This is a genomic window from Sphingopyxis lindanitolerans (assembly GCF_002993885.1).
Lineage (GTDB): Bacteria > Pseudomonadota > Alphaproteobacteria > Sphingomonadales > Sphingomonadaceae > Sphingopyxis > Sphingopyxis lindanitolerans.
The window spans coordinates 1-107,791 of the sequence record NZ_CM009578.1 but is presented as its reverse complement, the minus strand read 5'-3'; the positions used below and the strand labels follow the sequence as shown (position 1 = coordinate 107,791).

At 63.9% G+C, this 107,791-nt stretch carries 131 protein-coding genes, 3 tRNA genes and 2 pseudogenes (1 of these 136 cut by a window edge); 63 read left to right on the top strand and 73 right to left on the bottom strand.

The window, feature by feature from the left end; translation table 11 throughout:
- The 21 genes from CVO77_RS20940 to CVO77_RS00555 all read right to left on the bottom strand — a co-directional run.
- A protein-coding gene (locus CVO77_RS20940) for a hypothetical protein (protein WP_158257947.1) crosses the window boundary here: on the bottom strand, window positions 1–131 show its start. The gene continues 394 nt to the left of window position 1, outside the view; 131 of the gene's 525 nt are visible here — the first part of the coding sequence; it begins with the start codon at window positions 129–131; the stop codon falls past the left edge of the window.
- Window positions 132–217: 86 nt separating this feature from the next.
- On the bottom strand, window positions 218–478 hold the full coding sequence (locus tag CVO77_RS00650) for a DUF1467 family protein (protein ID WP_105997430.1): 261 nt from the start codon (window positions 476–478) through the stop codon (window positions 218–220).
- Window positions 479–481: 3 nt separating this feature from the next.
- Window positions 482–2,116 (bottom strand): ribonuclease J, encoded by a 1,635-nt coding sequence (locus CVO77_RS00645; protein ID WP_105997429.1) that lies wholly within the window; start codon window positions 2,114–2,116, stop codon window positions 482–484.
- Window positions 2,113–2,898 (bottom strand): type III pantothenate kinase, encoded by a 786-nt coding sequence (locus CVO77_RS00640; protein ID WP_105997428.1) that lies wholly within the window; start codon window positions 2,896–2,898, stop codon window positions 2,113–2,115. The genes CVO77_RS00645 and CVO77_RS00640 overlap by 4 nt, the downstream gene beginning before the upstream one ends.
- A gap of 3 nt (window positions 2,899–2,901) precedes the next feature.
- The gene (locus tag CVO77_RS00635; RefSeq protein ID WP_105997427.1) at window positions 2,902–3,705 is read right to left on the bottom strand and encodes a biotin--[acetyl-CoA-carboxylase] ligase; all 804 of its coding nucleotides are present in this window, start codon (window positions 3,703–3,705) and stop codon (window positions 2,902–2,904) included.
- Window positions 3,627–5,066 carry an NADH-quinone oxidoreductase subunit NuoN gene (gene nuoN, locus CVO77_RS00630; protein ID WP_105997426.1) on the bottom strand — a complete coding sequence of 480 codons (1,440 nt, stop codon included), beginning with the start codon at window positions 5,064–5,066 and terminating at the stop codon, window positions 3,627–3,629. The genes CVO77_RS00635 and nuoN overlap by 79 nt, the downstream gene beginning before the upstream one ends.
- On the bottom strand, window positions 5,063–6,601 hold the full coding sequence (locus CVO77_RS00625) for an NADH-quinone oxidoreductase subunit M (RefSeq protein ID WP_105997425.1): 1,539 nt from the start codon (window positions 6,599–6,601) through the stop codon (window positions 5,063–5,065). The genes nuoN and CVO77_RS00625 overlap by 4 nt, the downstream gene beginning before the upstream one ends.
- Window positions 6,598–8,625 (bottom strand): NADH-quinone oxidoreductase subunit L, encoded by a 2,028-nt coding sequence (gene nuoL, locus CVO77_RS00620; protein WP_105997424.1) that lies wholly within the window; start codon window positions 8,623–8,625, stop codon window positions 6,598–6,600. Before nuoL ends, CVO77_RS00625 begins: the two co-directional genes overlap by 4 nt.
- 4 nt (window positions 8,626–8,629) lie before the next feature.
- Complete coding sequence (nuoK, locus tag CVO77_RS00615; RefSeq protein WP_053554267.1) at window positions 8,630–8,935, bottom strand: NADH-quinone oxidoreductase subunit NuoK; 306 nt, start codon at window positions 8,933–8,935, stop codon at window positions 8,630–8,632.
- Window positions 8,932–9,543, bottom strand: a complete 612-nt coding sequence (locus CVO77_RS00610; RefSeq protein ID WP_105997423.1) for an NADH-quinone oxidoreductase subunit J — start codon at window positions 9,541–9,543, stop codon at window positions 8,932–8,934. Before CVO77_RS00610 ends, nuoK begins: the two co-directional genes overlap by 4 nt.
- Before the next feature lie 210 nt (window positions 9,544–9,753).
- Window positions 9,754–10,242, bottom strand: a complete 489-nt coding sequence (nuoI, locus tag CVO77_RS00605; protein WP_105997422.1) for an NADH-quinone oxidoreductase subunit NuoI — start codon at window positions 10,240–10,242, stop codon at window positions 9,754–9,756.
- A complete protein-coding gene (gene nuoH / locus CVO77_RS00600; RefSeq protein WP_105997421.1) occupies window positions 10,239–11,282 on the bottom strand; it encodes an NADH-quinone oxidoreductase subunit NuoH in 1,044 nt (347 codons plus the stop codon). The genes nuoI and nuoH overlap by 4 nt, the downstream gene beginning before the upstream one ends.
- Window positions 11,279–13,291, bottom strand: a complete 2,013-nt coding sequence (gene nuoG, locus CVO77_RS00595; protein ID WP_105997420.1) for an NADH-quinone oxidoreductase subunit NuoG — start codon at window positions 13,289–13,291, stop codon at window positions 11,279–11,281. Before nuoG ends, nuoH begins: the two co-directional genes overlap by 4 nt.
- On the bottom strand, window positions 13,291–14,046 hold the full coding sequence (locus CVO77_RS00590; protein WP_146130791.1) for a hypothetical protein: 756 nt from the start codon (window positions 14,044–14,046) through the stop codon (window positions 13,291–13,293). Before CVO77_RS00590 ends, nuoG begins: the two co-directional genes overlap by 1 nt.
- Window positions 14,043–15,335, bottom strand: a complete 1,293-nt coding sequence (nuoF, locus tag CVO77_RS00585; RefSeq protein WP_105997418.1) for an NADH-quinone oxidoreductase subunit NuoF — start codon at window positions 15,333–15,335, stop codon at window positions 14,043–14,045. Before nuoF ends, CVO77_RS00590 begins: the two co-directional genes overlap by 4 nt.
- Before the next feature lie 136 nt (window positions 15,336–15,471).
- Window positions 15,472–16,140: a complex I 24 kDa subunit family protein gene (locus CVO77_RS00580; RefSeq protein WP_105997417.1), complete on the bottom strand. Its 669-nt coding sequence runs from the start codon at window positions 16,138–16,140 to the stop codon at window positions 15,472–15,474.
- Window positions 16,133–16,318, bottom strand: a complete 186-nt coding sequence (locus CVO77_RS00575; protein WP_146130790.1) for a hypothetical protein — start codon at window positions 16,316–16,318, stop codon at window positions 16,133–16,135. The genes CVO77_RS00580 and CVO77_RS00575 overlap by 8 nt, the downstream gene beginning before the upstream one ends.
- Entirely contained in the window at window positions 16,315–17,532 is a 1,218-nt protein-coding gene (locus CVO77_RS00570; protein ID WP_192878901.1) for an NADH-quinone oxidoreductase subunit D, read from the bottom strand. Before CVO77_RS00570 ends, CVO77_RS00575 begins: the two co-directional genes overlap by 4 nt.
- Before the next feature lie 35 nt (window positions 17,533–17,567).
- On the bottom strand, window positions 17,568–18,473 hold the full coding sequence (locus CVO77_RS00565; RefSeq protein ID WP_105997414.1) for an NADH-quinone oxidoreductase subunit C: 906 nt from the start codon (window positions 18,471–18,473) through the stop codon (window positions 17,568–17,570).
- The gene (locus tag CVO77_RS00560) at window positions 18,473–19,027 is read right to left on the bottom strand and encodes a NuoB/complex I 20 kDa subunit family protein (protein ID WP_106000539.1); all 555 of its coding nucleotides are present in this window, start codon (window positions 19,025–19,027) and stop codon (window positions 18,473–18,475) included. The genes CVO77_RS00565 and CVO77_RS00560 overlap by 1 nt, the downstream gene beginning before the upstream one ends.
- 5 nt (window positions 19,028–19,032) lie before the next feature.
- Window positions 19,033–19,407, bottom strand: coding sequence for an NADH-quinone oxidoreductase subunit A (locus CVO77_RS00555; protein ID WP_105997413.1), 375 nt, complete (start codon window positions 19,405–19,407; stop codon window positions 19,033–19,035).
- A gap of 217 nt (window positions 19,408–19,624) precedes the next feature.
- On the opposite strand from CVO77_RS00555, the gene CVO77_RS00550 reads away from it, so the two are divergent.
- Window positions 19,625–20,107 carry a YbjN domain-containing protein gene (locus tag CVO77_RS00550; protein ID WP_105997412.1) on the top strand — a complete coding sequence of 161 codons (483 nt, stop codon included), beginning with the start codon at window positions 19,625–19,627 and terminating at the stop codon, window positions 20,105–20,107.
- Window positions 20,108–20,148: 41 nt separating this feature from the next.
- Here the strand turns inward: CVO77_RS00550 and CVO77_RS00545 are convergent, their stop codons facing one another.
- The 3 genes from CVO77_RS00545 to CVO77_RS00535 all read right to left on the bottom strand — a co-directional run bounded on the left by CVO77_RS00545 (window position 20,149) and on the right by CVO77_RS00535 (window position 23,727).
- Window positions 20,149–20,967, bottom strand: a complete 819-nt coding sequence (locus CVO77_RS00545) for an inositol monophosphatase family protein (RefSeq protein WP_105997411.1) — start codon at window positions 20,965–20,967, stop codon at window positions 20,149–20,151.
- Between the two features lie 123 nt (window positions 20,968–21,090).
- On the bottom strand, window positions 21,091–21,654 hold the full coding sequence (gene efp / locus CVO77_RS00540; protein WP_105997410.1) for an elongation factor P: 564 nt from the start codon (window positions 21,652–21,654) through the stop codon (window positions 21,091–21,093).
- 108 nt (window positions 21,655–21,762) lie between these two features.
- Window positions 21,763–23,727 carry an OPT family oligopeptide transporter gene (locus CVO77_RS00535; protein ID WP_106000538.1) on the bottom strand — a complete coding sequence of 655 codons (1,965 nt, stop codon included), beginning with the start codon at window positions 23,725–23,727 and terminating at the stop codon, window positions 21,763–21,765.
- A gap of 126 nt (window positions 23,728–23,853) precedes the next feature.
- Between CVO77_RS00535 and CVO77_RS21175 the strand changes: the two genes are divergently transcribed.
- The gene (locus CVO77_RS21175) at window positions 23,854–24,012 is read left to right on the top strand and encodes a hypothetical protein (protein ID WP_158257946.1); all 159 of its coding nucleotides are present in this window, start codon (window positions 23,854–23,856) and stop codon (window positions 24,010–24,012) included.
- 24 nt (window positions 24,013–24,036) lie between these two features.
- On the opposite strand, the gene thiE is transcribed toward CVO77_RS21175, so the two are convergent.
- On the bottom strand, window positions 24,037–24,663 hold the full coding sequence (gene thiE / locus CVO77_RS00530) for a thiamine phosphate synthase (protein ID WP_105997409.1): 627 nt from the start codon (window positions 24,661–24,663) through the stop codon (window positions 24,037–24,039).
- Between the two features lie 35 nt (window positions 24,664–24,698).
- Between thiE and CVO77_RS00525 the strand changes: the two genes are divergently transcribed.
- Window positions 24,699–25,115, top strand: coding sequence for a hypothetical protein (locus tag CVO77_RS00525; protein ID WP_242446039.1), 417 nt, complete (start codon window positions 24,699–24,701; stop codon window positions 25,113–25,115).
- Window positions 25,116–25,154: 39 nt separating this feature from the next.
- On the opposite strand, the gene CVO77_RS00520 is transcribed toward CVO77_RS00525, so the two are convergent.
- The 5 genes from CVO77_RS00520 to tkt form a co-directional block, all read right to left on the bottom strand.
- On the bottom strand, window positions 25,155–25,811 hold the full coding sequence (locus tag CVO77_RS00520; RefSeq protein WP_105997408.1) for an O-methyltransferase: 657 nt from the start codon (window positions 25,809–25,811) through the stop codon (window positions 25,155–25,157).
- Window positions 25,811–26,701 (bottom strand): fructose bisphosphate aldolase, encoded by an 891-nt coding sequence (locus CVO77_RS00515; RefSeq protein WP_105997407.1) that lies wholly within the window; start codon window positions 26,699–26,701, stop codon window positions 25,811–25,813. Before CVO77_RS00515 ends, CVO77_RS00520 begins: the two co-directional genes overlap by 1 nt.
- A 77-nt stretch (window positions 26,702–26,778) precedes the next feature.
- A complete protein-coding gene (locus CVO77_RS00510) occupies window positions 26,779–27,975 on the bottom strand; it encodes a phosphoglycerate kinase (RefSeq protein WP_106000536.1) in 1,197 nt (398 codons plus the stop codon).
- A gap of 137 nt (window positions 27,976–28,112) precedes the next feature.
- Window positions 28,113–29,120, bottom strand: coding sequence for a type I glyceraldehyde-3-phosphate dehydrogenase (gene gap, locus CVO77_RS00505; protein WP_105997406.1), 1,008 nt, complete (start codon window positions 29,118–29,120; stop codon window positions 28,113–28,115).
- 37 nt (window positions 29,121–29,157) lie between these two features.
- Window positions 29,158–31,125, bottom strand: coding sequence for a transketolase (tkt, locus tag CVO77_RS00500; protein ID WP_105997405.1), 1,968 nt, complete (start codon window positions 31,123–31,125; stop codon window positions 29,158–29,160).
- Between the two features lie 165 nt (window positions 31,126–31,290).
- Here tkt and CVO77_RS00495 point away from each other — a divergent pair, with 165 nt between their 5' ends.
- The 4 genes from CVO77_RS00495 (at window position 31,291) to CVO77_RS00480 (ending at window position 32,961) form a co-directional block, all read left to right on the top strand.
- Window positions 31,291–31,506 carry a hypothetical protein gene (locus CVO77_RS00495; protein WP_105997404.1) on the top strand — a complete coding sequence of 72 codons (216 nt, stop codon included), beginning with the start codon at window positions 31,291–31,293 and terminating at the stop codon, window positions 31,504–31,506.
- Window positions 31,499–31,924, top strand: coding sequence for a cell division protein ZapA (locus CVO77_RS00490; protein WP_105997403.1), 426 nt, complete (start codon window positions 31,499–31,501; stop codon window positions 31,922–31,924). The genes CVO77_RS00495 and CVO77_RS00490 overlap by 8 nt, the downstream gene beginning before the upstream one ends.
- Before the next feature lie 234 nt (window positions 31,925–32,158).
- Window positions 32,159–32,734, top strand: a complete 576-nt coding sequence (locus CVO77_RS00485) for a 5-formyltetrahydrofolate cyclo-ligase (protein WP_105997402.1) — start codon at window positions 32,159–32,161, stop codon at window positions 32,732–32,734.
- Window positions 32,731–32,961, top strand: a complete 231-nt coding sequence (locus CVO77_RS00480; protein WP_105997401.1) for a DUF2842 domain-containing protein — start codon at window positions 32,731–32,733, stop codon at window positions 32,959–32,961. Before CVO77_RS00485 ends, CVO77_RS00480 begins: the two co-directional genes overlap by 4 nt.
- Before the next feature lie 88 nt (window positions 32,962–33,049).
- Here CVO77_RS00480 and CVO77_RS00475 read toward each other — a convergent pair.
- Window positions 33,050–33,126 (bottom strand) — tRNA-Asp (locus CVO77_RS00475).
- 43 nt (window positions 33,127–33,169) lie between these two features.
- A complete protein-coding gene (locus tag CVO77_RS00470) occupies window positions 33,170–34,318 on the bottom strand; it encodes an AI-2E family transporter (RefSeq protein ID WP_106000535.1) in 1,149 nt (382 codons plus the stop codon).
- A gap of 271 nt (window positions 34,319–34,589) precedes the next feature.
- On the opposite strand from CVO77_RS00470, the gene CVO77_RS00465 reads away from it, so the two are divergent.
- A complete protein-coding gene (locus CVO77_RS00465) occupies window positions 34,590–35,054 on the top strand; it encodes a hypothetical protein (protein WP_242446037.1) in 465 nt (154 codons plus the stop codon).
- A 31-nt stretch (window positions 35,055–35,085) separates the two neighbouring features.
- Here CVO77_RS00465 and CVO77_RS00460 read toward each other — a convergent pair whose 3' ends face one another.
- From CVO77_RS00460 to thyA, 4 genes are all read right to left on the bottom strand, one after another.
- The gene (locus CVO77_RS00460) at window positions 35,086–36,384 is read right to left on the bottom strand and encodes a dihydrolipoamide acetyltransferase family protein (RefSeq protein WP_105997400.1); all 1,299 of its coding nucleotides are present in this window, start codon (window positions 36,382–36,384) and stop codon (window positions 35,086–35,088) included.
- A gap of 4 nt (window positions 36,385–36,388) precedes the next feature.
- On the bottom strand, window positions 36,389–37,393 hold the full coding sequence (locus CVO77_RS00455; protein ID WP_105997399.1) for an alpha-ketoacid dehydrogenase subunit beta: 1,005 nt from the start codon (window positions 37,391–37,393) through the stop codon (window positions 36,389–36,391).
- 32 nt (window positions 37,394–37,425) lie between these two features.
- Complete coding sequence (locus tag CVO77_RS00450; protein WP_105997398.1) at window positions 37,426–38,736, bottom strand: 3-methyl-2-oxobutanoate dehydrogenase (2-methylpropanoyl-transferring) subunit alpha; 1,311 nt, start codon at window positions 38,734–38,736, stop codon at window positions 37,426–37,428.
- 91 nt (window positions 38,737–38,827) lie between these two features.
- Entirely contained in the window at window positions 38,828–39,763 is a 936-nt protein-coding gene (gene thyA / locus CVO77_RS00445; RefSeq protein ID WP_242446036.1) for a thymidylate synthase, read from the bottom strand.
- 25 nt (window positions 39,764–39,788) lie between these two features.
- On the opposite strand from thyA, the gene CVO77_RS00440 reads away from it, so the two are divergent.
- Together CVO77_RS00440 and CVO77_RS00435 are read left to right on the top strand one after the other, a co-directional pair.
- Window positions 39,789–40,346, top strand: a complete 558-nt coding sequence (locus CVO77_RS00440; protein WP_242446035.1) for a JAB domain-containing protein — start codon at window positions 39,789–39,791, stop codon at window positions 40,344–40,346.
- A gap of 115 nt (window positions 40,347–40,461) precedes the next feature.
- A tRNA-Pro gene (locus CVO77_RS00435) sits at window positions 40,462–40,538 on the top strand.
- 56 nt (window positions 40,539–40,594) lie between these two features.
- Here the strand turns inward: CVO77_RS00435 and CVO77_RS00430 are convergent.
- The 18 genes from CVO77_RS00430 to CVO77_RS00350 all read right to left on the bottom strand — a co-directional run bounded on the left by CVO77_RS00430 (window position 40,595) and on the right by CVO77_RS00350 (window position 48,822).
- The gene (locus tag CVO77_RS00430; RefSeq protein WP_158257945.1) at window positions 40,595–41,422 is read right to left on the bottom strand and encodes a tyrosine-type recombinase/integrase; all 828 of its coding nucleotides are present in this window, start codon (window positions 41,420–41,422) and stop codon (window positions 40,595–40,597) included.
- Window positions 41,407–41,796 (bottom strand): helix-turn-helix domain-containing protein, encoded by a 390-nt coding sequence (locus tag CVO77_RS21880; protein WP_106000531.1) that lies wholly within the window; start codon window positions 41,794–41,796, stop codon window positions 41,407–41,409. The genes CVO77_RS00430 and CVO77_RS21880 overlap by 16 nt, the downstream gene beginning before the upstream one ends.
- Window positions 41,796–42,056: a hypothetical protein gene (locus CVO77_RS00420; RefSeq protein WP_105997396.1), complete on the bottom strand. Its 261-nt coding sequence runs from the start codon at window positions 42,054–42,056 to the stop codon at window positions 41,796–41,798. Before CVO77_RS00420 ends, CVO77_RS21880 begins: the two co-directional genes overlap by 1 nt.
- Window positions 42,056–42,403: a DUF968 domain-containing protein gene (locus CVO77_RS00415; protein WP_105997395.1), complete on the bottom strand. Its 348-nt coding sequence runs from the start codon at window positions 42,401–42,403 to the stop codon at window positions 42,056–42,058. Before CVO77_RS00415 ends, CVO77_RS00420 begins: the two co-directional genes overlap by 1 nt.
- Window positions 42,403–42,615: a hypothetical protein gene (locus CVO77_RS00410; protein WP_105997394.1), complete on the bottom strand. Its 213-nt coding sequence runs from the start codon at window positions 42,613–42,615 to the stop codon at window positions 42,403–42,405. Before CVO77_RS00410 ends, CVO77_RS00415 begins: the two co-directional genes overlap by 1 nt.
- The gene (locus CVO77_RS00405) at window positions 42,615–42,821 is read right to left on the bottom strand and encodes a hypothetical protein (protein ID WP_105997393.1); all 207 of its coding nucleotides are present in this window, start codon (window positions 42,819–42,821) and stop codon (window positions 42,615–42,617) included. The genes CVO77_RS00410 and CVO77_RS00405 overlap by 1 nt, the downstream gene beginning before the upstream one ends.
- The gene (locus CVO77_RS00400) at window positions 42,821–43,153 is read right to left on the bottom strand and encodes a hypothetical protein (protein ID WP_146130789.1); all 333 of its coding nucleotides are present in this window, start codon (window positions 43,151–43,153) and stop codon (window positions 42,821–42,823) included. Before CVO77_RS00400 ends, CVO77_RS00405 begins: the two co-directional genes overlap by 1 nt.
- 16 nt (window positions 43,154–43,169) lie before the next feature.
- Window positions 43,170–43,580: a hypothetical protein gene (locus CVO77_RS00395; protein WP_105997391.1), complete on the bottom strand. Its 411-nt coding sequence runs from the start codon at window positions 43,578–43,580 to the stop codon at window positions 43,170–43,172.
- Window positions 43,581–43,600: 20 nt separating this feature from the next.
- On the bottom strand, window positions 43,601–44,485 hold the full coding sequence (locus CVO77_RS00390; protein ID WP_105997390.1) for a hypothetical protein: 885 nt from the start codon (window positions 44,483–44,485) through the stop codon (window positions 43,601–43,603).
- Window positions 44,482–45,267: a YqaJ viral recombinase family protein gene (locus CVO77_RS00385; protein ID WP_105997389.1), complete on the bottom strand. Its 786-nt coding sequence runs from the start codon at window positions 45,265–45,267 to the stop codon at window positions 44,482–44,484. The genes CVO77_RS00390 and CVO77_RS00385 overlap by 4 nt, the downstream gene beginning before the upstream one ends.
- Complete coding sequence (locus tag CVO77_RS00380) at window positions 45,260–45,580, bottom strand: hypothetical protein (RefSeq protein WP_105997388.1); 321 nt, start codon at window positions 45,578–45,580, stop codon at window positions 45,260–45,262. The genes CVO77_RS00385 and CVO77_RS00380 overlap by 8 nt, the downstream gene beginning before the upstream one ends.
- Before the next feature lie 2 nt (window positions 45,581–45,582).
- Window positions 45,583–45,756 carry a hypothetical protein gene (locus CVO77_RS21170; RefSeq protein WP_158257944.1) on the bottom strand — a complete coding sequence of 58 codons (174 nt, stop codon included), beginning with the start codon at window positions 45,754–45,756 and terminating at the stop codon, window positions 45,583–45,585.
- Entirely contained in the window at window positions 45,753–46,115 is a 363-nt protein-coding gene (locus CVO77_RS00375) for a hypothetical protein (protein WP_105997387.1), read from the bottom strand. Before CVO77_RS00375 ends, CVO77_RS21170 begins: the two co-directional genes overlap by 4 nt.
- Window positions 46,112–46,435 (bottom strand): hypothetical protein, encoded by a 324-nt coding sequence (locus CVO77_RS00370; protein ID WP_105997386.1) that lies wholly within the window; start codon window positions 46,433–46,435, stop codon window positions 46,112–46,114. The genes CVO77_RS00375 and CVO77_RS00370 overlap by 4 nt, the downstream gene beginning before the upstream one ends.
- Window positions 46,432–46,668: a hypothetical protein gene (locus CVO77_RS00365; protein WP_105997385.1), complete on the bottom strand. Its 237-nt coding sequence runs from the start codon at window positions 46,666–46,668 to the stop codon at window positions 46,432–46,434. The genes CVO77_RS00370 and CVO77_RS00365 overlap by 4 nt, the downstream gene beginning before the upstream one ends.
- Window positions 46,665–46,973: a hypothetical protein gene (locus CVO77_RS00360; protein ID WP_105997384.1), complete on the bottom strand. Its 309-nt coding sequence runs from the start codon at window positions 46,971–46,973 to the stop codon at window positions 46,665–46,667. The genes CVO77_RS00365 and CVO77_RS00360 overlap by 4 nt, the downstream gene beginning before the upstream one ends.
- Window positions 46,973–47,689, bottom strand: coding sequence for a hypothetical protein (locus CVO77_RS21390; RefSeq protein ID WP_192878849.1), 717 nt, complete (start codon window positions 47,687–47,689; stop codon window positions 46,973–46,975). Before CVO77_RS21390 ends, CVO77_RS00360 begins: the two co-directional genes overlap by 1 nt.
- Before the next feature lie 404 nt (window positions 47,690–48,093).
- Complete coding sequence (locus tag CVO77_RS00350; protein ID WP_105997383.1) at window positions 48,094–48,822, bottom strand: S24 family peptidase; 729 nt, start codon at window positions 48,820–48,822, stop codon at window positions 48,094–48,096.
- A 5-nt stretch (window positions 48,823–48,827) separates the two neighbouring features.
- Between CVO77_RS00350 and CVO77_RS00345 the strand changes: the two genes are divergently transcribed.
- Window positions 48,828–49,046, top strand: a complete 219-nt coding sequence (locus CVO77_RS00345) for a hypothetical protein (RefSeq protein ID WP_105997382.1) — start codon at window positions 48,828–48,830, stop codon at window positions 49,044–49,046.
- A 72-nt stretch (window positions 49,047–49,118) separates the two neighbouring features.
- On the opposite strand, the gene CVO77_RS20935 is transcribed toward CVO77_RS00345, so the two are convergent.
- Window positions 49,119–49,364: a hypothetical protein gene (locus tag CVO77_RS20935; protein WP_146130788.1), complete on the bottom strand. Its 246-nt coding sequence runs from the start codon at window positions 49,362–49,364 to the stop codon at window positions 49,119–49,121.
- Window positions 49,365–49,423: 59 nt separating this feature from the next.
- Window positions 49,424–49,627 (bottom strand): hypothetical protein, encoded by a 204-nt coding sequence (locus CVO77_RS00340; protein ID WP_105997381.1) that lies wholly within the window; start codon window positions 49,625–49,627, stop codon window positions 49,424–49,426.
- Between the two features lie 62 nt (window positions 49,628–49,689).
- On the opposite strand from CVO77_RS00340, the gene CVO77_RS00335 reads away from it, so the two are divergent.
- The 36 genes from CVO77_RS00335 (at window position 49,690) to CVO77_RS21770 (ending at window position 79,959) form a co-directional block, all read left to right on the top strand.
- Window positions 49,690–49,944, top strand: a complete 255-nt coding sequence (locus CVO77_RS00335) for a hypothetical protein (protein ID WP_146130787.1) — start codon at window positions 49,690–49,692, stop codon at window positions 49,942–49,944.
- A gap of 66 nt (window positions 49,945–50,010) precedes the next feature.
- Window positions 50,011–50,160 carry a hypothetical protein gene (locus CVO77_RS21165; RefSeq protein WP_158257943.1) on the top strand — a complete coding sequence of 50 codons (150 nt, stop codon included), beginning with the start codon at window positions 50,011–50,013 and terminating at the stop codon, window positions 50,158–50,160.
- Complete coding sequence (locus tag CVO77_RS00330; RefSeq protein WP_105997379.1) at window positions 50,160–50,720, top strand: hypothetical protein; 561 nt, start codon at window positions 50,160–50,162, stop codon at window positions 50,718–50,720. The genes CVO77_RS21165 and CVO77_RS00330 overlap by 1 nt, the downstream gene beginning before the upstream one ends.
- A 3-nt stretch (window positions 50,721–50,723) precedes the next feature.
- Window positions 50,724–51,101 carry a hypothetical protein gene (locus CVO77_RS00325; RefSeq protein ID WP_105997378.1) on the top strand — a complete coding sequence of 126 codons (378 nt, stop codon included), beginning with the start codon at window positions 50,724–50,726 and terminating at the stop codon, window positions 51,099–51,101.
- A gap of 10 nt (window positions 51,102–51,111) precedes the next feature.
- Window positions 51,112–51,654, top strand: a complete 543-nt coding sequence (locus CVO77_RS00320; protein ID WP_146130786.1) for a hypothetical protein — start codon at window positions 51,112–51,114, stop codon at window positions 51,652–51,654.
- A complete protein-coding gene (locus tag CVO77_RS21160; protein WP_158257942.1) occupies window positions 51,651–51,818 on the top strand; it encodes a hypothetical protein in 168 nt (55 codons plus the stop codon). The genes CVO77_RS00320 and CVO77_RS21160 overlap by 4 nt, the downstream gene beginning before the upstream one ends.
- A gap of 50 nt (window positions 51,819–51,868) precedes the next feature.
- The gene (locus tag CVO77_RS21775; RefSeq protein WP_275541960.1) at window positions 51,869–52,000 is read left to right on the top strand and encodes a hypothetical protein; all 132 of its coding nucleotides are present in this window, start codon (window positions 51,869–51,871) and stop codon (window positions 51,998–52,000) included.
- 17 nt (window positions 52,001–52,017) lie between these two features.
- Window positions 52,018–52,536 carry a hypothetical protein gene (locus CVO77_RS00310; RefSeq protein WP_105997375.1) on the top strand — a complete coding sequence of 173 codons (519 nt, stop codon included), beginning with the start codon at window positions 52,018–52,020 and terminating at the stop codon, window positions 52,534–52,536.
- Window positions 52,533–53,318 (top strand): hypothetical protein, encoded by a 786-nt coding sequence (locus CVO77_RS20930; RefSeq protein WP_146130784.1) that lies wholly within the window; start codon window positions 52,533–52,535, stop codon window positions 53,316–53,318. The genes CVO77_RS00310 and CVO77_RS20930 overlap by 4 nt, the downstream gene beginning before the upstream one ends.
- Entirely contained in the window at window positions 53,311–53,607 is a 297-nt protein-coding gene (locus CVO77_RS00295; protein ID WP_158257941.1) for a hypothetical protein, read from the top strand. Before CVO77_RS20930 ends, CVO77_RS00295 begins: the two co-directional genes overlap by 8 nt.
- 23 nt (window positions 53,608–53,630) lie before the next feature.
- Entirely contained in the window at window positions 53,631–54,050 is a 420-nt protein-coding gene (locus CVO77_RS21155) for a hypothetical protein (protein WP_105997371.1), read from the top strand.
- Window positions 54,051–54,052: 2 nt separating this feature from the next.
- Window positions 54,053–54,298 carry a hypothetical protein gene (locus tag CVO77_RS00285; protein ID WP_105997370.1) on the top strand — a complete coding sequence of 82 codons (246 nt, stop codon included), beginning with the start codon at window positions 54,053–54,055 and terminating at the stop codon, window positions 54,296–54,298.
- 41 nt (window positions 54,299–54,339) lie between these two features.
- The gene (locus CVO77_RS00280) at window positions 54,340–54,819 is read left to right on the top strand and encodes a terminase small subunit (protein WP_242446034.1); all 480 of its coding nucleotides are present in this window, start codon (window positions 54,340–54,342) and stop codon (window positions 54,817–54,819) included.
- On the top strand, window positions 54,819–56,342 hold the full coding sequence (locus CVO77_RS00275) for a terminase (protein ID WP_197709656.1): 1,524 nt from the start codon (window positions 54,819–54,821) through the stop codon (window positions 56,340–56,342). The genes CVO77_RS00280 and CVO77_RS00275 overlap by 1 nt, the downstream gene beginning before the upstream one ends.
- 370 nt (window positions 56,343–56,712) lie before the next feature.
- Window positions 56,713–58,401 carry a portal protein gene (locus CVO77_RS00265; protein ID WP_158257940.1) on the top strand — a complete coding sequence of 563 codons (1,689 nt, stop codon included), beginning with the start codon at window positions 56,713–56,715 and terminating at the stop codon, window positions 58,399–58,401.
- On the top strand, window positions 58,401–58,685 hold the full coding sequence (locus tag CVO77_RS00260) for a hypothetical protein (protein WP_105997366.1): 285 nt from the start codon (window positions 58,401–58,403) through the stop codon (window positions 58,683–58,685). The genes CVO77_RS00265 and CVO77_RS00260 overlap by 1 nt, the downstream gene beginning before the upstream one ends.
- Window positions 58,669–59,376 carry a hypothetical protein gene (locus CVO77_RS00255; protein WP_105997365.1) on the top strand — a complete coding sequence of 236 codons (708 nt, stop codon included), beginning with the start codon at window positions 58,669–58,671 and terminating at the stop codon, window positions 59,374–59,376. Before CVO77_RS00260 ends, CVO77_RS00255 begins: the two co-directional genes overlap by 17 nt.
- 3 nt (window positions 59,377–59,379) lie before the next feature.
- Window positions 59,380–60,414, top strand: a complete 1,035-nt coding sequence (locus CVO77_RS00250; RefSeq protein ID WP_105997364.1) for a major capsid protein — start codon at window positions 59,380–59,382, stop codon at window positions 60,412–60,414.
- 24 nt (window positions 60,415–60,438) lie between these two features.
- On the top strand, window positions 60,439–60,861 hold the full coding sequence (locus CVO77_RS00245) for a Bbp16 family capsid cement protein (protein ID WP_105997363.1): 423 nt from the start codon (window positions 60,439–60,441) through the stop codon (window positions 60,859–60,861).
- Between the two features lie 15 nt (window positions 60,862–60,876).
- Entirely contained in the window at window positions 60,877–61,320 is a 444-nt protein-coding gene (locus CVO77_RS00240; protein ID WP_105997362.1) for a hypothetical protein, read from the top strand.
- 212 nt (window positions 61,321–61,532) lie between these two features.
- On the top strand, window positions 61,533–62,207 hold the full coding sequence (locus tag CVO77_RS21150; protein WP_158257939.1) for a phage connector family protein: 675 nt from the start codon (window positions 61,533–61,535) through the stop codon (window positions 62,205–62,207).
- On the top strand, window positions 62,195–62,839 hold the full coding sequence (locus tag CVO77_RS00235) for a ubiquitin-activating E1 FCCH domain-containing protein (protein WP_158257938.1): 645 nt from the start codon (window positions 62,195–62,197) through the stop codon (window positions 62,837–62,839). The genes CVO77_RS21150 and CVO77_RS00235 overlap by 13 nt, the downstream gene beginning before the upstream one ends.
- Window positions 62,839–64,614, top strand: coding sequence for a phage tail protein (locus CVO77_RS00230; RefSeq protein ID WP_105997360.1), 1,776 nt, complete (start codon window positions 62,839–62,841; stop codon window positions 64,612–64,614). Before CVO77_RS00235 ends, CVO77_RS00230 begins: the two co-directional genes overlap by 1 nt.
- Window positions 64,611–65,069 (top strand): hypothetical protein, encoded by a 459-nt coding sequence (locus tag CVO77_RS00225; RefSeq protein ID WP_105997359.1) that lies wholly within the window; start codon window positions 64,611–64,613, stop codon window positions 65,067–65,069. The genes CVO77_RS00230 and CVO77_RS00225 overlap by 4 nt, the downstream gene beginning before the upstream one ends.
- Before the next feature lie 76 nt (window positions 65,070–65,145).
- Complete coding sequence (locus CVO77_RS00220) at window positions 65,146–65,571, top strand: hypothetical protein (protein WP_105997358.1); 426 nt, start codon at window positions 65,146–65,148, stop codon at window positions 65,569–65,571.
- Window positions 65,571–67,751 (top strand): transglycosylase SLT domain-containing protein, encoded by a 2,181-nt coding sequence (locus CVO77_RS00215; protein ID WP_105997357.1) that lies wholly within the window; start codon window positions 65,571–65,573, stop codon window positions 67,749–67,751. Before CVO77_RS00220 ends, CVO77_RS00215 begins: the two co-directional genes overlap by 1 nt.
- A gap of 2 nt (window positions 67,752–67,753) precedes the next feature.
- Window positions 67,754–73,849, top strand: coding sequence for an acetyltransferase (locus CVO77_RS00210; RefSeq protein ID WP_105997356.1), 6,096 nt, complete (start codon window positions 67,754–67,756; stop codon window positions 73,847–73,849).
- 132 nt (window positions 73,850–73,981) lie between these two features.
- Entirely contained in the window at window positions 73,982–74,185 is a 204-nt protein-coding gene (locus CVO77_RS00205; RefSeq protein ID WP_105997355.1) for a hypothetical protein, read from the top strand.
- A 77-nt stretch (window positions 74,186–74,262) separates the two neighbouring features.
- Window positions 74,263–76,461 (top strand): LamG-like jellyroll fold domain-containing protein, encoded by a 2,199-nt coding sequence (locus tag CVO77_RS00200; RefSeq protein WP_105997354.1) that lies wholly within the window; start codon window positions 74,263–74,265, stop codon window positions 76,459–76,461.
- Between the two features lie 9 nt (window positions 76,462–76,470).
- A complete protein-coding gene (locus CVO77_RS00195; protein WP_105997353.1) occupies window positions 76,471–77,790 on the top strand; it encodes an alkaline phosphatase D family protein in 1,320 nt (439 codons plus the stop codon).
- Window positions 77,790–78,146 (top strand): hypothetical protein, encoded by a 357-nt coding sequence (locus tag CVO77_RS00190; protein ID WP_158257937.1) that lies wholly within the window; start codon window positions 77,790–77,792, stop codon window positions 78,144–78,146. The genes CVO77_RS00195 and CVO77_RS00190 overlap by 1 nt, the downstream gene beginning before the upstream one ends.
- On the top strand, window positions 78,143–78,712 hold the full coding sequence (locus tag CVO77_RS00185; protein ID WP_105997351.1) for a lysozyme family protein: 570 nt from the start codon (window positions 78,143–78,145) through the stop codon (window positions 78,710–78,712). Before CVO77_RS00190 ends, CVO77_RS00185 begins: the two co-directional genes overlap by 4 nt.
- A complete protein-coding gene (locus tag CVO77_RS00180; protein ID WP_105997350.1) occupies window positions 78,709–78,996 on the top strand; it encodes a hypothetical protein in 288 nt (95 codons plus the stop codon). Before CVO77_RS00185 ends, CVO77_RS00180 begins: the two co-directional genes overlap by 4 nt.
- Window positions 78,993–79,250: a hypothetical protein gene (locus tag CVO77_RS00175; RefSeq protein WP_105997349.1), complete on the top strand. Its 258-nt coding sequence runs from the start codon at window positions 78,993–78,995 to the stop codon at window positions 79,248–79,250. Before CVO77_RS00180 ends, CVO77_RS00175 begins: the two co-directional genes overlap by 4 nt.
- Before the next feature lie 90 nt (window positions 79,251–79,340).
- Complete coding sequence (locus CVO77_RS00170) at window positions 79,341–79,733, top strand: hypothetical protein (protein WP_105997348.1); 393 nt, start codon at window positions 79,341–79,343, stop codon at window positions 79,731–79,733.
- 97 nt (window positions 79,734–79,830) lie between these two features.
- Window positions 79,831–79,959, top strand: a complete 129-nt coding sequence (locus tag CVO77_RS21770) for a hypothetical protein (protein ID WP_275541959.1) — start codon at window positions 79,831–79,833, stop codon at window positions 79,957–79,959.
- Window positions 79,960–80,332: 373 nt separating this feature from the next.
- On the opposite strand, the gene CVO77_RS21145 is transcribed toward CVO77_RS21770, so the two are convergent.
- The 9 genes and pseudogenes from CVO77_RS21145 to CVO77_RS00130 all read right to left on the bottom strand — a co-directional run bounded on the left by CVO77_RS21145 (window position 80,333) and on the right by CVO77_RS00130 (window position 85,882).
- The gene (locus CVO77_RS21145) at window positions 80,333–80,470 is read right to left on the bottom strand and encodes a hypothetical protein (protein ID WP_158257936.1); all 138 of its coding nucleotides are present in this window, start codon (window positions 80,468–80,470) and stop codon (window positions 80,333–80,335) included.
- The gene (locus CVO77_RS00155; RefSeq protein ID WP_105997345.1) at window positions 80,467–81,294 is read right to left on the bottom strand and encodes a hypothetical protein; all 828 of its coding nucleotides are present in this window, start codon (window positions 81,292–81,294) and stop codon (window positions 80,467–80,469) included. The genes CVO77_RS21145 and CVO77_RS00155 overlap by 4 nt, the downstream gene beginning before the upstream one ends.
- Window positions 81,291–81,488, bottom strand: a complete 198-nt coding sequence (locus tag CVO77_RS00150; RefSeq protein WP_105997344.1) for a hypothetical protein — start codon at window positions 81,486–81,488, stop codon at window positions 81,291–81,293. The genes CVO77_RS00155 and CVO77_RS00150 overlap by 4 nt, the downstream gene beginning before the upstream one ends.
- A gap of 220 nt (window positions 81,489–81,708) precedes the next feature.
- Window positions 81,709–82,281: a hypothetical protein gene (locus tag CVO77_RS21530; protein WP_242446033.1), complete on the bottom strand. Its 573-nt coding sequence runs from the start codon at window positions 82,279–82,281 to the stop codon at window positions 81,709–81,711.
- A gap of 208 nt (window positions 82,282–82,489) precedes the next feature.
- A pseudogene (locus CVO77_RS21875) lies at window positions 82,490–82,981 on the bottom strand (DNA cytosine methyltransferase); the annotation flags it as partial.
- Between the two features lie 27 nt (window positions 82,982–83,008).
- Window positions 83,009–83,341: a helix-turn-helix domain-containing protein gene (locus CVO77_RS00140; RefSeq protein ID WP_158257935.1), complete on the bottom strand. Its 333-nt coding sequence runs from the start codon at window positions 83,339–83,341 to the stop codon at window positions 83,009–83,011.
- Entirely contained in the window at window positions 83,334–83,657 is a 324-nt protein-coding gene (locus CVO77_RS20925) for a hypothetical protein (protein WP_146130779.1), read from the bottom strand. Before CVO77_RS20925 ends, CVO77_RS00140 begins: the two co-directional genes overlap by 8 nt.
- Before the next feature lie 181 nt (window positions 83,658–83,838).
- Complete coding sequence (locus CVO77_RS00135; RefSeq protein ID WP_105997341.1) at window positions 83,839–84,618, bottom strand: DNA-methyltransferase; 780 nt, start codon at window positions 84,616–84,618, stop codon at window positions 83,839–83,841.
- A 439-nt stretch (window positions 84,619–85,057) separates the two neighbouring features.
- A complete protein-coding gene (locus tag CVO77_RS00130; protein ID WP_242446031.1) occupies window positions 85,058–85,882 on the bottom strand; it encodes an N-formylglutamate amidohydrolase in 825 nt (274 codons plus the stop codon).
- A 189-nt stretch (window positions 85,883–86,071) separates the two neighbouring features.
- On the opposite strand from CVO77_RS00130, the gene cpdR reads away from it, so the two are divergent.
- On the top strand, window positions 86,072–86,449 hold the full coding sequence (gene cpdR / locus CVO77_RS00125; protein ID WP_105997340.1) for a cell cycle two-component system response regulator CpdR: 378 nt from the start codon (window positions 86,072–86,074) through the stop codon (window positions 86,447–86,449).
- Window positions 86,450–86,505: 56 nt separating this feature from the next.
- Window positions 86,506–86,580: transfer RNA gene (locus tag CVO77_RS00120), tRNA-Val, on the top strand.
- A 44-nt stretch (window positions 86,581–86,624) separates the two neighbouring features.
- Here the strand turns inward: CVO77_RS00120 and CVO77_RS00115 are convergent.
- Window positions 86,625–87,416, bottom strand: coding sequence for an SDR family oxidoreductase (locus CVO77_RS00115; RefSeq protein WP_105997339.1), 792 nt, complete (start codon window positions 87,414–87,416; stop codon window positions 86,625–86,627).
- A gap of 89 nt (window positions 87,417–87,505) precedes the next feature.
- On the opposite strand from CVO77_RS00115, the gene CVO77_RS00110 reads away from it, so the two are divergent.
- From CVO77_RS00110 to CVO77_RS00100, 3 genes are all read left to right on the top strand, one after another.
- On the top strand, window positions 87,506–88,375 hold the full coding sequence (locus CVO77_RS00110) for an alpha/beta fold hydrolase (RefSeq protein ID WP_105997338.1): 870 nt from the start codon (window positions 87,506–87,508) through the stop codon (window positions 88,373–88,375).
- Window positions 88,376–88,757: 382 nt separating this feature from the next.
- On the top strand, window positions 88,758–89,150 hold the full coding sequence (locus tag CVO77_RS21520) for an energy transducer TonB (protein ID WP_242446030.1): 393 nt from the start codon (window positions 88,758–88,760) through the stop codon (window positions 89,148–89,150).
- A gap of 191 nt (window positions 89,151–89,341) precedes the next feature.
- Window positions 89,342–90,307: a helix-turn-helix transcriptional regulator gene (locus CVO77_RS00100; protein ID WP_105997337.1), complete on the top strand. Its 966-nt coding sequence runs from the start codon at window positions 89,342–89,344 to the stop codon at window positions 90,305–90,307.
- 1 nt (window position 90,308) lies between these two features.
- Here the strand turns inward: CVO77_RS00100 and CVO77_RS00095 are convergent, their stop codons facing one another.
- Window positions 90,309–90,725 (bottom strand): YqhG/Tai3 family protein, encoded by a 417-nt coding sequence (locus CVO77_RS00095; RefSeq protein WP_158257934.1) that lies wholly within the window; start codon window positions 90,723–90,725, stop codon window positions 90,309–90,311.
- Window positions 90,726–90,987: 262 nt separating this feature from the next.
- Here CVO77_RS00095 and CVO77_RS00090 point away from each other — a divergent pair, with 262 nt between their 5' ends.
- From CVO77_RS00090 to CVO77_RS00075, 4 genes are read left to right on the top strand one after another with little or no spacing between them, the layout of a single operon-like run.
- A complete protein-coding gene (locus CVO77_RS00090) occupies window positions 90,988–91,452 on the top strand; it encodes a hypothetical protein (RefSeq protein WP_158257933.1) in 465 nt (154 codons plus the stop codon).
- Window positions 91,453–91,459: 7 nt separating this feature from the next.
- Complete coding sequence (locus tag CVO77_RS00085) at window positions 91,460–91,939, top strand: hypothetical protein (RefSeq protein WP_105997334.1); 480 nt, start codon at window positions 91,460–91,462, stop codon at window positions 91,937–91,939.
- Between the two features lie 12 nt (window positions 91,940–91,951).
- Window positions 91,952–92,287: a hypothetical protein gene (locus tag CVO77_RS00080; protein WP_105997333.1), complete on the top strand. Its 336-nt coding sequence runs from the start codon at window positions 91,952–91,954 to the stop codon at window positions 92,285–92,287.
- 19 nt (window positions 92,288–92,306) lie between these two features.
- On the top strand, window positions 92,307–92,801 hold the full coding sequence (locus CVO77_RS00075; RefSeq protein WP_105997332.1) for a hypothetical protein: 495 nt from the start codon (window positions 92,307–92,309) through the stop codon (window positions 92,799–92,801).
- A 108-nt stretch (window positions 92,802–92,909) separates the two neighbouring features.
- Here the strand turns inward: CVO77_RS00075 and CVO77_RS00070 are convergent, their stop codons facing one another.
- On the bottom strand, window positions 92,910–93,860 hold the full coding sequence (locus CVO77_RS00070) for a hypothetical protein (RefSeq protein WP_105997331.1): 951 nt from the start codon (window positions 93,858–93,860) through the stop codon (window positions 92,910–92,912).
- 282 nt (window positions 93,861–94,142) lie between these two features.
- On the opposite strand from CVO77_RS00070, the gene CVO77_RS00065 reads away from it, so the two are divergent.
- From CVO77_RS00065 to CVO77_RS00055, 3 genes are all read left to right on the top strand, one after another.
- A complete protein-coding gene (locus tag CVO77_RS00065; RefSeq protein WP_105997330.1) occupies window positions 94,143–96,449 on the top strand; it encodes a catecholate siderophore receptor Fiu in 2,307 nt (768 codons plus the stop codon).
- Window positions 96,450–96,523: 74 nt separating this feature from the next.
- The gene (locus CVO77_RS00060) at window positions 96,524–97,201 is read left to right on the top strand and encodes a Fe2+-dependent dioxygenase (RefSeq protein WP_105997329.1); all 678 of its coding nucleotides are present in this window, start codon (window positions 96,524–96,526) and stop codon (window positions 97,199–97,201) included.
- A gap of 46 nt (window positions 97,202–97,247) precedes the next feature.
- Window positions 97,248–97,904, top strand: a complete 657-nt coding sequence (locus CVO77_RS00055) for an energy transducer TonB (RefSeq protein ID WP_242446029.1) — start codon at window positions 97,248–97,250, stop codon at window positions 97,902–97,904.
- Between the two features lie 9 nt (window positions 97,905–97,913).
- Here CVO77_RS00055 and CVO77_RS00050 read toward each other — a convergent pair whose 3' ends face one another.
- The 4 genes from CVO77_RS00050 to CVO77_RS00035 all read right to left on the bottom strand — a co-directional run bounded on the left by CVO77_RS00050 (window position 97,914) and on the right by CVO77_RS00035 (window position 100,897).
- Window positions 97,914–98,777 carry an FAD:protein FMN transferase gene (locus CVO77_RS00050; protein WP_242446028.1) on the bottom strand — a complete coding sequence of 288 codons (864 nt, stop codon included), beginning with the start codon at window positions 98,775–98,777 and terminating at the stop codon, window positions 97,914–97,916.
- Between the two features lie 92 nt (window positions 98,778–98,869).
- On the bottom strand, window positions 98,870–99,703 hold the full coding sequence (locus tag CVO77_RS00045) for a DUF4198 domain-containing protein (protein ID WP_420822523.1): 834 nt from the start codon (window positions 99,701–99,703) through the stop codon (window positions 98,870–98,872).
- A 17-nt stretch (window positions 99,704–99,720) separates the two neighbouring features.
- Entirely contained in the window at window positions 99,721–100,245 is a 525-nt protein-coding gene (locus CVO77_RS00040; RefSeq protein WP_105997327.1) for a DUF2271 domain-containing protein, read from the bottom strand.
- Window positions 100,246–100,255: 10 nt separating this feature from the next.
- Window positions 100,256–100,897: a PepSY-associated TM helix domain-containing protein gene (locus tag CVO77_RS00035; protein ID WP_105997326.1), complete on the bottom strand. Its 642-nt coding sequence runs from the start codon at window positions 100,895–100,897 to the stop codon at window positions 100,256–100,258.
- Window positions 100,898–101,086: 189 nt separating this feature from the next.
- On the opposite strand from CVO77_RS00035, the gene CVO77_RS00030 reads away from it, so the two are divergent.
- On the top strand, window positions 101,087–101,878 hold the full coding sequence (locus tag CVO77_RS00030) for a nucleotidyl cyclase domain-containing protein (protein WP_105997325.1): 792 nt from the start codon (window positions 101,087–101,089) through the stop codon (window positions 101,876–101,878).
- Here CVO77_RS00030 and CVO77_RS00025 read toward each other — a convergent pair.
- The gene (locus tag CVO77_RS00025) at window positions 101,875–103,497 is read right to left on the bottom strand and encodes a PP2C family protein-serine/threonine phosphatase (RefSeq protein WP_105997324.1); all 1,623 of its coding nucleotides are present in this window, start codon (window positions 103,495–103,497) and stop codon (window positions 101,875–101,877) included. The two genes, CVO77_RS00030 and CVO77_RS00025, sit on opposite strands and share 4 nt — an antisense overlap.
- 116 nt (window positions 103,498–103,613) lie before the next feature.
- Between CVO77_RS00025 and CVO77_RS00020 the strand changes: the two genes are divergently transcribed.
- The 3 genes and pseudogenes from CVO77_RS00020 to CVO77_RS00005 form a co-directional block, all read left to right on the top strand.
- Window positions 103,614–106,016: an MFS transporter gene (locus tag CVO77_RS00020; RefSeq protein ID WP_106000526.1), complete on the top strand. Its 2,403-nt coding sequence runs from the start codon at window positions 103,614–103,616 to the stop codon at window positions 106,014–106,016.
- Window positions 106,006–107,385, top strand: a complete 1,380-nt coding sequence (locus CVO77_RS21515) for a HAMP domain-containing protein (protein WP_242446027.1) — start codon at window positions 106,006–106,008, stop codon at window positions 107,383–107,385. The genes CVO77_RS00020 and CVO77_RS21515 overlap by 11 nt, the downstream gene beginning before the upstream one ends.
- Window positions 107,376–107,791: pseudogene (locus tag CVO77_RS00005) on the top strand (hypothetical protein); the annotation flags it as partial. The gene CVO77_RS21515 and the pseudogene CVO77_RS00005, both read left to right, overlap by 10 nt.

The following is a 107,791-nucleotide window of genomic DNA, read 5'->3' as shown; positions in this document are numbered from 1 at the left end:
AGGAAATGGCTCTTGTCGGAAGCTGTGGGTAAAGGAATTTCATAGGCTGCAACTGTCTGCGCTGATTTTGGCTGCTCTACGGCACCGCAACTGGCGCATAAGAGAAGCAAGATTGAGGCGACGCGCTGCATGACGTCAGGATTGGCCCTCTGGTGCATTAAGTCAACTTCCGCTCCCCACCCCAAAGTCGACATTCTTCCGAAGAAGGCCGCCCGGATCAGGCCCGTCCGCTCAGCACGTCGGGGTCGGCCCAGCCCTGCGCATAGCCGATGTAAAAGATGACGAACCCGATCGTCGCGACGATCGTCATCTGCACCAGGATGCGCCGCGGGCGAAAGCGTGCGGGCGCGCCCGGTTCCTGCCCTTTCACCAGCGGCACGCCATCGTCTTCGGTCCGGCGGCCGTGAAACGGCAGCACGAAGAAAGCGCTGAACGCCCAGAAGAGCGTGTAGATCGCCAGGGCGGAGGTCCATTTCATCGCTCAGATATCCACGATCAGCACGTCGGTGATCGGCTTCTTGCCGGTCCAGTCGGTCGCGACGCGGCGGACGCCGAGGCGGATCGCTTCCTTCAGCGCATCGCGGCCGCGCGCCTTTCCGGTCGCGGCCTGCTCGGCCGCTTCGTTCATCTCTTCGAGGAAGGTCTCGCGATCATCCTCGACCGGGACGCCGCGATATTGGACGCTGCTGCCCTGGAACTTGCCGCCCGACAGCACCACTGCCACCGAAATCTGCCCGTTCAGCGCCAGCTTGCGCCGCTCGTTGATCGTCTCGCCATCGGCGGGAAGGATCACGTCGCCATCGAGGAGGAGCCGCCCCGAGCGCACGCGCTCGACGATCCGCGCCGGCCCCGGTGCAAGGCGGACGAGGTCGCCATTTTCCTGCACCAGCGCATCGGGAACGCCCTTTTCGAGCGCGAAGCGCGCCTGTTCGTGCATGTGGCGGATCTCGCCATGGACCGGCACGAGCAGCTTTGGCCGCAGCCAGCCGTAAAGCGCGGCCAGTTCGGGCTGCCCCGGATGGCCGCTGACGTGGATATGCGCCTGCTTTTCGGTCACGGTCAGCACGTCCTTGGCGGCGAGCTGGTTCATGATCCGCCCGATCGCGACCTCGTTGCCGGGAATCTGCTTCGAGGAAAAGACGACGGTATCGCCCGCCTGCAGCTTGATCTGATGCCCATCGGCGGCCATGCGCGCCAGCGCCGCGCGCGGCTCGCCCTGCCCGCCGGTCGCGACGACCATCAGCTTGTCGCGCGGCAGTCGCATCGCCTCGTCGAAATCGACCGTCGGCGGGAAATCCCTGAGATAGCCGACCGACCGCGCGACGCCGAGAATGCGGTCGAGCGAGCGCCCGGCGACGCACAAGGTGCGCCCCGTCGCCTTGGCGACCGCGCCGAGAGTCGCAAGCCGCGCGGCATTGGAGGCAAAGGTGGTAACGACCACCCTGCCCTTCGCCGCGCCGACTGCCTGCATCAATCCGTCGCGGACGCTGCCTTCGCTTCCCGACGCCTCGGTGTTGAACGCATTGGTCGAATCGCAGACGAGCATGTCGACGCCCTCGTCGCCGATCGCGGTCAGCGCCGCCGCGGTCGCGGGCGTCCCCAGGATCGGTTCCTCGTCGAGCTTCCAGTCCCCGGTATGGAACACCCGGCCATAGGGCGTGTCGATCACCGCCGCGCTCATTTCGAGGATCGAGTGGGCAAGCGGGACCAGGCGGATATCGAAGGGGCCGATCCGCAGGCGGGCGTCGATATCGACGACCTTGACCTCGACTTCCTTTTCCAGCCCCTCTTCGGCAAGCTTGTTCGCGATCAGCCCCGCGGTGAAGCGATTGGCATAGAGCGGCACGCCGAGGTCGGCGGCCAGATAGGGGAGCGCGCCGATATGATCCTCGTGCCCGTGGGTCAGCACGATGCCGAGCAGATCCTTTTTGCGATCCTCGATGAATTCGAGGTCGGGCATCACGATGTCGATGCCCGGATAATCCTGACTGCCGAAGGTCACACCGAGGTCGAGCATGATCCATTTGCCGTCGCAGCCATAGAGATTGGCGTTCATGCCAATCTCGCCCGATCCGCCGAGCGCGAGGAAAAGCAGCTCCTTGCCGGGAGTTGTCATGCGCTCATATTCCTTTGGTTAAAGAGGTGCATCAGCCCGTTCAGCGTCAGGTCGGGCTCGATACGGTCGAACAGATGGGCCTGTTCCTGAAACAGGGTCGCGAGGCCGCCCGTCGCGATGACGGTCAACGGCTTGCCGATCTCGGCCTTCATGCGCGCGATCAGCCCTTCCATCATCGATACATAGCCCCAATAGACGCCGATCAGCATCTGGCTTTCGGTGGTGCGGCCGATGACGCTGGCGGTCGGCGGCGCCTCGATCGCGATGCGCGGCAGCTTGGCGGCGGCGGCGACCAGCGCTTCGAGCGACAGATTGACCCCCGGCGCGATGATCCCGCCCAGATAGGCGCCATCGACCCCGATATGGTCGAGCGTCGTCGCGGTGCCGAAACTGATGACGAGCTTGTCCTTGCCGGGCTCGACCGCCTGCGCCGAAATCGCGTTGACCGCACGGTCGGCGCCGACCGACCGCGGTTCATCGACCTTCAGCGCAATGCCCCAGCTCACCGGATCGCGCCCGGCGACCAGCGCATCGACCCCGAAATATTTGTGGGCCAGCAATTGCAGATTATGCAGCGCGCGCGGGACGACGGTCGAGATGATGATGGCGTCGATCTCGGCGCGGTCATGGCCCTCGATGCGCATCAACTGGTCGAGCCAGACCATATATTCGTCGGCAGTGCGCCGGTCATCGGTCGCGATGCGCCAGCGCGCAAGCAACTCGGTTCCGCGGAAGAGCGCGAATTTGGCGTTGGTGTTGCCGACATCGATCGCGAGCAGCACAGGCTATGTCCCTTCCTGGAGTGGGCGTCGCAGTTCGACGTCGCCCGCGTGGATCAGCATGATCTCCCCATCAACGCGGCGCAAGCGTAGCGCGCCATCGGGGGCAAGTCCGTCGAAACGCCCGTCGATGCCTTGCTCCGACACGCGAAGCGGCGTGCCGACGGGATGGCCGAGCGGCAACCACGCGCGCACGATGCGCTCGACCCCTTCCTGCCGCCAGGTCCAAAGCGCATCGACGACCGCGATCGCCAGTGCCTCGGCGAAGCGGTCGCGATCGATCGCGACACCGGCGTCGGCGAAGGCGAAGGTCGCGCGATCGGCCAATTCGGGCGCGGAGACGAGATTGACCCCGATCCCGATCACCACCGCATTGCCGCTGCGTTCGAGCAGGATGCCCGAACATTTCGCGCCCTCGACGAGCAGGTCGTTCGGCCATTTGAGCTGCACCGGAAGCGACGGCGCAAAAATCGCCACCACCTTTGCCAGTGCGACCCCGACGACCAGCGCCAGCGTCGCAGGCGATGGGTCGCCGGCGGTCAACCGGACAACGGTCGAGCCCATGAAATTGCCCTGCCCGTCACCCCACGCGCGGCCGAGCCGCCCGCGCCCGGCGGTCTGGCGATCGGCGACGAGCCAATGCCCTTCGCCGATATGCTCGCCGCCTGCCAGCCGCGCCAGCAGGTCGGCGTTGGTCGAACCTGTCTGCGCGATCCGCTCGATCGGCGGGATCAGAACAGCACCGAGGCGGCGCTCGCCGCGGTCGCCGCCAGCATCGGGATGAAGAGATAGCCGATCACCGACAGCCACAGCGCGCTGACGCCGATCACTGCGCCCTCGACCCGCGATCCGCCCCTCTGGATCACCGTCTCGGGCTCATCATCGAAGTACATCGTCTTGATGATTGCGATATAATAAAAGGCGCCGATCACCGACACGACCACCCCGGCGACCGCCAGCGGCACGAGGCCCGCGTTCACCGCGGCCTCGAACACCAGATATTTCGGCCAGAAGCCGAAAAGCGGCGGGATCGCGGCGAGGCTGAACAGGAACACCGCCATCGCCGCGGCAAGCCCCGGCTGGCGTTTCGACAGGCCCGCATAGGCGGGAATACTCTCGACCATCTGTCCGTCGGCGTCGCGAAGCTGCATCACGAACAGGAAGGCGCCGATCGTCGTGACGACATAGACGAGCAGATAGGTCAGCACCGCCTCGACCCCCTGCTGCGTTCCCGCGGCAAGACCGATCAGCATGAAGCCGACATTGTTGATCGACGAATAGGCGAGCAGGCGCTTGATATTCTTCTGCCCGATCGCACCGACCGCGCCGAGGATGATCGAGGCGAGCGACAGGAAGATGATGATCTGCTGCCACGCCGCGAGCGCCGGACCCGCCGGGCCCATCGCGTCGATCAGGACGCGCACGAGCAGCGTCATCGCCGCGACCTTGGGGGCGCTGGCAAAGAAGGTCGTCACCGGGGTCGGCGCGCCTTCATAGACGTCGGGGGTCCACATGTGGAACGGCACGGCGCTGATCTTGAACGCCAGCCCCGCGATCACGAAGACGATGCCAAACAGCAGGCCGATATTGACGCCGCCCGCCATCGCGGCGGCGACCCCGGCGAAATCGGTGGTGCCCGAAAAGCCATAGAGCAGCGAGATGCCGAACAGCAATATGCCCGAGGCGAGCGCGCCGAGGACGAAATATTTGAGCCCCGCCTCGCTCGACCGATCGTCGCCGCGCATGAAGCTGGCGAGCACATAGGAGGCCAGGCTGTTGAGTTCGAGCCCGACATAAAGCGTCATCAGGTCGCGCGACGAGGCCATGATGCCCATGCCGAGCGCGGCAAAGACGATCAGCGCCGAATATTCGGCGCGCATCGCATCGCCGAAATAGCGCGGCGCGATCGCGATACAGACGAAGCTTGCGGCATAGATGAGCAGCTTTGCAAAACCGCCGAAGCCATCGACCGCGAGCGTCCCCGAAAAGACTGACGCCTCGGTGCCGAACAGCGCCACCACCGCCGCCGCCGCCGCCGCCAGCGTCAGCAGCGCCGCGAGCTGATAGAGGCCAACCTGGCGGTCGCCGGCAAAGGCGCCGAGCATCAGCGTGATCAGCCCGCCGATCGTCAGGATCAGTTCGGGCCAGATAAGGGCGAGATCGGCGGTCATTGGACGCCTCCCGCATGATGCGCTTCGCCGAGCGCGGCCGCCTTGGCCTTGCCGACGGCGACATGCGCGTCACCCGCGGGCTTTGCCGGGGCGAGCCGCGCGACCACCGCCGTCACGTCGCCGCGCATCGGCGCGAGGAAGCTTTCGGGATAGACGCCCATCCATAATGTCACCGCAGCCAGCGGCACGAAGATCGCCCATTCGCGGGGGCTGATGTCGGGCATGGCCTTCACATCGTCCTTGGTCAGTTCGCCGAACACGACGCGGCGATAGAGATAGAGCATGTACGCGGCCCCGAGGATGATACCGGTGGTGCAGGCAAAGGCGGCCCAGCTCGACGCTTCATAGATGCCGGCAAGGCTCAGGAATTCGCCGACGAAGCCGCTGGTGCCCGGCAGGCCGATCGACGCCATGGTGAACAGCATGAAGAACAGCGCATAGGCCGGCATATTCACCGCAAGCCCGCCGTAGCGGTTGATCTCGCGCGTGTGCAGCCGGTCATAGATCACCCCGACGCAGAAGAAGAGCGCGGCCGACACGACGCCATGGCTGAGCATGACGATCAGCGCGCCCTCGATCCCCTGCTGGTTGAAGGCATAGAGGCCGGCGGTGACGATCGCCATGTGCGCGACCGACGAATAAGCGATCAGCTTCTTCATGTCGCTCTGCACCAGCGCAACGAGGCTGGTATAGATCACCGCGATCATCGACAGCGCGAAGACGACCCACATGAACTGGGCCGAGGCATCGGGGAACATCGGCATCATGAAGCGCAGGAAGCCGTACGACCCCATCTTCAGCAGCACGCCCGCCAGGATCATCGACCCCGCCGTGGGTGCCTGGACGTGCGCGTCGGGAAGCCAGGTGTGGACCGGCCACATCGGCATCTTGACCGCCATGCTCGCGAAGAAGGCGAGCCACAGCCAGGTCTGCATTTCGGGTGGGAAGTCATAGTTCAGCAGGACCGGAATCTCGGTCGTCCCCGCTTCGCGGATCATCGCGATCATCGCGACGAGCATCAGCACCGACCCGAGCAGCGTATAGAGGAAGAATTTGAACGCCGCATAGATGCGGTTCTGCCCGCCCCAGATGCCGATGATCAGATACATCGGGATCAGCACGCCCTCGAAGAAGATGTAGAAGAGCAGCAGATCCTGCGCCGCGAAGACGCCGATCATGATGACTTCCATGACCAGGAACATCGCCATGTAGAGGCCGACACGCTCCTTGATCGATTCCCAGCTCGCGAGGATGCACAGCGGCATCAGGAAGGTGCTGAGCACGATCAGCATCATTGCGACGCCATCGACGCCCAGCGCCCACTGAAAACGCCCGAACAGGTCGGCGCGCTCGACGAACTGCCATTGCGCGCCGCCGATGTCGAAATTCGCCCACAGCGCGATGCCTAGCGCGAAGTCGATCAGCGTCGCGGCGAGCGCGATCGCGCGTGCGGGCCTGGCCTCGACGAACAGGCAAAGAATGGCGGCGATCGCGGGGACCGCCAGCATCAGCGACAGGATGGGAAGCCCGCTCACAGGAATTTCACCATCGCCCAGCTGGCGAGGCCGACAAGACCGAGCAGCATCACGAACGCATATCCATAAACATAACCCGATTGCAGCCGGACCGCGAGCCGCGTGCCCCCCTGGATGAGCGCCGCGGCGCCATCGGGACCAAAGCGGTCGATGGTGCCTTCGTCCCCGCGCTTCCAGAAGAAGCGGCCGATCGCGAAGGCGGGCTTCACGAACAGGACGTCATAGAGCTCGTCGAAATACCATTTATTGTACAGGAATTGGTAGAGCAGCCTGAACTGCGCCACGAATTTCGCCGGCAGGCTGGTGTCGCGGATATAATTGTTCCACGCGATCAACAGGCCGATCGCCATCGCGGTGAAGGGCATCCACTTGATGATCGTCGGCACCTGATGGGCGGCGTGCATCAGATGTTCGTCGAACGCGAGGCTGCCCTTCCAGAAGGCGAGTCCGCCCTCGGGATCGATGAACGCATGGTGGAAAGCGTACCCCGCGAACACCGCGCCGAGCGACAGCAGGCCGAGCGGGATCAGCATCGAAAGCGGGCTTTCGTGCGGATGATAGCCCGCGGTGCCGTCACCCGGAGCGCCATGCGGCGCGTCGTGGTGATGGGCGTCATGCCCATGATCGTCGTGGACCGCATGCTGGATATGCTCGCTCTGCTCCCAGCGCGGCTTGCCATGAAAGGTCAGGAAGACGAGGCGCCACGAATAGAAGCTGGTGAGCAGCGCGACGAAGGTGCCGACCCAGAAGGCGACCTGACCGCCGCCGCCCGCGGCAAAGGCCGCCTCGAGGATACCGTCCTTCGAATAAAAGCCCGCGAAGCCTGCAACGCCCGCGATGCCGACGCCGGTGATCGCCAGCGTCCCCGCCATCATCGCCCAATAGGTCAGCGGGATGCGCTTCCGGAGCCCGCCATAATAGCGCATGTCCTGCTCGTGGTGCATCGAATGGATCACGCTGCCCGCGCCAAGGAACAGCAGCGCCTTGAAAAAAGCGTGGGTGAACAGGTGGAACATCGCCGCGCTATAGGCGCCGGCGCCCGCGGCGAAGAACATATAGCCGAGTTGGCTACAGGTCGAATAAGCGATGACCCGCTTGATGTCCCATTGCGTCGTCGCGACGGTCGCCGCGAAAAAGCAGGTCGCGGCGCCGATGAACATCACGACGCCCTGCGCGACGTCCGATGTCTCGAACATCGGCGACAGACGGCAGACCATGAACACGCCCGCGGTGACCATCGTCGCGGCGTGGATCAGCGCCGACACCGGGGTCGGCCCCTCCATCGCGTCGGGAAGCCAGGTGTGCAGCCCAAGCTGCGCCGACTTGCCCATCGCGCCGACGAACAGCAGCAGGCAGAGGACCGTCATCGTATCGAGCCGCATGCCCAGGAAGCCGATCGTCGATCCCGCCATGCCCGGCGCGGCGGCCAGAATCTCGGGGATCGAGACGGTGCCGAACACCAGGAACGTGCCAAAGATGCCGAGCATGAAAGCAAAGTCGCCGACGCGGTTGACGACGAACGCCTTGATCGCGGCGGCATTGGCGCTCGGCTTCTTGTACCAGAAACCGATGAGCAGGTATGACGCGAGCCCGACGCCTTCCCAGCCGAAGAACATCTGGACCAGATTGTTCGCGGTCACCAGCATCAGCATCGCAAAGGTGAACAGCGACAGATAGGCAAAGAAGCGCGGCTGGTCCGGGTCTTCCTCCATATAGCCCCAGCTATAAAGATGGACGAGCGCCGACACCGTCGTGACCACGACGAGCATCACCGCGGTCAGCGCATCGACGCGCAATTCCCAGTTGAACTGAAGCGCGCCCGACGAAACCCAGTGCAGCACCGGCGTCACGCTCGGCTCGGCACTTCCCGCGACGAACGACAGGAAGATCGGCCAGCTCAAGGCGCAGCTTACGAACAGCGCGCCCGTGGTGATGATCTTCGACGGCCCATTGCCGATGACGCGCTGGCCGAGGCCAGCGACAATCGCCGCGAGCAGCGGCAGGAAAACGATCGCCTGGATCACCGGCTTACCCCTTCATCCGGTTGGCATCGTCGACGGCAATCGTGCCGCGGCCGCGGAAATAAATGACGAGAATGGCGAGACCGATGGCGGCTTCACCCGCGGCCACCGTCAGCACGAACATCGCGAACACCTGCCCGACGAGATCGCCAAGCGCGGCGCTGAACGCGACGAGGTTGATGTTCACCGCGAGCAGGATCAGCTCGATCGCCATCAGGATGACGATGATATTCTTGCGATTGATGAAAATGCCCAGCACGCCAAGCGTGAACAGCACCGCCGAAACGGCGAGATAATGGCCGACGGAGATCACAAGTCCATCCCCTGCCCGACGCCCGGATCGACGAGCCGTGTCGCCTCCCACGGGCGACGTCGGTTCTGCGCCGAAATATTCTGTGTCCGCGTGCCGCCGCGCTGGCGATGGGTCAGCGCGATCGCGCCGACCATCGCGACGAGCAGGACGATCCCCGCCGCCTCGAACAGGAAGATGTAGCGCGTATAGAGCAGCTCGCCGATCTGCTGGATATTACTGGTGTCGCTGGTGATCGGCGCCGCGCGCGCCGCCAGGTCGACCCCGCCCGCCTGCCACGCGCCGACCGCAAAGACGAGTTCGGCGGCCAGGATGATCGCGACGAGCGCGCCAAGCGGCAGGTAACGCACGAAACCGGCGCGCAATTCGGCGAAATCGATGTCGAGCATCATCACCACGAACAGGAACAACACCGCGACCGCGCCGACATAGACGATGACGAGCAGCATCGCGATGAACTCCGCCCCCGCGAGCAGCATCAGCCCCGCCGCGTTGAAGAAGGCGAGGATCAGCCACATCACGCTGTGGACCGGGTTGCGCGCGAAAATGACCATCGCCGCGGCGGCGATGGTGATGGTCGCGAACAGATAAAAGGCGATGAGTTGGATCATGCCGCGATCCTCCCCCAACGGGGGAGGGGGACCATGCGAAGCATGGTGGAGGGGCACAGGCCCGCATCCACTGCGTTCGACACCATGTGCCCCTCCACCACCCTGCGGCCTCGCGGGAAGCAACGCGCCCCGCGCGTTCCTTCTTTCCGCTCGCTCCCCCTCCCCGTTCCGGGGAGGATCATGTTGACTGAATCCATCATCGCGGCGCCCTTACCGGTAGGGCGCGTCGGCGGCAAGGTTAGCCGCGATCGCGCGTTCCCATTTGTCGCCATTGGCGAGCAGCTTGGCCTTGTCATACAGCAATTCTTCGCGCGTTTCCGTCGCATATTCGAAATTCGGCCCCTCGACCACCGCATCGACCGGACACGCTTCCTGGCAAAAGCCGCAATAGATGCACTTGGTCATGTCGATGTCGTAGCGCGTCGTGCGGCGCGAACCGTCCTCGCGCGGCTCGGCCTCGATCGTGATCGCCTGCGCCGGGCACACCGCTTCGCACAGCTTGCACGCAATGCAACGCTCCTCGCCGTTCGGATAGCGCCGCAACGCATGCTCGCCGCGAAAACGCGGCGACAGCGGGTTCTTCTCGAACGGATAGTTGATCGTCGCCTTCGGCTTGAAGAAATATTTGAGCGTCAGCCAATGGGCCTGCACAAATTCCCACAGGGTGAAGGTTTTGATGAGGTGGGCGATGGTGCTCATGAATACCTCGTCAGCATCAGATAGCCGGAAATCAGGAAGATCCAGATCAGCGAGATCGGCAGGAAGACCTTCCAGCCCAGCCGCATGAGTTGGTCATAGCGATAGCGCGGAACGGTCGCCTTCACCCATGAAAAGGCGAAGAAGAAGAACAGGATCTTCGCGAACAGCCAGATGATGCCCGGAACGGCATAGAGCGGCGCCCAGTCGATCGGCGGCAGCCAGCCGCCCCAGAACAGCACCGCGTTGAGGGTGCACATCAACAGGACGTTGGCATATTCGCCGAGCCAGAACAGCGCGAAGCTCATCGACGAATATTCGGTCTGATACCCCGCGACCAGCTCGCTCTCGGCCTCGGTCAAGTCGAACGGCGTGCGCGACGTCTCCGCCAGCGACGAGATGAAGAACAGCACCGCGAGCGGGAAGAGCAGCAGGTTGAAGCCGAACGCGTTGACGATGCCCAGCCCATGCCCCTGCTGCGCCTTGATGATCTCGTTCAGGTTGAAACTGTCGGCGAACAGCACGACGCCGATCAGGATGAAGCCGATCGACACTTCATAGCTGATCATCTGCGCCGAGGCGCGCATCGCGGAGAAGAAGGGATATTTCGAGTTCGACGCCCAGCCCGACAGGATCACGCCATAGACGCCGAGCGAGCTGATCGCGAGGATATAGAGCAGCCCGACATTGATGTCGGCGAGCACCGCGCCCGAATTGAACGGGATCACCGCCCACGCCATCAGCGCGACGGTGAAGGTGATGATCGGCGCGATCAGAAACAGCCCGCGGTTCGCGCCGCTCGGGATGATCGTTTCCTGAAGGAACACCTTCAAACCATCGGCGAAGCTCTGGAGCAGGCCGAAAGGCCCGACCACGTTCGGCCCGCGCCGCAGCGCCATCGCCGCCCAGATCTTGCGATCGGCATAGATGATCATCGCCACCGCGAGCATCAGCGGCAGCGCGATGAGCAGGATGCCGCAGATGGTGGCGACGCCCCACGCCCAGTCGGGGGCCATGCCCCAATTGATGAAGGTTTCGGTCATTCCGCCGCCTCCGCATAATCACCGCCGTGGAGGATTTCCTCCGAGCAGCGCTGCATCGTCGGCGAGGCGCGGCAGATGGCGTTGGTCAGATAGAAATCCTTGATCGGCGACGGGATCGCGCGCGCTTCGGGCTTGGCGGGCAGCTTGGGCGGCGCCCAGCCATAATCGGCGAGGCCCTCGACCCCCAATGCCGGCACCGCGGCGACCATCGCCGCGCGGCACGCATCGAAACTGTCGAAGCCGAGCGACACGCCGAGCGTATCGGCGAGCGCGCGGAAAATGCTCCAATCCTCGCGCGCGTCGCCGGGAGCGAACACCGCCTTGTCGCTGCGCTGGACGCGGCCTTCGGTGTTGACGCTGGTGAAATTCTTCTCGGTCCACGCGGCCGCCGGCAGGATGACGTCGGCGGCGTGCGCGCCCTTGTCGCCATGATGGCCGACATAGACCTTCAGCGTCCCCGCAAACGCCGCGAAATCGACCTCGTCGGCGCCGAGGAAGAAAGCGAGCTTCGGCTTGGCCGCGATCACATCCCTGATCCCGCCCGGCTGTGCATAGCCGAGCATCAGCGCGCCCATCCGCGCGGCGGAGAAATGGACGACGTTGAAGCCGTTCCAGCCCTGCTTGACCGCGTTCACCGACTTGGCGAGCGCCAGCGCCGCGCCATGGACGCCGGGCACCGACAGCGCGCCGCCGCCAAAGATCAGCATCGGCCGCTCGGCCCCCTTCAGCGCGTCGAGCGCCGCCTTGGGCAGTTTCGCGACCAGCGAGGCATCGTCGCCGAGCCATGCGACCTTGTAAGTCAGGTCGATCTCGGGACCGATCCCGAACACCTTCGCGCCCTTTTTCCACGCCGCCTTGCGGACGCGCGTGTTGATCAGCGGCGCTTCCCAGCGCAGGTTCGTGCCGACGAGCAGGATCACGTCGGCATTCTCCGCCTCCGCGATGCCGGTATTGAAATTGACCGCCGACAGGCTGGTGACATCATAGTCGAGGCCCGTCTGACGTCCCTCGAACAACGTGCCGCCGAGCGCGGTGACCAGCGCCTTTGCCGCGAACATCGTCTCGCAATCGGCCATGTCGCCCGCGATCGCGGCGACCGACTTGCCGGCCTTCGCATCCTTGATCGCCGCGAACGCTTCGGCCCAGCTTGCTTCGACAAGCTGGCCGCCCTTGCGGATGTAGGGCCGGTCGAGGCGGCGGCGGACCAGCCCATCGACATGGTGGCGCGTCTTGTCGCTCGCCCATTCCTCGTTCACATCGTCATTGACCCGCGGCAGCACGCGCAGCACCTGGCGCCCGCGGCTGTCGATGCGGACATTGGTGCCGACCGCGTCGCTCATATCGATGCCGAGCGTCTTGGTCAGTTCCCACGGCCGCGCCTCGAAAGCATAGGGCTTCGACGTCAGCGCGCCGACCGGGCAGAGGTCGACGACATTGCCCGAAAGCTCGCTCGCCACCGCGCGTTCCAGGTAGGAGGTGATCTGCATATTCTCGCCGCGCCCGATCGCGCCGATATCCTCGACGCCCGCGACTTCCTCGGCAAAACGGACGCAGCGCGTGCACTGGATGCAGCGCGTCATCACGGTCTTGACGATCGGCCCCATATATTTCTCGGTGACCGCGCGCTTATTCTCCTCATAGCGCGTCGCGCCGCGGCCATAAGCGACCGACTGGTCCTGCAAATCGCATTCGCCGCCCTGGTCGCAGATCGGACAGTCGAGCGGGTGGTTGATGAGCAGAAACTCCATCACCCCTTCGCGCGCCTTCTTGACCATCGGGCTGTCGGTCTTGATGATCTGCCCCTCGGCAGCGGGCAGCGCGCACGACGCCTGCGGCTTCGGCGGCCCAGGCGCGACCTCGACCAGGCACATGCGGCAATTGCCCGCGATGCTCAGGCGCTCATGATAGCAGAAACGCGGGATTTCCTTCCCCGCCAGCTCGCACGCCTGCAGCACGGTCGCGCCCTGCGGGACGTCGATTTCTATGCCATCTACGGTAACTTTAGGCATTATTCGGCTGCCTCTTTCGACTTGTCGGATTCAGCCGCAAAGCGGCTCGCGAGATGGTAATAGGCCCGCAGCGCCGGACCGCGAAAATCACTGATGCTCATGCGCAGCGTCTGCCCCGCCGACCAGCAGCCCGCGATTTGCGGTTGCAGCCTGCCGATGATCGCCTTTTCCTCGGCACTTGCGATATCGGTCAGCGCGAGCGCCCGAACGCCTTCGGAATCGCGCCGTGAAACGCAATCGCCGAGCATGTACAGCATGTACCAGTTCTGCAATGCCGAGAACCGCGCGGCGTCCGCCTCGCGTTCCTTTGCCGACATTTTGGCGAGCAATTCGGGGGCCGTCGCCTGAGGTAACGGAATGTCAGTCGGGCTCAATGTCGACAGGTCAGGGCCGGAAGAGGAATACTCGAGACGGATCAATGCGTTGGCAAGCATTTGATGCAGCGTTTCGCCCGGAAACCGCAACTGGCTGATGAAATAGCCGCTTGACTTGTGGGGCAGGCATTCCTTGTCGAGCAATTTGGGAAATCGCGTGTCGACGTCTCGACGGCTCAGAAACACGACTTCGCGCGCCTGTTCGGGCCGCTTCTTGACGATGCAATCGGCAAACGCCTTGGCTGACCGCAATGCGTCCGTCTGCGACGACTCCTTGCCGCTGGCACCGGGCGCAATGTGGGTTGTGGCGACCAGTGCCGTGCAGGCAAGCACAGCACGCCCGATCTGTCGCATAAGTCCGAGGCGCGTCGGCAATTTCACTCAGCCGCCTCCAGCGCGCCGCCATTATCGCGGATGCGCCGTTCCAGTTCGGGCCGGAAATGGCGGATCAGCCCCTGGATCGGCCACGCCGCCGCGTCGCCCAATGCGCAGATGGTGTGGCCTTCGACCTGCTTGGTGACGTCGAACAACGTGTCGATTTCGCCGATGTCGGCGTCGCCGGTGCGCAGCCGCTCCATCACGCGCCACATCCAGCCGGTGCCTTCGCGGCACGGGGTGCACTGGCCGCAGCTTTCATGCTTGTAGAAATAGCTGATGCGGCTGATCGCCTGGACAACGTCGGTCGACTTGTCCATCACGATCGCGGCGGCGGTGCCGAGGCCCGAGCCGAGCGCTTTCAGCCCGTCGAAATCCATCGGCGCGTCCATGATCTCGGCCGCCGGCACCAGCGGCACCGACGAGCCGCCGGGGATCACCGCGAGCAGATTGTCCCAGCCGCCTCTTATGCCGCCGCAATGCTTGTCGATCAACTCGCGGAAGGGGATGCCCATCTCTTCCTCGACGACGCACGGGCGTTCGACATGGCCCGAAATCTGGAAGAGTTTGGTGCCCTTGTTATTCTCACGCCCGAAGGAGGAGAACCACGACGCGCCGCGCCGCAGGATCGTCGGGACGACCGCGATGCTCTCGACATTGTTCACGGTGGTCGGGCAACCATAGAGGCCCGCGCCCGCCGGGAACGGCGGTTTCAGGCGCGGCTGGCCCTTCTTGCCCTCAAGGCTTTCGATCATCGCGGTTTCTTCGCCGCAGATATAGGCGCCGGCGCCGCGATGGACGAAGACGTCGAAATCATAGCCCGACTTGGCGGCATTCTTGCCGAGCAGCCCGGCGTCATACGCCTCCTGCACCGCGGCAAACAGCGTCTCCGCCTCGCGGATGAACTCGCCGCGAATATAGATATAGGCGGCGCGCGCGCGCATCGCATAGCCCGCGATCAACGCGCCTTCGATCAGCTTGTGCGGATCGTGACGGATGATCTCGCGATCCTTGCACGAACCGGGTTCGGATTCGTCGGCGTTGATGACGAGGAAGCTCGGGCGGTCGGCGCGCGGCTCCTTCGGCATGAAGCTCCACTTCAGGCCGGTCGGAAAGCCCGCGCCGCCACGGCCGCGCAGCCCCGACGCCTTGACCTCTTCGATGATCGCGTCCTGGCCGCGCGTCATCAAATCCTTGGTCTTGTCCCAATCGCCGCGCGCCTGCGCGGATTTGAGGTTCCATGGCTGGAAACCATAGAGATTGGTAAAGATGCGATCCTTGTCGTGGAGGCTCATGCGCCATCCCCCAATTTCGTCATTGCGAGCGCAGCGAAGCAATCTCCAGCGCGCAACTCACGCGCAGCGCTGGAGACGATCGCTGGAGATCGCCGCGTCGCTTCGCTCCTCGCGATGACGGAAAACAGAACGGTCATCACCACGCCTTCCGGTAATCATGGTTGGCCTTGACCATCTCGACCAGCGTCGTCGGGCCGCCCTCGGGCTCGCTCGTATGGCGCTTGGGGTTCTGGGGGCCGGCCTTGGGCTGCTTGCCCGCCGCCAGATCGTCGAGGATGCGGACCATCGAATCATAGTCGAGGTCTTCGTAATTATCGTCGTTGATCTGGACCATCGGCGCGTTGGTGCAGGTGCCCATACACTCGACCTCGGTCAGCGTGAACAGCCCGTCGGGGGTCGTCTTGCCCTTGGTCATGCCGCGATTCTTGCACGCGGCCATCACATCGTCCGACCCGCGCAGCAGGCACGGCGTCGTCCCGCACACCTGCACATGATAGCGGCCGACCGGCGCCAGATTATACATGGTGTAGAAGGTCGCGACCTCATAGGCGCGCATGAACGGCATATCGAGCGCGGCGGCGACATATTCGATCACCGGCACGGGCAACCAGCCCTGCGTCTGCGTCTCGGCGCCGACCTGGCGCTGCGCGAGGTCGAGCAACGGCATCACCGCCGAACGCTGGCGCCCCGCGGGATAGCGCGCGACGATCGCCTTCGCCTTCTCGGCATTTTCCGCCGTCCACGCAAACGCGCCCCAGCGCGCGCGAGTTTCGGTTTCGTCGGGGATTTGGGGTGCGTCAGCCATGCGCAGAAACCTTCGAGCCTTTTTTAACGGCGAGCTGCGCAAAATACGCGCCCACCCAGAGCAAATTTGCAGCCGCGAGTTCGCCGCCCACGTCTAATCCACGAACGAAATGCAAGTAGCTGAACGCAAGCGCAGCACCGAGGCCCATAGTATGAACGACATCCAATAGCCTCATCACCGATCGCACTCCCCGAACACGACGTCGATCGCACCGATGATCGCGGTGGTGTCGGCGAGCATGTGGCCCTTCGCCATCATGTCCATCGCCTGCAAATGGCTGAACGCGGTCGGGCGGATCTTGCAGCGGTACGGCTTGTTGGTGCCGTCGCTGACCAGATAGACGCCGAATTCGCCCTTGGGGCTTTCGGTCGCGACATAAACCTCGCCCGCCGGGACGTGGAAACCCTCGGTATAGAGCTTGAAGTGATGGATCAGCGATTCCATCGACTGCTTCATCTCGCCGCGCTTCGGCGGGACGACCTTGCGGTCGAGGCTGGCGATCGGGCCGCTCGGCATATCGCGCAGGCATTGCTTGATGATCTTCGCCGACTGATAGACTTCCTCGACGCGCACCATGAAGCGGTCGTAACAGTCGCCGCGCGTGCCGACCGGAATCTCGAAATCCATCGCGGCATAGGCGTCATAGGGCTGCGACTTGCGCAAATCCCATGCGATGCCGCTGCCACGGATCATCGGGCCGGAGAAGCCCCATGCCAGCGCATCTTCCTTGCTCACCGTCGCGATATCGACGTTGCGCTGTTTGAAGATGCGGTTGTCGATCACCAGGCTCATCGCGTCGCCAAACAGCTTGGGCAGCCGCGTCTCGCACCATTCGCCGATGTCGACAAGCAGCTTTTCGGGGACATCCTGATGAACGCCGCCCGGACGGAAATAGGCGCTGTGCATCCGCGCACCCGATGCGCGCTCAAAGAAGTTCAGGCAATCCTCGCGCAGCTCGAACACCCACAGGTTCGGGGTCATCGCACCGACGTCCATGACGTGCGAGCCGATGTTGAGCATATGATTGCAGATGCGCGTCAGCTCGGCGAACAGAGTGCGCAGATATTGCGCGCGCGCCGGCACCTCGAGGTCGAGCAATTTCTCGATCGCGAGCACATAGCTGTGCTCCATGCACAGCGGCGAGCAATAATCGAGCCGGTCGAAATAGGGCAAAGCCTGCAAATAGGTCTTATATTCGATCAGCTTCTCGGTGCCGCGATGGAGCAGCCCGACATGCGGATCGACCCGCTCGATGATCTCGCCATCAAGCTCCATCACCAGGCGCAGCACGCCGTGCGCCGCGGGGTGCTGCGGGCCGAAGTTGATCGTGTAATTGGTGACCGCCTGGTCGCCCGCGGTGTTCGCGGTATCGACCGGATAGCCCTCGAACATGTCGCCGCCATAATGTTGAACGGTGGGAGAGTCGGTCATGCGTCACCTCCTGCCTTGGGCTTGCGCGGCGCGCGCGGCTTGGCCGGTGCCTTTTCGGCCTTGGTCGTTGCGGGCGTCTTCGCGGCCTTCGTCGCGACCTTGGCGCTCGCGCCGTCGCGGCTGGTCTTCGCGGCCTTCAAATTGGTCTTCGCCCCTGCCCCGGTCTGTGCCGGTTTTTCCGTGGTCTTCGGCGTCGGCGGCGGCGCCTTCTTGTCGGCGGCCTCGTCGGCCTTCTTGACCGCTTGCGCGGTCATCGGGGTCGGCGCGCCCTTGCCCGGTGCTTCGCCGGTGCCGCCGGCCTTTTCGTCGCCCGGCAGCACATAGTCGGCGCCTTCCCACGGGCTGAGGAAGTCGAAACTGCGGAAATCCTGCGCCAGCTTCACCGGCTCATAGACGACGCGCTTGTCCTCTTCGCTGTAACGCAGCTCGATATAGCCGGTCAGCGGAAAGTCCTTGCGCTGCGGATGCCCCTGGAAGCCATAGTCGGTCAGGATGCGGCGCAGGTCGGGGTTGCCCGCGAACAGCACGCCATACATGTCGAACACTTCGCGCTCGAGCCAGCCGGCGACCGGCCAGATCGGCACGATGCTCGGCACCGGGGTCGCCTCATCGGTCGAAACGCGCACGCGCAGGCGGTGGTTCTTGGTCACGCTGAGCAGGTGATAGACGACCTCGAAGCGTTCGGCGCGGTCGGGATAATCGACCCCGGCGATCTCCATGAGCTGCTGATAGCCCAAATTGTCGCGAAGGCTGATCATCACCCCCGCGATCGCCTCGCGGCGCACGGTGATGCTGTCCTCGCTGACCGCGAAGACATGGTCGATCAGATCGTCACCGAGCAGCTTCGCCAGCGCGGCGCCAACGCCCTCGCGGGGCGCGACCAGGGGAGCGGGACTGGCCATCAGCGTTCGATCGTTCCGGTGCGGCGGATCTTCCGCTGCAACTGCATCACCCCGTAAAGCAGCGCTTCGGCGGTCGGCGGGCATCCGGGGACGTAAATGTCCACCGGCACGATGCGGTCGCAGCCGCGCACCACCGAATAGCTGTAGTGATAATAGCCGCCGCCATTGGCGCAGCTACCCATCGAGATCACATATTTGGGGTTCGACATCTGGTCGTAAACCCGGCGCAGCGCGGGCGCCATCTTGTTGCACAGCGTTCCCGCGACGATCATCACGTCGGACTGGCGCGGGGATGCGCGCGGCGCGGCGCCGAAGCGCTCCATGTCATAGCGCGGCATGTTGACGTGGATCATCTCGACCGCGCAGCACGCAAGCCCGAAGGTCATCCACCACAGCGAGCCGGTGCGCGCCCAGTTGAACAGATCCTCGGTCGAGGTGACGAGGAATCCCTTGTCGCCGACCTCGCTGTTGAGATCGTCGAAGAAGCCCGCGTCGGGGTTGGTGCCCGGAGCGACCGGCATCTGGCCGGGAGTCACGATGGTTGTGCTGCTCATTCCCATCATTCCCAATCCAACGCGCCTTTTTTCCACGCATATACAAGGCCGATCGCAAGCTCGGCGAGAAAGACCATCATCGTCGCCCAGCCGGCCCAGCCGATTTCCTTGAGGCTGACCGCCCAGGGAAAGAGGAACGCCGCTTCGAGGTCGAAGATGATGAAGAGGATGGCGACAAGGTAGAAGCGCACGTCGAACTGGCTGCGCGCATCCTCGAACGCGGGGAAGCCGCATTCATATTCGGTCAGCTTCGCCGGGTCGGGCTTGTGCGTGCCGGTCAGCCGCGCGACGCCCATCGGCAGGAAGACGAACGCCGAGGACAAGCCAACGGCGATGACCAGAAAGATCAGAATCGGCAGATATTGCGTAAGATCGACCATGGGAGCTCGCAGTCCGTTTTGAGGCGTTTACCACCCTTTGTTGCGCGCGCTTTAGGCCAGTGCGCCGCGCCTCGCAAGCACCGCGGACAGGATTTTCGTTGCCGTTGTGACCAAATGCACAATGGGCGCTGGCCCGACCGCCCATAGCTGTGTTACGCCGCCTGCGTGGGTCGGCATTTCGGGCGATTATCGCCCGCATTTCAACTAGGGAGCTGACATGCGATCATTTTCATTCGGGACTGCGCTGGGAATGGCGGCCGCGCTCGCACTTTCCGCGACGCCGGCGCAGGCCGAGCTGGTCAATGCGAAGAATCCGGCGACGATCAAGGCGATCATCGAATCACAAGGCTGGCCTGCCACGCTCGTGACCAAGGCCGACGCCGACCCCTATATCGAAAGCAACCGCAACGGCATCAAATTCCTGGTCATCTTCATGAATTGCGAAGACCATCAGAATTGCAAGACGATGCAATATTACATGGGTTTCAGCGACGCCAAGGACGTGTCGCTCGACCGCTTCAACCAGTGGAACCGGGAAAAGCGCTTTGCGCGCGGTTACAAGGATGATGAGGGCGACCCGGTCCTGGAAATGGACGTCGACGTCGATTTCGCGGGCATCCCGCGCGAAAATGTTGCCGACAGCTTCAACACCTGGGCGTCGCTGATGGACAGCTATCGCGAGTTCATCTTCGAAAAATAAGCCGGTCCAGCCCTCTCCCATCAAGGGGAGGGCTGAATCATTCACGCGTTGCGCAGCGCGCCCGCGACCAGTTTCTGCAGCTTGCTGTGCACCGCGGCGCTGCCCGCGACATATTCGCTGCGCTCGATCGCGCGCTCGCCGCCCCTGAAATCGCTGACGAAGCCGCCGGCCTCGCGCACCAGCAACATGCCCGCGGCAACGTCCCAGATATTGAGCTGACTTTCCCAAAAACCGTCAAAGCGCCCCGCCGCGACCCAGGCAAGGTCGAGGCTGGCGGCGCCGAAACGGCGCAGCCCTGCGACTTCGGGCGCCACCGCGCCGAAGATGCGGCTCCACTGCGCCATGTCGCCATGCCCCATGAACGGAATGCCGGTCGCGATCAGACATTCGTTGAGATAACGGCGCGACGAAACGCGCAGGCGCCGGTCGTGCAGCCACGCGCCGCGGCCGCGCTCGGCCCAATAGCTTTCGTCGGTCACCGGCTGATAGATCAGGCCCGCGGTGATATCGCCCCAGCCGCCGCCCAGCTTGGGTTCCTGCACCGCGATCGAGATCGCGAAATGCGGGATGGCGTGGAGGAAGTTCGACGTCCCGTCGAGCGGATCGACGATGAAGCGCGGCTTGCCCGGCTCGCCCTCGATCTCGCCGGCCTCTTCCATCAGAAAGCCCCAGCCGGGACGGGCGTGGGTCAGTTCGTCATAGAGCGTGCGCTCGGCCGCCTGGTCGGCCTTCGACACGAAATCCGCCGGTCCCTTTTGCGAAACCTGCAAATGCTCGATCTCGCCGAAGTCGCGGCGCAGCTTCGTGCCGGCCTTGCGCGCGGCGCGTTCCATGACGGTGATGATGCCCGATACGGCCATAGCTAAATCTCCCCCCTCCCGCTTGCGGGAGGGGTCGGGGGAGGGAATGTTTCATATCGGAAGAACGCCCGTCCCTCGACAGGCCCTCCCCTGACCCCTCCCGCAGGCGGGAGGGGAGCGCAATCAATCCGCGCGGCGGACATACTCGCGGTCATAGACATTGACCACGATGCGGGTGCCGCTGGTGATGTGCGGCGGCACCATCACGCGCACGCCATTGTCGAGGATCGCGGGCTTGTACGACGACGACGCCGTCTGCCCCTTCACCACCGCGTCGGCCTCGACGATCGTCGCTTCGATCTGCTCGGGCAGTTCGACCGAGATCGGACGCTCTTCCCACAGTTCGAGCACGACTTCCATGCCGTCCTGCAGGAATTCATGCGCGTCGCCGACGACGTCCTTCGATATGGTGATCTGTTCGTACGTATCCTTGTCCATGAAGACGAGGTCGTCGCCCTCGGCATAAAGATACTGGAAATCCTTGGTGTCGAGGCGGACCTTCTCGACCGTGTCGGCGCTGCGGAAGCGGTTGTTGAGCTTGCGCCCGTCGATCAGATTCTTGGCTTCGACCTGCATATAGGCGCCGCCCTTGCCCGGCTGGGTGTGCTGGATCTTGGTGACCTTCCAGATGCCGCCTTCATATTCGATAATATTGCCGGGACGGATTTCAACGCCGGTGATTTTCATCGCGCACACTCGCTTCAACAAGAATGGAAAGAGCCACCGACACGCGCACCCGCGCACCGGTTCAGGAGCGCGCCCTTAGCCGCGCGCGCGGCTAAGGGCAAGCATCGCTTATTCGGCGGGCGTCTCGTCGATGCGCCTGCGCGTCCGCGCATAGGCGAACCAGCCAAGCGCCGCGAGCAGGCCGAGGCCGATGAACTGCGACGCCACCCCGAACCCGTCACCGACGATCGCGAGCCGGTCGGCATCGCCGACCGCCGCGACCGTCCCGGCAAAGACCAGCCCGTAAAGGCTGTCGCCGACGACCAGCCCGGTCGCCAGCAGCACGCCCATCCGCCGCGCGAAATCGGGGCGCGTCGTCCTGTCCGACATACGGTTCCAAAAATGGCCGATCACGGTGCCGATGATCGTCGGTAACGTCACCGACATCGGCAGATACATGCCCATCGCGATGGCGAGCGGCGGCAGGCGCATCTTGCCCGCGCGGCCCAGACATTCGTCGGCGACGATCGCCACGACCCCGATTCCGCCGCCGAGCCCGACGAGGTCCCAGCGCAGCGTCCCGCCAAGCACCCCTTGCGCGATCGACGCGATCAGCGAAGCCTGCGGCGCGGCAAGCGCGTTCGGCCCGGCCCCCGGGGCGCCGGCGAAACCGAATGCGGTGTTGAGAAGGTCCAGCACCGGCGGGATGATGAACGATCCCGCCAGCACGCCCAGGATCAGCGCGACCTGCTGCTTCCACGGCGTCGATCCGACGAGTTGCCCGGTCTTGAGATCCTGGAGATTGTCGTTGGCGACGATCCCGATCCCAAAGACGAAAGCGGTGACGAACAGCGCAAAGGCGATCAGCGGCGCGCGGTCGGCCGCCGCCACTTCGCCGCCGAAGATCGCGGCGACAAGCACCGCGGCGATCAGGATCGACAGGATACCGATGCCCGAAACCGGGCTGTTCGAGGTGCCGACCAACCCGGCCATATAGCCGGTGACGATCGCGGTCGCGATCCCGACCACCAGAATGAAAAGCAATGCGAGCGTCAGCGCCGCGCCGAATGCGCCCGCGAGCGGGCCACCCTGTACGAAATGCCAGATCAGCACGCCGATCGGGATCAGCAGCGCGAGGCTGGTTCCGATCACGATCGATCCAGGCAGGTCGCGTTCGGTCAGTTCGAGCACCTGGCCGCCCTTGCGCGCGCGCGCCGCCGCGGCAATTCCCTTCAGCCCCTGCGCGATCGATCCCGCGATGCGGATCAGCGCCCAGATCGCCGCGACCGCGATCGCCCCGGCGCCGACAAAACGCACTTCCTGGCTGAACACCGCGCCAACCACATCATCGACCGCGCCGCTCTTTCCGGCGCTGAGCCATGGCAGCAGGACGAACCAGGAAATGGCCGTGCCGATCGCCATCGCGATCCCCGTTGCCAGCCCGATCAGGTGCCCGACGCCGATCAGCCCCAGCGACATGGTGCCCGCGACGCCGCCGACCCCGGCGCCGAGCTTGAAATTCTTGGCGACCTCGCCCGCCGCTACCTTGAGCGCGGTCATCACGCCATAGAAGGCGGCGACCAGCGCACCGAGGATGATCGTCGACAGGCCAAGCCGGTTCTCGCGCGCGCCTTCATCCCCCGCCATGCCGACGCGCAGGATTTCGGCGCCCGCGACGCCTTCGGGATAGGGAAGGTCCGAATTGATGACGAGCGCGCGGCGCAGCGGCACCGACAGCATCACGCCCAGCACCCCGCCCGCGGCGCAGGTCAGCATCGTCGTCCAATAGGGGAAATTCGTCCACCAGCCGACGATGACGAGGCCGGGAAGGATGAAGATCATCGTCGCCACCGCACCCGCGGCGCTGCCGATCGTCTGGACGATGTTATTTTCGACCATGTTCGACCCGCCGAGCGTCCGCAGCACCGCCATCGAGATCACCGCGGCGGGAATCGCGGTCGAAAAGGTCAAGCCGACACGCAGCCCGAAATAGACGTTCGCCGCCGTGAACAGAAAGGTCAGCAGCCCCCCCAGCACGATCGCGCGCAGCGTCAGTTCGCGCATCGCCGCGCCACCCTGGTTTCCATTCGTCATCATGGTCTCCCTCGCCGCAACCTGTCGCGGGCGCCGCGCTCCTAGGCAAGCGAAAAGGCGACGAACCGAAGCCGATTTGACGCATCGATCCAATATATCGCCCTGCCCGCAATTCATAAGGCGGGCATGACGAATATCGATCTTCCCGACCGGGCGCCGCCCCGCACGCCGCAGAAACCGGCCCGGCGCCCCGCGCCCTGCGCTGGCCTGTTCGGCTGGCGCAAGGAAGCCGCGCCGCGTCCACCCGACAAGGACAAGCCGCGCAGCGGCTATCCGCTCGCTTAGGGTCCGCCGCGATTCACGCGCGGATTACCCTCTCAGCAGTGCATCGAACGCCCGCACGGCGGCCCCCGGCCCCTCGGGATGCGCCCACACCGCGCTCGACACCGCCAGGAAATCGGCGCCCGCCTCGATCAATATCGCGGCATTGTCGGGGGTGATACCGCCGATCGCCACGCAGGGAAGCTCGAACAATCCCTGCCACCAGACCAGGATGTCGGGCTCGGCATAATGCTCCACCGCCTTGGTGGTCGTCGGAAAGAAAGCCCCGAACGCGACATAATCGGCCCCCGCCTCGCCTGCTTCCATCGCGAAATGGCGGCTGTCGTGGCAAGTCACGCCGATCTGCGCCTGCGGTCCAAGCAGGCGGCGCGCCTCGCGCGGATCGCCATCGCCCTGCCCCAAGTGCACACCGTCGGCGTCGAGCCGCTTAGCAAGCCCCACATCATCATTGACGATGAATGCGGTGTCATGCGCGGCGCAGATCGCCTGCAACGGCTCGGCGAGCCGCGCGGCGGCGTGCTGATTCAGCCCCTTGATCCGAAACTGGAACGCCGCGACCGGCGCGGCGGCGAGCGCTTCCTCGAGTTTGGCGGGAAAATCGCCCCCGACGTCGAGCGGCGAGATCAGGTAAAGCTGGCAGGTTGGCGTGGTCATGGCGGGTTCATAGCGATGCGGCGATTATCCCGCAAATGCAGAACCTGCCCCGCCTCCCTATTCCCGCCTTGGTCCTTCCCGCGCTCGCCGCCGCTTTCGCTGTGTCGGCCTGCGCAACAACCCGCGAACAGGCGCCGCTGCCCGACGGCCGCGACGTCGCGTTCGGCCAGCGCGCCTATGTCGACGGCCCCATCGTCCAGCCGGTCAAGCTGCTGGAGGACAGCCGCTGCCCGATGAATGCGCGCTGCGTCTGGGCGGGCCGCGTGCGGCTGCAAATGGTTTGGATTCGCGGCAATGGCGAGAAGCAGCCATTCGAGGTGACGCTCGGTAAACCCACGCACCTCGCCGACGGCACGATCACGCTCGAATCGGTGCGTCCGGCAAAACGCACCGGCGGAGCCATCCGCTCTGAGGATTATCGCTTCTCGTTCCGTTTCATGGGCGGGTTGTAGAGCATATTCGTCATTGCAAGCGAAGACGGAGTAGGTTGCTCAGCGCACCCGCGCCAGCACGAACCCGTCCCAGCCTTTCGCCCCGACGGTCTGGATCGCGGTGGCGTCGAGTCGCGGGTCGGCGCTCAGCCGAGCGAACAGCGCGCGCGTGCCCTCTATTCGCTCGTCGCCGCTATCGGCGTCGAGCACGCCGCCTTCGCGGACGACATTGTCGACGATGATCGTCGTGCCGCTGCGCCCCAGCCGGATCGCTTCGGCGACATAATGGGCGTTGCTCTGCTTGTCGGCGTCAATGAAGACCAAATCGAACGGCGCGTCGGCGGCGATCCCGGCCAGGCTGTCGGCGGCGGGGCCGACGCGGATGTCGACCTTGTCCGCGACGCCCGCCCGCTCCAGATTCTCGCGCGCCACGGCCGCATGATGCGGTTCGAGTTCGAGCGTCACCAGCGTGCCACTCGCGGGTAGAGCGCGCGCCAGCCAGATCGTCGAATAGCCGCCGAGCGTCCCGACTTCGAGGATGCGCTTCGCCCCCGCCATCTGCGCGAGCAGGAACAGCATCTTGCCCTGCGCCGCCGACACGTCGATCGGTGGCAGGCCGTTGGCTGCGTTATTGGCGAGGGCGGCGGCAAGCGCATCGTCGGCGCCGAGCAATTTTTCGGCGATATAATCGTCGACGGCTTGCCAGCCCGTGGCCATTACGCGACCGACGCCGCGTGGATTTCGCCGATCGCCCCGCCGAGCGAGGCGTTGAATTCGTCGTCGCTCATCTGGTGGCGGAGGTCTTCGAGCAGCGCCCGGCTGAAGCTGGCGATGATGCCGGGGTTCTTCGCCAGTTCGGCGCAGGCCTCGGCGCGCACGAAACCGCCCGACAAGGCGACGACGCGCAGCACCTTGGGGTGATCGACCAGCGGCTGGAACAGGCCGGGTTCGGTCGGCAGCGACAGCTTCAGCATGACCGGGGCGCCGTCCCAAGCGTCGAGTTCCGCCAGCATTTCGTTCAGTAGCAGGCGATCCGCTGCGGCGCGCTCGACACTCTTGATATTCACTTCGGGCTCGATGATCGGGACCAGATCGTGCGCGGCGATGCGTTTCGCTTCAGCGAACTGCTGGCGCGCGATCGCCTTGATGCCGTCGGCGTTGGCAAGGTTGACGACGCTGCGCATTTTGGTGCCAAACACGCCCTTGGCGACCGCGCGGTCGCACAATGCGTCGAGGTCGGACATCGGCTTCATCAACTGGACGCCCTCGGCTTCGGCTTCGAGCCCCTTGTCGACCTTCAGAAAGGGAACGACGCCGCGGTCCCAAAGCAACGCCGGGACAGGCTGGCCGCCCGCTTCTCCATCCATCGTGCGTTCGAACAGGATCGCGCCGATCACCTTGTCGCCGTTGAAGCAGGGCGCAGTGACGATGCGGCTACGCATCGCGTGGATCAGGCCGAACATTTCCTCGTCGTTCGAAAAGGCATCTTCGTCGATGCCATAGCCTTTCAGCGCCTTGGGCGTCGATCCGCCGCTCTGATCGAGCGCGGCGATAAAGCCCTGACCCGATTTGATCTGTTCCAGCATCGCGGCATTGGCGGCAGTCATGTCATCTCCAGTTGGCTGCATACGTATGGGATCGAGCGCATAGCCCCGCCCCGTGCGGGAAGCAATGCGACGCTCGTTCAGGCCTGAAGGGCGTCGACACCCGGCAGCGGCTTGCCTTCCATCCATTCGAGGAATGCGCCGCCCGCGGTCGAGACGAAGGTGAAATCGCCGGCGACCCCCGCGTGGTTGAGCGCCGCGACGGTATCGCCGCCGCCCGCGACCGAGGTCAGCGAGCCTTCGCGGGTCAGCGCCGCAGCGGTCCTGGCCAGCGCGACGGTCGCGGTGTCGAACGGCGGCGTCTCGAACGCGCCGAGCGGGCCGTTCCACACCAGGGTGCGGCAATTTTTGAGCACATCGGCGAGCGCTTCGGTCGCCGCCGGGCCGATGTCGAGGATCATCTCGTCGGCCGCGACCTCATGGACGTTGACGGTGCGGGTCGGCGGGTTCGGCGCGAACTGTTTTGCCACCACGACGTCATAGGGCAGATGGATCGTGCAGCCCGCGCTATCGGCGGCATCGAAGATCGCGTTCGCGGTATCGACCAGATCATGCTCGCACAGAGACTTGCCGACATCGACCCCGCGCGCGGCGAGAAAGGTGTTCGCCATGCCGCCGCCGATGATCAGATGATCGACCTGGCCGACGAGATTCCTGAGAACGTCGATCTTGCTCGACACTTTCGCGCCGCCGACCACCGCCGCGACCGGATGCGCCGGATTGCCGAGCGCCGCGTCGAGCGCGTTGAGCTCGGTCTCCATCGCGCGGCCGGCATAGGACGGCAAGCGGTGCGCGATGCCTTCGGTCGAGCCGTGCGCACGGTGCGCGGCCGAGAAAGCGTCGTTAACATAAAGATCGCCGATTTCGGCAAGCGCATCGGCAAAGGTCGGATCGTTGCTTTCCTCACCGGCATGGAAGCGCGTATTTTCGAGCACCGCGACGTCGCCGGCGGCGAGCACCGCAATCCCCGCTTTCGCGCCCTCGCCGATGCAATCGGGAATGAACATCACCGAATGGCCAAGCACGTTGGCGACTCCGTCGATGACCAGACTGAGCGACTGGGTCGGATTCTTCGCGCCCTTTGGCCGCCCGAAATGGGCGAGCAGCAGGACGATCGCGCCCTTGTCCGACAGCTCGTGGATCGTCGGCAGAGCCGCCTGAATACGCGTCGTGTCGCTGACCGCGCCTTCGAACATCGGGACGTTGAGATCGACGCGGACGAGCACGCGCTTGCCGGTGACGTCGCCGATATCGTCGAGGGTTTTGAACGCGGTCATCTTGTTCACTCCGATGCGGAATGTTCCCCTGCGAAGGCAGGGGTCCATCTCCTACGCTCTCGTGGCCAACCTCCGTCCGTTCCATTCCGACACGGTCGGAGATGGGCCCCGCCTTCGCGGAGGGCACGGCAGTGGAATTACAGCAGCCCGGCGATCACGCCCGCAGTATCGACCATGCGGTTCGAGAAGCCCCATTCATTGTCGTACCAGCTGACGACGCGAACCAGCTTGCCTTCGAGAACCGAGGTTTCGAGGCTGTCGATGGTCGAGCTTGCCGGACAGTGATTATAGTCGATCGAGACCAGCGGCTCGTCGGAGAAAGCCAGAACGCCCTTCAGCGCGCCTTCCGATGCGTCTTTCAGGATCTTGTTCACTTCCTCGACGCTCGTGTCGCGCTTCGGGGTGAAGGTCAGGTCGACCAGGCTGACATTCGGGGTCGGCACGCGGATCGCCGAGCCGTCGAGCTTGCCCTTGAGCTCGGGCAACACTTCGCCGACCGCGCGGGCCGCGCCCGTCGTCGTCGGGATGATCGACATCGCGGCGGCGCGCGCCCGGCGCATGTCGGGGTGGATCTGGTCGAGGATCTTCTGATCGTTGGTATAGGCGTGGACCGTAGTCATCAACCCGCGCTCGATACCCAGCGTGTCGTTCAACACCTTGGCGACCGGCGCGAGACAGTTGGTGGTGCAGCTCGCGTTCGAGACGACATGATGCTCACGGGTCAGCTTGTCATGGTTGACGCCATAGACGACGGTCAGGTCGACGCCCTTGGCGGGGGCCGAAATCAGCACGCGCTTGGCGCCCGCAGTCAGATGCTTCGACGCGCTATCACGGTCAGCAAAGAAACCCGTGCATTCCAGCGCGATATCGACGCCCAGCTCGGCGTGCGGCAAGTTGGCCGGGTCGCGCTCGGCGGTGACGCGAATGCGCTTGCCATTGACAACCATCGCGTCGCCATCGGCCGAAACCTCGCCCGGAAAAGCGCCGTGAACGCTGTCGCGTTTGAACAGCAGCGCGTTCGACTTGGCGTCGGCAAGATCGTTGATCGCGACCAGTTCGAGACCGCAGTCGGGGCGCTCGAGGATGGCGCGCGCTACCAGGCGACCGATGCGTCCGAAACCGTTGATTGCGACTTTCACTGCCATGTCGAGGGAGTCCTTTCTGCCTATGGTGGCCCGGTCTTTATGCGCCGAGCCGTGCCAGTATCTGGGAGGTGATGGCATCGCCGGTCAGGCCGAAATGCCGGTAAAGGTCGTCGATCGGCGCCGACGCACCAAAGCTGTCGATGCCAAAGCGCAGGCCGTCGCGGCCGGTGTAGCGTTCCCAACCGAACGTCGTGCCCGCCTCGATCGAGACGATCAGCGTGTCGGCGGGCAGGATATCGGCTTGATAGGCGGCATCCTGTTCGTCGAACAGCTCGGTCGACACCATCGAGACGACGTCGGCGCCTTGGCCCGCGGCTTCGAGCTTGTCAGCGACCTCGATCGCGAGCGACACTTCGGAGCCGGTGGCGACGAGCACCACCTTCTTCGCCGCCGACGCGGCGCGCAGGCGATAACCGCCTTTCAGGCAAAGATTTTCCGTGACGTCATGGCGCAGCGGCGGAAGGTTCTGGCGGGTCAGGGCGAGCAGCGACGGACGACTATCCTGCGCAAGCGCGATCGCCCAGCATTCGGCAGTTTCGACCGCATCGGCGGGGCGCATGACCAGGAGGTTCGGCATCGCGCGCAGCGACTGGAGATGCTCGATCGGCTGATGCGTCGGGCCATCTTCGCCCAACCCGATGCTATCGTGCGTCATCACATAGACGACGCGCTGCCGCTGGAGCGCCGACAGGCGGATCGCGCCGCGGCAATAATCGGCAAAGACCAGGAAGGTGCCGCCATAAGGGACGATTCCGCCGTGCAGCGCCATGCCGTTCATCGCCGCCGCCATGCCGAACTCGCGGATGCCGTAATAGATGTAACGGCCAGAATAATCACTTTTTGTCAGTGGCTTGGTGGATGAAGTTTTGGTGTTGTTCGAACCCGTCAGATCGGCGCTGCCGCCGACGAGTGCGTCGATATCGGCGGTGAGTGCACCAAGCGCATTCTCCGAAGCCTTGCGCGTCGCGACCTTCGGCGGCTCGGCGACGAGCCCGTCGAGATAGGCCTTGAACGCCGCGCCCGGCGCGACCTGGCCATTCAGACGATCAGAAAAATCCGTTTTCTTTTCGTTCCTTGCAAGGCGACTATTCCATTCGGCGTGAAGCGCCTTGCCCTTCGCCCCGAACGCTTTCCACGCCTCGGCGATGTCGGCGGGAATGACGAACGGCTCGGCGGTCCAGCCGAGCGTTTCGCGCGCCGCGGCGACTTCATCGGCGCCGAGCGGCGAGCCGTGCGTCGCCGAAGTGCCCTGCTTGTTCGGCGCGCCAAAGCCGATCACGGTGCGGCAAGCGATCAGCGACGGACGATTGTCGGCGATCGCGCCGTCGATCGCGCGGCAGATGTCGGCGGGGTCGTGACCATCGCAGCTATCGACGTGCCAGCCGGTCGCGGCGTAGCGCGCCCGCACATCCTCGCTCGTCGACAGGTCGGTCGATCCGTCGATGGTGATCTTGTTGTCGTCCCACAGCACGACCAGGCGCCCAAGCTGCAAATGCCCGGCCAGACCGATCGCTTCGTGATTGATGCCTTCCATCAGGCAGCCGTCACCGGCGATGACCCAGGTGCGATGGTCGACCAGATCGTCGCCATAGATCGCGTTGAGATGGCGCTCGGCAATCGCCATGCCGACCGCGGTCGCCAGCCCCTGCCCCAGCGGCCCGGTGGTCGTCTCGATGCCCGCCAGTTCGAAATTTTCGGGGTGGCCGGCGCACGGGCTGTTGAGCTGGCGGAAATTGCGGATGTCGTCCATCGTCGGCCGCGCATAACCCGCGAGATGCAAGGTCGCGTAAGCGAGCATCGAGCCGTGGCCCGCCGACAGGACGAAGCGATCGCGATCGGCCCATTTCGGATCGGAAGGGTCGAATTTCAGATAATCCGAATAAAGGACGGTCGCGACGTCGGCCATGCCCATCGGCATCCCAGGATGACCGCTGTTCGCAGCCTGGACGGCGTCCATCGCGAGCGCGCGGATCGCGTTGGCGAGTTGACGTTCGGACAGTGTCATGGGTTCCCCGGAAAAGGATGTGAAGATGGCCGGATTCGATGGGGACAGCCCTTCGCGGCGACGGGCGCAGGAGTCAACCGCCACGGCACAAAATAGCGCTTATTCCGGCTATTTCGGCGCGGAGAGGCGATTGCACGACATCCCCGGCGCTGCTAACCCGTGGTCATGGAACTCGACCTCGACGAATCCAGCCTGGCCATCGGCCGCATCGAACGGGCGCTGAGCCGGATCGAGAACGCGCTCACCGAGCGGGCGAATCGCCCTGCGCCGCAACCCGTTTCCTCCGAATCCGCCGCGGGCGACCCGTCGGCGCTGAAGGCCGAAGTCGTCGCGGTGATCGGCGAACTCGACCGCCTGATCGCGGAGGCGAAAAATGGCTGACGTCAAGCTCAACATCGCCGGGCGCGTCTACGACGTCCATTGCGCCGACGGGCAGGAACCGCAGTTGCTGACCCTCGCGACCGTGGTAGACGAGAAAGTGCGCGCGATGCCGGGCGGCACCGAACTTCGCCAATTGCTCTTCGCGGCACTGATGCTCGCCGACGAAGCGCAGGACGCCAAGGGCAAGGCCGCGAAGGCCGAACCGCAGTCCGATTCGCTGCGCGCCGCGGTAGCGCTCGCCGAAAGCCGCGAAGCGCAGGCGCGCGAGGAGCTGAAAGCCGCGCTCGCCGACCTCAACGCGCTCAGAAAAGCGCCGCCCTCGAACCCAACAGACGCTAGGCCGTCGCACGACCGCGCGCTGCTGCAGATCGCCGATCGTATTGAGACGCTGGTGACGCGGATCGAGCAAATTCCCTAAATCCCTTGAGACCGCACCGCAGCCGCCCTACATAGGGGGCGGCGGGCACTGCCCGGTACGAGCTTTTGCGAAAATCCCTGAGGCGATACATCATCCTAGGGGGCTGTCCCTGCCCGGACCCTGGTCCGACGTATATGGTCCCCACCTGACGTTACTGGCGTCAGAGGATCTTCCAGCAAACGACCCACGGTGGTCCCGCCACCCGCCATTTACGTTCCGAGGAGCGGAAACGACATGCTTTCCGACAGCCTCGCTCAGCGGAAGCAGAAACTCCGCGATAAGCTACGTTTCCGGCGTCGGCATTTCGTCGCCAATCTGGGCGACATGGCGCGCTTGGGTGCCTTCCGCGCGCTGCCCGCCCCCCTTGCCGATCTCGTCGCGGCGTCCAATCCCGTGGCCGCTTACGCTGCTTGGGATTCCGAACCCGACATATTGCCGATGTTAACATGTGTAATATTGACACTTCCCTACCACGAGGGACGCATCGAAACGATGGATTTTCGCCGCTGGCGAGCCGGGGAGCCGCTCGTCAAGGGTCCGTGGGGAACGCCGCAGCCCGCCGACGACACCGACCGCCTGCTTCCCGGCCTCATCTTCTGCCCGCTGGTTGGCTTCGACCGCCAAGGCGGCCGGCTCGGCCAGGGCGGCGGTCATTATGACCGCTTTTTCGCCGCGCATCCCGGCCTGATCCGGATCGGTGTCGCCTGGTCGGTGCAGGAAGTTGACACTGTTCCCATCGAGCCGACCGACGTCCGGCTCGACGCCGTGCTGACCGAACAGGAATATATCATGACCGGAGACCGCCTGTGAGCCAGATTCCAGCCGATCCGCCACCGAGCTGGCGCAAGCCCGCGGGCATTTTCCTGATCCTGCTGCTGATCGCGCTATGGGCCACGCTGATCGTCGCGCTGTCGCCGTGGGTGGGAGCATGGCCGGTGCTCGTCCAGGCGATCTTCTATCTCGTCGCAGGCATCATCTGGGTCTTGCCGTTGAAGCCGCTGCTGCGCTGGATGGAATTGGGGCGCTGGCGCGGCTGACGCGCCGGTCCCTGAACTTCCAGCCCCGATTTCCAGCGATGACATGATCCCAAGCCGCGGCCGCCATTCCGTCCAAAAGGACAGGGAATGGCGCGAGTGACGGGGCTCGAACCCGCGACCTCCGGCGTGACAGGCCGGCACTCTAACCAACTGAGCTACACCCGCGTGTGCTTGGGAGCAGCGCCAATATGCGCCGCGCTCCGGCCTGTCAACCGTCGCTTTCGCCCTTTGTGCGATTTAATCGATCGCGCATCTCGTCGGTCGCCGTCAGCGTGCCGCGCTCGAACAGAAAACCCCCAAGATCGGGCGTTCCGGTCGAGTGGAGGATGGTCTGGAGGATCAGGAGGAGAGGCACCGCTAGCAGCGCGCCGGGCGTTCCCCAGACCCATCCCCAAAAGCTCAGCGATACGAGGATCAGCAGCGGATTGATCGTCAGCCGCCGGCCGAGCACCAGCGGCGTGACCAGATTCGCCTCGACCAGATGCACGCCGATGAAGATCAGCGCCGGCAGCAGTGCGAATCCCACCGCATCAAACGTCATCAGTCCGCCGAGCCCAAGCAGCACAGCGGCGACGATCGGCCCCAGATAGGGTACGAAATTGCAAAGGCTGACGATCCCGCCCCACATGAAGGGCGACGGCATGCCGAGCGCCCAGAGCAGCAACGAGACGACCAGCCCCAGAATCGCGTTGATGATCGTGATCGTCGCCAGATAATCGGCGGTTGCATCGACGACATTCTGGATCACGCGCGCGGTCTGCATCGCACCGTCGAAACTGCCGCGGCGACGGATCGTCCCGCGCCGCAGCCGCGTCCAGCCGGCGAGGAAGAAGAAGATGACGAGGACGGCGAAGAAAAGCTGGATCGCCGCCGCGGGCGCCGCCGAGATGAAATAGTCGACCACCGACGATGGCGCCTGCGCCGCGACCGCCTGCGCCGTCGCCTCGGTGCCGCTGGCGACCGACATCAGCGTGCGATCGACGAAGCGTTGCAGGCTCGAATAGAAATCGATGAGCGGAGCGAGGTTGCTCTGGATGCGCGGGATCGATTCAGGGATGCGCGCGAACCAGCCGGTCGCGGGCACGACGATGATCGCCAGCGCCGCATTGACGATCATCAGGAACCCCGCCAGCGACAGGAAGGCGGCCAGCCCCGAAGGCACGCTGCGGCGCTCGAGCCATTCGAGCAGCGGCACCAGCGCGATCGAGATGACGATCGCCGCCGTCAGCGGCAGGAAAAATTCCGCTCCCGCCTGCAAGGCGAACGGTAAAGCCAGGCAAAAGGCCGCGCCGACGATCAGCGCGAGCGCCGCGAGCAGCCGATCGCGCCGGAAATCATCGACTTCGATCTGACGCAGGGAACTGGCGCGCGGCGACCGCTTGTCCTTGCTCCCCCCTTCTTCGCCCACGACGTCATCTCCCGGTTAACTGCTTCATCCTACGCGAGCTTTCTCCGCCGCGCCAGAATCCTTCTCCGCCCGACCTTTTGCCTCCCTCTACCGGTCGAAAATTCCATTTCCTATCGCCGTGTTAACCATAAGTTTCCCTTTTATCGCGAGAACGAGCGTCAAGGTTCAGCTTGGGAGTCATGGTCATGGTGAAAGCGTCCGCCGCATGATGGAGATGCCGATGCGCACCGCCCTTGTCCTTCTATCCGCCGCTTTCGCTCCAGCGCCGGCGCTCGCGGCGAACCAGGTTGCGCTCGACAACAGCGTGTTCGTCGAGCGTGTCACGACCGACGCCAGCGGCCGGCAGCGCATATTGCTCGAGGAGCCCAAGGCCGTCGTTCCCGGCGACCGGCTCGTCTTCGTGCTGAACTATCGCAACGCGGGCGCGCGAGCGGCCGACCGGTTCGTGATTACGAACCCCATGCCATCGGCGGTCCGCTTTGTCGGCGCGGGCGACACCCGGCCGATCGTCTCGGTCGATGGTGGCAGAAGCTGGGGCGCGCTCGACACGCTGACCGTTCCGCTTACCGACGGCAGCCGCCGCCCGGCGCAGCCCGCCGACGTCACCCATATCCGCTGGGCGTTCCAGAAACCGATCCCGGCGGGAGGCGCCGGAAAGCTGATGTTCAGGGGCGTTGTCAAATAAGACCCCCACCTGCGCGGAGACGACGGGGCGATCAATCCGCGAACAGCAGGATCGGCGTCTCGATAAGCTTCTTGAGCGCCTGGACGTAGCTCGCGGCGTCCCAGCCATCGACGACGCGGTGGTCGCAACTAATCGACAAATTCATCAGCTTGGCGCGGCGGATATCGTCGCCGTCAAAGACCGGGCGCTCGACGATCTTGTTCGGGCCGATGATCGCAACCTCGGGCCGGTTGATCACCGGCGTCGTCGCGATGCCGCCAAGCGGGCCGAGCGACGTCACCGTCAGCGTGCCGCCGGTCAGTTCTTCTACCTTCGCCTTGCCCGTGCGCGCAGCGTCGGCCAGGCGCGTGATTTCGCTCGCGAGCTGCCATACATTCATATCCTGTGCGTCACGGATCACCGGGACCATCAGCCCCGCGTCGGTCTGCGTCGCCATGCCAAGATGCACCGCGCCGTGTCGCGTGACCACACCGCCCTCGTCGTCATAGCGCGCGTTGATCATCGGGAATTGCGGGATCGTGCGGCAAATCGCGACGATCAGAAAAGGCAGCATCGTCAGCTTGGGGCGCTGGCCGCGATGGGCGTTGAGGTCGGCGCGCATCTCCTCGAGCGCGGTGACGTCCATTTCCTCGACATAGGTGAAATGCGGGATCGCCCGCTTCGACGCCGCCATATTCTCGGCAATCTTGCGACGCATGCCGATGACCTTGACCGGCTCGTCGGCGCGGGCGCGGCTGGCACCCGGCGCATGATAGCCCTGCCCGACGCTGTAGCGGAGATATGCGTCGAGGTCGGCGTGACGAACGCGGTCACCCTCGGCGTGAACCTGGCCGAGATCGATGCCGAGATCCTTGGCGCGCGCCCGAACGGCGGGTGAAGCCAGAACCTTCGCCTCTTCTCCCCTCCCGCTTGCGGGAGGGGTCGGGCGAGGGCTTGTTTCGACGGCGACCGGAGTGGGTTCAACAGGCCCTCCCCTAGCCCCTCCCGAAAGCGGGAGGGGAACTACTACCTCTTCGCCCCCCGGCGTCTCAGCCTCGATCTGCCGTTCGACCGGCGTATCCGCCGGCGACGCTTCGACATCGCCGTCACTCTCGGTCTCGATCACCGCCAGCGTCGAGCCGATCGCCACCATGTCGCCGACCTCGCCCGCCAGTTCGACGACGATCCCTGACACCGGCGATTCCATTTCGACGGTCGCCTTGTCGGTCATCATGTCGGCAAGCTGCGCATCTTCCTCGATGCGGTCGCCGACCTTCACATGCCAGGCGACGATTTCGGCCTCGGCGATGCCTTCGCCGATGTCGGGCAGACGGAATGAATAGCGGGCCATGACGTCAGTCCTTCAATATCTTGGTCAACGCGGTCGCGATGCGGACGGGGCCAGGGAAATAGGCCCATTCGAGGCTGTGCGGATACGGCGTGTCGAAGCCGGTGACGCGCTCGACCGGCGCTTCGAGATGATAGAAGCAGCGTTCCTGCACCAGCGCCGCGAGTTCGGCGCCAAAGCCCGAGGTGCGCGTCGCTTCGTGGATGATCAGGCAGCGCCCGGTCTTCTTCACCGACGTTTCGATCGCCTCGATATCGAGCGGCAGCAGTGTGCGGAGGTCAAGGATTTCGGCGTCGATGCCTATCTCGTCGATGATCGTCTTCGCGACATGGACCATCGTGCCATAGGCAAGCACGGTCACCGCCTCGCCCGCGCGCACCGTCGCCGCCTTGCCGAGGTCAATGCGGTAATAGCCCTCAGGTACCGCGCTCGCATCATGCTTCGACCAGGGCTCGACCGGGCGGTCGTAATAGCCGCTGAACGGACCGTTATAGATACGCTTGGGCTCAAGGAAGACGACGGGATCATTATCCTCGATCGCCGCGATCAGCAGGCCCTTGGCATCATAGGGGTTCGACGGGATCACCGTCTTCACGCCGCAGATATGCGTCATGATACTTTCGGGCGACTGGCTGTGCGTCTGGCCGCCGAAGATACCGCCACCGAAGGGCGTACGCACCGTCATCGGGCAGATGAAATCGTTCGCCGAGCGATAGCGCAGCCGCGCCGCCTCGCTGACAAGTTGGTCGAGCCCCGGGTAGATATAATCGGCGAACTGGATTTCGGGGACGGGCCGCAGGCCGTACGCGCCCATGCCGACGGCGACGCCGATGATGCCGCATTCGTTGATCGGCGTGTCGAAGACGCGGGTCTTGCCATGCTTTTTCTGGAGGCCCGCGGTGGCGCGGAAAACCCCGCCGAAATAGCCGACGTCCTCGCCCATCACCACGGTGGCGGGATCGCGTTCGAGCATGATGTCCATGGCGCTGTTGATCGCCTCGATCATGTTCATGGTTTTCACCTCGGAACTGGAAGATTCTGGCATCATTCGGGCTTCCAATCGGGGCCGAATTTGGCCTCGCGCTCGGCGAGCATCTGATCGCATTGCTCCTTGAGGTGCCAGGGCATCTCCTCGAACACATCCTGGAACATCGTTTCGAACGGCTGGTGCATGCCGTGACCCAAAATACCGAGCTTTTCCGACTGCTTCTGTGTCGTCTTCACAATACCTTCGAGGTCTTTCGCTTGCGCCTGATGGCGGTCGGCGTCCCATTCGCCCAGCAGTTCGAGGTGCTGCGCCAGCCGCGCGATCGGGTCGCCGAACGGCCAGGCGGTCGCCTCGTCGGCCGGACGATAGGCATTCGGGTCGTCCGAGGTGCTGTGCCCTTCGCTGCGATAGGTGAAATGTTCGATCAGCGTCGGGCCGTTGTTCGTCCGCGCCCGATCGGCCGCCCATTGCGTCGCGGCGTAGACCGCGAGCGGATCGTTGCCGTCGACCCGCAGCCCGGCGATGCCATAACCCACCGCGCGCGCCGCAAAAGTCGTGCGCTCGCTGCCCGCGAAGCCCGAAAAGCTGGAGATCGCCCATTGGTTATTGACGACGTTGAAGATGACCGGCGCGTTATAGACGGTCGCGAAGGTCAACGCCGAGTGGAAATCGCCCTCGGCCGACGATCCCTCGCCGCACCAGACGGTCGCGATCCGGCTGTCGCCTTTCGACGCCGACGCCATCGCCCAGCCCACCGCTTGCGGATATTGGGTGGCGAGATTGCCCGAAACGCTGAAGAAACCATATTCGGGCGCCGAATACATGATCGGCAGTTGCCGACCCATCAGATGGTCGCCGCGGTTCGAATAGATCTGGTTCATCATCTGGATCAGCGGATAGTCGCGCGTGATCAATATGCCCTGCTGGCGATAGCTGGGGAAGCACATGTCCGATCGGTCGATCGCCATCGTCGAGGCGACCGAGGTGGCCTCCTCGCCGGTGCATTTCATGTAAAAGCTGGTCTTGCCCTGTCGCTGCGCGCGGAACATGCGGTCGTCGAACGCACGAACGAGCATCATGGTGCGCAGCATCATGCGGAGGCGTTCGGGCGACAGTTTCGGATTCCACGGCCCCTTCGCGACGCCATCGAAATCGAGCACGCGGACGAGGCCATAGCAAAGCTCGCGCATCGCATCGGGCTTGGTTGCTTCGCCGGGGCGCGGGGTCGCATCGACCGCGGGAACTTCGATATCGCCGAAGTCGGGAGTGTCGCCGGGACGGTAGCGCGGCTCGGGAATGTGGAGCGACAGCGGCGGCAAATTGCCCGCCGGGCGCCGTAAACTCGCCTTGGGGGGCGTCTCGGGCATATCGTCTCCCTCCGGGCGCGAATCAGCGCCTAGTTATATTTCGCAGTGGCGACATATTATTTCAGTCGCCATATGAATGCAACGGCGGCGCTCAGACCGCGACGGGCGCCGGAATATGCGCTTGCGGGGCATAGGATTCGACCGCAAAATCCTCGAACCGGTAATCGAAAAGCGTCGCCGGACGGCGAAGGATGCGAAGCTTCGGCGCCCCTTCGGGAACCCGCCGCAATTGCTGCTCGACCAGTTCGCTGTGGTTGAGATACAGATGCACATCGCCGCCGGTCCACACGACCTCGTGCGCGTGAAGGTCGCACTGATCCGCGATCATCCGCGTCAGCAACGCCGCCTCAAAGATGTTGAAGGCAAAGCCGAGCCCAAGATCGCACGACCGCTGAAACAGCAGGCACGACAGCCCGCCGTCGCTGCGGACGTGGAATTGATAGGTCATGTGGCACGGCGGCAGCGCCATCCGGTCGAGGTCGGCGACATTCCAGCCGGTGAAGATATGGCGGCGCGAGCCCGGATTATTCCGGAGCGACTCGATCAGCGCCGAAATCTGGTTGTGCCCCTGCGTGGCGCGCCGAAACAGCCCCTCGCCCACCGGCTCGTAACGCGGCCAGTTGACCCACTGATGGCCGTAGACCGGGCCCAGGTCGCCCCATTTCGCCGCAAACGCCGCGTCGGCGACGATCCGCGCCTCGAAATCCTCGGCGCTCATCTCGTCGCCGGTCGCGCTGCGATAGGTGTCGAGCGGCCAGTCGGTCCAGATTTTCACGCCCTGCGCCAGCAACGGACGGATATTGGTGTCGCCGGTCAGGAACCAGAGAAGTTCGCGCAGCGCGGTCTTCCAATAGACGCGCTTGGTCGTCAGCAGCGGAATGGCGTCGTCGTTCAGCGAGAATCGCATCGTCTCGCCGAACAGCGAGCGCGTGCCGACCCCGGTGCGGTCGACGCGTTCGTCGCCTTCCGTCCAGATGCGCCGCATCAGGTCGAGATATTGCAGCTCATAATGGATGGAATCGGGCAACACGCGCTCCTCGCTATCGCCGTCTTTGCTAGGCCGCGCGCCGCGGCGCGACAAGGGGTTCGACGACCAGGCGCAGGCAAAGGCGCCCGCCAATGCTCCGATACGGCCCAATCGCCGCTTGGGCGACGATGCCGTGCGTCGCATGACCCATGCGATGATCCTGCTCGAACCCATCGACAAGCTGCCGCGCGCCGCGGGGGCCGCCGGTTTCGTGTCCCGCGATGCCGAGGATGCGATCGCGCGGCATCTGCTCCGCCCGATGCTGTTCGCTGATCGCGAGATCGCGCTGCTCGCGGGCTTCGACGCCTATGGCCGACTCGCCGGACTCGAAAGCGCCGCGGGCGATACGACCGGACGCTGCGTGATCACGCCGTCATGCTGGAACCGCCTGCTCGGCCAGCGCGTCGCCACGGTGCTGATGGCGCACAATCACCCTTCCGGCATCGCCCGGCCGAGCGACGCCGACCTTCGCTGCACGCAAGAAGCCGGTCAGTTTCTGCGGCTGCTTGGCATCGACCTTTCGGATCATCTGATTTTCGTCGAGAGCGGACATTTCAGCTTTCGCGGCGCCGGGCTGATCTAGAATCCAGCCCCTGACACAATCGTCGCAACCAAGCCGATTGGCGCTTGATGTTCGCAAATTGCGCGTCTAGAGGACCGCCCTGCCTTCGCGCCGGTCCGCCGGCGTAAAGATCGGTCGGGGAGTAGCTCAGCCTGGTAGAGCACTGTCTTCGGGAGGCAGGGGCCGGAGGTTCGAATCCTCTCTCCCCGACCAGCTTTTCCGCCAATTCTGTCTTGAGATAGACAGGGGTTGGCGGTTCATGTTGAACCTCATGCGCTAATTCTCCCTTTCTCAATCGCATCGGCAACGCGCTTCAGATAGCCCGGCGAATATCGAGCATAATGCTGTTGCGTCGTTCGGTCGTCGTCGTGCCCCAGCATTTGCGCCAATTCTGACATCGGCACCCCAGCTTCAGCGGCCCAGACCGCGCCCGTATGGCGCAGCGTGTAAGGCGTTGCGTGGACACCGCTCCTTTCGGACGCCGCCTGGAACGCCTTTTTGATGTTGCCGACCTGCTTCCCTGCCCGCTCGACGACATAGATCGAGGTCCGCGCGGCATAGGCTTCCTGCATGGCAGTCAGCAGCCGATCCCCGATTGGCACGACTGGCCGGCGCTTGGCGGTTTGCGTTCGTCCGACGGGGTTGAGGTCGATCTGGCTGCGCATGAAGTCGACTCGATCCCATGTCAGGTCGAGGATCGCACCGGGCCGGGCGCAGGTGAACAGCCCGATCAGCGCATAGAGTTTGGCGTGAGGCGCGATCATGCCGTCGTGCAGCCGGTCGAATTCCTTCCGGGTCAGGTGCCGCGTCTTGCGCTCCGACTTCGGCGGGAGCCAGACGGTTCCGCGCTCGGTGATATGCTTGTGCGGCGCCTTCATCGCCCAATTGAGCGCCGTCGAAAGCTTCATCAGTTCGAGCCGCGCAGTGGCATCCTCGACCTTGCGGGTTCGGCGATACTCGCGGCACATCGGCTCGTCGATCATCGCCGGGTCCACGTTCTGCCAGAAGGGCTTCATTGCCTTCCATGCGTCCTGCGTTCGACCGTGCGACGGCTTGTGCGCGATAGATGCCATATAGCCGGTCATGATCCGTTCCACGGTCCACGGACTATCGTCGGCCCCTTCCCAGATGGTGCGCGCTTCCGATTCGGCGCTCGCCCTATCTTGCGCGGCGAGTTGACGACGGCGGCGCTTTTGCTCGGGGTCGACTTCTGGGGGCTCTCGCCAGACGAGGGCGAACCCTCCCCGGAATCGCTGGACGGAATAGGGCTCGGTTCCGCTGGACATTTCTCATACCTCTCCACTTCGGCTGCACTGACGCGAATAAGCGCACCGATCCGAAATGTTTGCAACTCGCCCTGATTGACAAGTTTGCGGATCATGCTGTCACTGCATCCCCAGCGGTCGGCCAATTGGGCGATCGAATAGGGCCGGACGTCATGCTCTGGCAGGATATGGCTGTGGATGCCCATCACGCCGCTTCCCTCACAGCCTCGTCGACGAAAGCCGCGACCGGTTCCGCAGCAACCGGCTTCGCCCGCTCGATCACGTCAAGCGCCGCCAGCACCGACCGAAGCTGATCACTATGCGCCAGCAGCCCCGTATGAAGCGCGGCGCTATGCTCCTTCATGAGCTTCTCGGCGATGTCCTTGAGGGCGGCTTTCAGCGCGTCCTCTTCGGTCGTGAACAGCTTTCCGGCGTGTTCAAAGGCCGTGACTTTGGTGACGCACATCAGTCATGCTTCCTTTCCCATGCCAATCGTCCGGGCCATGCGCGCCAAAACTGCGCAGCCAGGTCGAGGCAGATGATTCGGTATTTCGCTTCGAAGGTTCGCCAGCCGATGCGGTGCTGCTCGTCGTGGTGGCCGTCACAGGCAGGGAACGAGTGCCGGTCGCTGACCTTGGTCCCCATGCCCTTGTCGCCCGCGTAATCGACGTGACACGCCCTCACCTTGCCGCTGCAAGCCCCGGTCTTTTCGAGGATGCAGCGGCGGGACCGGACCCATTGCAGGAAGGCCGGTGCGGACTTCTCTGCCGGGCGACCGGCGTTGCGGATGCGAGGGCGGGTGTCGACGCGCATCAGAATGGAATGTCCGGGTCGAACCGCTCGACCTCGATCGGCCGCGTCGTCCGCGTCCGGCTGACTGTCGCAAGGACGTAGAAGTCTTGACCGGGGTTCTGGACTGCCAGCCGCTCAGCCTCGGCTTCCGCCAAGTGCATTGCGCTATGGCGTTCGCGCGGCGAGTGCGGCCCCTTGGGGTTCCAGACGACATAGAACGGATCGGACGCCATCAGCCTTCCCCCTCCCCGGCTTCCGGCTGCTCGCCATAGTCCTCGACCTTCACCCCATCAGCGACCAGTTTGGCCACCTCGCGAGACTTCGGGATCGTCACGGCGAATTCATCGCCAGCTACATGACGGAGCGCCGCCGCATTGGTGGGCGCATCGACGAGCCGGATGGATTCGGTCGCCTTGTTGCGGACTGCATAGAGGGCCATCAGCGCGCCGCCTTCTTCGCCACGACAGCGGCCCGCACCTTCCCGGCCTTGGCGTCGTCGCGGTTCTTCTGGCGACGGATGATGTCCGCCTGCCGCTTCGCCCGCATGGCTTCGGCGTCGGGCTTGAGGGCGGCAATCTCGACTTCGGCCTTTGCGAGCCGGTCGGTGACATCCTTGTTCCATTTCGCGCGGACCGTGGCATCGCGGAGCAGCCCCTCGATGCGCTTTTCTGCGCTGTCGAGTTCATCATCTCGGGCGGCCAAATCCTTGATCGCCGTCTTGAATTTCGTGTCCAGCTTCGCGTGCTCTTCGGCGGACACCGCGCCGATCATCGATAGAAATCCCATGTCAGTTCTCCGTTGCTTGAAAGGCAAAGTTGGCGGTGAGCCGGTAATTGTTGGGCTGACCGGCGAGGCCCATGAAGCCGGCCATGATCGCGGCGGCGGTCTTCTTCGGCGCGGCTTTGATCTGGCGGGATATTTCCGCCTCAATCTGCGGGGCGGCGTCCTGAGCGATCTTCTCGACAGCGGCCTTCGCAGCGGCGCGGATGGCGTTGGCCGAAAGGACTTCGATGAAGTCGAACTTATTCTCGCTGCTGTATGTCGAGATCGTGCCGTTTGAGCTGACCTTTTGCTTCAAGGTCTGCTCGATGCAGTGCCGGATCAGCGCCGTAGGATCACCGATTTGAGCGATGACCGCCGTGGCAATCTGGTCCCGAATGATCGGTTCGACCAACTTCTCGTCGACTTCAAACTTCATGTCCATTCTCCTTCTAAAATTCAGCCGCCAGCCAGCGGGTTAAGCCGTCCGGCCCGGTCATTTTCGGCGGCCTCGACCTCGGCCAGCGCATCGGCGCTCAGAAACTCGCGATGTTGTTCAAAGCGGTTGATCGCGGACTTGAGGTCGAGAACAGTTTCTGCCGCGCGGATCGCATCGAGGTGATCGTCAACCGCCTTGCGCCATGCAGGGGCTTCGTCGGTCCCGTCGAACTGGTCGCCCCGGTCATCGTCTGCCGGGCCTTCCGCTGCGGTCGGGTTGTCGGGGGTGGCGGTGTCGGCGGGCGTCAATTCGCGCTCGCGGGCCTCGAACGCCTCGCCCACCTTGTCGTAAAGCGCGGGGTCGGTGTCGCGCAGCCATTCGCGGCGCTTGATGATGCCTGGCACCTCCGCCAGCGCAGCCAGTGCCTCGACGTCGGGCGCGGCCTCTGCGCGGCGGATCAGGTCGTCGGCAACCTCGCGCGCGCCGTTGTCGCCGCGCTGGTTGTCGATCGCGAGCGGCTTCACCGTCATGGCAACGCGCAGTCCGCGGCGGACCGTGATCATATGCGTCTGTGCCTCGGTGATATGCGAGACGTGGCTGACCTGAATGCCGCCTTCTGGCTTCCCCGCCCAAAGGACGTCGGGATTGCGGAAAAGCGTCATCGACCGACCGATGAAGTCTTTGCTCTCGTCGGTCTTCCAAACGAGCATCAGCAGCCGCCGCTGCCCCTTGTTGGGCTTGTACGGCTTCCCGTTGTCGCCTTCGTAGAAGATGTAGCACGGCTGATCCTCGCCCTTGCGGACATAGGCGTCGCGAACCGTAATGGTGATCGGGCCGGCGATCAGGTCATCGGCATTGAGCTGGTCCGACTTGGGAACAATGGTCGAGGCGAGGTCGCCCGTCATTTCAGGTCTCCGGTGGTAAAGATTGAGCGTTCGGTGGGGATCAACCGCGCGCCGGACGCCATCATCGCGTCGTAGATCGCTCGCTTGTCAGCGAGGTCGGCCTCGAACTTTTCGGATGCGGAAAGTATCGCGTCCTCATATTCGGGGATCAGGTCAACGCGGGTCGTCGACATGGGCAGTCCGCCCGAATAGCTGATGAAGTCGATCCACTTGCGCTTGGACGCGACAAGCCCGGTTTGATGCTGAAGCATGAACTCGGTCGGGATCAGCTTCTTCGAAGCATATTCGACAATCGTCTCGATCTGGTATTTTTGCTTCCGTGACTTGCACTCGATCAGGCCGTCGTCACCGACCAGACCGTCGGGCGAATAGCCGAGCGTGAAGCCCCATTCGTCGTTCGTAATGAAGCCGCATTCCTCAACCGGCGCATAGTGCTGCGAATATTGCAGCCGGGCCTCGATCTCATCCTCGCGACCGCGCAGAATGTCCCAGCTTTCATATGTCTCTTCGACAAAGCCGGTGATCCGCTGGGCGAGCAGTTCCCAAAGATGCGCCCGCGCCTTGTCGTTGTTGGCGACCTTGAGTGTCGGGGTCAGGATCAGCTTCATTTCGCTCGCCGTCAAAATGCCAGTCCGCAGCTTCATCCATTCGGCGGTGCCTTGGATGACGTCCCGGTGATAGACGACGCGGCCCTTCCCCGGTGCCGGGGTTGCCGTGCGCGCGGGTTCCGGCTGGTCGTCAACGGGCGCGGCGACGTAATCCCGGCTGAATGGGTTATCCATTGTCGGCTTCCTCTCTCATGCGGTCGCGGTAATCCTCGGCGCGCGCTTCCTCGGCGGCCTCACAGGTGGCGTCCCAGTCCTCGAAACATTCCGCGATCAGGTCGTCGCGCTCGAAAAGGTCGTCGGGAATGTAGGCCCAGGCATCGTCGTTGATTGGCACGATGTCCGTGATTTCGACCGTCGCGGGTTCAGCCGGGTCGGTCCGCGTTTCCGGGAACCCGTGGCGCCCGACATAGGTCACGCGCACCTCGGCCTCGCATTCGCTGCCCCGGCTGTCGTGCCAGATGACGGTGGTGGTGAAGCTGCCGTCCATGGTTAGGCTCCCATCTTTCGGAGGGCCGCCATCAACTTCTCGATCGCTTCATCGACGAGGCACGCGGCATGGTTGTTGTTCGACCGCACGAACTCGTCGCGCAACTTCGACATGGCGAGGAAAGCGTCATCGGCGTGGGCTTCCTCGATCTCGCGGAGGCGGAGGGCGACGGTCATGCGGCACCGCCCGTCGCCTTGGCGATGGCAGCGTCCACCACGCCGCGAACGGTGGTGTTGTCCTCGGAGGCCCAACCGCTCGCGGGGTTGTTGTACCACTCGTAGAAGTTGAGGGCGCGATGGGCCTCAAGGAGAGCAGCAAGCAGATCGGGCGCGGCGGTGATCAGACGAGCGTTGGCGTCGCGCTGCGGACGGTAAACCGGCTTTGGGACAGGCCCCTTCTCGACGTCACATGAGACGAGAGCGAGGCAGCGCCAGTTGTGGGCCTGATCGCCAACAACGATCCACAGATCATCCTCAACGCCGTCTCCCATAGGGTCTTCGACGTGCCACGCGCCGTCGGTGTGCGCCCCGCTCACGCCGCCGCTCCAGTGAGATTGGCAAGCTCTTCACGAAGCTTGGCGATGCGCTGGGCGTTGGCCTTTTCAGGGTCCGCCATTTCGTCCGTCTCGCGGTCGATAGCGAACTGGATCCGATCAGCGAGGGTGGCGCCGGTAATGAACGAATGCTGGGTGCGGACCTTGCTGGTGAAGTAGCAAACGCCGAAGTCCTGCCGGAACCCCTTGGGGTGGCGCGCGTCGATCAGGAAGCTGGCACCCTCGGGGGTGTGGGCGAAGATGATTTCCAGCGCCTTGTTCAACGTCTCGCGCTCGGCGGCGGTCAGAATTGGATTGCTCACGGCAAAGTCTCCATCAAACGGTTGAGAAATTGGGCACCGGGCATATCGGCCGCGACCCAGATGACGTGCGCAGCGACGAGAAAGGCGGCTGCGATCCAGAGGGACGTGACGAGGGCACGCGGCTGCTCGTCGGTGTCGGGCTGGAGGGTTTCGGCCGCGACAATCTGCATCTCGGGCAGCGCGTCGGAATGGCTGGCGCGGTTGAAGGCCTCGCGGGCGTCGGTGTAGTTCATGCCGCCACCCGCTCGCCAGCAACCGCCGCCGCATACGCACGCCGGAACAGTCGATGAGCATCCGCCCTCGCCTCTTCGCGCGTCCGACCGGCCATCGTTGCAAGGTGGCAATGGCGCTCGAAGCTGCCGCAGCCGCGTTCGAGGGCAAGGTCCGCCTCGTCGATCGCCCTCAGGGTGTCGTCGAGATTCCAGATAGCCTGTTGAGCGGCGGACGGGGGCGCATAGTCGCGCTGATATTCCGGGAAGGCGCGGCGCTCTAACGCCTCGCTGACGCGGAAGTCGAGGTCGAAGGTGGCGCGCATCATTATGCCACCTTGCCGTAGTCGGCGGGCAACGCCGGGATGGCCTCGGGGCTGTCGAAGCCGAACATGGGGAGAAAGAAGAACGGCTTGCCCTGCTCGCGAAGGAGGCTGGCGCCTTGGATTTCGGCGCAGGCATATCCAGCGGCGGCCCGTGCGGCGACCCATGCGGCGGCCCATGCGGCGTCCCGTGCGGCGGCCCGTGCGGCGGCCCATGCGGCGGCCCGTGCGGCGACCCATGCGGCGGCCCGTGCGGCGTCCCGTGCGGCGACCCGTGCGGCGACCCGTGCGGCGTCCCATGCGGCGTCCCATGCGGCGTCCCATTGCTCATCCGTCATCCGGTCCATGTGCAGCCAGAAGGCCAGCACGATATGGGCCTGATCGCCCAGCACCTTTTCGGGATTGGTCAGGACGATCGAGGGCGCGCCGTCGATGCTGTCGTTGACGTTCCGCAGCAAGATCGCATGGGCGGTGCTGATGTTGAGCAGCTTGGCGGTTTCCGCGTCGGCCTTGGCCTGTTCGGTATCGGCCAGCTTACGGGGCGACCATCCGCCGAGCAGGTGCAGGACTTGCCCCTGCGCACACATGCACCCCATGTCGTCGGGAGGCGCGTTGCCATCCCCGTCATATGCCGACCAGTCGATCAGCGATCCCTTGTAGGGCTTGCCTTCGCCGCTGTCCCAGCGGGCGAGAATGTCGTCGAGAGTTTGTTGCGTTTGCATGTGCGGCTCCGTTTGGTGACGGGGCCGGTTGTAGCATCATTGCTAATCTGTGCAACTCATAATTTGCAATGATGCTAATTTATTTGCTGCACCCTCCCTGAAGGAGAGTGGATATGCACTACGATAATGAATGGAACATGGTCATCGTGATGGGAATGCTAGTCCTCTATCAATTCTGGCTCGGCCGCCCCCTACCATCACCGGCGTAGCGCGCCTGCCAAGAGAACCGTCAACGAAAATATAAATAGGAAAATGCCGCTTTCGTCTCGCCAATCAGCAACATAGACGATGCACAATAGGCAAGCGCAGAACACCATCCCGCATCGCGCAATGATGTCAGTTCCGCCGTACTCCTTAGCCACCCCCTCCCCCTTCCGGCATCCCCCGATGCCACCGCCCTATAATTAGAGCCGACGACCGAACCAGACTGGCCGACCCAATATCCTTGTTTCCTCGTGCCTTATCTCGGTCGCCGTATATTCGGTGTTCGACGAAAATAGCCGAACCAACCCGCCCGGCAAGCGCTCCACATTCTTGATTAGGTATTCGCCCCATTCCGCATCCCATATCGCGAAGGGCCCGGCTTGCGTTGGCGATCGATCGCGCTTGTCAACCAGCAGCTCGTCATCGTGGCGAAACGTCGGCTCCATCGAATTGCCGCGCACGCGGATCAAAACGAAGTCGCTGGGATGACCGCGAAAGACGCTCTCGATCAGATAGCGGGGAACGAGCGCGGTTTCTGGATCTCCATCACCCGTCCCTCCGCCACCCATTCCAGCATAGGTTGGCAGGACTTCGACCGACACGTAATCAATGTTCAGATCGGTTTCGGGCTGGTCTGGCTCTTCGTTCGACCAGCCGGGAAAATCAGAATATTTCGCCTTCAGCTTCTCAAGCGTCGGCACTGACAGGCGATGTTTGACGGGGTGATTGAGTGGGCGGGTTAGCGTCGACACCGCCAGCCCAGCATTGCGCGCGACCTCAGACGGGGACAGTTTCGCCCACTTGCTGAGTGCGGTGATCAGCGCCTTGTCGTTGTTCTCTTCGGACATCTCGACAGCGTTAGCAAAAATGCCATTAGCAATCTTGTAGCAAGATTGCTCTTGCTGATTAGCAATGATGCTATTAAGCATGGCTCATGACCCATGATGAACTCTTCGCGGATTGGGAGACGCGGGCGAAAGCCATCGGCTCCGACCTCTCCGCCGTCCGCAAGGCTGCTGGTGTCCACCCAGCCAATTTCTCCAACTGGCGCAATGGAAAGGGCGGGATGACGCTCGCCAGCATCCAGAAGGTCGAACAGGCTGTTGCCGACATGGAACGGTGCGCCGGTTTCGCCAAAGCCGACGCCGCATGAACGTGCTGGCCCCGATCCGCCTCTCGCCAGCACGCCGAGCGGCCGCGAACGCGCTTTTGGACCCTCAGCATGTCAGGGACTTTCGCGCCGCACTCTGCGCAGCAGAATCGCGCTTGAATGCAGAAGCGCCGCATATTCGGTCAACTCGTCGACCTCTGCACCGTCCAGATATTCCGCCACGTTGTCGAACGAGTTCGCCATCCGTCCCGCAGTTGTCTCGTGCAGCAAGCCGCGGCTTGCCATCTCTACTGCTAATCCTGACGATATCAGGGATAGTTCGGCGCACATTGCGAGCGCGATCGTCAGATCGTCGTCCATATAGTCCTCCCGCTGATCCACAGGTCAGAAGTCGGGACGCCTGACCGATGGCCGCTCCCTCACCCGCCCCCAGCATCCTGAGCGATCCGAGCGCGCAATTCTTCGATGAGCGTGTAGGCGCCGCGCTTCCCGTCGCCGTCGGCCTTGACGAGCGCGTCATCGAGACACGCGACGAAATGCTCATAGAAGCTGGCATCGACATGCTCGGCTTTGACGAGCGCGCGGGCCATCGCCCTGAACGCCAAGATCGTCGCGTAATCCATTCGAATCCCCTTCGTGCAGTCCCGAACATCGGCACGATAGGCGCGCTGCCGGGTGATCCGCAATGACACCCGGCAGCAACCCCCTTCCCCCGTACCCCGTCGTGCGCGGCAATCAGTCCGGCCCCGGAAACGGCACGCACCTCCTGCTGAGCCAGCCCTTCATCGTCGAGGATTGGAGCGACGACGAAGGCCCGCTGATGGTCGTCAGCCCCCTGAAATACCTGCGCTTCGACCGCGAAAGCGGCTGCGTCGTGGATCACCCCGTTCATACCGCGCTGACTGCCAGCAATTTTTCGGCCGACGCAAGCGAACCGTGATGGCTGTTCCATTTCGCGGTTAACGCCCCGCATTTTGTTAATTCCGTTTAACCACAGAGGTTTACCATGACCATCCTTCTAGGCCTCGCGATCTTTATCACCGGCGGCACTCTTGGCCTGTTCATCGGCTGCGCTCTGGCGGTTAGCTCGCGGTTCGACCTCATGGACGAACTCGACGATGCGGAGGCCGAGATTGATCGGCTGCGGGGCGCGTGATGGCGACGGCCTCGACCCTGCTCGCTTGCGCGTCGTCCTCGCTTGCTGCGGCCGGACTGACAGCCCTCTATTTCCGATCCCGCCTGAGCGCGGCGAGAGCGTCGGCCAACCTGTTCCGCCAATGGTGGGAGCGAGACAGCGCCCGGATGATCATTGCCGAGGCGCAAGTCGACCTGACGCGCCAGCAGCGGATCGACGCGGGCAAACTGTCGCACAAGGCTGAGCGGGAGGTGATCGACGCCCGAACTGAAGACCTGCGCCTGTGCAACGTCGCGCGCAAATCCCATCCACTGGAAGGCGCCCTTGCTGCGCCAACCAGCCCTGCGCGGGAGGGTTGCGGCCCTTCCGCGCCTTTCTCAAAGATTCCTGCCGGGGTTCAGCAGCCCGGAAAGCGAGCGGAACGGTCCCATGAGCGCCGATCGCACCGACAGGACGCGGAGGGCCCCTCTTACCCAACGCGGCTGGCGAAGGGCGATAGCATCGACCCGGAATGCCGGCTGGCGAAACCGCGCGGTGTGATTCCACCCCTGCTGACCAACACCACCATGAAAGGAGCCTAAGACATGGGCACGAAAGACGACGGACCCCAGAACGGCGGGGAGATTATCAAGCCGGATTTTGAACGCGCAATCAAGGTCATCACCAACGACCTTAATCCGCTGCTTGAAAAGTCAGCCAAGGTGCGCGGCGATCAAGCGGCGGGCTGGAAGGTCATCGAAGACGACTGCCATTGCAACAAGAAGGCGGCCAAGCATTTCCACGCCCTGATGCGCATGGATCCCGAACTGCGCGACGACTACTTCCGCACCCTGCGCGGTCTGCTCGACGTGTCGGGGCTGGGCATCTCGCGCGATCTTGTCGACGAAGCCGAAGGCAAGGAAGCCTCGCCGGTCATTCCGGTGGTCGACAAATCGCGGCCCGAACTTGCGACCGTGAATTAAGATGAAGCTGATGACGCTCGACCTGTCGAAGCGATCGTCGGGCATGGGCGGGTGGGATGGAAAATCCTCTCACCCGGTCATCCTGACGAAGCAACTCGGCTCTCAATTGACCAGCGTCGGCATGGCGTGTGGGCGGCTGCACGGCGCCATGAACGACCTCAACATGGTCATCGGCGGCGTTGACGCGATCTATTGCGAAATGCCACTCCAGCCCCAGGCATTGGCCGGTCACACGACATTCGATACCATCCTACTCGCCTATGGCCTCTACGCGCACGCGGAGAGCTTTGCCGAGGCGAAGGGCATCCGATTTCACGGTGTCAATCATACCGTCTGGGTCCGCTACTTTCTCGGACGGATGAAGCGCGGCACCAAGCGCGCAACACTGAAGCAACTCGCCATAGAGCGTTCCCGCCAACTCGGCATCTCTGTCGCCAATGACGACGAAGCCGACACTTTCGGAATCATGGATTACGCCTGCGAGCGCGAAGGCATTGTCCCGCCATGGCGCGCCAACGAGGTGCTGCGGCCTCCGTTGGGGGCGATGGCATGAAACCCGACGCCCTGAAATTCCAACGCGAACTTGCTCTGAAGCACGTCGCCAAGGCCCGCGCGTCCGATCACCCGATGACGGATCAGCGCATTGCCGCGGCGGTCGCGCCGACGGTGGGCGCGACCCCTGAACAGGTTCTGAAATGGATGAGGGGAGCGCGGTGATGCCGACGACGCACCCCGAACAGATACACCCGCGCTGCACGGAGGATCCGATGACCGATCGCGAGATGATCGACTTGTGGAAGACTGGCGAACCGATGGTTTCGATCGCGGCCAAGGCAAGGCGGCGCAATGGCTTGTCCATCGGCGAGGTCCGCGAAATCGTCCTGGGGAGGCCCAACTGATGGCCAGACCATACGCCATGTCCATTCCATCCGATTATGACCCGGCGATCCCGCTTCGACAGGCGACAGAGATTTACGGCGTGTCGCGCGGAACGCTCGGCAAATGGCGCCAAGAGGTCGGTTATAAGGGCACGCCCGGCGCTCTTGCGCCATGGACCGACATTGAGGACCAACAGCTCAGGGCCAACTTCAACACGTTGACCTATGACCAGCTTGCGGCGCTGATCGGGCGCTCCGCTTGCGCCATCAGGTCGCGTGCGGTCGCGATGGGCATGAGGAAGGCATCGACACAGTTTCAGCCCGACCGACGCGCCAAGTTCGAGGGCCAGCGCGCGAAAGGCTATGCCGACCTCGCCGCCGAATATGTGCGCTGCCATGACCGGGTCGCCATCTTTCGTTGCGATGCGGACGGCACCCCGAACCCCAAGGGCCAGTGCTGGCGATACGGCCATGCCGTTCTGACCGAGGGCGAGTTGTTCGCCAAGGCTGAGCGCAAGGGCTGGCGGGCGGATGCGTGGAAGGAATTGGCCGCGTGAGCCGCATTCGCTCCATCCACCCCGGATTTTTCACCGACGAGGATATTGTCAGCGTCAGCATGGCTGCGCGGATGCTATTTCTCGGTTTAGGGGTAGAGGCTGACGATAAAGGCATCTTCGAGTGGAAACCGCTCACGTTGAAGATGCGTATCTTCCCCGCCGACAGCATCGAAGTAGCCCCGCTGCTCGACGAACTCGCGGGCGCGGGCAAGATCATGTCCTATGAAATCGATGGAAAACGCTTCGGCGCCATCGGCAACTTCGCGAAATTCCAGAGACCGAAGAATCCGAACGATATTCACCCTGCGACGGATGAAGCTCTTGAATTTACAGGACATTCGGAAAAGAAAATTCCCCCTAAGGCGGAAGCGAAATCTCCAAAAGGAGAAATGAACGGCGCTAAAGTCGGAGCATTTCCCCTTTTGGGAGAAATTGATCCGCAGATGGAGGAGGGAGAGGAGGATGGAGAAGAGATAGAAGCTAAAGCTTCTCGTCCATCTGGCGATGAACCCTCGCTGCGGCCTGAGCATGTCGTGGAAAAATGGAATGAGATCGCTCCAGGGATGGGCAAACCCAAGGTTCGGGACATCACGCCAGAGCGTCGGCAACTGCTGAAAGCCCGGATCGCCCAATATTCGATCGACGATTTCGTGACCGTGTTCGGCAACATTCGCGGCTCCCCGTTCCTGCGCGGCGACACCGGGAAGCACTTCTGCACGTTCGATTGGGCCATGAAAAAGGCCAATTTCCAGAAGATTATCGAGGGGAACTACGGTGACTAACCCGCTTGATTTGCGCGGTGTAAAGGATGGCGGAAGCGGCGATGTGTTCGATCCGCAAGGGCTGGAAGCCTATTGCATTCGGATCAACGAAAAAGGCTTCGTCAAGGCGAACAACTGGCAGTATTTCGTCAACCGCCGCAACCTTGAGACAGACCCGGACATGCCGCCGAAGTGGCAGCATTTCGTCGATCGCCGCGACGGTGCGCGCCTCGTTCCCGGGCCAATGGCCAAGCAGGTTGCGAAGGCGCTCATCCCGCCACGCGATGTCCGCCAGCCCTATGCGGATTGATCCGATATGACCGCCACCGACCAATGAGATACGGACAGGACCTTCTTGGGCAGACCGAAAGCCGTGTCGTCATCGACGAGGTTAATTCGTGGATCCGGCGCACCGGGACGAATTATAACCGGCTGGTCACCGCCGCAGGCGTTGCGCCCTCGACGCGCTCCGCCGTTCGAACTCGCCAACGACGCCTGACGATCGACACAGCCGATAAGCTGCGGGCCGCAATGGCCGCCTATCCTCACGGCATCGAACGAGGCGAGCATAAGGCTCGCGTCCGCCAGGCGGCACGGCAAGCCCTCGATCGCCAGCGCGCAAAGCAGAGCCGGGACTATCCCGCCGCCCTTGTCGATAGCAGCCTATGCGTCAAATGCGGCGCCCGCCGTGTTCTGGGATGCGAGCACCATCCCCTGATTTTGAGCGCCGCCCCCCTGAATGAAAGGATATGAGCATGACTGACGCCTTAAGAATGAGCCCCGTGCCGGCCTATCACGACGCGCTGGTAGCGGACGGCTGGCAGGAGAAGATCGGCGGCTATTTCCGCACCGGCCGTGTCTGCTCAGTCCACAGCGGTCCCGTGCGCGCGTCGTGTGACATCAGAACCGACGTGCTCGATCTTGTCGTTGACCCCGTCAGCTACGCTGATCGCGAGTTCGCGGCGGCCGTTGTGGCGGCGGAAGGCCCCCGATGGCTCTGACCCCAAAGCAGCAGCGATTCCGCGACGAGTATCTCGTCGACATGAACGCGACGCGGGCTTACCGCGCAGCCGGGTATCGGGGCAGCGATGCCGTCTGCGCGGTCGAGGGCAGCAAACTCCTTAGAAATCCTAAGATCGCGCTTGCCATTGCGGAAGCGATGGAGGCGCGCTTAAAGCGGACGAAGATCGACGCCGATTGGGTGGCGAAGCGCCTCCAGGCCGAAGCCGAAGCTGATCTTGCCGATCTATACGATGACAACGGGAACCTGCTGCCGGTGAAGCAATGGCCGCTCATCTGGCGGCAGGGTCTGGTCGCCGGCGTCGAAACTGTCCGCGAGAAGGGCCGCGACGGCGACGGGGACGGGGTGGTCGACAAGGTCAAGCTGTCGGATCGCATCAAGCGCATAGAACTTCTCGGCAAGCATGTTGATGTTCAGGCCTTCAAGGACCGTGTCGAGGTCGATGTGACCGACGACGCGGCCAAACTGCTCGCCGAGGCAAGAAAGGCCGCCGGTCGCTGATGGCTGACATGATCACGCCTGCCGAGTTCCGCCGCGAGATACTCCGCGACCTGGGCAGTTTCACTCATGATCCGCTCGGCTTCGTTCTCTGGGCATGGCCGTGGGGCATAAAGGGAGGGCCGCTCGAGAACGAGGAAGGCCCGGACGAATGGCAGCGCGAGCAGCTTGAGGAGATTGGCGCGCGGCTCCACGACGATCCGTTCCGGCTGATCCGCGAGGCCACGGCGAGCGGGCATGGCATCGGCAAATCGACCGAGGTTGCATTCATCTGCCATTGGGCGCTGATGACGCACGAGGACACGCGCGGCGTCGTCACGGCGAACACCGACACCCAGCTACGCACGAAGACATGGCCCGAGCTGGGCAAATGGTATTCGATGCTTCGCTTCCCGATGCTGCGGGAGATGTTCCGGCTAGAGGCGACCAGCTTCTTTTCGACCCAGCGCGGTCACGAGCGCAACTGGCGTATCGACGCCATCCCGTGGAGCGAGCGCAACACCGAAGCCTTTGCGGGCCTGCACAATGCTGGCAAGCGCACCATCCTGATCATGGACGAGGCATCCTCGATCATTGATCCGATCTTCGAAGTGTCGGAAGGCGCGCTCACCGACGCCGATACGGAGATGCTCTGGGCGATCTACGGCAACCCTACCCGCAACACCGGGCGCTTCAAGGAATCGGTCGAAGGGAAGTTTCGCCACCTCTGGCGCCACCGGCAGATTGACAGTCGCACCGTCAAGCGGACGAACAAGGACCGGCTGCAAGAGTGGGTCGAAGCCTATGGCGACGACAGTGATTTTGTTCGCGTCCGCGTCAAGGGGCAGTTTCCCCGCGCCGGTTCGATGCAGTTCATCGCCAGCGATATAGTCGATGCCGCCATCTCTCGCGGAGATATGAACACCCCGACATCGCCGGTCATCTTCGGCGTCGACGTCGCGCGCTATGGCGATGACAAGACCATCTTGTCTGCCAGACAGGGCCGCGACGCTCGCTCGATCCCTTGGCTCGCATGGCACGGCAACGACATCCAGCGCGACCTGATGCGCGTCGCCGGGGACATCGCGATACACGCGAAGAAATATGGCGCCGATGCAATTTTCGTCGATCGCGGCGCGATGGGGCCTGGCCTGATTGACCGGCTCAACCAACTCAATGTCCCCGGCGTCTTTGGCATCAATTTCGGCGATCGCGGCGGGCGGGTCATGGTCGGCGAGAATTTGGAAATCGAAACTGCGAACAAGCGTGCGTTGATGTGGGCGTCGATGAGAGAGTGGCTCAACGGCGGCACGATTCCCGATGACGACGAATTGAAAGCGGACCTGACGGGCGTCGAGTATGGTTATGGTCCCGACCAGGTCGCGCTGCAACTTGAGCGCAAGCAGGATATGAAAAAGCGCGGTCTTGCCTCGCCTGACCGTGGCGATGCCCTAGCGCTGACATTCGCTGCGCCGGTGGAGCGCCGGATTGATCGGGACCAATCGCCGCTGCCTCGCCGTGCTTACGACCCTTATGCCGACCTCTGATTTTGAGCGCCGATACACGCTGAAATAGCGTCGCCTGCGAAAGGTGATCGCTCCCGATGTGTATGCCGAAAGCCCCCGACGTTCCGCCGCCGCCCGCGCAGCGCCAGGCAATGAAGGCCCCGGAAAGCAAAGTCGCGGGCGTCGATGACGATCCGATGCGCCGACGTCGCGGGTATGCCGCGCTGATGTCAGCGGCAGGGCCTTCTCTCAGCACGCCGATGACGACTTCGACCCTCGGTGGCTGAACGCATCGACATTCGTGGCATCCCGCATCTTCGCTTCGAGTGCGAGTGCGGCCAGCGCCAGCAAAGTCCCGAACCAGAGGACAGCAAGGTGAAGTGCGCGCGCTGCGGGAAAGAGCATGTCCCCGATGAGTGAGACATTGTCCCTTCGTCAACCGCCCCAGGGCGCGCCGAAAGGCGAGAAGACACGCCGCGAGCATGTCGAGAAGGTCGCTAGCGCGTTGAAAGCGCAGCGCACCGACTGCGAGAATGATTGGTATTCGATCGCCGACTTCTCGGGCTATGGCTCCGTCGCCAGCTTGGCTGTCAACAGTTCCGGAAAAGAGCGCCCGAAGACGCGCCAGCTTCTCGACAGCCACCCCATACTCGCGTTCCGCACCGTCGAGGGCGGCATGTATTCAGGGCTGTCGTCGCCCAATCGCCCGTGGATCGAGTTCAAATTCGCCGATCCCGACCTCAACCAATATCAGGCGGCACGCGAGTGGCTCGACGATTTCCAGACGCTTATCTACGCGCTGTTCGACGCCTCGAACTTCTACCAGGTCGCGCGCCAGAATTATGGCTCGATGGCCCGCTTCGGTCCTGCCTGCGGAATCATGACCGAACATCCGCTTCAGATTGCCCCGTGCATCGGTGTCGGCGTCGGCGATTACTGGCTTGGTCTGAACGACGCCTTCAGCGTCGATACGCTGATGCGCAATTGTCCGATGACGGTGGACCAGGTCGTCAAGAAGTTCGTCGGCAGGCCGGGTGGCGCCTATGACTGGTCAACCGTATCGACGAACGTCAAGAATGCGTGGGACCGGTCGAATTACGGCCAAATCGTCCCTTGCAAGCAGCTCATCGAGCCCGGCGCGAACGACGCCTGGGATTCGGTGATATGGGACTGCAACGATCAGCGCAAAGATGTGTTGCTCGAAGGCAAGCGCTATAACGAGCAGCCTTTCTGGGCGCCGCGATGGATCACTCGCGACGGTGATCCGTCGAACTATGGTCGCGGCGTCGGGCACGACTGCCTTGCCGACATGCGCGAGCTTGCCATGCAGGCGAAGAGCAAGCGCGAACTGACCGATCTTCTCCGGAAGCCGCCAACAGTCGGGCCTGCCCGCGACCTCGATATGCGTCCCGGTGCCCACACTTATGTGGCGGACATGACCCAGGTGCAGGCGGTCAAGCCGATCTATGAAGTCCAGTCCGGAGCGATACAGGCGGTTCGCGAAGATATGGCTGAAATCAAGCAGTCAATCGACCGGTTGGCCTTCGCCGACCTGTTCATGGCCATCACGAACATGCCCGGCGTTCAGCCGCGCAACGTCGAGGAACTGCTGCGGCGCGATCAGGAGAAGATGTCGCAGATTGGTCCTGTCGTCGAGATGGTCAACGACGACATGCTGCCCATTGCCGTCCAGCGCATGATTGGCATTGCTCGCCGCGGTAATCTCATTCGGCCGGCGCCGGAAGAATTGCAGGGCCGCGAATTGAAGGTCGAGTTCGTTTCGGTGTTGGCGATGGCACAGAAAATGCTCGGGCTCTCCACGACGGAACGTGTCGTTGGCTTTGTCGGTTCGCTCGGCTCGATCTTTGGCCCGCAGGTTCTCGACAAGATCGACCCCGACGCGATCATCGACGATTACGCCGAGCGCGCTAACCTGCCGGCGAAAGCGGTCCGCGATGCTGCTGCCGTCAAGCAGATGCGCGACGCGCGGGCTCAGCAAGAGCAGATGGCGCAGATGGCGGCGATGGCGCAGCCTGCCAAGGATGCGACTACGGCGGCCTTGAACATCGCCGAGATGTCCAACGATACGGCGCAGTTCTGATGGCTGCGCGCGGCCCCATTCCTGTTGCGGATGTCGACTGGCTCATCCAGCAACCCCCATTCCAGCGCGTGATTTTTGAGATTTATAGAACGAGCGGTATCACCCGCTTTACTCGCGAAGAGCAGGCACGCCTTTTCAGTGAAGGCAAGCGCTCCTTGGGGCTCGAAATTCTCGGCTGGTTCTCGGCAACGCCCGGCGAACCTGATGACGCAATCGCCATGGCGATCGATGCTGGGAAGCAATTCACACCCCCGAAAGGAACGAAGCATGACGACCGAGACTGACCCCAATGACGCAACCACCGATGCCGCTGAAACTGCGGCGGCTACAGCGATGGGTGACGCGGCAGCGGCCGAAACCAATGCCGGAACCACGGATGCCGTCAAGACGGACGAAGTGAAGGTCGAGCCGACCCCCGAGGAAAAGGCGGTCGCCGACGCGGAAGCCGCCAAGACGGCTGCGGAATCGATCATCGGCGCCCCCGAGGCCTATGACGCGGCGGCGTTCACGATGCCCGAAGGTGTCGAGTTCGACGCCGAGATGTTCGATCTGGTCAAGGATGACCTGAAGGGCATGGACCTCAGCCAGAAGGGCGCCGAGAAGGTTGTCGGGCTGTTCGCCGAGAAGGTGGCGCCCGCCATCGCTGCGCGCGCCACCAAGGCGATCGACGATGCTGGCGCCCAACTCAGAGCCAACCTCGCGCGCGATTTGCAGGCCGACCCCGAAATTGGCGGGGCGAAGCTGAAAGAGAGCCAGGCGTTCGCCGCCAAGGCCATCGCGCATTTCATCCCCGACGCACCGACCCGCTCGGAGTTCTCGAAATTCCTAAACGAAAGCGGTCTCGGCGATCATCCGCTCCTTGCCCGCGTCATCGCGGGCGCCGGTCGCGCGATCTCCGAAGCCAGCACCCCGCTTGGCGGCGGTGGCAATGCCGAACTTACGGCCTCCGAAAAATTCTATGGAAGAAAGGGTTAATTTATGACTGTTCTCGGCACCCAGCTTCACACCCTCGCCGACCTGACGGCTCGCATCGACCCCGATGGCAAAGTTGCCGTCATCGGCGAATGGCTGTCCCAGACGAACGAGACGCTCGAAGACCAGCTTTGGCAGGAAGGGAATCTGCCGACCGGCGAGCGCACTACCGTTCGTGTCGGCCTGCCCACTGTCACGGCTCGCGGCCTCAATCAGGGCGTCGATCCGTCGAAGAGCCGCGTCGCCCAGGTCGACGAAGGCGCGGCCATGTTCGAGGGTCAGAGCGACATCGACCGCCAGGCGGCCATGATGTCCGGCGCCCCGGACAATTATCGCCTGACCGAAGCGACATCCTTCTATCAGGCGCTGTCGAACGCGCAGTCGCAGACGCTGTTCTACGGCAACGCCGCGTTTAGCCCGAAGGAATATACGGGCTTGGCGCCACGCTATAACAGCCTGTCCGGCTCGACGAAGGATCAGATTATCGATGGCGGCGGCACCGGCACCGACAATTCGTCGATCTGGCTGATCGTGTGGTCGCCCATGGGCGTCAAGGGCATCTATCCCAAGGGCTCGAAGGCGGGCATCACGCACATCAACGTCACCGGCAACACCGGCACCGCAGACGACGGCTACGAGGTCGGTCACTATGTGAACGATGCCGATGGCAAGCGCTTCCTCGCCGTGTCGGACAACTTCATCTGGAAGGTCGGCCTTTCGGTGAAGGACCCCCGCTACGCCGTCCGCATCCCCAACATCGACAAGTCGCTCCTGCTGCCGAATTATTCGACCGGCGCGCAGATCGAGATGCTGATGGTGCAGGCGCTGGAGCGCGTCGAAGGCCTCAACATGCCGGGCACCAAGGCCGCTTGGTATATGCCGCGCAACATCCGCGCGATGTTCCGCCAGCAGCTCGTCAACAACGCGAACAATTCGAATTTCTCCTACGAAACCGTGGGTGGGAAGCGCGTCCTGATGATGGGTGAGGTTCCGGTGCGCCGCGTCGATGCGCTCAAGGCCGACGAAGCTCGCGTCGTTTAATCGAGACAGGAAAGGAATAGGATCATGATTACCGATCGCGAACTCACGTTCTCGAATAACCAGGCGGTCACCACCGGCACGCAGGTTTCGACCGATGTCATCGATACCGGCGCCGCCGGGATCAACATCAACACCAACCGCGAGTTGCAAATCTTCGTCGCGGTCACGGCCGACTTCGCCGACGGCACGAGCCTTGCGGTCAACCTGATCGAAAGCGCCGCTTCCAACCTCGGCACGCCGACTGTTCTCGTCGGCTCTGGTGTGATTGCGGAAGCGAACCTGAAGAAGGGCGCCGTCCTGCTCCGCCTCGCGGTGCCGCGCACGAGCAAGCGCTACCTCGGGCTGCAATTCGTCACGGTCGGCACGCACACCGCCGGGACGGTCTGGGGCGGCTTCGTTCGCGATACCGACGACACGACCATCCCCGCGTTCGTCACCGGCTACTAAGGAAAGGTCTGAGCAATGGGTAATCTGGTTGAAGCCATCGTCCGTGGCCCCGAAAGCTACTTCGACGGGCGGCTTTTCGCTCCCGGAGAGATCGTCACCGTCGATGAAGACCTTGTGTCCGACGAGGACCAAATCGAAAAGCAGGTTACGTTTCGACTGGCCCAGCCGGTCGTGAAGCCCGATGGCGAGCTCGTCTTCGAGGCGACGCGCACGGTGCAGACGCGCACCCTCTTTCTGCCGCTCGCTTCGGCTACGGCGGCCACATCCGTTGCCGGGCATGACCGCCTCAACGTCACCGACTTCCTCAAGGGCGGCTCCGACGACATCGTTGCGAGCATCTCGGGCGGTAAGGTCGACGACTATCTCGCCGCGATCGAGCAGGCCGAACTGGCTCGCCGTGGACCGGCACGCGCTGCGGTAAAGGATGCCATCGCGGCGCGCCTCGCTGCCAAGGGCTGAACCGCCATCCGTGGGGGCAGAGGGCCGGGAGAAATCCCGGCCCTTTGTTTTGAGCGCCGATATCCCCGCGCATAGCGTCGCCCCATGGCAATCCATCCCTCCCGCCCTCGCGGAACGAGCCGCAAGCCGAAGCGGCCAAACTCGCGCCCCTATGATCGCGGCCGGGTGACGGCTTTGGAGGGCGCCGTCGAAGACCTTCGGGAGAGTGAATAATGGCCCGCAATATCGTTCAGATTTGCAACGAGGCCATTTCGGACCTTCCCGCGCATCCGATCACCGGCATCGACGACAACCGCACAGAAGCGCGCGAGTGCAACCGGCATCTGAACAGCGTCGTCGCTGACCTGATCGGAATGCACGACTGGACCTTCGCACGCCGCCGCGCGGCCCTGGCGTCCGTCGAGAACGACCGGGAGGGTGAATGGCGCTATGCTTATTCGCTCCCCGATGAAATCGTCTCCCCGATCGCGCTGGTTCGGGACGTGAGCGCAACATCGGTTCCGGGGATTGTCGTCACGCCCATGCTCTATTGGCCGCTGGCGAGCGTCGGCTATGAGCTGATCGATTACACGCTTGCCGACACCAAACTCTACACCAACCTCGAACTCGCCATCCTCGAATATTCGATCGACGCGGTGCAGCCGAACAAGTGGCACCCCCTCTTTGCGCAGGCCGTGATCCGCCTGCTCGCCGCGCGTATCTATCGTCCCATCCTTGGCGAGAAAGCCGACACGCAGGAATGGGTCGTCAAGCAGCGTGTTGCCGAAAGCGCGGTCAACGTCGCGATCGCCGACGACCTCAACCGCTATCCCAGACGGCGCAAGGAATTTGTGGCCGAAGGGGTCGCCGCGCGCCTTGGTTATGCGGGTGCGGCATGGCCTCGATAAGCAAGCGCAACTTCACGCGAGGCATTTTCTCGCCTGTCGTCCAGTCCCGGCGCGATGTCGATGCGTGGAACGCTGGGGCCCGGCGTCTCACGAATGTGACGCTGCTCAAATATGGCGGCGTGCGCAAGAGGCCGGGAACTTTGTTCGTCTACCGTCTTCCTGAAGACGACGACGACACACGCCTGCTCCCGTTCACCTATTCACCGGGGCAGAGCTATGCCCTGCTCATGGGGCAAGCGACAATGAAGCCGCTCGCGCTGGGCGGTGCAGTGCTTTCCGAAGGGTTCGGCATCACGGCGATATCGCAGGCTAATCCGGGCGTCGTGACGGCCCCCTTTCATGGCCTCGCCAGCGGCGACGAGGCGTTCCTGACCGGCTTCGAGGGAATGGATGAACTGGACGGCCGCACGGTCACTATCACCGTCATCGATGACGACAATTTCAGCATAGGCGTCGATACGAGCGGATATGCCGCCTTCGTGTCGGATGATGGTGTTGTGCGGGTTGCGCCTCCTGTTCCGCCCCCTGCTCCCCCGCCTGTCCCTGCGCCGACGCCCGCACCGACGCCCGCACCGACGGTTCCCCCTGGCGGCGGTGGCGGTGGCGGTGGCTGGCTGAATCCGCTTCCCTGATGGCCGTCTATCCTCTCTATAAGATGGCGACGCCGTATAATGCGCCGGAACTGGTCGACCTCGATTTCGCTCAGTCGTTCGACACGATCTATCTCGCGCATCAATATTACCCGGTGTCGAAGCTGGTTCGGGCCGATCATGCCGACTGGGCCTATAGCCAGGTGAGCTTTTCGCCCGGCATTGACCCGCCAACCAGCCTTGCTGCGGTGGCGACGGTCGCGAACACGGACGCGGCCAACACGGGCGATTCCTACTTTCCGCAGGATTATTCCTACATCGTTTCAGCGGTGAACGGCGATGGACAGGAAAGCCGGGGCTCCACCCCGGATGGCGCGACCAACGACACGGAACTGCCGCGAAACTACACCAGTATTTCATGGACGGCGCCCACCGGAGACGTCGAATATTATCGTGTCTACAAAGCGCATGAGAGCGGCAGCTTCGGCTATATCGGCGAGACCGAATCCCTGTCGTTCGTCGATGATGGATACCAGCCCGACTATTCCGACGCGCCGATCGAGGCCTACACGCCTTTCAATGCGACCGGGAAATATCCCGCCCGCCTCGGATTTTGGGAGCAGCGGCTTTGGCTTGGCCGCTCGACAAGCAGCCCGAACGGGGTCTTCGCCACCCGCACGGCGGACTTCGAGAATATGGATTTCGCCCGCCCGCAGCGGGAGAATGACAGCATCGCAATGTCCATATCGACCGGCGAGAGCAATGTCATTGAAGCCTTCATCCCCATGGATCGCCTGATTGTTGGAACCAGCGATAATATCTTCTCTCTGGTCGGCCCCAATGACGATATCCTTGTCCCGACGCCGCCGCCTGGCGCCAAGCGCCACGTCGGCCGCGGCATGGACCTACCGAAGCCGGTCGTGGTCGGTGAGGTGGCCTTCTACCAGCCGCGCGTTGAAACGGGCCTGCGCACGCTCGGCTATACCTTCGAGATCGATGGCTACCGCTCGAACGACGTGTCGATCTTTGCGCCGCACCTCTTCGAGAATTTCCGCATTGTCCGCATGGCATATCAGGCGGAGCCGGGATCGGTCCTGTGGTGCGTCCGCAATGACGGAGTGCTGCTCGCCCTGACATGGGAGGCCGAGCAGCAAGTCTGGGGCTGGACCGAAATGGACGTCGGCGGGTTCGTCTTGGACGTGTGCTGCGTCCCGGAGGGCGAAGAGAACCGCGTCTACCTGACGGTCGAGCGCGAGATAAACGGCGAGACGGTGCGCTATGTCGAATATCTCGATCGGCTGAAATGGTCCGATTACCGCACAGCCTCCTTCCTCGATTGCTCGAAGATCTACATCTTTGACGATCCCCAGACGAGAATCCTTGGCCTTGGGCATCTTGAGGGCCGGGAAGTGATGGTCCTCGCCGATGGCTTCAGCGTGACAACCACCGTCGTCGGCGGGGAAATCCAGCTAGCCGACGCCGCGACCAACGTCATCGTCGGGCTGGCCTATGATGCGATCATCGAAACGATGCCGCTTCCGCCAGAACCGAACAAGAAGATCACCGGGGAGATATATGTCGAACTGGTTGAAAGCTTCGACGTCTATGCTGGCCGGGTCGAAAGCGAACTCGAGCTGCTCACGACGCGGCGCGAGGGCGAGATAGGCGCGCCTATTCCCTTCACCGGCCTGCCCGAACCAGCGCACCCGACGCAGACCGTCGATCGCGAGGCGACGATCATCGTCAAGCAGACATCCCCCTATCCGATGACGGTGACGGGGCTCTATTACGGCGTCGAAGCGAAAGGGCGCGGGTGAGGCTGGTTGAAGCCGAACCTGCGCATATCCCGTTCCTCGCCGAGAACATGCGCCCTTCCGACGTCGCTGAATGCGCGGCATTCGGGCGAGACCCTTCCGACGCCTTGGCGAACGCCCTCACAATCTCCTTGTGGGCGCTGACCGCGATCGTCGACGATCAGCCGCACGCCATGATGGGCGTGGCGTCTCGCAGCATGATCGAGGGCGTGGGCATTCCGTGGATGCTCGGAACCGAACGGGTGTATGACCATGGCCGCGACCTCGTCCGCCATGCCCCCGTCGTCCTCGCCGAGATGCACGCAACCTTCCCCCAACTGGAAAACCTTGTGTCGGCCGACAATGCGCGCGCCCTTCGATTCCTGCGCCACGTCGGTTTTGAGATTTGCGAGGCGCCGATCAATGTCAGCGGGACTGCGTTCCTGCACTTCCATCGAGGAGGGCCTAGCCATTTGTAATCCCGGACTTCTCGCCATCGGCGCGGCAGCGGTTTCCGCTGCTGGTCAGATTCAGGGCGGTATCTATGCGTCGAAAATGGCGCGCTATCAGGCCCAGGTCGCCGAGCAGAACAAGCAACTGTCACGCGAGGCGGCTTCTGACGCGATCGTGCAGGGGCAGGAACAGCAGCGCCAGCTCGGCCGCGAGGTGGCCGGGCGCGTCGGTTCGCAAGAGGCACGGATGGCGGGCAATAACGTCGATATCACCTCCGGCAGCGCCGCGCGCGTCATCGCTGACACGAAGATGATCGGTCAGGAGGATTCGGCGGCAGAGTCGGAGAATATCCGGCGCAGGGTCAAGGGCCAGCAGATTTCGGCGTGGAATTTCGAATCGCAGAAGCGTGCATCGAAGGCCGAAGGCAGGCAGGCGATCGTTGCCGCGGGCTTCGGCGCCGTGAGCACGATGCTCGGCGGCGCGCAGCAATATTCAAACTGGCGTGCAAAGCAAGGGGCTAGCGGCTGATGGTCAGCGTTCCTGTCACTCCCGGCCGATCTGTTCAAGTTCAGGCCCTGCCAGAGGAGCGTTTCCGATACGCGGAGGCGCGCAACTATATCGGCCCGGCGATCCAGCAGGCGGGCGACAATCTAAGCCGTGTCGCGGCTGGCTGGGACCAGATGGAGGCGACCTATGACGAGGCGGCGGTCAAGAAGATCGCCGTTGCAGTCGATGACCGCAAGCGTCAGCTTCTCTACACGGGCGACGATCCATTCTTCAGCAAGCAGGGGTTTGACGCCAGCACCGCGCGTGAAGGTGTCGAGAAGAGCTTTGCGGAGATGCGCGACGAAGCGTTGTCGCAGGCTCAGAATAAACGTCAGCGCGGAATGCTCACCGACGCGCTCAACAAATCGTTCGGAGCAAGCCTTGAGGACGTTGCCAAATACGCTACCGGCCAGCTCAACGTCGAATGGGTAAAGCAAACCGACGCGCGGCTTTCTGGCTTTCAGCAAGACGCCGTCCGCCTCTACAGCGACCCTGAACGCTATGCCGACAATATTGCTGGCGGCCTCGCCGAAATCCAGAGCCTCGCCGATCGGCAGGGCTGGAGCGAAGATCGTGTCGACGAAACTGAAGAGCGGTTCGTGTCCGGCGTTCACACCGCCGTGATTAACGGTCGTCTCACGGCGGACGATCTCGACGGGGCGCTGGCCTTGTTCACGAAATATCGTGACGATCTATCCTATAATGATGCGCAGGCGATCGAGACGAAGCTTCAGCCCGCTATCCAGTTCAGGAAGGCGGACGAAAGGGCACTCGTCGCACTCGGCTCCGTGCCAACGTCCGGCCCCGACGATGCGCCTACGCCCGGTGTCGCCGCCGACCTTTACGGCCAGTTGCAGGCGATCGAAAGCAACGAGAGCGGCGGGAGGCATTTCGACAAGTCGGGCCGTCCCCTCACGTCGTCAGCCGGTGCGGTCGGGGTCATGCAGGTAATGCCCGCGACAGGCCCCGAGGCGGCGCGCTATGCTGGCCTCGCCTGGGACGCCGAGCGGTTTCGCACCGACGCGGACTATAACCGCGCGCTCGGCCAGGCTTATTATAAGGAAATGCTCCGTCGGTTCGGCGGCGATCCGGTGAAAGCAGCCGCGGCATATAATGCCGGGCCGGGGTCAGCGGCCAAGGGAACCGGGGTCAATGGAGCATTGGCGAAGGCGCGCAAGGCTGGAGAGCCCGATAACTGGGTTGCCTATCTTCCCGCCGAGACGCGCGACTATGTCGCCAAATTTCAAAAGAAGACCGGCGCCGCGGCGAGCGGCAATAGTGAGGCTCGTAAGTGGGACTTGTCGGCGGCCTACACGGAGCTTGAAGATCGGGCGAAGCGTGAGGGATGGACGCCGGAGGATCTGGAGCGCGCGCGCCAGCGCGTCGATGAATATGTAAAGCGCGACGAGATGCTCGCGGGGCGCCGGGAGGCGGACGAGTTCGATAAGGCCTTGTCGACAGCCGATGCGCTCGGTGACAGCTTCACCGACATCAGCCAAATCTCGAATTTCAGTAAACTCTCGCCCGAACGTCAGCACACGCTGCGCAATATGGCGGACGCGAACAAGCGAGCGGTCCTCACCGCGCAGGCGCCGAAAGCGAATAGCGACCTCGCCATCGGCCTTGAGAATATGGCGATCGAAGACCCCGAGAAGTTTTTGCAGCAGGACCTCCGCATCATTCGCTCGCAGGTCACGCCGGATGAATATGCGTCGCTGCAAAACAAGGCGGCGACCATCCGCGCCAAGCCTCAACAGGAAATCGCATTTCGCGGCGCGATCAGCGGCACGATCACGATGTTTGCGACCCCCGAGATGAATTTGGACGGCAAGCAGAATGCCGATCGCAAGCGCAAGGTGATGAGCATCATGGAGACTTACCTTCGCGGTCACGTCAAGGAAGGGGCGCAGCCGACCCAATCCCAGCTTAACGAGGCGATGCGCTTCGCGACGGGCAGCGTCCAGACGCCGCGGGGCGGCATCGCGGGCGCGCTCGGGTTCGGCGCCAAGAAGACGCCGCGCACCGATTTGCCTGCCTTTGATGTGCCGTCCGACATCTTCAATGCCTATGTGCGCGGCTATCGCGCCGAGCATGGTGGACGTTCGCCAACCGATCAGGAAATCGAGACCTGGTGGAATAAGAACAAGGGCAATTACCAGTGATTATGGACCCGGAAGACTATCTCGCGCCGCGTCCGCGCAAGAAGGACCAGACGCTTGTCGATCGGGTGCGTCTCGATATTCGGAAGGACGCGGTCGAATCGACGGCCATCTCGCTACTCAACGCTCCCCCGCCCGACACCGTGGCGGATGCGGCAAGGCTCGCGCAGCGCTTCGGCATCAACGCCATGCAGGTTGCGGGCAACCTCGAAGAGTTCAAGCGCCGCCAGCGTATCGAGGATTTGACATCGACGGCGCTCAGTATTTCGGGTTTCGGATCGTGGGCGCAGAATCCCCAAAATGCAGCCATCGCTGCGGATGATACCGAAAATGTCGGCGTTCTCGGCAGTATCTGGCAGGGCATCAAGAATGTCGGATCGTCGGCCAAGGCGGGCACGCTGAACACGATTGCCGGGCTCGGCAATCTGACGGCCGGGGCGCTCGAAGATCAGGTTGCGCAGACCCGCGCGAACTGGGCGAATCCCAACAGCGCCATTAATCAGCTCGGACTTGCCGGGGCGGATCGCGCCATATCAGGCCCAGTCGTGGACATGCTCGACGATATTGCCAAATGGCATAGGCGAGAAGCGGGCGCTTACTCGGTGAGTGCCGACGCTGCCCGACCCCAGGTGTCGAACTGGTTCGCACGCAATCTTCTTGCTGGTGTCGAGTCGATACCCGGCACGGCAGCGAGCATTGCCGTAGGTGTTGGAACCCGCAGCCCGGCAGCGGCTACGTCGCTCATGGCGCTTCCCGTTGCAGGCAATGCCTATCGGGATGCCCGCGATAAAGGCCTCAATCCTGACCGCGCGATGGATTACGCCATCACGCAGGGCGGCATCGAATATCTGACGGAAAAGCTCCCGGCATCACGTCTCCTTGGCGATATCGCGGCCAAGTCGCCCTTGGGCAAAAAGCTCATCGGCCAGTTGATCGAAGAGATACCCGGCGAGCAGGCGGCGACCTTTCTTCAGGACTTGTCCGAATGGACGACGCTCCATCCAGAAAAGACGCTCGGCGACTTCATGCGCGAGCGCCCCGAACGGGCAGCGGAAACCCTTGTCGCTACGGTGGCCGGGGTGGCTGGCACCGTCGGCGCCGTTTCCACCGTCGAGCGATCCGCCGGCGCCGGGAAGAAGTTGGCCGCCAAGGTCCGCCGGGGTGAGCAGGCGCAGGAAGAGGGAGAGTTGCTCGACGCGGCGGCGGACGCTGCCACGACATCCAAGATCAGGGAGCGCGATCCAGCGGCGTTCAAGTCCATGCTCGACGCCATGGCAGAGGACAGCCCGAACGATCGCATCTTCATCCCCGGCTCCGATGTCGTCGCTTACATGCAATCCGATGGCTATGACGGGTCGTTCGATCAATGGTCCGAGCAGGCGGTCGAGGCTGCGGCGATCGGCGGCGACGTCGTCATTCCGATACCAGAGGCGCTGGCTACGCTGGCGGGCACCGAGGGATGGAAGGTCACCCGCCCATCCATGCGCCTTTCACCGGGCGGGGAATCGCAGAATGAGGCCCAATCGTTCGATGAGGCGCTAGCCGATTTGGTCGCGGAATATTCGGAAGATGCCGTCGCGCCGCCGACAGGGCGCGACGCGCTGTTTCAATCGATCACCGACAAGTTGATGGACGCCGGTTACACGCCGTCTATCGCACGCACCCAAGCCGAGTTGCTGACGCAGCGCTATGCGACGCGACAAGAGCGGCGCGGCCGCCATGTCGCCGGGGACGAATTTGCGGGCGTCACCGTTTCGCAGATATTGCCCGAGAAAGTTGCCCTCGCCCAAAAGGCGACGGGGCTCGATCGCGTAATCGACGCCATGAAGCGCGGCATCAAAGGCGAAGGTTCCGGCCCGTCGTTGCTTGAGTTCATCGCCAAGCGCGGCGGGGTGGATGATCCTGGCGGCGATCTAACCTCGATGGGGGCGGATAGTTGGCATCGCGGGAAGCCTGGCACGCGCAAACTGCTCCAGTCAGTCGACAAGCGGCAGAATAATATGCTCGCACCCGGCGCCCCGCGCGACACGTCGCACGAGCTGGTGCTGCGGGCCGCGATTGACGCTGGATATTTCCCCGACCTCGTTTCCACGCAGGACAAAATCGACAATCGTGTTCTCCTTGATGCGATCGGGGAGGAATTGAGCGGTAAGAAGCGTTTTGCGAAATCGCCGGACACCACGCTTGTCGATGGTGCCGCCGAACTTGAGCGCCTGCTGCGGGACCGTGGCGTCGATCCGTCGAAGGCCACGCGCAAGGAAATCGGCGCGGCGGTTGACGCCTATGTCGCTGAGCAGGGGGGTGGTCGCGCTTACGGGCAGGACGAGAAGGACAGCAAAGGTAAAGCGGAGCCGCGAGGTCGGATCATCTTCCCCGAATCGGGCTTCGACGGTTTCAGCGCGGCGATAGAGCTTTTCCAGTCACGCGACCTCTCCACCTTCCTGCATGAGACCGGCCATCTTTGGGTCGAAGAATTGCGCCACGACGCCGCCGACCCCGACGCCGTAGACTCGGTGCGCGAGGACTGGGACGCTGTGCAGCGCTGGTTTGCTCAGAACGGCCAGCCTATCGTCGATGGCGTGATCCCGGTTGAGGCGCACGAGATGTGGGCGCGCGGCGTCGAGCGTTACCTGATGGAAGGCAAATCTCCGGTCGCGGGCCTCGCTCGCATATTTGAGACTTTCAAAACCTGGCTGACGAATATCTATCGTTCGGCCCAGCGCCTCAACACCCCGGTAACCGACGAGATTCGCGGCGTCATGGATCGCCTTCTTGCGACCGACGACGAATTGCAGGCGGCCGGTCAGCATCAGTCGATCGACATGATGTTCGATGATGCCGACGCGGCGGGGATGACAAAGGAAGAGTTTTCCGCTCTTCAGGATCTTGCCGGTGCAGCGCGGCGGCACGCGAATGATGCGCTGCTCGCGAAGGTCATGGCTCCGATCCGGGCGCGCGTCACGAAAGAGCACAAGGCTCGCGCCGCCGTCGTCCGCGAGGAAGTGGCGGCCGACATCGACAGTCGGGCCGTGTTCCGGGCGATCAAGGCCTTGCGCGAAACGCCGATGGATTCGGACTGGGTTCGTGAGCGAATGGGGGATGACGTCATATCCCGCCTGCCGCCGAATGTGCCGCCGCTGGTCAAAGTCGGCGGCGCCGACCCGTCCGATCTTGCCGAGATGGCGGGCTTCGGCACGCCTCAGGACATGATCGACGCGCTGCTCGGCGTAGAGGTGAGCCGAAAGGAGATGCGCGAGAAAGGCGATAGCCGATCCGTGCGCGCTGCCCTTATCCAGCAGGAGGTCGAGCGCATCATGAATGAGCGCTACGGCGATCCGTTCACCGATGGGTCGATCGAGGACGAGGCGCTGGCGGCTGTGCATAATGACGTCGCTGGTGAAGTGATGGCTGCGGAGCTTCGGGTTCTCGGACGCTCGACCGGCCGGACGGCCACCCCCTATCGCGTGGCCCGCGAATGGGCGCGCAATCGCGTCCGCTCGGGGATCGTCAACGATGTTGCCAGCCTGTCGGCGATCCAGCGCTATCAGCGTGCCGCGGCAAAGGCAGGCAAGGCCGCCATGGACGCTGCCATCGCTGGCGACCGCGATGCGGCGTTCCGCGCCAAGCAGCAACAGATGATCAACAATGCGCTCGTGTCCGAGGCCAAGGCTGCGCAGGATGACATCGAAACGGCGCTGAACCGGCTTGGAAAGGTGGCGAAACGGCGCTCGTCCCCGTCAATCGATCAGGACTATCTTGAGCGTGCGCAGGGATTGCTTGAACAGGTGGACCTCCGTCCGCGCTCTCAGGTCAATATCCAGCGCCAGGCGCAATTCGAGGAATGGGCGCGCGCGCAGGAATCCGAGGGCGTCGATGTCGCGGTGCCGCCGTCATTCGCCGCTTCGATCGGCACAACGCATTGGTCAAACCTGTCGGTCGATGAGTTCCTCGGGCTCGACGCGGCGGTGAAGCAAATCATCCATCTTGGTCGACTGAAGCAAACGCTGCTCGACGGGCAGGAGCAGCGCGCGTTCGATGAATTGGTCGGTGAAGCGCAGGACGCCATGGGCGGGATGCCCCAGAAACCGCCGAGCGACCTTTTCGAGCCGTCGTGGTGGGACAATGTCAAATCGGGCATCGCTTCCGCCGACGTCGCCTTGTTGAAGATCGAGACGCTGGTCGACTGGCTCGACCAAGGCAACTCGAATGGCACGTTTAACCGCATTGTTTTCAAGCCGATCGCGGATGCGCAGGACCGCGAAAACGACATGCGCGCCGATTATCATGCGCGCCTCGGCGAAATCCTTGGCAGGCTCTCGAAAGAGGATTTGCGCCGATGGTCTGAGCCCATCTCGACGCCGCAGTTGCGCAATCGTGAAACGGGCAATGCGTGGAAGGGCGACCGGTCGCACCTGGTCGCGATGGCTCTGAACGTCGGCAATGAGGGTAACCGTCAACGGCTTGTCGATGGATATGGCTGGTCGGAAGCCGGTGTCATGGATGTGCTCACGCGTGAGCTAACCGAGGCCGACTGGAAGTTCGTTCAAGATGTCTGGGATATGGTCGACACGCTCTGGCCGGAAACCGCTGCCATGGAGCGCCGCGTCAACGGCGTCGCCCCCGACAAGGTCGAGGCTATCCCGGTTGAGACGCCCTATGGCATCCTGCGCGGCGGCTATTATCCGGCGATCTACGATTCAGCGAAGGACTATAACGCCGAACGAAATGAGCAGCGGGCCGAAGATTTGTTCACGGCGAAATACACGCGCGCCAATACCGCTGCCTCATCGACGAAGGATCGCGTCGAGCGCGTCGAGCGTCCGATCCTGTTGAGCCTCGGCGTCATCAATCGCCACATCGGCGAGGTCATCCACGACATCACGCACCGCGAAGCTGTGATGCAGGCGCACAAGTTCCTGAGCGATCCGCGCATCAAGCGCGGTATCGACCAGACACTCGGCCGCGAATATCGCCAAGCCTTTACCCCGTGGCTGAAGCATGTCGCGAACCAATGGGCGAGCGAGCGCGCCGGAAATGAGGGCATCGGCAAGTTTATGTCGGGGTTGCGGTCGAACACGACGGTCGTTGGCATGGGCTGGCGCTTCAGCACCGTCATTATGCAGGCGGCCGGTTACTCCAACAGCCTCGAATTTATCGGCGCCGAGTGGGGAGCAAAAGGCGCCGCGCTTTTCGCATCCAGCCCGATCGAAACCTTCGATACCGTCATGGCGAAGTCGGGCGAGATGCGGCATCGCATGGACACGCTCGATCGCGACATTCGTTCGACGATCGCCAAGATGGCTGGGCGGAACAACCCGCTGACGGCGGCCAAGCGCTTCGCCTTCCACGGCATCGGCTACATGGACCGCGTCGTCACGGTCCCGACATGGATCGGCGCCTATAACCGCGCTCTACACGAAGGGAAGACCGACGAGCAGGCAGTCTATTATGCCGATAAGGCCATTCGATCGACGCAGGGTTCAGCTTCGGCCAAAGACCTTGCAGCGGTGGCGACCGGGCAAGGTCAATGGGGCGGATTTTTCAAGCTTTCCACCATGTTCTATTCCTACGTCTCGACGGTGTATCAGCGCCAACGCACCTTGGCGCGCGACGCCCGCGGCGCGGGTGTGAAAGATATTCCGCAACTTATGGCGCGGGCATGGTGGCTGATGGTTGTTCCGCCCCTGCTCTCCGAATTGCTCGCCGGCCGTGGTCCCGACGATGACGAGGACTGGGGGTCGTGGGCATTTTCAAACATGCTTTTCCAGCTTGTCGGTGCGATTCCCGTCGTCCGCGATGCCGCGCATCCGCTCTACGACAAGATCGCAGGCAATCGCAGCTTCGACTACCAGCTCTCTCCGATTCAGCGCTCTGTGCAGACTGTCATCAACGCTGCCGGGATGGTGCCTGACATCGTGACGGGCGAGGACACGACCAACGCCACGCGCACGATGCTGGAAGCGACCGGCTACCTTACCGGCATGGTGCCGGGGCAGTTCGCTCAGTCGGTGCAGTTTCTCGTTGATGTTGGCTATGGCGAGCAGGATCCGCAGACGTTCGGGGATTGGTTCGAGGGCCTGACCAAGGGCAAGGTCGAGTGATGAATGGAGCCTTTTTCCCGGCCCCCGCCAGGCCCAATTATGACTTGTGATTGAAAAGGGACCGGGCGCCGGTTAAATTGCCTCAGCAACATGGGGGATTTTATGCGGCACATTCTTTCGGGCGCAATCCTAATGATCGGCCTTTCCGGCTGCGTATCGACGGGCGCGAACGTCACAGGCAATGAAGTTGGCGTCACGGTCAACAACGTCTGGAATCGCAACATAGCCTTTCCCAAAGCCGATGAGCATTGCAGGAAATTCGGCAAGGTAGCCAAGCCGACGAATAGCGATGGTGAATACGCCTTCTCGTTCGAATGCGTGAAGCCTGACTCCTAAGATCGGGAGCCGCAAGCCCCCAACTTTTTGAGCGCCGATACCCCACGGCTTACCTCGTTTAGCGAGGTGAACCGACGATGCCCGTATCCAATGAAAGCTCTATCGCTGGCCCCTACACGCCGAACGGAGCGACGACAGATTTCGCGTTCGATTTCAAGGCGACGGTGGGAAATGAGGTCGTCGCGCTCGACCAGGCCGGGGCGCTTATTTCGACGGCGCTTTACAGCGTCACGCTCGACGATGATGAGGGCGGCGTGCTGTCCTTCGGAACGGCACCCCAGATTTCGGATTATTCGGCAATCTATGTCGTCAGCAATCCCGAACTGACACAGCCTTCCGACTTCGACAATACTGGACCGTCCTTCAACCCGGCAGCACTGACGCGCGCCTTGGACCGTGCGGCCATTCGTGACCAGAAACAGCAGCGTGACTTGGATCGCTCGCTTAAAGTTCCATTCGGCGAAGCGGGGCTTAATGTTGGTTCTCTTGCCGGAGCGAGCGGCAAGGCGCTTGGGGTTGTGGGCGGCATGATTCAGCCGATCGCCTATGCGTCGGGCGCGGCGGCGGATGCCGAATACTCGCGATTGCAAGCGGAAGTTTCGCGGATCGGAGCCATTACCGCGCGCGATGCGACCGCCGCCGCGCGCGATGCGGCGATCGCAGCCAAGGCTTCGGCGCAGCAATCGGCCACCGCCGCAACCAACGTTGTTCAGCAGGTATCCGATGCGCTCGCGGTCGGCACGGTCAGCGACCTTGTCGGAACGCGCATCTATTCGTCCAAGACGCTGCTCGACGCCGACCTGGTGCCTGCCGATAATGAATACGCCCTTGTCGTCGGCGATGCGACCCCGGCGAACAACGACCTGTATCAAAAGAATGGCGCGACGACGGCGGGATCGTGGGACGGGCCGCTTGGGATATTCGCGGCGTCGGGTGCTGTGGCGCAATCATGGGCTGCTGACGCTGAAGCCGCTGCCGCAGGGGTAGCCACCGCCCTTACCAACCTTGTCGAAACCGACTTCATCGGCCGCCCGGCGCCGCCGGTTGACGGCATCTCGGGCACTCCCAACACGCGCTATTTTCATGTTCCCCTTCAACGATCGGGGCCTATCAAGAAGGTGTGGCTGTGGAGCAGCCTCGGTGTTGGGGTCAGCGCCACGCTCAAGGTCAAGGTTGCCGACCTTCCGAACGGCCATACGCAGCCGGTCAACGACGATGTCATCACGATGGCGCGCCAGCAATCGGTGACGGTGACTGGCCCCGGCCTTCACGAAATCGACCTCAACTTGATGGGCGATGCGGGGCAGATCGTCGGCTGGTGGTTCTCGGTGGCGGGTGCGGTCGATTATGTCGCCGCTCCCAGCGACAGCGGCGGCTTCTGGTATGATACCGGCCTGATCGGCGACAATACGACGATGACGCTGAACTTGCGGACCCTCGGCTTTCAGTGGCAAATCGGGTTCAAGCAGGACGTCCAGGTCGTCACCAAAGACACCGATCGCAAGGCCGATTTCGCCTATGAGGTGGCGACGGTCCATGTCGGGCGGCAGCCGCGCCCGATCCCGGCGATTGCCGCGGACATGGATTGGGCGATGTGCCTGTCGGCCGACAGGATCACGCCGGGACAGGAGGTCGGGACCGGCGACCGGCTGCAAGAATGGCTGGACCTTAGCGGCAACGGCAACACGCCCGCGACCATCGCGTCGGCGAGTAATCGGCCGATCTACGATCCTGACGCCTTCGGCACGGGGATTCCCGGCGTGCTGTTCAATGGCGGCGTCAACGCTTTCAGCGGCGAGCCGCGCGTCATGCAGTTGATGCAGACGATGCGGCTGGAGCAGCCATTCACCTATGTCGCGATCGTCCAGATACCGGCGCTCAATACGGCGCGCCAGTCGATCGCGGAAGGCTTTACGGACGCCGCACTCTCCGACCGCTGCGCCATGGGGCTGGCGACCGGGGGCAAGCCTTACGTCGGAATAGCCCCCGCGACGACGGTTGCCTCACCCACGGCGATCAGCATCAATGAGCCGCATCTGCTGATCGGCACTTTCGACGGCGCGAACTCGTCTATTTCGGTCGACGGCACGGTCAAGGCGACGGGGGCTGTCTATGGCGCGCTCGACGGGCTGAACCTGGGTGAGGAACGCGGTGCCGGAGCGCGCTTTAATGGCGGCGTCGGGATGGCGGGGATCGTCAAGGGCACACTGTCCGCCGCTCAAATCGCCGCGATCGAGGCCTACGCCGCCGATCGTTACGGCGTCACCATCGCATAGGAGTCGCACATGACCTCTGTTATCAGCATCCTTTGCGGCGGCCTGACCTCCCCGTTCGGCCAGTCCGCCACCGCGCGCGTTCGTGGTCGCACCGATGCGGCGAGCGTCCGCCTTGCCGTCGCGCGCGACCCTGGCATGATGTGGGCGACCTATCTGCCCGCGCAGGCCCCGACCGCCGAGGGCGTGTTCGACTTCACGATCACCGGCCTCGCTCCGAATATGCAGCGATATTATTACGCGGTCGAATGTGATGGCGATCTCGACCTGACCAAGGTCGGCACCTTCCAGACCTTCCCCGAAGAAGGATCGAAGCGGAATCATCGCATCATCGTCGGCAACTGCCTCGGCGGCGACTGGCTCGATCCACGTTGGATGACCAATTACACGAGCAATTCGCCCGTGCTCGACATCATAGCGCGCGAGGATGCGCTGCTCACCAACATCATCGGCGATTGGGGCTACAATGACTATTATCTGACCAACAACGGCATTTCCGACAGCGTAGCAAACAGCCGCGCGTTCATCGCCGAAAACCTCCTGCGACCGCGCCAACAGGCGCTGTTCCTGCGGCGTCCGATGAATTGGTTTTGGGACGACCATGACTGGGGCGTCGATGATGGCGACAAGACTACGCCTTCGCGCGCGTTCAAGAACCAGGTCTATCGCGAGACGATGCCGCATTATCTGCTGCCGAGCAGCACTGGCTTCGGCATCTGGCATTCGTTCATGATCGGCGACGTGCTGCACATCGCGACTGATCTTCGCACCGATCGCGATCCCAACACCGACGCTGACGGAGTGGGCAAGCGGATGATGTCGGCCGAGCAGGAGGCGTGGTTCGAGGATCTGTTGATCGCCGCGTCCACCGACCCGCTGGTTGGCGATGTCATCTGGTACTCGTCCTCGCCGTGGCTCGGTGCGGTGGGCGTCAACGGACAGACGACCGCGTCGCTTTTCGATCATTGGGCCTTGTTCAGCTATCAGCGCGACCGCCTCGCCGCGATGATCGAGGCGTTCAAGATGCAGTCCGGCAAAGCCTTTGCGATGGTCCACGGCGACATTCACGCGCTGGCCTATGACGACGGCTCGAATAATAGCTGGGGTGGCTTTCCGGTATACGCCTGCGGTGCGATCGACTCCCCGCCGAACGTGCGCGGCGGGCCGTTTTCGGGTGGCTATTCGACAGGCGCAGCGCGCTACATGCGGCTCGACAAAAGCTATTATCCCGGTGGCTCCCTGACCACGATGGAAGGGCGCATCTGGGACACGACGTGGAAAAAGATGGCCTATGGCGCGCCGCTTGGGTTCCTGCCGGCGGTGACGGCGTGATGGCCGGGGAAATCATGATGCCGATGCAATCCTCGGACGCGGCGATGCAGATGCTCATCGAGCAGGTGCGGCGCCTGTCGGACAGCGTCGATCGCTTCAACTCCACGATGAGCCAGATGCAACAGCAGCTCGCGCGCATGGAGGCGGAGAACCTGCACACGGTCGAGCGCCGCGAAAAGAACGAGGCGCGGCTGTCGAAGGTCGAGGATCGGGTTGGTGTGCTGGAAGCATGGCGGAGCGAGCAGCGCGGGGAGCGGGGCTTTCTGGCTGCGGTCCTGAAATCGCCTGTGCTGCACGTCATCGGCGGCGTCATCGTCGGCTTGGTCGCGGCCATCAAAGGAGGGGTGATAAAATGAACCGCGCAGATTTCTTCGCGTCCGTCCGACCGCGCATCGGGCCGTTCTCACAAAGCCGGGTGGCGGGGATCGAGCGCATCCTCGATGCCGCCGCCGGTGCGCCGCTGTCTTGGCAAGCCTATATGCTCGCCACCGCATGGCATGAGACGAACAAGACGATGGAGCCGGTGCGCGAAGCCTACTGGCTGTCCGAGGCATGGCGGAAGCAGCATTTGCGCTATTGGCCTTGGTATGGCCGTGGCGACGTCCAACTTACTTGGCAGGGCAACTATCGCCGCGCCGACGAAGCCTGCGCCAAGGTTGGACTATGCAAGCCCGGCGAAATCCTCGCCAACCCTGACAAGGTGATGGAGCCCGCTATTTCGGCATTCATCATGCGTCAGGGCATGGAGGGCGGCTGGTTCACCGGCGTAAAACTGTCCAGCGTCCTGCCGAGCGAAGGCGTGGCGACGCGCAAGCAGTATATGGACGCGCGGACGATCATCAACGGGCGCGATCGTGCGGACCTGATCGAGGATTATGCGCAGATATTCGAGCGCGGGCTTCGCGCCGGGGGTGCGGCATGAAAATCCCCTCGATCCTCAATCCCGACGGCCGCCGTGCGTGGGCCTTCGCCTCGATCCTCGGCGGCTCCATGATGATGACCATCTTCGCGTGGGTCGTCCTCTACATCGTCCGCGACAGCAAGGGGCTCGCTTTCTGGATGGGCATGGCCGCGATGGCTATCATCTTCACCTGCATCACCGGACTTATCGCCATGTTCGTGAAGCGGACGATCAGCGTCACACGCGACGGGGTTTCGGTGACCGATGGCGATACGGTTTTGATCGAGAAAGGAAGCGGGCAATGACATATTACGAATTGACCTATGGCGCGAATGGCGAGGCAACGACGACGCTTCGCTTTAATGCCTTCCACTACACCGACGCGGTTACGCGCATGTCAGAAGCCGTGGTTCGGCTGGACGCAGACCCGAACCAGTGGGCTGCACACGTCAGCTTGAAGCGGCTCGCCGACGAAGCTGGCCCGGAAATCCAACTTGTCGCTTGGACGAAAACCAGCAACGAGCGCCCGACGATCGAGGGGGATCGGATCGATGCATGAACTCCTCCACATGGGCTGGCCCTCTGCGACGGTCCTGATCGCCGCGATTGCCGGGCTCACGATTGCCTACGGCATTCGTAAGGCTGAGTGATGCCTATCTGGCTGCTCACCATCGGCAGGGCCGCATTCGCCCCTGTCGCGTCCCTCTGGCGCTATCTCGCCGCCGACTGGCACCGGATGGCCTTCGCGCTCCTGATCGCCCTGTGCGCCTTCCTGACGCTCCGTCTGCACGCGGTTGATGGCTCACGCGACGACTGGCGCGACAAGGCTCAGGGTTACGAGGCCGCCGCAAAGGCGCTGGCCGAAGCGGACAAGGTTGCCGACCGGGTCGGGCTGGACACGGCGGCACAGACGAAAGGAACGATCGATGCTGGGAACGAACGCGCGCGCGCTGCGGCTGCTGGGTCTGACGATCCTCTCAAGTCAGGCCTTGATAGCCTGCGGACCGAAGGTCGCGATCAAGGCGACAAAGCCCCCCGTTGAGCTTCTGACGTGCGCCGGGGAGCCGGTGGCGCCCGCGCTGCCTCCCTATGGGTGGGACAAGATCGCACAGGCCCCCACGATAGCCGCCGCCGTCGATATGGCGAGGGCTGTCACCGGCGCGCGCGATGCGCTGACGCTGCCCTATGTGCTGGACCTGCGAGCCTCTCGCGGCGATTGCGCGTCGAAGGTGCGGGGTATCAACGCTTGGGCGGACGCGCTACCCTGAGGTCCCGCTCAGCGGGCGGCGGCGATCTTGTTGACCCGTAACCAATGGGGTCGCCGTCTTACTTATTCCACGTCTGTGTCAGCGGGTTCCATCCATGCGGGCTCTCCGACGGCCGTGTCAGGCGGGTATCCGCCGACGAGAAATACGGGTCTTTCGCACCGCACTTCCCGCATTTGAACCGAAGCCTCCACCATGTCATGTCATCGTGCTTTTTTGACATGGCGAGCAGGTCGTCCAGCCCCAGCACCGTCTCTTTCCCGCATCCCCGGCACTTGAGCCGCACGGTGCGGAACGTCTTGAGCCAATCGGAGACGGGGTGTTCGGCCATGCGGCAACGGATGCGACGGGTTCAATCCGTTCGCAAGCGATTCGGTCACCAGTTCCAGCCGCGCCCGCTAATCCCGTTGAGCAGGTTGCCTATCATCATGGCAGCGATCGTCGCGCCGACGAACCAGATGGGCCAGCGCGCCACCGGCTTGTCGTCTCGGGGGTCGGGCCACGGCTTCATCATTCCCCCTTTAGGAAGGCGCGGACACTAAACCGGCAAGCGCCAAGCTCCGATGATCGAGCGTCAACGTCATCGATTTCCTCGGCGTCGTAGTACTCGCGGAGAAGCTCGATTGCTCGCGCGCCTAAGTCTCTGGGCAACTCGTGCATTTTCTGCACAGGTTCGCCGGACAGCGCCGAAGGGGTGAGAGCGGCGCGGGCTTTGGAACACGCTTGCATCTGCCCTTCCGAACCAAACTCGTCGGCGTCGAACTGGTCGAGCATTGCCTCCAACGCCTCCCGCAACCTCCCCGCCTCGGGGGCTTCGCTGGTGGTGGAGAGGGCGCGGCGCAAATCCTCGAACTGGTCGAACGGCACGATCCAGCATTTCTCGCCGTCATCGCCCTCGATGCCCATGCGCTTGCCGTTGCGTGCGGTGTAATAGTCGTTGGCGCTGGCGATGACGGCCTGTGCGGCTTCCTCGATCGACGGCGCGTCGAGTTCATCGGGGTGATGGCGGTGCCCCTTGGGGAACGGCGCGAGCAGATTGCGCAGGTTCCAGAGGTCGTCAGCTAAGCTCGCGAGCGAGAAGCCAGCAATGGCGTTTGCAAAGTCGATCGCGTTGTCGAGCCGGCCAAGGTCGTCCGGGTCTATTGTCTCGCCACTGGCGGGTTGCTCGGATGCGGTGCGGTGGGCCGAGACGAGGCGGACAATGCGTTCGCGATCCCTATCAACCGCTCCTGATACGCGATAGTCGGTTGCATCTTCCCAATCTAGGAAACCAAGAATTTCTGCCGTCAACGCCTTGTCCGCCTGCGTCACGGTCACGTCAGTTGCCTTGTCGGTCATTTGCGATACCCCTGAAAGCCCATCGCCTGCACCCAGCGAACGGCGACGAAATGGAATGCGCGGTGCACGTCCTGAATTTCCTGCGACGTCGCATCCATCTGTCGGAAGTGGCCGTTCATCCGCATTTTCTCCAACTCCATGCTTTCGACGAGCGACAGCATCTCTTCCTCGGTGACGACATATTGTCTTGCCATTATCCCTAATCCTTCCCGTAGTGCTGGCCCGCGCGGATGGTGTCGAGCAGCGCCATCTGCCCCGGTGTTGCGTCAGTCATTGGTCGTCCTTTCATTCTTGGCCCATTTGTCGCAGCATTGCTGGCACAGTGCATCGCCGTCCAAGCAGTCGCGAACGGGTGACTTGCCGCATTGATCGCAGCGCCATGGGTCGGTTGGGGTGTCGGTCATGCTGTCCATGTCAGAACATCTCCTGTTGCCGCTGCTGCGGGATCGTTGAGAAGAGCATCGAGACGTAGGAACCCATATGCTGCTGCCACAGGGTCGACCCCATTTCCGCACGCACGAAGCCGCTCAACCCGGTTGGCCATCGCATCAATGCCTCGACGAAGATGGGATTCAGCTTCCTCTTGACTGAGGGCTGGTTGGAGTTCGGGCCAGCGGTCGAGGACGTCGATCCACCCGCTATTATCGGATGGTCCGGGGATGACGGCGGGTTGAAGTCGTTGGCCTGCTTCAGCAAGGACCCTTGGTGACTGGCGAGCGTGATCTTCTCGCCCGCGTCCGCGACCAGCGGCGCTAACCACTGCATCGCCTGCGCCGGCAGCGGCACATCGCCCTTGCTGCCCCGCATGTTCGGTCCCGCCTTCTCCGCATCGGATGCTTTCGGGCCGGACCAGCTCATTGCGTCCCATGCCAGACAGGCTCCGCCGCCGTTCGGATTGTTCCGGTTTCCCGCACCCCTGGGAGTGATGTCGTGCACCGTCGGAGCCGTCCAGTTCAGCCGCTCGATCAGCGCATCGGCCTGCTCCATCGCTTTGCGAGAGAAGTCCGAGTTTCCCGCCGCATTGTTTTTTTCGGTCCCCGCCGCTCCCGCCTGCGGACCGGGCCAGTTGGCGGCCAGCGTCCGAAGGTCCAGGCCCCCGTCGCCATGTTCCCCCGCTCCGTTCGTGTCCGACGTGCGGGCGCTTGGCCAAGATGAAGAGTCGCTCCCGGCGCATCGTATTGCCGGTTTCGGCCGAGCTGAATATTCCGACCGCAATGCGGCAGCCCAGTCGCTCCAATGCCGGGATTGCGACGGCGAGTTGCCCGTCAGCGTTCCCCGGGACGTTCTCGCGGAAGAAGGTTGGAGCCCCGCTTTGATCGAAGATATCGATGGCGCGATCGAGCAGCCATCGATCATCGAGTTCACCGCGGCGCTTTCCGGCAACGCTGTTTCCTTGGCACGGATCGCCCGAAGTGACGATATCCACGCATCCGCGAAACGGTCGGCCGTCGAAGGTTCGAGCGTCAGACCAGATAGGCGCAGGATGAAGCCACCCCGCTTCCATCGACGCAACCAGGCTGGCGACGGCTCCAACTTCCCTCTCCACGTAGCAGACGCCGCGCACAGCCTGTCCGCGATGATGGTGGGCGAGTTGCAATCCGAGTTCGAGGCCTCCGACGCCGGCGCAGATGCCGAGAGCGTTGATGGCAGGGCTTCGGGTGGCAGGTATAACCAGGTCATGCCGCATCCCTCCCACCCTCTCTGCTCGCGGTGGTCATGACGAAATCCTTGCGCGGAGGGCCGCATCCACTTGGATCGCGATGTTGACCGCGACAGGATCAAGTGTGTCAGCGTGCTCCGAAACCCCGACAAGGTCAGCGAAGGTCCAGCCCAGCGCGCGACAAAGGCCATGCGCCGTGCGGAGTGTCGGGTTCTTGCTTTTGCCGTTCTCGATTTCCCACACGTAGGATTTCGTCAGCCCGGCATGGGCGGCCACCTTGTCGAGCGTTAGCCCCAAGGCCTTGCGTCGATCCCGGACACGCTCTCCATAGCTTGCCAGCAACGCGTCGAAGTCGGAAGGCTCCCGTTCTATCAGCCCCTCAAGCATGATCTTCGCCTCGGGCGCGGGCGATGGCGGCGCGGACATCGAGGCCGTCAGCGTTGAAGCAGAATGTCCGCTTCGCTCGCCCGTTCACCCAAGTGAGGAGCATCCCACCGAACCAATATGTGCTTGGCCAAAACTCATCGCCTAGATCAATGCACGCATCGACGGATTCCCAATCTGTCGCGCTCATCCGTTGCGATTGAGCGTGCGGCTTCATTTTCAGGATGAACGCCCGCTGCCGATCATTGAGGTTGTCGAGCAGAATTTCGACAGGCCCTGCCGTGTGCCCACCATCAAGGCGGGGGGATGGGGTGGTCATGAGGGGTCTCCGTCGATATGTGATGACCAAAGCTCTCGGACAGTTGTCGCGGCGCAGCAGCATTCGCGGCCGTCACAGCAATAAGGGGCGTCAAGGTCACGACGCCAAACACTGTCCCGCCATTCCTCGAACGCTCCCCCGACGAGAAGCCTCAGAACGCGAAGTTTGAAGAGGAGCCCCGTCATTGCGATGCTCCCATGGGATGGGTGGGGGGGCCGGAGAACAATTCTCCTTGGCGGTGAGCCTCCTCGATCCGCCGACAGGCAAGGTGGAAAAAGACGGGATCGCGCTCGATGCCGATGAACTTGCGACCTTCTGCAAGCGCTGCAACTCCGGTTGTCCCGCTACCCATCGCATTGTCGAGAATGGTATGGCCGGGGTTTGTGAAGGTGCGGACGAGGTAACGCATCAGCGCCAGCGGCTTTTGCGTTCCATGGACGACAGGCCCCTCGCTCTCGGCGGTCGGGAAATAGATCACGTCTGTCGGATAGCGCTCGCCCATGCTGGCCACCTTCACCGGAGCGAAGTCACCATAGCTGCCAGTTAGCTGGTCTTTGCGGACACCCTTGTTGTAGGGCTTCCCCGGCTGCATCTGCGGATTGTACGCGCCGCGCCCAAAGACGCAGATGTCCTCATGCTTACGAAGTGGCTGCTTCTTGGCGTTGAGGAAGTTGGTCGCCTTCGACTTTTCCCAGACCATCTTGTATTTGAAACCAGCGCGGTTCGAACAGATCAATTCGGCGGTGAACCCGCCTTGAGAAGTCAGCACCACAAGCGGGGCCAATCGACGATATTGCCGCCACAAATCACCCAGCGGCAGCGCGCAGTCCCACTTGTTCTGGGTCGTACCGTAAGGAAGGTCCGCTATAACTGCGTCAACAACGTCCAGCCTTGGCAGCACCTCCATGCAGTCGCCTAGATACACGATCGCGTTGCCGATGACCTCGACAGCCCCGCTCATCGCGCTTCTCCCCGTGTGGAGAGGGGGAGGAAAGACAGTGCTCCTAGGTTCGGCTTGAACCTTTTTCCGGGACGTTTCGGGAACAGATACGATTCGGTTGGCCGACATACGATGCCGAACGACGCAAATGCGCGGATGCGAGCAGGGTCAGCGTTTTCGGGAGGCAGGGGCCGGAGGTTCGAATCCTCTCTCCCCGACCAATATTTCTTGAACCGGATCGGCGACCCAATGGGCCGCATTGGCGCGCCGAAAATGGCGCCCCGCCAGATCGGTTTCTTTTGTAATCAACGGGCTCTTGTATCTCGGCGCGACAATGCATAGATTGTCGTTACGCCACCGTGGTTTTCCCCCTTTCCATCGTGGCGAGTGCCCTGTCGCAAGACGTGGGTGCGTCCTCCCTGGACCCTGGCCACCTCGTACTTCGGTACGAGGTGGTTTTTTATTCGGCAGCGAGTGGCAAGACATCGCCGGCAGGACAAATCCGCCCTGCCGTTTCGACGAGCCCGGAAAACCAGTCGCGAAGCGCCGCCACGCGTTCGGGGTCTGGAGTGCGGTCGGGATGGAGATAAAGGCTGCGGTCGATCTCGATCTGCACCGCTTGAATCGCATCCATCGGCTTGCCGTGCGTCCGCACGATATGTCCGCCAGCATAAGGCTGGTTGCGCGAGACAGGAACGCCAAGGCCTTCGGCTTCGTCGATGATCGACTTGATCAACGCCTCATCCGCGGTTCCGCCGAAACGATCGCCGATGACAATCCCCGCGCCGTGCCCCGGCTGTCCGCGCGGGATCGGCGGCATACTGTGCAGGTCGATCAGGATCGCCCGGCCGAACAGCCTTTGGGCAACCGCCAGTTCGGCGGCGAGCGCGCGATGAAACGGCCGGTGCAGCGTGTCGAGCCGCCAGTCGAGTTGCGGCCCATCGATCGGCCGTTTCCACAGCGACCCGCAATCGGCAAGGCGCGTCGGCACGACGCCGAGTCCCGCGCGCTCCTTGCGGCCCGGCGCCGAGAAGCGGGGGCGAAGCGACGGCACGACCTCCGTCGGCGCCATCTGGCCTTCGCCGCGGTTGCAGTCGGCGACCGCACGCGCCCACAGCGCCTGCACCCGCGTCGCACCCGCCTCGACCGCCTTCGCGGCGATCAGGTCGCACCAGCTATCCTCGAGGCGCTCGAGCGTCGATCGATCGACGCGCGCCGCGGCCAGGATCTCGGGCGGATAGATGCGCCCCGCGTGCGAGACCGACACGACGACCGGGCCGGGCATGGCTGGGCGGTCGATGGCGATGGCTGCGGACGATGGGACGTGAAACGACATCGTCAAAGCGTGCCAAAAATCGACAGATGAATCCAGTACGACCGGAATTTGTTAAAGGTCTCGCGCTATCAGGATGACGCGCTAAACAGAGGGTGCCGGACCAGACCGGCGCCGCGGGACCAGGGAATTGATTGTCAGATGATTCGCATATTGCTTGCCGAAGATGATGATGTGATGCGCGAATATCTGGCGCGCGCGCTGACCAGCGCCGGCTATCATGTCACTGCCGTCGATCGCGGCACCGCGGCGGTCCCCTATATCGATTCGGGAACCTTCGACCTGCTGCTGTCCGACATCGTCATGCCTGAAATGGACGGGATCGAGCTTGCGCAGCACACCGCCAAGGTCGCGCCGCAGACGCAAGTGATGTTCATCACCGGCTTTGCCGCCGTATCGCTCCGCGCCGAGGAAAATGTGCCGCAGGCGAAGCTGCTGTCAAAGCCCTTCCACCTCAAGGATCTGGTACGCGAGGTCGACACGCTCTTCGACCGCGCCGACCGGTCGAGCCAGTCCTAACGAAAGGCTTGCCAAGCGACGCCGGGGCCTTTAGGGGGCGCGTCACCCCAAGGGATGGGCGTGTAGCTCAGTGGTAGAGCACTGTGTTGACATCGCAGGGGTCGCAAGTTCAATCCTTGCCACGCCCACCATTCAAAACGCCGCCACCCTCCACGGGTTGGCGGCGTTTTTGCCTTCAAGCCATGCCCTTCGCGAGATCGCCGCGCGATGCGTCGCCGATCTGACTGCCACCGTCGCAGTCGAGGATTGTCCCGGTGATGTAGCCCGCCGCGGGCGAGCAGAGGAAGACTGCCGATTCGGCGACCTCCTCGACCTTCCCCCAGCGCTTCATCGCGATCCGGTCGTAATGCGCCGCCCGCGTTTCGGCATCGGGGGCGAGCCGCTTCATCCCTTCGGTATCGGCGATCGGCCCCGGCGAAATGCCGTTGACGCGCACCTCCGGCCCCCATTCGAGCGCAAGGACGCGGATCAACTGGTTGATCCCCGCCTTTGCGGCGCAGGCATGCGCCTGCAACGCAGAGGCGTTGATCGCCTGCCCCGCGGTGATCGCGATCAGCGAAGCGCCGGGCCGGTTCAGCAGATCGTGGCAGCCGCGAAACACGTTGAAGGTGCCGTTGAGGTCGATATCGACGACGGTGCGAAAGGCGTTCGACGACATGCCGAGCACCGGGGCCAGAAAATTGCCCGCCGCGCCCGAAATGACGATGTCCATCGGGCCGAGCCTGTCCGCAACCTCCTCCACGACCCCGCGAATCGCCACGTAATCGCGTACATCGCCCGACAGGCCGATCGCGTCGCGCCCGATCTCGGCGGCGGCGCGCTGCGCCTTGTCGGGATCGCGGCCCGCGACCGCCACTTTCGCGCCCAATTCGGCAAAGCGCTTTGCGATGCCCAAATTGATCCCGCTGGTGCCGCCCGCGACGAAAGCGGTCTTGCCCGCCAGCAGATTATCCCGAAAGGTCGTCATACTCCCGTTTCTCCCAGTTGCGGCGATGGGGCTTGACGGATCGAGACCCGTCGCCTTTTGAAACCCGACCAGACAATAAGGATGCGCCGATGGCAAGTGCCGGTCCCACCTCGAACAGTTTCGTCTCGCAGCGATTGAAGCTGCACTATGCAGACTGGGGCAACCAGGACGCGCCGCCGATGCTTCTCGTCCACGGCGGTCGCGACCATTGCCGCAACTGGGACTGGGTCGCCGAGAGGCTGCGCGACCGCTGGCACGTCATCGCGCCCGACCTGCGCGGCCATGGCGACAGTGCCTGGGCACCCGACGGCAATTACGAGATGGGCGCCTTCGTCTATGATCTCGCGCAACTCGTCCACCAGCTCGACCTCGCGCCGGTGACGATCGTCGCCCATTCGATGGGCGGCAATATCGCGCTGCGCTATACCGGCCTCTATCCCGAAAATGTCCGCAAGCTGGTCGCCATCGAAGGGCTCGGCCCGTCGCCGAAAATCCTCGCCGAACGCGCGGCGACACCCTTCGCCGAGCGTTTCCGCAAATGGATCGACGACAAGAGGCAGGCGGCGGGCCGCACGCCGCGCCGCTATGCGACGCTCGACGACGCGCTCGCGCGGATGATGGCCGAAAACGCCTATCTGTCGCCCGAACAGGCGCGCCACCTGACGATCCACGGCATCAGCCGCAACGAGGACGGCACTTGGAGCTGGAAGTTCGACAATTATCTGAACGTCTGGCCAGTGGTCGACCTGCCGCAGGCCGATATCGAATCGCTCTGGTCGGCGATCGCCTGCCCGACGCTGCTTCTCTATGGCGCCGACAGTTGGGCGTCGAACCCGGCGCAGGATGGCCGCATCGCGCATTTCCATAGCGCGCAGGTGATCGAATTCGAAAATGCTGGCCACTGGCTGCATCACGACCAGTTCGACCGGTTCATGTCCACGCTAGACGATTTCCTCTAAAACCGGCGGCGAAAGCGCGCGGCAGTCGTGCGCTCGGGATGTGTCATGGTCTATACGGGGCAGCTTTCTGGTCGGCAGCACGTCGCGGCGGGCGGCGGCACCCTGATCGCGCTGCTCGCGGTCGGCCTGCTTCTTTTGAGCGGGCTCGATCTCGCGGTCATCCGCAAGGCGAGCGAAACGATCGCCGCCATCACCCTCCCCGCCCCGCCGCCTCCACAAGAAAAGGAACGGCCCGCACCCGCGGAGAGCGACAAGGCGAGCGGCAAGGCCTCGGCCGCGAACAAGCGCGCCAGGGCGGCTCCCGTCGCCGCGCCCAAACCCAAGGTCGCACCGATCGCGCCGCCACCGATCCCCGCCGCGCCGCAGCCCGGCATCGGCAGCGATGCTTCGGCGGGCGCGGCGCCCGATCCCGGCCCCGGATTGGGCGCGGGGGGGCGGCGGCAACGGAACCGGCGCGGGCGGATCGGGCACCGGCACCGGCGGCGGATCGAAGGCCGCGTGGCGCAGCGGCACGATCAACGACCGCGACTATCCACGGGATGCGGCGCGCGCAAAGATCGGCGGCGAGGTCGAAGTGCGCTTCACCATCCAGCCGACGGGGCGGGTCACCGGCTGCCGCGTCGCTCGGTCGAGCGGCGATGCTTCGCTCGATGCGACAACCTGCCGGCTGATCGAGGATCGCTTCCGCTTCCGGCCCGCGACCAACGGCGCGGGTGATCCGATCACCAGCGCCTATGGCTGGCGGCAAAGCTGGTGGCTGGAGAAGCCGCGCTAGCTGCTTGGTCCCGTCATGTGACCGGAGTTATGGCGCAATCTCGTTGCATCGCCTGGCGATGAACGGATAATGCCGTTGGATTGCCATGGCTTACCCGCGCGCGATTGACGCGGCCGGATTCAGGCCATAGCTTTCCGTGAAACCATAACATCTGGGTCTATTCTCTTAGCTCGGCGACGGGGAGCGCGCGTATGGAGAATGATGCGACCACGTTCCGATTCTCGCTTGCCGCGATACCGCGGCCCCAACGCCGGGAAGTGGTGCGCGAGGTTGCCGGACGCGCGATTGCGAACCTCGATCTCATTCCCAAGACCGACGATCCGCAAATGGAGGTCGAAACCCGTTTTTTGCCGGGCGTGACCATCACCGATGCGTGGGTTTCCCCGCATCTCGCATCGAGCTACGATCTCTCGCGCGGCGACGATGATTTCACGCTGCTCTGGAGCACATCGCCTGCCAAGGGCGGGGTTCTGCAATTGGGCAACGAGCTGCCCGCCGATGGATCGGCCGCCCTCCTGTCCTGTGCGGATCGGATGGATTTCGAAACCTATGAAGCCTTTCCGCATGTGTCGGTAAAGCTGCAACGGTCGGTACTATGCCCCTTGCTGCCCAACGCCGAGGCCGCGCTCATGCAGCGCATACCGCCCGACAATCAAGCGATGCGGCTGCTGAAATCCTATCTCGGCGGCTATCGCGCGCTTCACGATGCCGACCCCGCGGCGCGGCTCGCGCATCGCGTTGCTATCCATATCGCCGACCTGGTGGCGCTGGCGGTCGGCACCGACCGCGATGCGACGGAACTCGCGTCAGGACGGGGTCTGCGAGCCGCGCGGCTGGACGCGATCAAGCGCTGGACGCTCGCGCATCTGGTCTCGTCCGAGCTGGGCATCGGGGCCGCCGCCGCCGCCGCCGGATTGAGTGCGCGGTCGGTTCAGTTGCTGTTCGAGGCGGACGGTGTGACCTTCACCGCCTTTGTCCTGCGCGAGAGGCTGGCGCTGGCCTATCGCCGTCTGTCGATGCCGCACCTTGCCAAGCGGACGATTGCCGAAATCGCCTATGGCTGTGGCTTCGGCGATCTCAGCTATTTCACCAACAGTTTCCGCAAGGCCTATGGCGAAACGCCCTCCGGCGTCCGGCATCGCGCCATGATCGGGTAGCTCAGCCACCGTTCAACAGGCTCGCGCCGTCGTCGATGACGTCGCCGATCAGCCAGCGACCGCCGCGAAGGACGAGGACAAGCGTCACGCCGTGGCGCTCGCCGAAATTGTCGAAATCGACCCGCGCCGTAGCGCTGCCCCTGTTTTCGACGAGCGACGCGATGCGATAGGTGAAATCGCCTGTGTCCTGGCACGCGCACAAAGGATCATAGCCCAGGCCGAGATCGCCGTCGCTCTGCCGACGGATCGATCGCCGCAACTCGGCGGTATAGAGTCCATCGGGATCAGGAACAGCGTCGCGGGCATAGGTCGCATAGATCCGATCGATCAGCGCTCGCGCCCCCGCAAGATCCTGTCCGCGCGGCGCCGGCTGCGCGAGTGCCGCCACCGCGAGCAGGCCGCCCAGCAAAACGGCCACCGGCCGCGAAAAGGGTCCAGCGAATCGCATATCGTCACTTTCCTGTCCTGACGGCAAGACGATGCCGCCCGGGCCGAAATCTGTCTTGGGCTGCGGCGAATGCGCGAATTGCCCGCAAACGAAGCCATTCGAGCCTCCGGCGCGCCGCCGCGAGGTTTCGCTTCCGCACAAATCGCTGTTGCGCCGTGGCCCAAGACGGCCCCCCGATTGCCGTTAGAAGATGACGGAAACAGGGGAGGAAATTCGTCCGATGCCGCGACTATTGTCTATTTCACTCACGCTGGTCGCCGCCGCGACGCTCACCGCCTGTTCGGCCTCCAAAGGCGAGGCCGATCAGGGCAGCGCAAAGGAGAGCGCCGCCGGCGAAGCCGTTCCGGCCGCGCTGTCCGGCGAGGAGGGCCTTGCCCTTGCCGCCGATTGTTCGGCCAAGCTGAAATCGGTTTCCAATCTTTACAGCACCCTCGCGGCGCAAAGCAGCGGGGCCGATGCCGAAGAGCTGGCGAAGCGCGCATCGCAGCGCGACAGCGCCGCAACCGCCTTCGCGCAAATTGCCGAAAGCGCCGCGGGCACGATCGGCAAGACCCCCGAACAGGCCGCGCAAGCGATCCGCGATGCCGATGCCGCCGTGCAAAGCGAGTTCAACAAACGTCCGTTCGAGGATTTCGCGACCTGGGTCACCAACGAGGTCGACACCAAGTGCCGCGAAGCCCTGACCGGCAAGAGCTGATCGGGGCATGGCGGTGCTGACGACGGCGCTGAAGACGATCGCCGTGCTGATGTGCAGCCTTTTGCTGGCGGCCATCGTCGGCAGCATCGGCAGTATCTTTCTCGAGGTCCTGCTGCCCCGCTTTTTCAGCGCGCTGTTGCCCTACGCCCTATGGCTGGTGATCGGCATCTATTGCGGGTTGCTCAGCTTCGGTGGCGCCGGGGCCTGGGCATCGGGCCATGCCAGCCCATGGGGGTGGCGCGGCAAGATCCCCGAGACACAGGGCGAGGGAGACTGGATTACCCGGCCCGGCGCCAAGCGGATCGGAACGACGGTCGCCATAGTGGGAATGATCGTGATCGTCCCGCTCGGCGTCCTGTTCCACCTCATCAGCCACGACGGCCATTCGCTGACCTTCTTCGTTTCGGTGATGATCGGAATGATCCTCGGCCGATGGTCGCTGATGCCCGACGACAGCGCGCGCCTGTCCGGCAACCCGATACGATAAGGAGTTTTCCGAATGACTGCGACCATTCGCCCCGGCGAGGGCATTATCGACACCTGGACGCTCTTTTACCTCCCGCCCGGCGGCGGCAAATATAACGGCAAGCTGACCGTCACCAATCAGCGGCTGCTCTATGATGCAAAGCTCGACGCCAGCCTGACCGGCGTGCTCGGCAATTATGCCGTCGATGGCGAACTGGCGATCGAAAAGACCGATATTCAGGCCATCGAGGTCCAGCGCAAATTGTTCAGCAAGCGCGCCACCCTGACGCTCGCCGACGGCAGCCGGCATGTCTTCGACTATGGCGCGATGAACATCGACAAATGCGTCGCCGCGATCGAGGCCCGGTGATCGGCCGGGACCGGCGCCCATGGCGAACCCCTATCTTCAGGCAGCGGTCGCAGCGGCGGCGCTGACCCTGTCCGCCCCGGCGGCGGCGCAGCAAGCCGAAACCTATGGCGACTGGTCGGTCCGGGGCGCAGCGCCCGGCGGCGTGACCGCAAGCACCGCCACCCCGGCCGGGTCGCTGTTTGGGGTCGTGTGCGACCGATCGACATGCGATGCCTTCTTCAACCCCAAGATCCTCTGCGAGGAGGGGCGCGAATATCCCGCCCTCCTGATCGGTTCGCGAACCCCCGCCTTCGCCGTCCGGCTGCATTGTGCGAAAATCGGCGAATATCACGCCTTCACCCTCCCCCTCGATGAGGGATTGGCAGAGGTCATCGCGGGCGGCGGCGACCTGGGCATCGCCTTCCCCCTCGATTCGGGCGAATTCGGCGAAGCCCGCTTTTCGCTGACCGGGGCTGGGCAAGCCCTGACGCGAGCGCGCGAACGCGCGGGGGCATCGGCTGGTCCCGGCGCGTGACATAGCCCATCCTTGGCGCTTAACCTCCTTGGCCTCTGTTCCCTCGCAATAAGGAATGCGAATGGGGATGCAGCGGCCCGTCGCGCGCTGGAGCCGGACTATCGTCCGTTATGATCGCGATGCGCGGCGCAGCATCGCGATCATGGGACCGAAGCCGGCGATCATCGCGATAAGCGCCTGGACGAGATAATAGGCCAGCCACGCGAGCCACACGGCAAACAGGATCAATCCGTACCAGCCGATTTGATAGGCATCGAAGAGGGCGGACGCCGCGATCATGGCAAGGCTGACGGCCAGCAGCGTCAGGTTGAGCAGACACCCCGCCCGCGCCCGCCGCCGATCGCGAGCATGAAGCGCCGCGATCGCCTCCGGCGTGAAATGATCGACGACTTGCTGCATCGCGGCGCGTGCGGTCGGCGGCACCGGCACGATCAGCCCGATTTCCTCGATCGCATAGGAGCCGAGCGAACGCGAATGCCCCTCGATCACCGACAGGAAAGCCAGATAATCGGGGCCGGAGAGCGAGGGGATGGACTCGAAATCGGCTTGCGTCACCTCGCTCAGGCCGCCGCGCAACGAGACATAATGTTCGCCGACCAGGACCGATTCGGGGCCGACGCGGATATCGATCCCGGTTGATGACGCGGCGAGATCGCAAAGCGACAGCGCCGTCTTTGAAAGGGCGCTGTCGCTGTCCTTGTCGCGCCCTTTGCGAAGCTCGGCCTGGAACCGCCGCCAGGCGGACGCATCCACCGTCCATTCGGCGATGCAGTTCGCGCCTCCCGGTTCCTGGAGGCGTTTCATCTGCCGCCATGCGTGCCATGCGCTCGCCAGATAGGAAGGCGCCACGAACAGGCTGAGGAAAAACAGCGCGCCCGCCAGCGCTCCGGGTAGCGCGATGAGCGTCTCGGTCGTCGAGGAAAATTGGGTCGTGTCGGGATAGGAGGGACGGAGCAGCCAATCCGCCAGCATGGCCAACCCCACCGCAAGCATCAGACCGATCAGCGGCACGCTGGCCCAGATCAGCCCCGTTCGCACCGGACTGCGCATGCTCCACATCAGACGGCCCCTTTCATCGACGCGATCTTTTGAGGCACCGCGCACGGGCTGTCTTGGACTGGGACGAAGGTCGATCTGTCGGAAAACGAAGCGGCCTTCGGCACGGGCGGTGCGGAGGAAAATAGCGGCGGTCCCCTTTTCGGCTCCCCGGCGATGGCCTCGATCGCTCTTGCGACAAAATAGCGACAATATCGCGAATGATTATCAATAAGCATTGACAGTGCGAACGACTCTCAATAGCGGCATTTCCGTCACGATCTTCAATCGAATAAGGGGAAATCCATGTCATTCTTGCGTCTGCGCGAAACCATGTCGGCGGCGGCTCCGGCCTATCTGGCGCTGACATGCTTCGGCCTCGCCGCCTCTCCCGCGGCCGCGCAGGATGGCGGACAAGAGGCGAAGCAGCCGGTGCTCGGCGGCGTCACGGTCACCGACACCGCCATCATCGTCGACGGCTACAAGGTCGACAAGCCTTCCTCTCCCAAATTCACCCAGCCCCTGCGCGACACGCCGCAGACCATCCAGATCATCAACAAGGAATTGTTCAACGAACAGGGCGCGACGACGCTGACCGAAGTGCTGCGCAACAGCCCCGGCGTCGGCACCTTCTATGCCGGCGAAAACGGCAATACGACGAGCGGCGATGCGATCCGGATGCGCGGCTTCGACACGTCGAACAGCATCTTCGTCGACGGCATCCGCGATCTGGGATCGGTCTCGCGCGATATTTTCAACACCGATGCGGTCGAGGTCCAGAAAGGACCGGCGGGCACCGACAACGGCCGCACCGCGCCGACCGGCGCGATCAATCTGGTGAGCAAGCGGGCTTCGCTCGAAAGCGCGCTGTCGGGCACGCTGTCGGTCGGGGTCGACGGGCAGAAGCGGATTACCGCCGATGTCAACCAGACGCTCGGCGGCCTCAGCAACAGCGCGCTGCGGCTCAACATGCTGTGGCAGGACAGCGACGTTCCGGGCCGCGACCATGTCAATAACCAGCGGCTCGGCCTTGCCGCCTCGCTCGGCCTCGGGCTCGACACCGCGACCCGCGCCTGGCTGAACCTGCTTTATATCGACCAGGACAATATTCCCGACGGCTATGTCCCGACGATCGCCCTTCCCGGCTGGGAACCCCAGCCCGGATTGGAGCCGCTGGTCGGCCACCGCGTCGATTCGGAGAATTTCTATGGCACGCGCAAGGACCATGACGATGTGAAGGCGCAGATGGCGACGCTGATCATCGAACATGATTTTTCGGACAATGTCCGGCTGTCGAACGTCGCGCGCGTGGGCGAGACGAAGCAGGATTATCTGCTGACCGCCTTCATGTCGACGGGCGCCAATATCGTCGGCAATCCCGCCGATCCCGACGACCTTTCCGCCTACACGATAACCCGCGGCAACCCCACGATCCGCGAAGCGCGAAACCGCATCCTGACCAATCAGCTCAACCTGCGGGCCGATTTCGCGACGGGAGCAGTCGAGCATAATCTGAGCATCGGTGCCGAGATCACGGGCGAGAAGCAGGTCCTCTACGGCCACAGTTCCACGGGCACGCTGCCGGTCGCGAACCTTTACAACCCCGACTGGAACGACACGAGCGATTACACCTATTCGCGCAACGGCACGGCCGGACGTGGCAAGACGAATACGCTGGCCCTCTATGCCTTCGACACCGCGAAATTCTTCGACGGGCTGCTGCTGGTGACCGGCGGCGTGCGCATCGACCATTACAAGACGACCTATGTCAACACGGCCATTTGCAACAACGGCACCGGCCGCGGCGCCGTGCCGTGCGGCACCGCCCCCGTCGGCTCGATCGTCACCACCGCCGACCTGAAGGCCAAGGACACGCTGTTCAACTGGAAACTGGGCGCGGTGCTCAAGCCGAGCGAGCCGGTCAGCCTGTATGTGAATTATGCGCTGTCGCAGCAGCCTCCGGGCGGCGATAATTTCACCCTGGCGGCCGGCGACAGCACCAACAACCCCGACTTCGCGCCGCAAAAGGCCAAGACGATCGAAGCCGGCGTGAAGTGGGACGTGCTGGGCGGTGCGCTCGCGATCAACGCCGCGATCTTCCAGACCAAGGTGCTGAACGAAGTCAACGCCGCCGACCCCTCCGACATCCAGAGCGGATCGAAGCGGGTGCGCGGCGTCGAACTGTCGGCGGTCGGCAACATCACCGACGCCTGGTCGATCTCCGCCGGATACGCGCATCAGAAAACCAAGGTCACCAACGGCAGCGCCGTCGCGGTCGATGGCAGCGATGGCCTGACCTATTCGCCCGACGACAGCTTCTCGTCGTGGACGAGCTATCGCGCGCCCTTCGGTCTCGAGGTCGCCGGCGGCGTCCGCTACACCAGCGGGATGCGGCGCGGGACCGACGGCGCGGCCGGAACGCCGCCGCGCACCCATGGCTATACGGTCGTCGATGCGCTGCTCGGCTATGCGGTCAACGACCATGTCAAATTGCGCCTGAACGCCTATAATCTGTTCGACAAAGATTATGTCGCGGCGATCAACAAGAGCGGCTATCGCTACACGCCGGGGCAGCCGCAGACCTTTTTGTTCAGCGCCGACTTCCGCTTCTAGAAGCCGGAGCGGAACAGGCTCGGGCGGGGGGCGGCGCCTCCCGCCTTCGCCATTTGAAGAGGATTTGAGCTGCCATGTTGCTGCATATCCCGAACGTCCTGACGCCGGACGAGGCAGCGGAATTCCGCCGCCGCCTCGATGGCGCCGACTGGACCGACGGACGCGAGACGGTCGGCGCGCAGGGCGCGAAGGTCAAACGCAACGAGCAGGTGCCAGACAATTCGCCGCTGAAGGTCGAACTCGGCGCCGCGGTGCTGGCGGCGCTGAAACGCTGCCCGCTGTTCTTCGCCGCCGCGCTGCCGCGCAAGATATTGCCGCCGCGTTTCAATCGCTATGCCGGGGGCGGCGCCTATGGCTTTCATGTCGATGGCGCGGTGATGAAGCTGGCGACGGGCGAGCATCTGCGCTCCGACCTGTCGTGCACGCTCTTCCTCAACGATCCCGGCGATTATGAGGGCGGCCGGCTGATCGTCAGCGACACCTATGGCGAGCACGCCATCGCGCTGCCCGCCGGCGACGCGATCCTCTATCCATCGAGCAGCCTTCACCGCGTCGAGCCGGTGACCCGCGGCACCCGGCTCGCCTCCTTCTTCTGGATCCAGAGCATGGTGCGCGACAACGACCTGAGGCGGATGCTGTTCGAGATGGACACCGCCATCCAGAAACTCACGCGCGACGGAGCCGACGACAATGCTGTCCTCCAACTTACCTGCGTCTATCACAACCTCCTGCGACGCTGGTCCGAAACCTGAGCCGGAGACCGCAATGCGGGTTCGGGCAGCGGCATCGGCCCCGAGCATGTCCGTCGGCGCCGCCCGGTTGACGCCCGGCCGTTACGGCGAGGATCGGGGCCCCAACCTGCCGGCCGCGGCGCTCGCGTCGTTGCTGGCGGCGGGGCTGCTCGCTGCGCTGCTGCACACGGGTTATCACCGCGCAGAGGTCGAGGCGGCCAGGTTGGCGGTGGTCAACCTGTCGATCGCGCCGCCGCCCCCGCCGCTGCCTTCCCCGCCGCAGGAAACGCCCCCGCAGCAAAAGGCCCCGGTCTTTGCCCCGCTGCCGCTGGTCGAGGTGCCGAACAATCAGCCCGCGATGCTGACCTCCCCCGATCCGATTCCGGCACCGCCCGTCCCGGTGCCCGCTCCACCAGCGCCTCCCGCCCCGCCTGCGGTGGTCCAGGCGAACGACCTCGGCACGCGCATGGTGGCGGGGGCGCCGCCGCGCTATCCCACCGAAAGCCGGCGGCACCGCGAAGAAGGAACGGTGATGCTCGCGCTGACGCTCGACCTCGACGGTTCGGTCACCGCCATTTCGGTTGCGCACAGCAGCGGCTTTCAGCGCCTCGACGAAGCGGCGCTCCGCGCGGTGCGCAAATGGCGCTGGGCGCCGACGATGCGGAATGGACAAGCGGTGAAGGTCAAGGGGCTGGTCGAGATTCCGTTCGTCCTGCGCGGATAAGAGCGCGCCTCAGCCCAGCATCGCGCGCCATTCGCGCGAGACATGCTCGCGGTCGCCGACGACCATCGCCGCCGCGAGCCCTTGCGCATCGGCGAGCGCGATCGCTTTCTGTGGCCCGAGCACGGTCAGCGCGGTCGCCCAGCCGTCGGCGATCATGCAGTCGCGGTGCAGCACCGTTACCGACGCCACGCCGCTGACGATCGGCCGCCCGGTGCTGGGGTCGAAGCTGTGCGAATAATGGCGGCCATCCGCCACGAAACCGCGCCGGTAATGGCCCGAGGTCGCGGCCGACAAGTCGTGGAGCGCGATCCGCCACGGCGGGATCGACGCGGTCGGCGGCATCTCGACATCGACCCACCACGGCTGGCCGTCGGGGCGGATCCCCTCCCCGCGCACTTCGCCGCCGAGTTCGAGCAGGAAATGGCGCACGCCCTGCCCGAGCAGCCATATGGCGGCGAGATCGACGCCATAGCCCTTGGCGATCCCCGACAGGTCGAGCGCCGCGCCTTCGCTGCGCCGGATGCGGCTGTTCGCGGCGTCGAACTCCACGCGCCGTTCGGCGGCGGGCGCATCGCCCGGAACGCGCGCGACGGGACCAGCGCTGCCAAAGCCCCAGCGTTCGGTGATCGCGCCAAGCGCCGGATCGAAGGCGCCCGCGCTCGCGGCGGCGATTTCAAGCGCCGCCGCGACGACATGAGCGAATTCGGGCGGAATGGACTGCCACTCCCCCGCGGGCGCCCGATTGAAGCGCGACAGGTCGGAGTCGGGTTCCCACTGGCTCATCTGCCGGGTGACGCGGCCGAACGCCGCCTGCACGCCCGCCGCGAGACCGGGCGCGGAGGAGGCCGCGTGCAGCGACCAGCTCGTCCCCATCGCCTCGCCCGACAGGATCTGGATATCCCCCGCGCCGTCCCACGCCGCAAAGGCGGCGGGCGTGAGCGCGCGGGGGATCAGGATGCGGTCGCTCAGGGCGCCATCACCTCGAGCGTGGTGACATAGGAGGCGCGGCGCGCGACCGGCGGCGGCGCATCCCCCGCCTGACGCTCGGCGTGCGGCGTCGTGACGTTCATCCAATACATGCCGGGTTCGGACCAATTTACCGCGACCTTGCCCTCGACATCGGTCTTGAGGTCGATCTGACCAAGCTGGTCGCGATAGCGGATACCGCCGGGGATCACCGTCACCGCCAGGTCCGCCGCGGGCTTGCCGTCGAGCAGGAACTGGAAGGTTGCCGCCTCGCCCGCGAACAGGTCGTTGGGATGCGTGACCGGGACCATTTCGATCCCCTTGCCGGTCGGCTTGAACAAAGTCGTCGTCGGCTCACCCACCGTCACGAAAATCTCGTTGCGGTTGTTCGCTTCGGCGGTCCGCACGTTGGTCGCGCCAGCCGGGAGCTTTTCGGCAAGATTGGCGGTGGTGGTGCCGCGCGGCAGGCGCTCGGTCTTGCCGTTCAGATCATAGCTGCCCATCAGCGAATCGGATACCGACGCGATGCGATAGGTGCCCTTTTGCGTCAGATGGACGTCGAAAGTGCTCCGATAGCGCCCCGTCGCCTTATTCTCGATCGCCACGTCGCTGCCGTCGGGCGCCCAGGCATGGACGGCGTCGAGGCGCAGCGGCTGATGCTCGAAATAGAAAAGATCGTTCGACACCGCGGCATCGACCGTCACCCACACATCGTCGCCCGACAGCACCGTCGACGACGGCAGCATCCATTGCCGGTGCGCGCTTGCCGGAACCGCCGCCATCGCCGCGAGCGCGACCGTCGCCGCGAAACCCCATATCTGCTTTTTCATCATTCTGCCCTTTCTCTGGATCAGCGGAAGGCGACGGTGACGGCGCCAAGTTCAGTCTTGCCGGCGGCGCGGCCGCCCGGACCGGCCTTTGCCGGCCAGGTAAAGGGGATGCGGAGCAGTTCGCGTCCGCCGACCTCGCGCGCCGCCTCGACCACCAGCACATAGGCGCCGGGCGCGGTCGCGCCGAGTTGGGCGCGGCTGAACGAGATTTTCTGCGCACCGGGTGCGCGCGTCGCGCCGGTGACGCCGTTCGCCGGGAATGTCATCGTCCGGCCCGCGGCGCGCCACCATTGGCGCACGTCGCGCAGCCATTTGGTGCCCTCGTTCTTCTTCATGTCATAGTCGTACCAGACCGCGACCGTCTTTGCGGGCGCACCCGCCTTTTCGACCCAGATCGCCACGTAAGGACGGTGATATTCGGCGACCTTGAGTTGCGGGATCGTGATCGTGACGTCCATCGTCGCGGGCGCGGCGGCCAGAACCGGGGCGGTGAGCGCGGCGCTCAACGAACCGCCGATCAAAAGCGTGCGCGAGGGGGTCTGCATGAAACTCTCCTTAATGGATGAAGATGATCGCGACGGCCGCGGGAAGGATCAGACCGGCGCCAACCAGCGGCCAGGTGCTCTTGCGCTTTGCCGAATGCAGCCAGAGCAGGACCAGGCCGGTGAACGCGAAGATCAGGCAGGCGAAGGCGAAGACATCGATGAACAGGCTCCACTCGCCACCCGAATTGCGGCCTTTGTGGAGGTCGTTGAGATAGGAAATCCAGCCGCGATCGGTGATCTCGCTCGACACCGCGCCGCTCGCGCGGTCGATCGCGACCCAGCCATCGCCGCCGGGGCGCGGTGCAGGCAGGTAAATCTCGTCGGCGGACCATTCGGCCTCGCCCGTCGCGCTGACCGGGAAATGATCCTCGACCCACGCTGCGACCGGCCGGGGCAAGGCGCCCTTGCCGCCCGCCGGATCAGCGCCGAGCGTGCCCAGCACCGCCTGCGGCATCTGCGCGGTCTTCTGGGCGACGACCGGCGCCGCTTCGATGTCGGCGGCATGGTTGAGCGTGAACCCCGTGACCGCGAACAGCAACAGGCCGATCAGGCTGACGGCCGAACTCATCCAGTGCCACATGTGCAACTGTTTCAGCCAAAAGCTTTTCCGGCTCTTTTTGACCGGCGGGCGCGGGGACGGGGGTGCGTGCATCGAGAGCTGTCAGACTGAAACCGAAAGGGATGTCCGCCATTATCGAGAACGATTCGCAATTACAATATGAATTCCGCGTCGCCCCGATCTGCCGCCGCCGGTGATATTTCGTGGCGGCGCGGTCGGCTTATGTTAACGGGGTGCGGGTAAAGATCGCGCGCCGCCGCCCGTTGCCGTCCGGGGAATGACATGATCCGCCTCTTTCTATCCGTCGACATGGTCGGCTCGACCCAGTTCAAGGCCCGCTTTTCGGGTCAGGGAAGCCAGGGGTGGCTCGACGTTTTCCAGGCTTTTTTCTGTAATTTCCCCCTGATCCTGGCGGGACAGGTCGGCTTTGAATTCATCGATGACGAACGCACGCCGTCGATCGACATCTGGAAGGCGATGGGCGACGAGGTCATTTTCGCCGCCGAACCGCAAAGCGCCGAAGAGGCCGCGTCGATCCTGCGCGCGCTGCTGCGTGCGATGGCGCTTTACGAAAGCCGGTATTTCGAGCGCATCCCGCTCCGGCTCAAGGGCACCGCGTGGCTCGTCGCGTTCGGCGAACAGAATATCGAGCTCGACATCGCCGAACTGGCGGCGGGCGACGGGGCGCGGCATATCGATTATATCGGCCCCGACGTCGACCTGGGCTTTCGCCTTTCCAAATATGCCCGCCCATCGAGCCTCGTCGTCTCGCTCGACCTGCTCGAACAATTGCTCGGCGCCCGCAACGCCGACGCGCTCGCCTTTCACCTTGTCGGGCGCGACGAATTGAAAGGGGTGATGTTCGGCCGCCCCTATCCGATCATCTGGGCCAGCGACGCCGAAGCCGGTTTCGACTTCCTGCCGTGGGAGGTCGAGGAATGCCCGCTCGTCGCGGCGGCGGCGCATGCCCCGGCGAGCGAGCCCGAGCGGCTGCGCGCCGCGATCGCGGACATGCGGCTCTATCTGCGCAAGATGCACGGCGTCGACCGCGCGCCGCTGACGCTGGGGGGCTAGGCGGCCGCCGCTGGTCCTTCGTAGCAGATCACCAGGATCGCGATATCGTCCGACTGCGGAATCTCGCCGACGAAAGCGCGCACGCTGTCGGCGAGGCCTTCGGCAATATAGCGCGCCGACGGATTTTCGCGGGTGCGTTCCAGCGCCGTCCGGATGCGCGCGGCGGTGTAAAGCTCCTCGCCCGGCCCCGTCGCCTCGGACACACCGTCGGTAAACAGGATCATCGCATCGCCGGGCTGCAACGTGAAGCGGCCCGACTGATATTCGACATCGTCGAAGATGCCCATCGCCATGCCATGCTTCTTTGCCAGCCGCTCGACAGCGCCGCCCGCGCGCACGATGAAGGGCGCTTCGTGGCCGGCATCGCTATAGACGACGCTGCCGTCGCGAAGGTCCAATATGCCGGCCAGCGCGGTGACGAACATCTCCGCCACATTGTCGCGCGCCAGTTCGGCGTTGACGCGCGTCATGATCTCCGCCGTCGAGGTCGCGGACAGCGCCTGCGCCTTGAACAGCGTCGTCGTCATCGCCATGAACAGCGCCGCGGGCACGCCCTTGCCCGCGACGTCGCCGACGACGAAGAACAGCCGATTCCGGTCGATCAGGAAATAATCGTAAAGGTCGCCGCCAACCTGTTTCGCCGGTTCGAGCATCGCGAAGACGTCGAGGTCGGTGCGGCCGGGAAAGGGCGGGGATTTGCGGGGCAGCATCCCGACCTGGATGTCGCGCGCCGCGGTCAGCTCGCCCTCGACCCGCTCGCGCGCGGCGGTCGCGGTTTCGACCTCGATCAGATAGCGTTGCAGCCGCGCGATCATGCCCGACATCGCTTCGGCGAGGCTGCCGACCTCGTCGCTCCGCGCGCCGCCGATCTCCCGGATCGCGAGCAATTCCTGCTCGTCGGGCTCGAAGCTGCGCTGCTCCATTCCGCGCGTGAAGGCGGTGAGCTGCGCCAGCGGCCGCACGATCCGGCCGATGAGCAGCCAGCCGACGGCGAGCGAGAGCGCGAACATGACGACCCCGACCGCGATCGACTGGATCAGTGCGGTGCGCAGGCTCGCGTCGAGCTGGTGCAGATCGACGTCGGCGCCGATGACGTAGGTGCGCCCGTCGCGCATCCGCACCGGCTTGTAGATCGACCGGAAGCGGCCGAAACTGTCGCTATATTCGTCGAACCGCACCCGTCCGTCGCGAAAGCTCTGATGCAGTTTGGCGGGCGCCGTATCATAGAGGGCAAAAAAGCCCGTCTGCGTTCCCGACTGCATTTCGGCGACCGTCGCGCTGGTCGCGACGGTGCGGATCTCGGGCCCGAATTGCATATAGGTATAGGCGTAGACGAGCCCCGACTCGTTGGCGAAGTGCGACAGCCGGTCCTGCACCGCGTCGAACAGCGCTGGCGCAACCGAGTCCGCATTCTGGATCGTGGCATGATAGCCGGGCGGAACGATTTCCTGCACCGCATTGGCCGCGGTGACGAGTTGCTTGTCGATTCCCGCCAATATCTCGGCGCGGTCGATACCGTAAAGCACGAGCGAATAGGCCGTCGCCGCGATCAGATTGAGCGCGAACAGCAGCAAGAGCAGCTGGGGCTTGAGCCCGAATTTTCTCTTGCGTCCCGTCATCGCCCCTGCCCCGCACCATTGCCGCTTTTGTCCGTGCTGACAACCGTGCGGCTGACTTCATCAATATTTTGTTGCTATGCGGTCGGGTGGGCGTTGCGGACGGGGGGCTGAATATCGTGATCGACAGGCTGAACCGTCTGCTGCGCGTCGAGCCGGGCGAAGGACCCAAGCTCGCGCAGTTCGCGCTGTTCGGCTTTCTGCTGCAAATGGGACTCGGCATCGGGTTCAGCGCCGGGGACGCCGCTTTCTTCAGCCATGTCGGGGTCGATGCGCTGCCGGTGATCTTCATGCTCACCCCGGCGGTGATGCTGGTCTACACCGGCCTTTTTTCGGTCCTGATGGTGCGCTTTTCGCTGAACCATATGGTGATGGCGACGCTGGCGCTCCTCGTCGCCGGGGGCGTGATCCTGTGGGCGCTGCTCAGCAACGCCGGCGACAGTGCGCCGCTCTATTACGTGCTGAAGCTCTATCTCGCGATGTGGTATATCGCGCTCTACAGCCTGTTCTGGAACTTCACCGACGCCTATTTCGACATTCAGGACGCCAAAAGGCTGTTCCCGCTGTTCGCGGCCTTTTGCGCGCTCGGCACCGCGGTCGGCGCGCTGATCGTCAACCTGCTCGCGGCTTTCGTCCCCTTGCCCGGCTTCCTGCTGCTCTGGGCCGGAGTCGCGCTCGCGACGATGCCGCTCGCCTGGTCGCTCGGCCGCCGCTGGCCGCAGCTCAGCGAAAGCGATGCCGACGATAGCGAGCGCCCGGCGGGGATCGCCGCCCAGCTCGCGGTGCTGGCGAACAGCTTTCGCACCTCGCGCTATACGCTCGCCCTGACGGCGACCTTGTTCGTCACCCTGTTGATGACCAACCTCGCCGAATATCAATATGCCGCGGTGCTGCAACAGGGGCGCAGCGAGGCTCAGCTCGCGGCGCTGTTCGGCGCGCTCTATGCCGCGTCGAACATCTTCAACCTGCTGGTCTGCCTGTTCGTCTTCAACCGGCTGGTGACCCGGCTCGGCGTTCGCAACGTCGCCTTCATCCTGCCCCTCACCTATTTCGCGGTATTCGGATTCTTCTTTCTGAGCAGCGGCTATATCGCGGCGATCGCGGCCTTTTTCGCCTATCATGGCGTGCTGACCTCGATCGAATATAATAATCAGAATCTGCTGTTCAACGCGGTGCCATCGGCGATCAAGCGTCCGCTTCGCACCGTGATCGAGGGGATGTGCGAACCGCTCGCCAGCCTGATCGCGGGCGCCTTCCTGCTCTATGCCGCCAAATATCTCGACCTGCGCGAGCTTTCGGGGATCGGGGTGATATTGGGCGCATTGCTGATCGCGACCGTCGTTTTGCTGCGCCAGCTTTATCCCTCGGCGATGGCGGGCAACATGCGGCAGGGCTGGCTCAATTTCGGCGCACCGCTCCCGGCCCTCGCGCCCGGAGCGGAAGCGCGGCTGCGCACCCTGGCGGCGTCGCCCGGCGCCCCGCTCCTCGATCTGCGCGGCGGGTCAGACCAACTCCGCCTCGCCGATCCGGACGCGATCGCCGACCTGCTCGCGGCTGCGCCCCGGCAGAGCCCGCGCGAGCGGCGCCAAAGTGCCGCGCTGATCGCCGATTTCGGCGAGACCGCCATCCCGCATCTCGTCGCTGCGCTGCGCGACACGCGCCGCGCGCAAGGCGAGCGCGCGGTGGCGGCGCGCGCGCTCGCCAGCCTGTCGCAGGCGCAGTTCGCGGCGCAATCGGACGCGATCGTCGCGGCCGAAAGCGATGCCGCCCGGCAGGCGATGGACAGCGCCCGGCGGCTCGACGCGGCGCAGGGCGCCTCGGGCTTCACCGGCCTGCTTGCCCGCGCCCAGCGCGAACGTGCGAGCGCCGCGGTCGACTTCCTGCTCGAATTGCTGGCGCTGCGCGGCCTGCTCCCCGATTTCGACCTGCTGATCGTGTCGCTTCATTCGGCCAATGCCAAGGTTCGCGCCAACGCCATGGAAGCGGTCGAAACGGGCATCGGCCACGCGCTGTTCCGCGGCGTCGAAGCGGTGTTGCAGCCCCGCAAGCAGGAGAGCATCGCGCCACCGTCCGATGACGAGGTCACCCGGCTGGCCGAAGCCGCGCTGGAGAATGGCGCGCCGGTCGAAGTGGCGGTCGCGCTGGCGCTGCTCCACCAGCGGCTTTCGCCCAGCGCGTTCGCGCGCCGCACCGCGCCCCTGATTCACGCCGCGATGCCGCCTGCGCTGCGTGCCCAATTGCTCGCCTTGCTCGCCTTGCGGCACGAGGACGGTCCGAGCCGCGTCGCTCTGATCGACGCGCTTCGCCAAACCCCCAATTTCGCCGCCGCGACGCTCGAGGCGCTGGCGAGCCTTGCCGAGATGGCGCGGACCGACTCGCCCACTGCGGGCTGGAGCGGTGCGACCGCCAGCGGCGAACGCTTCTGGATCGCGCATGAGGATATCCGGGCGGCTGCCGCGCGCCACCCCGACCTCGCGCTCGTCATGCTGCGCGTGCAGGATGGGCGTGACCATGCCGCGTAACCGCAAACAAATCGGCATCCAGACGCTGTTGCTGCGGGTGTTCCTGCCGGTGGTCGCGCTGGCCGCGCTGCTCGTTGCCATCCTCGTCTACAATCGGATCAACGCCACGATCCTGCGCCAGTTCGACGACCGGCTGGTTGCGACGAGCGCGCTGACCGGGGCGCTGATCGACCCGGCCGATCATGACTGGCTGATCGGCACGGCGACGAGCGGCCGCGACCCGGCAGCGGCCGAGCGCGACATCCGCTATCGCCGGAATGTCGAACCGATGCGGCGCATTCGCGAACGGCTGGGGCTCACCTATATCTATACGCAGGTGACGAGCGGCCGGGCCGAGGTGCGCTATATCCTCGACGGCACCGACGGCGACGAGCATACGCCGCTGGGGTCGCCCGACAGCCTGCCCGAAGAAACGATGGCGGGGCTCCGCGACGTGCAGCGGCGGCGCATCATCTATGTCTCGCCGGTCGAATATCAGGAAAAATGGGGGTTGCTCAAAACCGCGGCGGCGCCGGTCTATAGCGCCGACGGCGCGGTCAGCGGCACTGCGGGCGCCGACGTCAACGTCTCGGTCATCCGCGTCGCGACGCAGAACGCCCTGTTCCTGAGCGCGATGATCGGCATCGCCTCGCTGCTCGCCTGCCTGCTGGTGACGTTGCAGATCGTCCGGCGTGTCGCGCGGCCGATCGAGCGGCTCACGCAGGAAGCGCTGCGGATCGCGGCGGGCGATCATCGCCCGCCCGCCAAGGGCGACGCCCCGCGCGAAGTGCGCGATCTTCGCGCTGCGCTCACGGCGCTCAGCGCGCATGCGACCGGCGAACTCGATGCCGCCGCCGCGCGCGCCGCGCAGCACCGGCTGGCGGCGAGCGAAGCCTGGCTGTTCGGCGATGAAGGCGGGGCGCGAGTGCCGGTGATGTCGGTGGACAGCCCGAATGACCGCTCGACCGCAGCGCCCGCGCCGATCGACGCTGGCGAGGAAATCTCCGCCGATGTCATCGATCATATGGCGGTGCTGGCGGCGATCGCGCCGTTCGACCGTTTGTCGGGCCGCGAGCTTTTGCTGGTCGCCCGGCACGTCCGTCCGCGCTCGCTGCCGCCCGGCGCGCTGTTGATCGAGCGCGGTCAGCCCGCGCATCTGCTCTATATCGCCGTCGATGGCTGGGCAATGGCGGGCGAGGCGCGCGCGCCGTCGCTTTTCGACGTGCCGTCGCTGCTCTTTTCGCTTCCCGCCGCGCAGGATTACCGCGTTGGCGACGAAGGGATGCAGGCGCTTTGCCTCGCGCGCGCGCACCTGTTCACCATCGCGCGCGAATGCCCCCAGTTCATCGCCGGCCTGCTCGACATGGAGGCGCTGCCGTCATGCGGATAAGGTCGGTCATCCTTGCCGCCGCGATCCCGCTGTTGCTCCTGCTCGCGGCGGTGAACGGCGCTCTGCTCTATTTTCAGAGCGAGGCCGAAATGCGGCGCGGTCTCGACGCGCGCGCGCTCGCGGTCGTGGTGACCACCGCCGAATTCCTGTCGGCGATGGACGATCCGGCCGCCCAACTCTCCAGCGCGCCGCGCCGGGCCGCGCTGGCCTCGGCGGCGCGGCATGTCGAAGGACTCGAAGGGCTGGTTCTGGTCGACGCCGCCGGGCGGGCCACCGCGCTCGTGCCGCCAGCGCGGTCCTGGTCGCCGGGCCGCGCCGCGCCGCGCGCCGCCGCCGAGGTCGGCGCGCTGACGAACGTCGGCGGCAATCGCCATGTCGTCGCGCGGGCGCGCGTCGCGGGCGGCGG

Bases quoted from the DNA above. Each gene is read 5' to 3' on its own strand.
- CVO77_RS21530 (WP_242446033.1), bottom strand. From the start codon at position 82,281: ATGGAGCAGGCCGATGCGCTGATCGAGCGGCTGAACTGGACGGCTCCG.
- CVO77_RS00525 (WP_242446039.1), top strand. From the start codon at position 24,699: ATGCAGAACCTGCCCCGCCTCCCTATTCCCGCCTTGGTCCTTCCCGCG.
- CVO77_RS00280 (WP_242446034.1), top strand. From the start codon at position 54,340: ATGAACGCGACGCGGGCTTACCGCGCAGCCGGGTATCGGGGCAGCGAT.
- CVO77_RS00040 (WP_105997327.1), bottom strand. From the start codon at position 100,245: ATGCAGACCCCCTCGCGCACGCTTTTGATCGGCGGTTCGTTGAGCGCC.
- CVO77_RS00555 (WP_105997413.1), bottom strand. From the start codon at position 19,407: ATGGTCGATCTTACGCAATATCTGCCGATTCTGATCTTTCTGGTCATC.
- nuoF (WP_105997418.1), bottom strand. From the start codon at position 15,335: ATGAGCCTCCACGACAAGGATCGCATCTTTACCAATCTCTATGGTTTC.
- CVO77_RS21515 (WP_242446027.1), top strand. From the start codon at position 106,006: ATGCCGCGTAACCGCAAACAAATCGGCATCCAGACGCTGTTGCTGCGG.
- CVO77_RS00035 (WP_105997326.1), bottom strand. From the start codon at position 100,897: ATGCACGCACCCCCGTCCCCGCGCCCGCCGGTCAAAAAGAGCCGGAAA.
- CVO77_RS00385 (WP_105997389.1), bottom strand. From the start codon at position 45,267: ATGGATAACCCATTCAGCCGGGATTACGTCGCCGCGCCCGTTGACGAC.
- CVO77_RS21770 (WP_275541959.1), top strand. From the start codon at position 79,831: ATGGCGAGGGCTGTCACCGGCGCGCGCGATGCGCTGACGCTGCCCTAT.
- CVO77_RS00570 (WP_192878901.1), bottom strand. From the start codon at position 17,532: ATGTTCGAGGGCTATCCGGTCGATACCGCGAACACCGCGGGCGACCAG.
- CVO77_RS00610 (WP_105997423.1), bottom strand. From the start codon at position 9,543: ATGATCCAACTCATCGCCTTTTATCTGTTCGCGACCATCACCATCGCC.
- CVO77_RS00245 (WP_105997363.1), top strand. From the start codon at position 60,439: ATGATTACCGATCGCGAACTCACGTTCTCGAATAACCAGGCGGTCACC.
- nuoI (WP_105997422.1), bottom strand. From the start codon at position 10,242: ATGAGCACCATCGCCCACCTCATCAAAACCTTCACCCTGTGGGAATTT.
- CVO77_RS00390 (WP_105997390.1), bottom strand. From the start codon at position 44,485: ATGACGGGCGACCTCGCCTCGACCATTGTTCCCAAGTCGGACCAGCTC.
- thiE (WP_105997409.1), bottom strand. From the start codon at position 24,663: ATGACCACGCCAACCTGCCAGCTTTACCTGATCTCGCCGCTCGACGTC.
- CVO77_RS00215 (WP_105997357.1), top strand. From the start codon at position 65,571: ATGGTCAGCGTTCCTGTCACTCCCGGCCGATCTGTTCAAGTTCAGGCC.
- CVO77_RS00200 (WP_105997354.1), top strand. From the start codon at position 74,263: ATGCCCGTATCCAATGAAAGCTCTATCGCTGGCCCCTACACGCCGAAC.
- CVO77_RS00310 (WP_105997375.1), top strand. From the start codon at position 52,018: ATGTCCATTCCATCCGATTATGACCCGGCGATCCCGCTTCGACAGGCG.
- CVO77_RS00050 (WP_242446028.1), bottom strand. From the start codon at position 98,777: ATGGGGACGAGCTGGTCGCTGCACGCGGCCTCCTCCGCGCCCGGTCTC.
- CVO77_RS00645 (WP_105997429.1), bottom strand. From the start codon at position 2,116: ATGACAACTCCCGGCAAGGAGCTGCTTTTCCTCGCGCTCGGCGGATCG.
- CVO77_RS00450 (WP_105997398.1), bottom strand. From the start codon at position 38,736: ATGCCCGAGACGCCCCCCAAGGCGAGTTTACGGCGCCCGGCGGGCAAT.
- CVO77_RS00565 (WP_105997414.1), bottom strand. From the start codon at position 18,473: ATGGCCAGTCCCGCTCCCCTGGTCGCGCCCCGCGAGGGCGTTGGCGCC.
- CVO77_RS00240 (WP_105997362.1), top strand. From the start codon at position 60,877: ATGGGTAATCTGGTTGAAGCCATCGTCCGTGGCCCCGAAAGCTACTTC.
- CVO77_RS21155 (WP_105997371.1), top strand. From the start codon at position 53,631: ATGAGATACGGACAGGACCTTCTTGGGCAGACCGAAAGCCGTGTCGTC.
- cpdR (WP_105997340.1), top strand. From the start codon at position 86,072: ATGATTCGCATATTGCTTGCCGAAGATGATGATGTGATGCGCGAATAT.
- CVO77_RS00060 (WP_105997329.1), top strand. From the start codon at position 96,524: ATGTTGCTGCATATCCCGAACGTCCTGACGCCGGACGAGGCAGCGGAA.
- CVO77_RS00210 (WP_105997356.1), top strand. From the start codon at position 67,754: ATGGACCCGGAAGACTATCTCGCGCCGCGTCCGCGCAAGAAGGACCAG.
- efp (WP_105997410.1), bottom strand. From the start codon at position 21,654: ATGAAAATCACCGGCGTTGAAATCCGTCCCGGCAATATTATCGAATAT.
- CVO77_RS20935 (WP_146130788.1), bottom strand. From the start codon at position 49,364: ATGGACGACGATCTGACGATCGCGCTCGCAATGTGCGCCGAACTATCC.
- CVO77_RS00190 (WP_158257937.1), top strand. From the start codon at position 77,790: ATGGCCGGGGAAATCATGATGCCGATGCAATCCTCGGACGCGGCGATG.
- nuoH (WP_105997421.1), bottom strand. From the start codon at position 11,282: ATGACCGAAACCTTCATCAATTGGGGCATGGCCCCCGACTGGGCGTGG.
- CVO77_RS00515 (WP_105997407.1), bottom strand. From the start codon at position 26,701: ATGACTGCCGCCAATGCCGCGATGCTGGAACAGATCAAATCGGGTCAG.
- CVO77_RS00460 (WP_105997400.1), bottom strand. From the start codon at position 36,384: ATGGCCCGCTATTCATTCCGTCTGCCCGACATCGGCGAAGGCATCGCC.
- CVO77_RS00545 (WP_105997411.1), bottom strand. From the start codon at position 20,967: ATGGCCGTATCGGGCATCATCACCGTCATGGAACGCGCCGCGCGCAAG.
- CVO77_RS00350 (WP_105997383.1), bottom strand. From the start codon at position 48,822: ATGCTTAATAGCATCATTGCTAATCAGCAAGAGCAATCTTGCTACAAG.
- CVO77_RS00130 (WP_242446031.1), bottom strand. From the start codon at position 85,882: ATGCCCGGCCCGGTCGTCGTGTCGGTCTCGCACGCGGGGCGCATCTAT.
- CVO77_RS00195 (WP_105997353.1), top strand. From the start codon at position 76,471: ATGACCTCTGTTATCAGCATCCTTTGCGGCGGCCTGACCTCCCCGTTC.
- CVO77_RS00485 (WP_105997402.1), top strand. From the start codon at position 32,159: ATGCTTTCCGACAGCCTCGCTCAGCGGAAGCAGAAACTCCGCGATAAG.
- gap (WP_105997406.1), bottom strand. From the start codon at position 29,120: ATGGCAGTGAAAGTCGCAATCAACGGTTTCGGACGCATCGGTCGCCTG.
- CVO77_RS00260 (WP_105997366.1), top strand. From the start codon at position 58,401: ATGGCTGCGCGCGGCCCCATTCCTGTTGCGGATGTCGACTGGCTCATC.
- CVO77_RS21390 (WP_192878849.1), bottom strand. From the start codon at position 47,689: ATGCAAACGCAACAAACTCTCGACGACATTCTCGCCCGCTGGGACAGC.
- CVO77_RS00140 (WP_158257935.1), bottom strand. From the start codon at position 83,341: ATGCTTGAGGGGCTGATAGAACGGGAGCCTTCCGACTTCGACGCGTTG.
- CVO77_RS00490 (WP_105997403.1), top strand. From the start codon at position 31,499: ATGGCTGACGTCAAGCTCAACATCGCCGGGCGCGTCTACGACGTCCAT.
- CVO77_RS00230 (WP_105997360.1), top strand. From the start codon at position 62,839: ATGGCCGTCTATCCTCTCTATAAGATGGCGACGCCGTATAATGCGCCG.
- CVO77_RS00045 (WP_420822523.1), bottom strand. From the start codon at position 99,703: ATGATGAAAAAGCAGATATGGGGTTTCGCGGCGACGGTCGCGCTCGCG.
- CVO77_RS00410 (WP_105997394.1), bottom strand. From the start codon at position 42,615: ATGGCGTCCGATCCGTTCTATGTCGTCTGGAACCCCAAGGGGCCGCAC.
- CVO77_RS21170 (WP_158257944.1), bottom strand. From the start codon at position 45,756: ATGACCGTCGCCCTCCGCCTCCGCGAGATCGAGGAAGCCCACGCCGAT.
- CVO77_RS00320 (WP_146130786.1), top strand. From the start codon at position 51,112: ATGACGCTCGACCTGTCGAAGCGATCGTCGGGCATGGGCGGGTGGGAT.
- CVO77_RS00065 (WP_105997330.1), top strand. From the start codon at position 94,143: ATGTCATTCTTGCGTCTGCGCGAAACCATGTCGGCGGCGGCTCCGGCC.
- CVO77_RS00465 (WP_242446037.1), top strand. From the start codon at position 34,590: ATGCGCACCGCCCTTGTCCTTCTATCCGCCGCTTTCGCTCCAGCGCCG.
- CVO77_RS00580 (WP_105997417.1), bottom strand. From the start codon at position 16,140: ATGGCTGACGCACCCCAAATCCCCGACGAAACCGAAACTCGCGCGCGC.
- CVO77_RS00255 (WP_105997365.1), top strand. From the start codon at position 58,669: ATGACGACCGAGACTGACCCCAATGACGCAACCACCGATGCCGCTGAA.
- CVO77_RS00155 (WP_105997345.1), bottom strand. From the start codon at position 81,294: ATGACCGACAAGGCAACTGACGTGACCGTGACGCAGGCGGACAAGGCG.
- CVO77_RS00650 (WP_105997430.1), bottom strand. From the start codon at position 478: ATGAAATGGACCTCCGCCCTGGCGATCTACACGCTCTTCTGGGCGTTC.
- CVO77_RS00550 (WP_105997412.1), top strand. From the start codon at position 19,625: ATGCGATCATTTTCATTCGGGACTGCGCTGGGAATGGCGGCCGCGCTC.
- CVO77_RS00235 (WP_158257938.1), top strand. From the start codon at position 62,195: ATGGCCTCGATAAGCAAGCGCAACTTCACGCGAGGCATTTTCTCGCCT.
- CVO77_RS00330 (WP_105997379.1), top strand. From the start codon at position 50,160: ATGGCGACGGCCTCGACCCTGCTCGCTTGCGCGTCGTCCTCGCTTGCT.
- CVO77_RS00085 (WP_105997334.1), top strand. From the start codon at position 91,460: ATGGCGGTGCTGACGACGGCGCTGAAGACGATCGCCGTGCTGATGTGC.
- CVO77_RS00420 (WP_105997396.1), bottom strand. From the start codon at position 42,056: ATGTGCGTCACCAAAGTCACGGCCTTTGAACACGCCGGAAAGCTGTTC.
- CVO77_RS00075 (WP_105997332.1), top strand. From the start codon at position 92,307: ATGGCGAACCCCTATCTTCAGGCAGCGGTCGCAGCGGCGGCGCTGACC.
- CVO77_RS00170 (WP_105997348.1), top strand. From the start codon at position 79,341: ATGCCTATCTGGCTGCTCACCATCGGCAGGGCCGCATTCGCCCCTGTC.
- CVO77_RS00285 (WP_105997370.1), top strand. From the start codon at position 54,053: ATGACTGACGCCTTAAGAATGAGCCCCGTGCCGGCCTATCACGACGCG.
- CVO77_RS00395 (WP_105997391.1), bottom strand. From the start codon at position 43,580: ATGAAGTTTGAAGTCGACGAGAAGTTGGTCGAACCGATCATTCGGGAC.
- CVO77_RS00150 (WP_105997344.1), bottom strand. From the start codon at position 81,488: ATGGCAAGACAATATGTCGTCACCGAGGAAGAGATGCTGTCGCTCGTC.
- CVO77_RS00220 (WP_105997358.1), top strand. From the start codon at position 65,146: ATGGCGCGCTATCAGGCCCAGGTCGCCGAGCAGAACAAGCAACTGTCA.
- CVO77_RS21175 (WP_158257946.1), top strand. From the start codon at position 23,854: ATGACGAATATCGATCTTCCCGACCGGGCGCCGCCCCGCACGCCGCAG.
- CVO77_RS21160 (WP_158257942.1), top strand. From the start codon at position 51,651: ATGAAACCCGACGCCCTGAAATTCCAACGCGAACTTGCTCTGAAGCAC.
- CVO77_RS00205 (WP_105997355.1), top strand. From the start codon at position 73,982: ATGATCGGCCTTTCCGGCTGCGTATCGACGGGCGCGAACGTCACAGGC.
- CVO77_RS00365 (WP_105997385.1), bottom strand. From the start codon at position 46,668: ATGAACTACACCGACGCCCGCGAGGCCTTCAACCGCGCCAGCCATTCC.
- CVO77_RS00510 (WP_106000536.1), bottom strand. From the start codon at position 27,975: ATGACCGCGTTCAAAACCCTCGACGATATCGGCGACGTCACCGGCAAG.
- CVO77_RS21150 (WP_158257939.1), top strand. From the start codon at position 61,533: ATGGCCCGCAATATCGTTCAGATTTGCAACGAGGCCATTTCGGACCTT.
- CVO77_RS21775 (WP_275541960.1), top strand. From the start codon at position 51,869: ATGACCGATCGCGAGATGATCGACTTGTGGAAGACTGGCGAACCGATG.
- CVO77_RS00025 (WP_105997324.1), bottom strand. From the start codon at position 103,497: ATGACGGGACGCAAGAGAAAATTCGGGCTCAAGCCCCAGCTGCTCTTG.
- CVO77_RS00265 (WP_158257940.1), top strand. From the start codon at position 56,713: ATGAGTGAGACATTGTCCCTTCGTCAACCGCCCCAGGGCGCGCCGAAA.
- CVO77_RS00250 (WP_105997364.1), top strand. From the start codon at position 59,380: ATGACTGTTCTCGGCACCCAGCTTCACACCCTCGCCGACCTGACGGCT.
- CVO77_RS00135 (WP_105997341.1), bottom strand. From the start codon at position 84,618: ATGAGCGGGGCTGTCGAGGTCATCGGCAACGCGATCGTGTATCTAGGC.
- CVO77_RS00495 (WP_105997404.1), top strand. From the start codon at position 31,291: ATGGAACTCGACCTCGACGAATCCAGCCTGGCCATCGGCCGCATCGAA.
- CVO77_RS00340 (WP_105997381.1), bottom strand. From the start codon at position 49,627: ATGGATTACGCGACGATCTTGGCGTTCAGGGCGATGGCCCGCGCGCTC.
- nuoG (WP_105997420.1), bottom strand. From the start codon at position 13,291: ATGCCTAAAGTTACCGTAGATGGCATAGAAATCGACGTCCCGCAGGGC.
- CVO77_RS21880 (WP_106000531.1), bottom strand. From the start codon at position 41,796: ATGGGCATCCACAGCCATATCCTGCCAGAGCATGACGTCCGGCCCTAT.
- CVO77_RS00335 (WP_146130787.1), top strand. From the start codon at position 49,690: ATGACACCCGGCAGCAACCCCCTTCCCCCGTACCCCGTCGTGCGCGGC.
- CVO77_RS00535 (WP_106000538.1), bottom strand. From the start codon at position 23,727: ATGACGAATGGAAACCAGGGTGGCGCGGCGATGCGCGAACTGACGCTG.
- CVO77_RS00100 (WP_105997337.1), top strand. From the start codon at position 89,342: ATGGAGAATGATGCGACCACGTTCCGATTCTCGCTTGCCGCGATACCG.
- CVO77_RS00055 (WP_242446029.1), top strand. From the start codon at position 97,248: ATGTCCGTCGGCGCCGCCCGGTTGACGCCCGGCCGTTACGGCGAGGAT.
- CVO77_RS00030 (WP_105997325.1), top strand. From the start codon at position 101,087: ATGATCCGCCTCTTTCTATCCGTCGACATGGTCGGCTCGACCCAGTTC.
- CVO77_RS00560 (WP_106000539.1), bottom strand. From the start codon at position 19,027: ATGAGCAGCACAACCATCGTGACTCCCGGCCAGATGCCGGTCGCTCCG.
- CVO77_RS00380 (WP_105997388.1), bottom strand. From the start codon at position 45,580: ATGGACGGCAGCTTCACCACCACCGTCATCTGGCACGACAGCCGGGGC.
- CVO77_RS00345 (WP_105997382.1), top strand. From the start codon at position 48,828: ATGACCCATGATGAACTCTTCGCGGATTGGGAGACGCGGGCGAAAGCC.
- CVO77_RS21145 (WP_158257936.1), bottom strand. From the start codon at position 80,470: ATGATGAAGCCGTGGCCCGACCCCCGAGACGACAAGCCGGTGGCGCGC.
- CVO77_RS00415 (WP_105997395.1), bottom strand. From the start codon at position 42,403: ATGCGCGTCGACACCCGCCCTCGCATCCGCAACGCCGGTCGCCCGGCA.
- CVO77_RS00325 (WP_105997378.1), top strand. From the start codon at position 50,724: ATGGGCACGAAAGACGACGGACCCCAGAACGGCGGGGAGATTATCAAG.
- CVO77_RS00070 (WP_105997331.1), bottom strand. From the start codon at position 93,860: ATGTGGAGCATGCGCAGTCCGGTGCGAACGGGGCTGATCTGGGCCAGC.
- CVO77_RS00275 (WP_197709656.1), top strand. From the start codon at position 54,819: ATGGCTGACATGATCACGCCTGCCGAGTTCCGCCGCGAGATACTCCGC.
- CVO77_RS00110 (WP_105997338.1), top strand. From the start codon at position 87,506: ATGGCAAGTGCCGGTCCCACCTCGAACAGTTTCGTCTCGCAGCGATTG.
- CVO77_RS20925 (WP_146130779.1), bottom strand. From the start codon at position 83,657: ATGACCACCCCATCCCCCCGCCTTGATGGTGGGCACACGGCAGGGCCT.
- CVO77_RS00175 (WP_105997349.1), top strand. From the start codon at position 78,993: ATGACATATTACGAATTGACCTATGGCGCGAATGGCGAGGCAACGACG.
- CVO77_RS00080 (WP_105997333.1), top strand. From the start codon at position 91,952: ATGACTGCGACCATTCGCCCCGGCGAGGGCATTATCGACACCTGGACG.
- CVO77_RS00405 (WP_105997393.1), bottom strand. From the start codon at position 42,821: ATGGCCCTCTATGCAGTCCGCAACAAGGCGACCGAATCCATCCGGCTC.
- CVO77_RS00185 (WP_105997351.1), top strand. From the start codon at position 78,143: ATGAACCGCGCAGATTTCTTCGCGTCCGTCCGACCGCGCATCGGGCCG.
- CVO77_RS00455 (WP_105997399.1), bottom strand. From the start codon at position 37,393: ATGAACATGATCGAGGCGATCAACAGCGCCATGGACATCATGCTCGAA.
- CVO77_RS00115 (WP_105997339.1), bottom strand. From the start codon at position 87,416: ATGACGACCTTTCGGGATAATCTGCTGGCGGGCAAGACCGCTTTCGTC.
- CVO77_RS00400 (WP_146130789.1), bottom strand. From the start codon at position 43,153: ATGATCGGCGCGGTGTCCGCCGAAGAGCACGCGAAGCTGGACACGAAA.
- CVO77_RS00520 (WP_105997408.1), bottom strand. From the start codon at position 25,811: ATGGCCACGGGCTGGCAAGCCGTCGACGATTATATCGCCGAAAAATTG.
- CVO77_RS21165 (WP_158257943.1), top strand. From the start codon at position 50,011: ATGACCATCCTTCTAGGCCTCGCGATCTTTATCACCGGCGGCACTCTT.
- CVO77_RS00180 (WP_105997350.1), top strand. From the start codon at position 78,709: ATGAAAATCCCCTCGATCCTCAATCCCGACGGCCGCCGTGCGTGGGCC.
- CVO77_RS21520 (WP_242446030.1), top strand. From the start codon at position 88,758: ATGCTTCGGCGGGCGCGGCGCCCGATCCCGGCCCCGGATTGGGCGCGG.
- CVO77_RS00360 (WP_105997384.1), bottom strand. From the start codon at position 46,973: ATGATGCGCGCCACCTTCGACCTCGACTTCCGCGTCAGCGAGGCGTTA.
- nuoN (WP_105997426.1), bottom strand. From the start codon at position 5,066: ATGACCGCCGATCTCGCCCTTATCTGGCCCGAACTGATCCTGACGATC.
- tkt (WP_105997405.1), bottom strand. From the start codon at position 31,125: ATGACACTGTCCGAACGTCAACTCGCCAACGCGATCCGCGCGCTCGCG.